Raw genomic sequence first — 115343 nt, 5'->3', positions numbered from 1 at the left:
TCGTCACCGCCCATCGACGCCAGCATGCCCTGGATCATGTCCAGGCCTTCGGTCAGTTCCCGATAGCGATCGACAATCTTCTTCAGGGCATCCCGGCTGTCGGCCTCGGCCAGCGCGGTCTGCAACTCGCTCAGGGTCTGGCGGTAGCCATCCAGCGCCTCCGGCGACGCCAGGAAACGGAAGGTGCGCTCGGTCAGCCGGTCCTCAGCCTCGGCCAGCTCCTCTTCAAGAGTGTCGATACGGGCTTTGTCGGCGTAACGCCGATCATTGAGGGTTCGCACCCGGCCGCGATGATCGCGCAAACGTGCCAGGTAACTGACAAACTGATCCGGTGCTTTCCAGCTATCCGGTTTCAGGTCCCGCATCAACGCGCCCTGGTCCTGAGCGACCTCGGTAATGGCAGCTTCAGTCTGGGCGCGAATGCTCTGGACTTTCTCATACTCATCCAGCACCAGCTCTGCGGTGCTTCGGATGGTGCTGAGCTGTTGATTTAACCCGGCAAACAAGGCTTCTTCCTGGCGCGCTGACAGCCAGAAAAACTGGTCCAGAATACGGTCCACGGTGCGAATCAGGTTGGTGAAATGCCGCTCACTGGCGCCGGCGCCCTCCACCAGGGTAACCACCGTATTCAGCTCGGCAATTCCCCGAACCAGCTCGGGATTGCCAATGCGCGCCAGCTCGGAATCGTTGGCGACGTTCGCCGCAGCGTGGAAACTTTCAGAAGTGAACGGCGTTTCCCACACCTGCAACGGGTGCACCAGCGTAGGTTCCTTGTCGGCATTGAAAATCACCAGATGTCCGTTTTCGAACAGGGCGTAGCCGTGGCCAATCAGGGGCACATCCGCCTGTTTGCGAATCAGGTTGTAGCGGAACAGGATCACCTGACCAGTGCGCTGTTCGAAGAAGACATACAGCATGTCTTCACCGTTGGGGGCCCGCAAGGTACGCTTTAGCCGGAAATCCCCGTCAGGAATCTGGAAGGTTTTCAGCTCGCCGGTACTCAGGTAGTAACCCGACGGAAAAATCAGGCCGTGATTGTCCGGCAGCGACGCGACGGAACCGGCCATGGCGTCAACCCGCTCGATCTTGCGCTCGGTGCGGTTGAACAGGTAGTAGCGCCAGTGTTCTTCGTTAAACGGCAGAATCCGCACCAGCAGAATCTCGCCCAGATCGGCAAAATCGAAGCTGGCGTCGTCCAGTGACTGGGAATCGGACTCCACCCGGTCCGAGTAGATGCCTTCGCCGGTGGAGGTGTTGTTCTCCACCTTGAAAGTAATGTTGCCCCGCAGGTTATCCACAAACAGGGTGTCGGCGATGTTCAGGTGCGGAGAGCGGCCCTGAACCTGGCTGTCGCGGCCCACGGTTTTCCAGGGAAAACTGAAACGTTCCGGGAAAGACAGATCGCGCTCGCCGCGATTATCAATGTAGCGGCTGACCTCACCATCGGGCTTCAGTTCCCAGCGAAACACCCGAAGATCATCAAGCTTGTCACCGATGCGGAACGCCATCAGCAACATGCCTTTGAGAATCACCAGTTGCGACAGCGTGGCGGTGTTGTAGTACTGCTGGAGTTCCCGGAAGTCGGTGGCGAAGCGTTCATCCTTGAGAAACGAACCCTCAATGGCCGCTTCGGTCATCTCGAACCCGCTGTCGCCGTCGTTCAGGTGGTACAGCCTGAACACATCTTCAATCACCAGCGTCTTGCGCAAGCCCAGCTGCAGATTGAAACCGAACAACAGCTTGTCGCCCAGACGCACCACATCCCGGGCGATGGCGTTGTTTTCGGTTCGCACCCGGGCCCGGCCCAGCACGTTCATGCCGGCACTGCCAAAGATCTCTTCGCGGGCCTGGTTCAGCCCGGACACCTGCTCACGCAGTTGGCCGCCCTGCTCTTTCAGCCGGCGCTTGATGGTTTCAAAGGCTGAACCTTCCTGAACAATGCTTTCGAGCTCGGTGCGATCCGTCGACATACCAAATCATCCTGAACCAAAGAGGGGAATGCGGTTAGGGGAAAGCACTCCCGGCACCTTGGGTCCGGTACCGGGAGCCATCGGCCTTATCAGGCCGTCTCGGAACTGCGGTTAGGCTTTTCACCTGCCACCCGGCCGGCAATGTTCGAGAGCGCCGCCTGCAGCGAGGGGGACTTGTCCAGCACGCCCTGAACACTCTTGCCGTAGCCAAGGCCCTGGGCAAACTTCTCGAAAATGCCGCCGTCGCCGCCGATCATTTCGAACTTGGCGTCTTTCAGGGCAGCAGCCATAACCCGGCCATTTTCCAGCATTCCAGCCTTCTGGGCGTCGATCTGGGCCATCACTTCCTTCTCATGAACTTCCAGGTTCATGCGGAACTCTTCAAAGTGACGGGATTCCTCAGACATGCCATCGTAGGCCTTGAGTTTCTCAACCAGACCAGCCGCTTCGGCCTTGGCCATGGCTTCGCGGGCTTCGGCTTTGGCGTGGCCCATGCGCTGCTCACCTTCGGCTTCGGCCAGAACCATAGCCTTACGGGCATCGGCCTTGGCAACACCCAGTTTCTCTTCACCCATGGCTTCGGTTTCCAGACGCTGCTCAAGCACCCGAACCTCGGCCATGCCGGCTTCTTCATCGGCCTTGGCGGTAACCGATTTGACCTCGGCGCGGGCCAGACCATCAGCCCGGATAGCAGACGCCTGAGCTTCCTTGACCTGCGCTTCGGCAAGGCCATCGGCCGCGGCCATAGCCTGGCGACCACGGGCCAGTTTCTCATCAGCCACCGATTTCTTCTCAGCTGCATCCATTTCCGCCTGGGCGGTGACCCGAATCTGCTCGGCTTCCAGCTTGGAGCGCTCAAACGCCGCCTCGGCCGCTTTTACATCTTTCAGCTTCAGTTCTTCGGCATCGGCTTCAGCCGCCACCACTTTCTTCACCTTCAAGCGGTCTGCTTCGGAGCGGTTGCGAACATCCTTGATGTTCTCTTCCTCTTCCGCCACGTTGCGCTCAACGGCAATACGCTGGCTGGTGATATCGGCAATTTCCTTGCGTTCTTCTTCCAGCGCCTTTTCCATGCCAATGCGCTCGATTTCCACCGCCCGCTCACGGTTAACATCCTCGAGCTCCCGGGCCTGGCGAATACGCACTTCCTCAATCTGCACCGCACGCTCGCGGGCTTTCATGGCCATTTCAATCTGGCGCTGCTTGTTTTCGTCCGCAATCGCCAGTTCTTCATCCGTCTTGATACGAGCGGCTTCGGCACGGGCCCGCTCCTGCTCACGCACCTGCTCGGTTTCCGAAGTCTCACGGGCCTGCAGGGTTTCAATTTCCCGGCGCTGGCGCGCTTCGGCTTCGGCCTGGCTGCGTTCCAGTTCCAGCGACGCTTCCCGGGCCGACACATTCTTGCGCTGGATTTCCAGCTCCTGGTCCCGCTCCAGACGGTTGGTTTCCACATTGTGGAGGGCGGTGATTTCGGTAATCCGCTTGATGCCCTCGGAATCCAGGATGTTGTTCGGATCCAGTGAGGTCTTCGGCGTCTGCTCCAGGTAGTCGATGGCCACGTCTTCCAGCACATAACCGTTCAGGTCTTCCCCGATGGTCTCGACGATGGAATCGCGGAAGCGCTGACGCTCCTCAAACAGCTGCATGAACTCGAGCTTCTTACCAACGGTCTTCAGCGCTTCACTGAACTTGGCATTGAAAAGCTCGTTCACGGCATCGCGGTCTGAGGCACGGCCCACACCCACCGATTTGGCCACGCGCAGCACGTCTTCCTGGGTTTCATTCACCCGCAGGTAGAAGGCGACAGTAATGTCGGCCCGCAGGTTGTCCTTACAGATCAGCCCTTCCTTGCCGGTACGGTTCAGCTCCAGTGTAATGACCGAGATTTTCATGGTCTCGGCGCGGTGGATAACCGGCAGCACCATGGCCCCGGTGAAATACACCTTGGGCGTGGGCGACAGGTCGTTCACGATCAGGGCCTGGCCCTGGTCCACCTTGCGGTAAAACGCCTTGAACAGGGCCAGTATGCCCAGTATCAGCAGAACCAGGACCCCGACGGTCATGATTGCTGGCATCATCCAAGATAAGTCCATTTAGTCATTCTCCTGCGCTGATTGAAGGGAGTAGGTGCGGGGATTAACCGGCCGATTCGCCGGCAAGGAATTCAGCTTCCGGAACCACCCACCAGGCGTTCTTGTCCGGAATATGTTCGATCAGCACCGCGCGCTCGCGATGCGCCAAAGGCGTATGGCTGCGGACCTGCAGCACCAGATGGGCACCGTCCAGAATCGCTTCTGCCCGGCCTTTGGTTTCAGTCACCGTTGCTGAGGTAATCACGCAAGCGGTACCGATAATACGTTTCTGAAGCGGGGGTAAATACGCCCGCCGGAACAGTGGCCGAAGTGGGCGGATAACAACGGCTGTCACCAGAACACTCATCACCAGAGCGCCGGCGATGACCGCCAGGCCGAACAGTGCATGCAGGAAACCATCAGGCACCAGTGCACCGAGCAACAGCTCCGCAAAATAGCTCGCCAACCAGGCAATCAGGAACAACAGGGTAAGCACGAGTGGCAGCGGGACACCCTGGAGCCCCAGGGTCACCATCAGACCGGAGAAGTCGCCGGAGGCATCAATATCGCCATCGGCTTCGATATCGCCCAGACCCACAAGGGAAATCAGCCAGTAAACGATGGCCACGCACAACAATACCGAAAAAATGACCGTGGGGAAGGAGAAGGCAATTGCAAAGAATGTATCCATACGCGACCAGACATCCGTTCTGGTAAATCCACTGGGCGACAGTCCGTGTCAGACTGACGAGTTGTTTATAACGTAAACAAACTATTTCTTGCAAATGTTTAATTGCGAGGTATAGACTCGGATGATTGACATAAAATGTCAAGCGACAGGACAGGGTTCGTCCGGATCGGCCGAACCGATTCAACGCCACAGGAAGGAGCTATTCGTGGATACCCAATCTCTCACCCTGGCCCTGGGTGACGCCACCCATGCTGGCCGAACCTTCGATGTCATGCCCATTGCCGGCGAAGAACCGGTGCTGCAGGTAATCGTGTCCGGCGCCGAAGAAACACCGGTGTATATTACCGTAACCGACACCCAGATTCTGTGCCTTGCGTACCTTTTCGACGAACAGGAACTGGCCCCGGAACGTCTGAACGAGCTGCATGAAAACATGTTGCGCATCAGTGTTCCCATGCCCTTAAGCTCTCTTGGCAAAACCGGCCAGCACTATGTGGTCTATGGCGCACTGAGCCCCACGTCCGGCACCAGCGAGATCATGCAGGAACTGGTAACCCTCGCCGAGAATGCCATCGACCTGTTACAGACTTTTGAAGACTACCTGGCTTGAGTGAGGGCTGAGACATGAGAACCGTACTTAAAAAAATCCTGACCGCCATGCGCGGGGGTGTGAACGAACTGGGTGAAGCCGTTGTCGACGGCCAGGGCAACCGGATTCTGGAACAGGAACTGCGCGATTCCGAGCATGAGCTGAAACAGGCCAAGCAGGAGCTGGCGTCACTGATGGCCGAAGCGGCCTCCCTGGCCCGCCAGATCCGCACCGAGCAGGACAGCGCCACCAAGCGTGAAGACGATGCCCGCAAAGCCATCGCGGCTGGCCAGGAAGACCTGGCCCGGGAAGTGGCCGAGCGAATTGTTGGCCATGAGCGCCGCGCCTCAGAGCTGACCCAAACCCGGGAACTGCTGCAACAGCGCATTGTGGGGCTGAAAGAGCGAGTTCAGAAAGCCGAGAAACAGCTGGCCGACTACCGCCGGGAACTGCAAGTGGTGAAGACCAACGAGCGGGTGCTACGCACCACCGCGCAGATTGACACCAACATCAACAGCCAGCAGTCCTCCCTGAGCACCGCGAAAGAGACATTGGAACGGATTCGCGAGCGCCAGGCCCGGGAAGAAGACCGCCAGACCGCCAGCGCCACCCTGGCAAAAGAGCTGACCGGCGCAGATCTGGACGAAAAACTGAAAGCCGCTGGCATTGACGGTGAACAGGATGCCGTCAACGATGTGTTGGCACGCCTCAAGGGCGGCAACGCAAACCCGTAAACCCTGAGCGCCCCGAGTTCGGGGCGCTCACTCAAGCACCTCATAGGCGCTCTCACAGGCAACCCCATGGCGAAGAAACAGGACTGGTCCCGAGAAGAACAGGCCGTTCAGGCGGTACAGATGGCCTTCGACCTGTCCAACGATATCCAGCGCGCCTTTCGCGTGTCGGCGGCCATGCAGGATATGACGACCGCCGACATGGTGCGCAAAGTGCTCCACCTGCCCTACCGGAAAGGCCGTGCCCGCCCGCGGCTGACGGTAACCCTCAAAGACGAGGATTTCGAACTGCTGGCACGCAAGTACGAACTGGATCCGCAGGATCGTGCCGCTATTCGCCAGCGCGTGGCGGAGGAGTTGCAGGGATTTGCCAGGCAGTATCTGACTGCCTCGGATCAGTAATCGCCAGGCGCTTCAGAAACCGCTATACCAGGAAAAGGACGTCATGCCCAGAAACCGCTATCGACAGTGCCCGGCCTGCAATACCGCAAGCCTGGACTCCTCCAGCCATCCCTCCATATTCGACTGCCGCCTGTGCCACGGGCTATGGTTTGAAGATGGCGCATTAAATCAGGCGATTGCCGAGCATCATGACGGCGTAGACCAGTACGATCACGAGCAGCACCTCGGCCCCGCGCTTCGCACCAGCGACCGGCTTTGCCGGCGGTGTCGCGTGCCCATGACCCACTACCAATTGCTGGCTCACTACACCACGGAAATTGACTGCTGCCCCGGCTGTGACGGTGTCTGGCTCGACAAACACGAAGTTGATCATGTAATGCAGTCGCCGCAACTGAAGCAGGCCCTTAAAGACCTGAACCAGAAGGTGAGCTGGAAATCCTGGCTGTTCCAGTTCCTGACCGCCATGCCGGTGGAATACAACGTAAAACCCCACCGCACCCCCTGGGTTACCCGAACCCTGGTGTTCCTCTGTGCCCTGGTGTTTGGTGTTGGAGCGCTGTCCCCTGAGGCAAATGAGTGGATCTTCGTAAACCTGGGATTGAACTCCGACACCCAAAGCCCGTCACATTTTGTGCTTCAGTTGCTGAGCTATCAGTTTGTGCACGGTGGCCTGATGCACCTGGTCGGGAACATGTACTTTCTGTGGATCATCGGCGACAACCTGGAAGATGCGCTGGGGCATGGTGCCTTCCTGGCACTCTACCTGTTTGCCGGCATTATGGCGGCCCTTGCGGAACTGCTGTTGTTCGATGCCAGCCAGGGGCCCCTGCTGCTGGTCGGGGCCAGTGGCTCCATCGCTGCCCTGTTCGGCCTCTACCTGATGTGGTTCCGGCACGCCAGCCTTACCTTCATGATCATTGTTTACCAGAAGAAACTCGCACCTCACTGGTACTTCCTGATCTGGAGCCTGATAAACCTGTTCGGGATGTTCACCGCCCAGGGCGGTGTGGCGTGGGCCGCGCATCTGGGTGGCTTTGGCTTGGGGTTACTGCTGGGCTACCTGTTGCGGGATTATGTGCTGCGGAAGAATCCGCTGATTGCGATGCTGAATCAGCCGGAGGCTGCGATTAACCGGTAGCCTTGCCGGTTAATCGCAATAGGTACCTACTCGCCGCAGGTTTCTTTAACCTTGGCGCGGAAACGGTCCCGAATCTGCTGATTTTCTTCCTCAGACACGTACTCCCGCTCACCCTTCTCATTGATATCGTAGAAGGTCGAAACACTCTCCAGGTGCTTGAGACGGGCCTGGAGATTCCGGCATAGCTCCTCCTGCTTTTCGGCCTGTTGCCGGACTTTCGCCTCTTTGGCCTGACGCTCCTCCCGCTCCTTCTGTTGCTGTTCCAGGAACTCCGTCATTTTCTGCTGCCGGTCACGGGCTGTGGCATCAGCCTGGGCCGGCGCTGCATTGACGCGCACCTCCTTGGAACTGGCCTTCGCCGGGGGGCGATCGCCGAAATGGGTCTGACCGTTGGCATCTGTCCACTGGTAAACGGCAGCGTGAGAAAACGGACCAAGGGATAGCAGAAATAAAGAGATGAGAAGCTTGCGTGTCATAACTGAATTCCTTTTCGAATAATGCTTTGGACAACTTTCGAAGGAGTAGTCTACCCGATGATGTGTTTGGGAACTTTGACCGGTGTAGTGGTCAACTAATCCCGGACAGTATTTTAAGGTTTTCCTCAGCGGCAACGGGTGAAATGCCGTCGTTGAACGCATGAGGTCGTTGCCGGTTGTAGTAGTCCATCAGATAGCCACCCACATCTTTTTTGGCCTCGTGGAGGTTCCGATATCCTAGGGCCGGTATCCATTCAGATTTCAGGCTCCGGAACAGCCTCTCCATCGGTGCGTTGTCCCAGCAGTTACCACGTCGGCTCATGCTTTGTGTCATTCGATAGCGCCAGAGCCTCTGACGGAACTTACGGCTGGCATACTGGCTTCCCTGATCCGAGTGGAACATAACTTTCTCCGGTCGACCACGCTGTTCCCAGGCGTGGTCCAGAGCTTTGACAACCAGATCGGCATCCGGACTGGATGACATCGCCCAACCAACAACGCGCCGGGCATACAGATCCAGCACCACAGCCAAATAGCTCCATCGTTGGCCGCTCCAGACGTAGGTAATGTCACCGCACCAAGCCTGATTGGGCCGGTCTACCGTAAACTCACGAGCCAGATGGTTCGGAATATCTGGTCGCTCAACGGTAGCCTGCTTGTAAGCGTGAGGGCCTGGTTGCTTACAGATCAGCCCCAACTCACTCATCAGTCGTCGGACCTTAAAGCGACCAATCACCACGCCGTCATCGTTGAGCATGCCTTTGATTGTCCGGCTGCCGGCAGAACTGCGGCTCTTGGTAAACAAGCGGTTCACCTGAGCCTTCAGGGCCAGACGCTCAACATCCACGTGTTTCCGTCGTTGGCGATACTCGTAATAGCTGGAACGGCTGATATCGAACGCATTGCAGACCATTTCAACAGGCACTTGCTCACTCAACTGGTCTATCAGCGCGTACGATTCATGTCGTCCGACATCAAGAGAGCGGTAGCCTTTTTTAGTATGTCTTTCTCCTGCTCAAGGCGCTTGCAGCGGGCTTCCAATTCCTGAATTCGGCGCTGCTCCGGGGTTAAAGCTTTACCCTTTGGGGTGACACCCTCACGCTCTTCGGTCAGCTGTTTGACCCAACGGCGAACAGCACTCTCGCCCACGCCCAGGGACGTACTGGCCTGAGGAATGGTGTAACCTTGGTCCAGCACCAGGCTGGCTGCTTCCTGTTTGAACTCAGGAGAAAAAGAACGTCGCTTTCTGGTCATCAGACACCTCGTTTATGGTGGTGATCTTACCACCTACGTTGGTGTCCGGAATCATTGAACCACTACACGGGTAGTCACAAGAGCCGTCCTACCTGGTTGGCAATGGAAGCCCCCAGTTCACAAGTCAGGACGCATAATTCAGCTTTTCCGCCATCAGGTCTGGCCTGCGTGTTGTATCGATGATGGAGACATCGGTAAACATGTCGTCCACTTTCTGCTTGAAGGTTTTATCATCCATATCCCGCCAGTAACGTGACGGACGGCCCGTCGCCTGGTCGTGCTTTGCGGTGGTCGGGTCAAGGTGTCGATACTGCTCCAGCATGGGCAGTTCCGGCAGCGGCCTGGTGATGTCCATATAATTCTGAATGAAGTCCCAGTAGGCGTAACACATGGTGGGGCTGCCATGGGCGCCGAGAAGATCGCCAACGGTAACGTCCAGTTTGCTGTATCGGTGAGAGAGCACCAGATCAAACACACTACCGAAACGGTCCACCCTCGCGCAGCACCAGGCATCGAATTCATAGAAAGGTTTTTCAACCACTACCGGAGGCTTTCTGGGAAGAAAAGGAAACTTTTTCGGGTATTGCCAGACCTTGATCATGCCGGTTCGACGGTTGAATTCCCATTCGGGGCCTCGGCCATTCCGTAAAAGCCATGTCGGGAAGAGGCGTAACGCCAGTTTGGCCATCAAAATGAGAATCCAGCCGCCTCCAAGCATGATAAATTCGAATAAACCAAGACTTTGTATGTACTCGGAATAGTTTCTACTAATGGACGTAAACAACGGCGACATCAAAATCAGTGTTATCAAATATCCGGGAGAAACAATGTAGGCCCACAACGCACCTGTAACACTAATTATACTTACTAATCGAGCCTGGAGAGCCAATGGTGCATGCCGGAAGCATTCATGATTACTCTCAACGTGAAGACCGTACTTCTCTGCCAGATCCTCTTTTTTCTCCAGTCGCCGCAACTTCTTGGGTGGGTTTCTTGACATGAAGGTGGGCGGCATCACTTCACGGGTATTACCCCACGGTAATCGTAAGCTGGCTGAGCGATCTAATCCGGTTCGGTTCAATTCCTGAGTTTGATTGCTTTGCTCGGGAATCGAGTCAGAACGGTAGCTATGCGATCCATAATAATCACTCGAGCTACCATGTGGAGAAACATCAATCGACATTTTCTTGAACTCTTTGACTGTACCAAAATGGCTGGTCTTCACTGCTAAAGTCAGGTTGGGTATGACGCTCGTCCGATTTACTAAACACGAGAGGGTCTTGCGGTGGAGGCGCCGGGAAGACCATCAACATGGATTCAAGCGATTGCCTCGCCTGAATCTGGACTTTGGCCTTCCATCTATACGTTCGCGTTTCCCACGTATCGCTCTGCCAGACTGCAGTCTCTAATTTGCGTCTCGCGCTCTCAGGTGCATTCAGATAAATATGCAAACCCGTACCAGACTCCTCTGTCATTAGCACATAAGGCTCCACATCAGCCCCTTCTATTCGGTTATTCTGAACGTGACCCGATCTACCTTTAGCGACAGCAATCGTTTCGTTGAGCTGAAGCTTCGGTAAAACAGTGACAACCCCGCCCGAATTGAACAATTCAGGAATGGCGCTCTCAATCACAAAACGCTCACCAGCCATCGACAAAGCGGCCACCTGATCATCGCTGTAGCCCTCCAGAACGCCGTCTCGCGCCATTCGTCGCAAGGGGTTGTATTCAAGTCTGACCGTGACGCCCATTAACTGGCTGATCAAGCGATAGTAGGCTTCATCTGGTTTTTTCAAGAAGGGCTTCTCCGCCAAAGGCCCGAAAGGCCCATGCCGCATCCAGATGTCGAGCGGTTCGTCGCTGAATGCGAAAACCGTCGCCAGGCCCGCTACGGCCAGGATAACACCTACCGCCAGCCAACCTTTCGGCCCTAACACCAAAAGAAGTCCTGATTTACCGACAACACTTGCGAATCCGAAAGCGATCCCGCTACCCGCCAGCAATCCATAGCCGAACGCCGCTTTGTGATTTCCCATCCGATACTCGTAATAGGCATCCCACCCGGCATCCAAGGCCATAAGAAAACCGGCTGCAGCGCCAAGCCCACTTCTTACTGTTAGTGGAGCACCAAGAGATTTAACGAAAACTCTTCCAATGTCTTCTGGCAGTTCGAGCGCCAAGATCTTGGATGGCCCCAGCACCCACCGTTCACTAATTGCCGTGCCCGCAACAAACAGATCAAAACCCGCACTGAATACTCGGAGGCCGGCACGATTGTTCCCTTTAATCCTTGCATCTTGAGACCGCCCTGACCAAACGCTCGCTGAGTTAAACACCTCAATCAAACCAACAAATACCGGAAAAGCTGGCTTATTCAACACCCGATATAAACGACTGGATCTGTTACTGTTAATTTCTGCCTGATCAATCTTGTTCGCCGCATCGTTCGCGGCCTCCAGGTCACGGATATACTGTTCTTTCTTCGCAACACGGCTCCTACGGCTATCAATCTCTTGCTCAAATGCTTTGAGTTCCCGTTCCTTTCGGGCAACTTCAGCCTTTGCTGCTTCGATTCTTTGTGCCGCGGCAGCCATTGCCGCGGCTGGGGTGCCAGGACTCGGTCCAATGAATTCTTCGAGTTCAGCTAACGCACGCACCGCTTGCCGGAAGTCAGACTCAGCTTTCCGGATATCCTCAATTAACGTCACAACCGTTTCTGTTTTAGGGACTGCCAGCACGTATACATCCTCAGCAACCTCGGATGCGATACCCGCAGCCTTGCTGCGTCTTTTACTTGTTGACGCGCGAACGTCAGGTTCTTCGCCTGCCTGTATCAAGTCCCCAAAAAGCTCTACAGCCCGCTTTCCAGTTCCAGACTTGAGCTCAGCCTCACTAAACTCGAAGATGAAATAATCTTTCTGACGCGCTTTCGAGAGTCGCATCAACTCTACTTTCCCTAGAAGCTCTGGTAGGGACCGACGTAATTGCTCCAACGAAACAGAATAAAGCTTCATTCTGCCTGCAACCGCCGTTTTCATGATTGATTGTTTCTGCCGGCTCAGTTCTTTGAAGCGTACGTCGAGCTCGATCAGTTTGTTCCGGATCGCCTCAAGTTCAGCTTCTTTCCCTCTGAGGTTGTTAATTCTCCGTTCGATGTTCCAGCGTTGGTTTTCAAGATTGGAGATTTCTATTCGAAGCTCTGCCAACTGCTTCTTTATAGCCGCCAGCTTTGCATTTCTCGCCTCAATAGCTTGGCTGGCATGATGAATCGCAGCCCACATATTGCCGTGGACACTCATCAAAACCTGACTACCGAGCCTCATGTTCGCCGTCAGAAGTGTTTCGTAGGACCCTGCGGCAGCTTCGACTGCTAATTCAAGCCCATCGATCGTTTTTAGCTCATCAATATCGGGAAGATCGGTAATAGACATGGCAGCGAGTTCCGTTTCGCGGAACTGCCCGTTGCCATGATTGACCTGAGGCTCTGCCGGAGGTTGATACGGTTTTTTCTGATCTTCCGGGCTGAAGCGGGGGAACAGCAGAGAATAGAGAACTCGACTGTGCCGGCCCTCACACAGCCCCTGTAACCAGTGTTTTCCTTCACCATCGACCGCACCCTCAACGTCAATGTCGAGGGCATCACATTCCGCCGGTTCGGTGACAAGGTTCATAACTAGAGATGTTACGAAATTGAATGCACCAGCGTAATCATAGCTGTCATGAGTGAACAAATCCGTCAGAACATGATGGGTGCGTTCGTTTGATAGCAATTCCAATAGCTCAGAATGCACCTTCTCGAGATAAGCTCGCCCCATCTGACGCTCAGAAACCGCAAGCGAGCGTTCAAGCTCTGCTCTGCCCTGATTATTTATTTCCGCCATGTGCTTGTGAAGCTGATTAGGCTCCGACGCGATCTGTTCTGGCTCGATCACAGAATGAACCAGCAAGGCAGAGTCAAAGTATGGTCTTGCCTTGGCGCGCCGCACAGCGGCATTCAAATACCAGGCCGCCACCTGTCGACGACGCTGGTTGTATCGAAGCTGGTAGATCGGATCGTCCAGCAGAATAACGCCAATGCCACGTTTTTTTGCATTGATCGTAGCATCCGTCTCAGCAGTTCCAGAGCCAGGCCAAGTGAAGGGCTCTGGGTCCTCTGGCCGACACTGCTGTATCAATGCCTCCTCTGCCTGGTGCAATGATCGATGCAGGCAATTGCTGAGAGCAGTCATCTCCGGTCTTTCGTCTTCGGCGATCGGGTCTTCGGGATCCGGACTTTCCTGCCTCTGGTGAATGGACTTTGCTTTTTGCATAGCCCGATCCGGATAGGTTCCCTCTAAATCCAACAGATAGTCATCGGGGCGGTCAAACTGCCACTCCAATGCGGGCACCCGGGAGCGTTGCGGTGAAAGATACTCCGCAAGAAATGCAACACTGTTACCGCTGGAAGCATTGGAATTCTCTACACTTACCTTCGTTTCTGATCCAAAACGCATATCGATGCTAACGCAACGATTTTCCCGGTCTGTAGCAGAGCGCTCCAAATGCATCACGCGCTCTCCCGGCCACTGCGATTCGCTGAAGGCCATCTCCAATGTCAGCCAATCACTGTTAATCCGGGCCGGTATCCAGATTTCACTCATTGCCGACCCAGTGACTTTCCGGTATCCAGGCTCTAGCTGACCACTGCGCGAACGATGTTTGGTAAGCGCCACGTCGTGATACGAAGTTTGCCCTTCTTCATCTATGCGGATTTCAATTTCACGCCATAGCTTTTCCTTGTAAAAGATATACAGGAACCCTGCACGAGCCAGAACCTGGCGGGCAGGCTTCTGCCCATGTAGCTCTATGCCAGACAACAGGGTCGCCGGCACGACCGGTAGTACGACGTGGCGTTGATGCTCAACTTCCCTTTCGGTGCTGGTCGCATCATCCAGAAAGGGCACCCGAATCGGGCCATCTTCAGACTTGATTTCTATCCAGACATTCCTTGAGGGCTGCCCCTTCCAGGGCCAGACATGCAGAATGGAATTTTCCAGAGGTTCTATTTCAACCTGTTTCTCCAACCACTCTTGCTGCTCGTAGTTGGATTCATCAAAGATTCGAAAAGCATGCCCATCCGGGTGCTCTTTGCCGATAACCTCAATAATCAGCGATTCGTCCTCGCAAGTCGGGCTACAACCAGTTGTAGACTGCTTTGCACTATTCTCAGACATCCCTGTCATTCCTTGCGTTCTAAACGTATCAATTCGGACTCAGGCCTCTGGCTTGTTCAATGCCTGCCACTGAGTTTCTGAAAGCGTTGGTACGGGCAACATAGTGAACAGACTTGGTCTGTCGGTGGTTTGCCAACGTTCCTGACCGCTTTCTCCGTACCAATAAATAACCCGTTCAATCACATCCGCCTGGTCTTGAGTACCCGGAGATAAGCGTTGCCATACCTCAGGGTCGTAAAGTCGCAGCAGGCCCTGTCGTTCCCCGTCAAAGCGCACTGTCAAGCGAGCCCTTAGCCAACTCGTCACGGACTCAAGGCTCTCAGAGGACTCCAGAATCAGCCCGATAAGCCGCCCTTCTTTCAAGCCTTTCAAAGCCCACTGATACTCCGGGCTCTGCTGTTTAGCCTCCAGAACAACGGGGCTTTCGGCCAGGTACTGTTGCCAGTCAGTCTCAGCAAACAGATAAAGCCACTTCGGAGCGTCTGTCTGTTCATACAAAGACCGCACAACTGATGGTTTCTGCTGCGCCTCCAGCACTATATAGCGCACCTTGTCAGTCGAAGGTTTTGCAAATACCACAATGGGCTCCTTCACGTATCACGCTGTCTGATTCTTACCGCAAGGACAGTTCCCAAGCGGACAAGTGCCATCGGGTTTCTGCTGGCACTGCTCAACAATAGCCGTTCGATTCATCCGAGCCTGTTTCAGTCGGTGGGCAACGATGGCTTTTGGCTGAGCACTCGCTCTCTGGCTAACCTCCGCCAACGCCTCCGGCGCCACAGACCCGCCAGCAGCCGTCACCAACCCCGGCATCTCCGGCACCTGCACCTTCTGCCCACTGCCTTTACCTGCAGCCCCACCGGCATTCATCTTTATACTCGCGCCCCCCATGGCCACGCCACTGGGATCGATCTTTACGAAGCTGCCGCCGGCTTTCAGGGTGATTTCGGCGCCGGCCTCAATGACGGCTTTCTGGCCGGCTTTGATATGCAGTTCGGTGCCGGAATTGCTGAGCCAGGCGGTGCCGGCTTTCAGGTGCAGAGTACCGGTGACATTGAAGCTGTGGTCTTTGCCGGTTTGTTCGCGCTTTTCGCCGTCCACGGTGTGGTGGCTGTTGCCTTGGGTGTGGCTGAAGCGGTTGTTTTCCACCGTCAGATGGCTGTCGTTCCTGATGACTTCGGTGCGGTTGTTTTCCGTCAGCAGGTCCAGGTCTTTCTGGGCGTGCAGGTAAATCTGTTCTTCGCCGGCTTCGTCTTCAAACCGCAGTTCGTTGCTGCCCTCGCCCTTGTGGGTTTTGGTCTTCAGGGTGGTCCGGGTTTTGTGTTCCGGCAGCGCGTACGGCGGTGTGTTGGTGGCGTGGTAGGTTCGTCCGGTGATGATGGGCTGGTCCGGGTCGCCGTCGAGGAAGGAGACGATGACTTCGTGGCCAATTCTGGGCAATGCCATGAAGCCGTACTGGCCACCGGCCCAGCCCTGGGCCACGCGCAACCAGGCGCTTGAGTGTTCGTCGTTCTTGGAATAGCGGTCCCAAGGGAATCTTACTTTCACCCGGCCGTACTGGTCGCAGTGGATTTCTTCACCCTCGGGGCCGGTGACCAGAGCCATCTGGGGGCCGTCCATCACGGGTTTGTGATTACACAGGGGGCGCCAGGTTTTGTCGGCCGGGATGGCGCTGAAGGTGTTGTGATAGCTGGTGGGTTCGCTGCCACCCTCTTCTTCCAGGGCCTGGGGCTGTTTGCCGGTGTGGGTAATAGCGGTGAGCAGCCATTCCCGGTTCAGGGTCTGGCTGTCGTGGTCCTGCAGTTCCACTTTGGCGCCGGGGGTGAAGTCCGGGCGGTTGCTTTTGCCGTTGGCCATGGCGGCGTTGTTTCTGAGGGCATCCAGTTTGTTCTGGGTGAACGGCTGGCCGCTGGCGTCGGCTTTGTAGCGGCCGGGGTAGTCGTAGTGCTGGTAGTCTTCCCGGTGGTTCGCGTCGGCAGCGCTGTGTTCATGCATCAGGGCGTAGGCGGGGTTCTTGAAGGTGTAGTCCTTCATGGCCACGGTGGCGGCTTTGACCCGTTCTTCGTAGGCAAACTGGAACACGCAGGCCTGTTGGGTGCTGCCTCCGGCTTTGGTGTTACAGGTAACCGGCTCCAGCTTCGGGGCGTCGCCGTGGTGGTCGGCAAGAATCAGTGCCGGTTGTTCTTCACCATCCACGCTGCCGTGCTGGTAGCGGTAGTGCCAGCCTTCTTCGGCGGTCAGGCGTTCCAGGAACTGCAGGTCGGTTTCCCGGTGCTGGACGCAGTATTCCCGTTCTTCCGGTGGGCGTTTGAAGTCAAAGATGGAATCCACAATGCCCCGCTCTTCGAGCAGGGTGCGCACGATGGCGTCGGTGGTCTGGGTCTGGAAGATGCGGCTGTTGTGCATCAGGCCCAGGCGCCACAGGGGCGGCTGGATGACCACTTCGTAGCGGGTGCGGCGGTGGCCGGTGTCGCCGCGCATAAATTCGTTCACCACGCCGGTGAACCGGCGCAGGGGCTGGCCGTCCTGCCACACCACCAGGTCTACCGGCTGTTCCAGTACATCGGCGGCGGCCACATCCGGGTCGGTGCTGGCCAGCTGCAACCGGCCATGGAACAGATCAGACAGCCGTTCGGTCAGCGCGAAGCCGACAACGACAAAGTGGTCCGAGGGGAATTCGCCTACACGGGCGGTGAACTGCAATCCGCTTGCCTGGGGCATGACTTCGATCCCTGAAGATTGAATGTATCCGTTTTCAGCCTGCGCCATCCGGGTGCCGGCTCCCGCCAACCCGGGCACACATACCCGGGCGACGGAACACAGTTTAATACAAGCTGCGGGGTATGCGGTACCCTGAGAGCAATTGCTCTGTGAACGGGTTGGTATTGCTGGCCGCGTGCAGGCGATAACGCATTTCCCCGTCATCCACCGTGAACTTCACGTCCACCGCATTGCTGCTGACACCGGTGATGTCCGCCTTACCCAACAACCGGAACAGTGCCCAGGGACCGCTCTCGGAAATGCTCCGGGGCGAGCGGTTAACCTGGATCGGCACCAGCGTTACCCGACTCTCCACGGTGTCCCGCAGGGTGTTCGGCCATACCAGCGGAATGCTCTGGCTGGGGCCATGAGAGAACTCCACCAGCTGGCCATCGATGTTCACCACCGAGCGACGTTTGTTGTTGCTGAGGTTCAGGGGTTCCAGCGCGAATTCCACATCCAGCGTACCGCTGCGGGTGAAAAACGCCTGGCGAATCTGCCGGGCACGGTCCAGCGCAGCAACCACGTCCCGGCGCACCAGGCTGGCCCGGCGGGCATCACCCACATGTTCCGGATGGTCTTCCAGGAACAGCTTCAGGTTGTCGTTGTAGAAGGTTTCCAGAATACCGTCCGGCGCGAAGAAGCGCTCGAAGTCCTGAAGCGCGGCATCACGCCCTGCCCCCTGGGTAAACGGATAATGCCGGGCCAGGTTCTGCTGGAATGGCTGATAAACTTCGCGATACCAGTCACGCTCCAACTGGGCTACCGCACTGTCCAGAACCACCCGCCAGCTTTCGGTGGCCAGGCGGCTCAGTATCCGGTTCAGGGGTTCTGGCTGATGACCGGCCATGCGCTGTAGCGTGAAGATGGGGTCGGCGCCCTGCAGGCCCATGCGGGCACGGGCGGCACTGAGGGCAGCTTTGCCGGTATCCGGGGATTCCTGGATGTTTCGCATGTATTCATGCAGCTCACCCACCACCAGCATGACTTCCTCCAGCCCAGACGGCTCCTCACCCTGCTTGCGGGTAAGCTGGTTCAGATCGCTGAACTGGCGCTCTATGTCCTGCAGCATGCGGTAATGGGGAGATTGCTCAAGCAACTTGCGTGCGGCTTCCGCTTCGCCTTCACCTACCGGAATCAGGCGGGTGTTTTCCCGCACCTGCGCCAGCAATCGGGCCAGTGGCTGATGGCCGCTGGTCAGGCTGTCGAGAATACGAACGCCGTGGTTGAGATCCTCAAACCGATGGATATCCAGCCGGCTCAGCGCTGTGCGCCAGGCCTCGGCATAGTGCTCGGCGTACAGCGTTTGCAGGCTGGCCAGCAGTTCGGCTTCATCGGCCTTGCTGAAATCAACATCATCCCGACGGCCCAGCACCCAGGCGTCAATCAAGGCCAGTTCGGTGACCGATCCGGATTCCCGAAGGAACCATTTTTCCAGTCCCTCCCGGGTCAACAACGCTGGTATCGAAAGTGGATCCTCAGCAGACGGCACATCCTCGGCAAGCGGCTCGCCGTAACTGTCCAGGCGGGTGAACACGGTCGAGAACGCCGGGCCGGAGCTGCGGGCCAGTTCCAGTGGGGTCGGGAAATCACGGCTGGCCTCATTCTCCAGCTCGCGGTATACGCGGTCTGAGGTGCTGATACGACCAAGCTCGTGCTGTGCCCATTCAACACTGCTGCGGAAGGGCGCCAGAGCCATAGTGGCGGTTGGGTCGCCGTTGGCTGCCAGGTCCGACAGGTCGGTGTGGGCCATGGCGTATTGCAGGTGCCCATACAGGCGATTCTGCACATCGCGCTGGCCGGGGAAACGGGCCTGCCAGTATTCACGCATGTAACCGGACACGATGTCGGTACGGCGGCCGCTGGCATCGTAAAGCATCCGCAGCACGCGCAGGTGTTCGAGCCGCTCAGTGCTGTTATCCGGGGCCTGGCCCATTTCCTCCATCACCCCAAACATCAGCGCAGGCAGGTATTGATAGGCCAACATGTTCAGGTAGGCCTTATCCACTTCCGGGCCCACCTTGTGCCCCTGGTACAGCCCCATATCGGTCACCAGCGGCCACTCCTTGCGGTAATCGCCGAAGGCCAGAGTGGCATCCCGCAGCTCATCCAGCGGTTGCAGCAGATTACGGCCGGTGGTGTCCGGCTCATAGCCAACCGGCTGCCAGTCGTTCAGATAGCTTTTCACCCGGTTTTCCACCTGGGCGGCCGCTTCGGCATTCTGGAGAAAATAATGCTGCCAGCCCGCCGTCATGCCCGCACCGGCGGCCAGAGCCACCACGGCGGCAACGGCCACCCGACGATGACGCTGGCGCACCACCCGCCGGTTATCCCCGGCCAGGCCCGCCTCCGGATAGATGATTTCGGGGAACAGCCCCTTGGTGAACAGGCTCGCAGACTGGCCACCACGCTGGGCCGGCTGAATCGGGTCGGACATCTGGTAGTTCCGGGCAGCAGCGGAGACAAAGGCGTCCTCGGGCACACCTTCCTGCAACACCGAGGTGAAGTAGGTGCCGCGTACCAGTGCCGGTGTGGAGAAGGCATCCGCCGACAGCAAATCCGTCAGGAACTGCTCCATGGCCGGCTTCAGGCCCGCCAACTGGCGGGTGAACGAATAAGCCGCCGCCCGTTCTTCGTTATCACGGGTGTTGGCCAGCACGTCCGGCAGGCGTTCGGTGAGCTCATCCACCATATCGGCGTAACGCTCGGCAAACTGTTCCAGCCACTGGTCCTGATCCTGCTGGCCGTCCAGCCTGAAGGTGAACCCCAGGGCCTTATCCTTCTCCGCCTTGCTGAGAGTACGGACAAACGGCGCAAATCCGTACATCAGATCCATCTTGGTGAAGGTCACATACACCGGCAGCCGGGACCCAAGCTGTTCCATCAGCTCCCGCAGGCGGGTGCGCAGCAGAATGGCGTGGGCTTCACGCTGCTGTTCGTTGGCGGCGCTCAGGCGCGCAAGATCCACAGCCAGGATAACGCCATTGAGCGGCCGCTGGGGCCGACTGCGTTCCAGCCAGGCGATAAAGTGGTTCCACAGCCGGCTCTGGATTTCACCGGTGGCACCCTCGCCCTGGTTCTGGCTCAGCAGTTCGCCATCCGGGTCGATCAGGACACCGTTGTCGCCAATCCACCAGTCAAAACTGAACGGGTTACGGTCGCCCCGGTTGTTACGGGTGACGTTGGTCAGGGTATAGGTTTGCCCGGCACGCTGAATCAGGCTGGTCTTGCCGGCATCTTCCAGGCCCATCACCAGATACCAGGGCAGACGGTACAGGCCCTTGCGACCCGGCAGATTGCTTTTCAACGCCTGCAGCTGGCGGTCCAGCAGCCGCTGTTGGCGACGCTCCATGGGCAGAATCGGGTCTTCCTGCTCCCGCTGCTCCTCGGCCTTGGCTTTGTTCACTTTACCCAGGCGACGGGCCAGCATGGTACCCCAGACCATCACCACCAGCAGGACCACCCCGAGGGTGACCAGAGCACGCATCTGCCAGGCCATCAACGGGTAGTCGCCGTTGATTTCCAGGCGTGGCCCCAGCCACCAGGTGGCTACCAGCAGGGCAATCACCCCCAGAGCCAGGGTGACGGGAGCGGCGCTGCGGATGTAGGGCAGAAGCCAACGACCAATGAGTAATGCTTTTCTCCACATGGTTTCCATTCCTGCGTTCGTTGCGTCTTGCGGGTGTTACGCCAGTCGTTCCAGTTGTTTTACAAGAGCCGGTTCCCAGTCTTCGAGAACCCGCCCCTGGATCTGGTTTTTCAGATCCTGAATCTGTTCGGCGGCCAGGGCTTTCAGGCCGGTTTCCTTGAGCAGCCGGGCCGTGGCCAGGCGCCAGTAGAAGCGCTCGCGCGGCTCCCGGGCATCGGCCAGACCTTGCTCCAGCAGTTCCATGGCCGGAGCCAGTTTGTTCTGCCGCACCAGCTCAAGCGCACCGTCGAATGCCTGCTCCCAGGGGTTGGCACCTGCGCCCGTTCCTTTGCCAGCCGCGGGGGCTGTGTGCAACCAATCTGCACCATCGTCACTGAGAAACGGTGTGCCATCGTTGAAGGTGAGCTCGGCCAGTTGCGGCAGGCGGTCGACAAACGCTTTCAGGGCTTCCCGGATGGCCTCCGCGCAATCGGTATTGCCAAGGGCCATGGCCGCCCGGGCGCTGAGCCAGTGACCATCGAGCCAGAACGGGCTGACCGACAGGCTTTGTTCAATGCGCTGCCACAGTTCAAGGTCCGGTGTTTTCTCCAGAGCTTCCTTGTACTCGGCCACCCGATCTGCACTGACGGCGGCCAGGTCTGTGCGCTTGCCATCCCGGGTTGGCGGCAGGCTGGTGATACTCTGCCAGATGGCGTACCGACGCATGCGGTAGCCCAGGGCGTTGTCCGGTTCGCTGCTGGTCAGCAGTTCGGCGACCCTGAGCAGACTCTGCCGGGTCGCACGCTCGTTACTCGGGTCCAGTGTCAGATTGCCCAGCGACGCGGCCGTAGTGTTGGAACTGGCCGAGCTGGAGGGCGATGAGCTGGCCGTGCTCTCCTGTTTGTTTGTCGGGGTGTTTTCAGACGCCGTCCGGGGCGCGGTGGCCTGGTCCGGCTTGGGCAGCTTTTCCACGGCCCGCTTCAGGTCGAACAGGGCGTCGTCAGGTAAATCCCGGTCTTTGGCCTGGGTATCCAGTTTCTCAACCAGATCCAGACAGAACTGACGACCATCTCCTACGCTGGCATCAAAGTTCAGGCTCTCAACCGCTTTAAGGGCCCGCTGCAGCATCTGCGTAAACAGCATCTTGCGAGCCCGCTGCCCTTTGGCACCGGGATAGGGCCACGCGTTTTCCCACCAGTCGTCCAGCACCCGATGCAGCAGGTACAGCGACAAGGCAAACCGTTCACCATCGCCGCCACGTTGCAGGCTGAGCATGACAAAACCCAGAACCTTGATGTCCTTGCTGCGATCCGCCAGCAGTTTCAGTGCTTCGCTTTCAACCTTGTGCCAGTCGATGTCGTTGTGGGCCAGCGAGCCCACTTTCATGATCTCGTCTTCGAGAAACTCCAGCGTGCTGTCTTCAGCCAGGCTTTCGCCTACCCCGGTGTCACCCGGGATCGGGTTCAGTACCTGATCCACGTAAGGATGCTGTTCAATCACCTGCATGCCATCACTCCTTACCAGCCACAGGCCTGGCGCAAAGGCTTGATCGCCTCAGCAAAGCCGTTGAGGTCAAACAGCAGGCCATCAAGCTCCCGAACCCCCGCCTGCAGGCGCACATCCGGCTGGTTGACCACATCCAGTACGGTGCGGATAGCGGGCAGGCCGCGACCGGCGCTGACCACCAAACCTTCATCCCGAACCCGCCAGTGTGCCCGATGGGGCCCCAGAGTTACGTCCACTCGCTCGCGATCCAGTGGCTCCGGCAGCATGATGGCCAGCTCGGTGATGTTGTTGTGGCACTGCAGCGACAGCACCGGGCGTGGAGGTTTTACCCCGAGCGCGGTCACCGTCACCAGATGACCCGCCGCGCTGCCGGTGTCGCGATAGACCACCCCGCCGGCATCGTTCCCGCTGGCCTGTGCAAACACTCGGCGCCAGCGCTCCGACTGGTTCACCAATGCCGGATGCTGGCCGGCCTCGTACTGCGCCAACGGCGTACCGAACACCTCATCAAAACAGGCCAGACGTTCCAGCCGGTTCGGTTGTTCAGTGCAGGCCCGGGCTTCCGCCAGGCGGGTATCGGCCCAACTGCTGGTACTCACCAGCAACAGGACCATCAAGGGCAATCGGTGCAGGTCTTTCAGGGTCATACGTCGGTTACCTGATACTTCAGACATTTATGGGCCAGTGTGCGTTTTGGCAGGCCCAGGCTTTCCGCGGCCTGGGCGCGATTGCCGCCATACTGGCGCAGACGTTCGCGGATGATGGCGGCCTCAAAGGCCTGGGCGGCGGCTTTCAGATCGCGGATATCATCGGCCGGAGGCACGCCCGGGATGGTTTTGGCTTCCACGAAGGCCATGGTCGACTCCGGAGAGTCGGCAAACAGATCGTCCAGGCGCAGGACTTCCGGCTGAATGTCGTCACCGGCCGGGGTCTGCAGACAGGCCAGTTCGATGATGTTGCGCAGTTCCCGGACATTGCCCGGGAAGCTGTAGTCGGCCAGCGCGCTCAGGGCGTGGCTGCTGATGCCCAGCGGGCCACTGCCCTCGCGCTCGGTGTAGAGCCGGATGAAGTGACGGCTGAGCGCTTCCAGATCTTCACTGCGTTCCCGCAGTGGCAGAACGCGCAGGGGAAACTGGCTGAGGCGGTAGAACAGGTCCCGCCTGAACCGGCCGTCCTCAATGCCCTCCTGAAGCGGCTGATGGGTGGCCGCCACCAGGCGGAAATCCGAATGTTGCTCTTCCCGGGCGCCCAATGGCCGGAACTGTCGGCTTTCCAGCACCCGCAACAATTTGGATTGCAGTGCCATGGGCATATCGCCAATCTCATCCAGAAACAGGGTGCCGCCGTTGGCCTGGGCCAGCAGGCCTTCTTTGGCCTGGTCGGCACCGGAGAAGGCGCCCCTGGTGTGACCAAACAGTTCACTCTCCAGCAAGGTGTCCGGGATGGCTGCACAGTTGACCACCACCAGAGGCCCACTGGCACGGTCGGACATATCGTGGATGCCCCGGGCCACTACATCTTTGCCACAACCGGTTTCGCCCTGAATCAGCACAGACAGCTGGCTGCCAGCCGCTCGCACCACCTGGGCCCGGAGGTGGGTCATGGCTTCGGAATTGCCAACCAGGGTATAGGCTAACTGGCTGCAGCGCTGGCGCAGGCTTTCGGCATCGTGCAGGTGGTCCAGGGAGCGCTTGAGCAGCCGCCGTTGCCACACCTGGTCACGGGTTTGCAGCTGGCTGATCCATTGATGCACCAGCAGTTGCTTCAGGCCGCTGTACAGTGGCTGCGTAACGATGCCCTGCCAGTCAGGATGGTCGCCGCACAACACGAGCATGCCGAGGGTGCGGCCATCTTCGCCCTTTAATGGCTCCAGCCAGAAGCTTCTTGGACGGCCACTGAGTTCCAGGAGCGTCTGGAAGCCGGCATGATCCAGGCGATAGCTGGCAGCACGGGTGAGTTCCCGCGGCTGGCCTGTCTGCAGCACGTGGGCAAAGGGGTGGCTGAAGTCGTTACAATCAAACTCGCCCGCTTCGTCCAGTTTGCTGCAGTGCAGGGTCCGGCCGCTGAGGTCGAGTTCCAGCGCCCAGCACTTGCTGAGCCCGAAGGCGCTTTCGAGTTGGCGGGTGGCGGTGTTCAACAGCGCTGGCAATGTGTCCTGTTTGATCAGTGCCACCGCCAGATCGATGCCGGTGTGCAGTTCCTTCTGCATCCTTCCCATGCTTTCATTCCCAGAATAATTACTTAGGAGATCGTCGCCCGCGCATCCTGCGGAGTGGCTTTCCAAAACACGCTGTGAATACATCCTTGTACGCTCCCTCATCGCTCGCCGCCCGCACACCGTGGGGTTGAGCTTTCCAAAACACGCCGTGAATACATCCCTGTAGGCTCCGCTCCGCCATCCATGGCTCCGCAGGGTTTTGGAAAGCTCAACCCCACGGTGCACTACGATTCAGGAGGCCTCCAGGCTAAGCGACGGTTCCTGTAAATCTGTTTTCTTCCACACCCAGTTTCACCTTCGTCACCGGCTCCCTGGCCGCCAGTTTTTCCAGCAGCGCCAGCGACACCGGTGGCAGCAGTTCGCCTTCGATGATCGACTCCAGCATCCGCGCGCCGTTTTCACTTCTGGTGGCGCGGCTGCGGATGGCTTCGACCAGGCCGTCTTCCAGTTCCACCTCGGTGTGGTAACGAGCCTGAATCTGATCCGCCAGGCGCTGGAGTTTGTCCTCAACGATGCGGTTGAGAGTGTCTTCACCCAGCGGCAGGTAGGGCACCACTTCCATCCGCGCCAGCAATGCCGGCTTGAAGAAGTTGGCCAGTTCCGGGTACAGGGCTTCTTCGATCTTCTCCGGCTCTTCTGCGTGGTTGACGATGGTTTGGAAGCCGAGGTTGGAGGTCAGGAAGAAGACCACGTTTTTGCAGTCGATCAATCGGCCTTCACCGTCAGCCAGTTCGCCTTTGTCGAAAGCCTGGTAGAACAGGTTAAGCACTTCCGGGTGGGCTTTTTCGACTTCGTCGAGCAGCACCACGGAATAAGGCTTCTGGCGGATGGCTTCGGTGAGGATGCCGCCTTCTCCGAATCCGACGTAGCCTGGGGGCGAGCCGATCAGGCGGGAGACAGTGTGTTTCTCCTGATATTCGGACATGTTGATGGTGGTGAGGAACTGGCGGCCGCCGTAGAGCAGTTCAGCCAGTTGCACCACGGTTTCAGTTTTACCTACGCCACTGGGGCCCACCAGCAGGAAGGCACCCATCGGGCGGCCCGGTCGGCGCAAGTCGGCGCGGGCGGTGAGCAGGTGCTGGTGCAGGCAGTCGATGGCGGTGTCCTGGCCTTTGATATGGGCCTGCAGGTACGCCGGCAGATGGGTGATTTTTTCCAGCTCGTCGGTGGTCATGCGATTAACCGGGATGCCGGTCCAGTCGGCGATCACTTCGGCTACCTGGCGGGCATCCACCCGGGCGTGTACCAGCGGTTCGTCGGCCTGGAGTTCAGCCAGTTCCTGTTCGATGGCGGAGGCTTCGCTTTTCAGGTCCGGGCGTTCTTCGCGATCGCTCTCGGCCAACTCAACAGCAACGTCATCTGCGGTTTCGCGCTCGACATCCCCCACCAACAGCTGTTCACGGATCTCGACCAGCCGGGCAACAAGCTCCCTCTGGTCATTCCAGCTTTGTTCCAGTGCTCCGGATTCGGCGGTCAGGTCGGCAATCTTCTGTTCCAGGGCCTGTTCGCGCTCGGCATCCACGTTCTGGCCAAGCGTGTGTTCCCGGCTCAGAAGCTCCTGTTCCATGGCCAGCTGGTGCAGTTCACTGCGCACATGGCTGAGACGGCGTGGCGGTGTACTCAGGTTCAGGCTGACCCGGGCGCAGGCGGTATCGAGAACATCGATGGCCTTGTCCGGCAGCTGGCGACCGGCCAGATAACGGGCGGACATTTCTGCGGCGGCTTTAAGGGCGCTGTCGGCGATCAGTACCTGATGGGCTTTTTCATAGACCGTGCGCAGGCCACGGAGGATGTGGACAGCTTCGCCCGGCGTTGGCTCGTCCAGGGCCACCGGTTGAAACCGGCGGCTGAGAGCCGGGTCTTTTTCGAAGTATTTCTTGTACTCGCGCCAGGTGGTGGCAGCGATGGTGCGCAGTTCGCCACGGGCCAGGGCTGGCTTCAGCAGGTTGGCTGCGTCGGAGCCACCTTCGCTGTTACCCGCGCCGATCAGGGTGTGAGCTTCGTCGATGAACAGGATGATCGGGGTCGCCGAACCTTTCACGGCTTCGATCACGCCCTTCAGGCGTTTTTCAAACTCGCCCTTCACCGAGGCACCGGCCTGCAGGGCACCCATGTCCAGGGTCCAGAGTTCGACGTTCTTCAGGCGGTCCGGCACGTCGCCGTTGACGATGCGCAGGGCCAGGCCCTCCACCACGGCGCTTTTGCCCACGCCTGCGTCGCCCACCACGATGGGGTTGTTCTTGCGGCGACGGCATAGGATATCGATCATCTGATCGATCTCGGCATCGCGACACACCACGGGGTCCAGTTTGTCTTCCCGGGCCAGCTTGGTGAAGTCGGTGGCGTAACGTTTGAGCGGGTCCATATCGGCTTCAACCGCTCGCTTGGCACCACCGCTTTCCATCAGCTGCGGACGCTCCACAGAACCCTTGGTTACCCGATCAAACTGCTTGCGCAGCTGTTCCCGGTTGATGTCTACCAGCGCCTGCGCCACCCGGGGCATCAAGTAGCGATCGGCGTTCATCAGCAGGGCCAGGAACACCGCGCCGGAACGCAGTTCGGTATGGCCGAGTTCGGTGGAGGCCAGCAGCCAGGCGTCCTGCATCAGTTCTACCAGCAGCGGCGAGAACGACGGATACGGTTCGGCGGTCTGAGGTTCGCCGTTCAGGCTGTCACCCACCACGGGTTGCAGTTGCTGGTGGTTGATGCCGGTGTGTTCGAGGATCTGGCGCACATCCGAGAACGGCGTTTCCAGCAGTTTGAACAGCAGGTGCGCCGGGGTAATCTCGGCGCCCTGACGGCTGATGCACAGGGCCGCGGAGGCTTCCAGAGCCTGGCGTGAAATGTCGTTAAGGCGCCCGATCAGCGCCGGCAGTTCTACCCGAATCACAGTGATGTCCTTATTTCGGTAGTTGTTCCAGAACGCTGAGCACATCCCTGATGCGTTCGTTCAGCGCCATGTTATAGAGCGAATAGATCCCGGCCATGGCCGCCACGAACAGGCCTCCAATACCCCACAAGGGCAGGCCGCTGCGCAGGCGGTTGCGGGCCGGCATCAGGTTTTCCGTGGCATCGGCCAGCGGCCGGCTGTCGCGGTCGCCACGCAGTTCGCGAAGCTGGTCATAGAGGCCACGAACCACCTGTTCGTATTCGTCCCGACCGTTTTCCATGACCTTGTAGCGACCCTCAAAACCCAGACACAGGCACAGATAGATGAACTCAAGCATGTCCCGGTAGCGGGTCGGCTCTTTTTCCATGCGGGCCAGGATGGCAAACACCTTTTCGCCACCCCAGGTTTCGTTATGGAATCGGCTGAGCAGCGAATGCTGAGACCAGACGCTGTGTGCGCCCCAGTCGGTACCCAGCACAGCCTCGTCGATGAAGGCGCAAAGCACGTAGCGGTAGGCCACCACGGTGGGGCGCTCATAGCCCTGCTCCACCAGTTCCCGGTCAACGGCGGCGACTTCGTCCACTACCTGCTGGTACAGGGTTTCCACCTCGCGGAAATCCGCCAGTCGCCGCACCCGAATAACCAGTCCCAGCAGCGGGGTGGCGGCGTCAATCAGCCGGTTATCTTCCAGGCCACGAAGCTGGAAGCTGCTGTCATCGGATTCAACCGGCGACTGGCTGGCGCCGCTATCGGTAAACAAAAGGTCGCTGAATGCACGATCACCCGAATCCCTGGTGTTATCTGGTCTGTCCATTACCGGTGCATCTGCCATGATTTAGCTCCTGATTGCCCAGAATTGCATCTCCAGCCCCGGGAAGCTGCCCGCCACGTGGAAGGCAAATCCACTGGCGTTGTCCAGCATCTGCCAGGCCTGGCTTTGATCGTCCAATCGGAAATACACAAAGCCGGCGTGGTAGGGCAACTGACGCGGGGCCACCGGAAGTGCCGACAGTGGGATACCCGGCAGCTGGAGGCTGATGAGATCCCGAATCTTCTCCACGGAGGCCACCTTGCACTGCTGAACAAACTGTTTGCGCAGGTCGTCCAGTGGCATATCGGCTTTGACCGCCAGAATGAATTCGGCGTCGTTCATCAACTGGCCATCCTGAACCGGTGCAACAGTGAGTCCGTACTGGCGCTGCTGCAGGGCAATCGACAGTGCCCGGGGTTCCAGGACCGTGCTCAACGCCTGCCGCAGAATCTGCATCATTGGGCTGAAACAGCCTTCCGGCAGATCGTGATCGTAAGGGGTGAATTCCCTCGGCAAACGGCTTTCATCGGTAAAGGTGACCAGCTCCCCACACAGCTCCAGAAGCGCTTCGTACAGACGCTCCGGGTGCAGCTGACGCAGCCGTGCCAGGTGCATGAAACGCGGATGCGCCCGGTTCAGCATTTGCAGCAGCATGAAATCCGAGACATCGGCGACACCACCCTGCCCGGGCGCGCCCACCCGTTCGGCAATGTTACGGGCCCGTTCCTGCATCAAACCCGCCATCTCACCGACAAAGCGCTGAAGCCGTGGCGCCGAGCGCACGCTGAGCATGGTCGGCAGGAAGTTCGGGTCCATTACCAGGCTGCCATCGGGGCGCTTTTCCAGAATCCGGCCAATGGCCAGTGCTGCATAGGCACTGCGATCTTCCCGCTCCAGCATCAGGCGCGGAGCCACCCGGCCCACATCGATGGTGTGAGCATCTCCGTCAATGGAATGCAGATCCCGGACTTCCACCGGCTGCGCTTGGAACCGACCAGCTACGGGCGCCTCCGGCCATTCGACTTCGGCCAGGCTATCGCTGCCCAGAGGTAAAGCCAGATAAACCACCTGGTTGGCCACCGAGGCATCGGTGATCTCCAGTGGCTCTGGCATCACATCGTCCTGGGGCAGGTTGAACCGGGTTCCGTCCGGAAACAGTCCGGAGGCCCGCACCAGCCCGACCCGGCCAAAGCTCAGGTATTCGGCATTGAGCTCCAGATCACTGAACCCGAACAGATAATCCGAGACGGCCAGAGCCCGTTCGTTAATCTGGTGTTCCAGATAGCGTTGCTGTTGCTGGAAGTGCTGGGGTTTGATGAACAGCCCATCACTCCAGACCACTCGATTCGTGACTGCCATTAGCTTTCATCCGACCGTCTGAGTTGCACTTCACGTTCGCGCAGGTTCACCAGCAGGTGATACCGTCCGCCAATCGGGTCGACCTTCACCACTTTTTTCCACTGGGACAGGTTCGGGTAGGCGTAGAAAGCGATCACGGCGATGTAGCGGGTGTCTTCGCTGACCTCGAACGGCTCGACAAACTTGAACTGACCAGGCACCAGACTGTAATCGCTATGGTCCACGTAGTTCTGGCCCAGAGAGTCCTCCAGGTCGTTCAACAGCTGGTCGAAATCGCCCGCCATCAGCAGCGAGCTGTCCCGCAGTTCAATCACCTGAAACGCAATGGGGGTGGGCGCCAGGGATTCATTCGGGTTCACGTTCGGTTCCGCCAGCATGGTCAGATCTACCCGGCTGGGCAGATCTTCAGGGTAACCGACGGGAATATCGGGATCCCAGAGCACCTTGGCGGTCTTGGTCACCGCGTTGTAAGGGGTGCTACACCCCGCCAGAATCAAAGCAACAACCAGCAAGCTCCATTTGCAGTACTTCACAACAGTTTCTCCCTCTGTAATTGGCGCAAGTGTTGGTCGTAAGCCTGGTCGAACACCTCCTGGAACAGGCGTTCGAAACCCTGCTGACGACTGGATTTCAGTTCACGGTAATAGTGTTGGTACATATCCCAGGCCCAGCGGCCCTCGTCTTCGTTGTCCTGCAAACCACGGCGATAGCCGTGAAACCGGCGCAGCAAGGCTTCCGGTGAGAAGGCGTGAAGAATGGCTTCCAGCGCCTCGCGAATGGCTTCCCGGGTGGCCTGCTGGTGGTGATTCAGGCTTTCCAGGCTCTCACGGACAGCGGCGGGGGCCGACAGATGCACCGGGCTGCGCTGGGCGGCAAACAGGGTCTGAATGGTGTCCGGATAGTCATTGGCCAGGCGCAGCGGGTTGTCCTCGATGGGCTGCAAGCGGGTGCGCAGCGCCTGGTGACGGCTGTCTTCGCCCTGATGCAGCGCCAGCAACCCTTCCACGGTCGCCTTCAGGGTCTGGCCGGCTTCCTCCAGAAACAGCCGCATTTCGTCGCTGTCGGCAAAATCAATATCCGCATCCAGCCCCCGGAGCAGTGGTGCACCACTGATGTGCTGGCGGCTGACCTCCTGCATGTTTCGTGTCGTTTCGGACATTCCCTGTCGTTCCTTATGCTCGCGTTGTGGGGTGACCGGCAGGCCCATGGCCACATCCCGGTTCTCCCGGTACTCATCGCTAACCTCAGCCGAACGGGCAAACCAGGCTTGGTCGCTGGCCAGCAGCTCGGGAGCCTCTTCATCCGGGCGCGCCGGTTTTTGCTGCCAGGGCGCCAGTGGATCACAGCTGACCGGATCGCCGGCTGCCGGCTGCAAGCCCTCCAGAGGCTCGCGGCCTTCAGGCCGGCTCTGTTCGTTGGCGGCATGCCGTAAACCACTCTCGGGTGTATCCACCAGGCCGTGATGTTCGCGTGTGTCGTGTTCAGTTTCACCGACAGCCGCCGGCACGCCGGAGAGTTCGGCCCGTATCTGGTAGCGGCCTATGGTCACGGTGTCGCCGTGGCTCAGTCGGGCACGACGGCCCCGCCCCACAGGCTGACTGCTGCTGTTGATGTAGGTCCGGCCACTGCGATCAATCAGGCAGAAGCCACCGTCCAGGTAACGCACCTCGGCATGGCCGGCGACAGCGCCGGTACGGTGAGGCGAAAGCTGCCAGCTGTCGCTGGCCGCGGTGCCGATGGAACCGCCACGGGTTCCGAAGCTATGTTCAATGCTGGCGCCACCACCGGTTTCCGTCGGATTGGTGATCACTAATGTCAGTTCTGCTGCTTGTTGTGCCACGTCTCCGGCTCCCTGCCCTAACGTCTGATCTGTATCCGCACCGCCGGACGCTCACGGGCCCGGTCCGGTGTTACGAAGGAATTCCAGCCCAGGCGAACATCCTCGCCCAGTTGCATGGGGCGAATATCCTTGGGCCGCATTTGCAGCTCCAAGTCATAGGCCAGTTGCTCCCGGGTAGCGAACTCCACCAGTTTGACCAGGCGCTGGTGATCCCGGCCATTGGGCAGAAAATCCGCAAACCGCTGCCGGGTCAGATTGCGCAGCCGGAGAATGAACTTGCCGCTGCGATCCCGGATGCGCGAACCCACCAGCGTGTCTTCGCCCAGGGTGGCGTTGGCCCTGCCCAGCGAGGTTTGCTGATCCCGGGCGATGTCCACTTTGCGCAGTACCCACTGTTCGATGCTGACGTCGTCCAGGTCAAAACAGTGGCCGATGATGCCGCTGACCACTTCCGGTGACCGGCTCCGGCCCGCCATCAAGCCGGCATAGGCCAGCATCTTGGACCAGTTCACCGGTGTGGCTTCCCGCAGCCGACTGTCGCCCAAACCGGTCAGGGCAAACACCAGTTCCGAAAAACCGTCGCTGGCCCCGGGCTGGAACCGGATGTAGTAGCGGTATTTGCGCCAGGCCCGATGGAACAGGGTCACCAGCCGGTGATTGAAGAAATCCAGAAAATGCCGACGAACACCGAGATTCTGCCCCGCTTCCCAGGCCAGATCTTCCAGGTAATAACCGGGCAGTGGCGACTGGGAGCCGTGAAGCCCCAGGAAGCTGACTTCCATCTGATAGGGAGCGTGCTCATGCTCCGGCGACAGCGCCGACACCACATCACTGCCGGGAAACCCCAGGCCGGCCGAGGCCGAGAACCGGATGCGTTCCTGGCGGGGCTCATCGTGACCGCCACGCTCCAGGTCGTCTCCATGGTGCCGGTGAATCAGATCCACCAGCTGAAAAAAACTGTATCGCCGCGCGTTGCCGAGAACGGGTTCCAGCCCGGCTACATCAGCGGCTGCTGACCTTGCTGTAACGTCCATGTATACCGTTCCTGATTGTCTGTATTCACCACTTCCAGTTGGTGAAAAGCATTGATACTCGCGTAAAGCGCAAAAAACTGACTCAATACCGTGCCGAACAGGTAAAGGTCACCTTCACTGGCAAACCCCTGCTGGTCCAGCTGCAACTCTGAGCGGATACCGCGCACCGGCAGCCCGCGAATCATGCGGTCAACCGGCTTGGTGGTGATGCCCGTGATACCGGCCAGCCGCTTCTGGGACACCCGCTCAGCCTGTCGGTCGACGAGGGCCCGGAAGTCATACACCCGCAGCACGGTGCGCAGGGCATCCACATCCAGCATCGACAGGTAGTTCAATGACAGGTTGGATATCAGCGTCCACAACAGGCTGCCATCCAGGGTAGGCCGCAGGGTCGCCGTCGGGCGCGTGATATTGCTGAACGCGGCAAAGGCCGGTGTGCTCTCGGTGGCCATGCACACCTCCCCGACCGCCAGTTGTTGTGGCAACTGGCGATTGGTGCAGGTGAGCGTGAGCGAGACCGCTTCCTGACGATTCAGACATTCGGTTTCATCACCGCGAACAAAGGAAATGTAGTGATCAAAACCATCACCACGCACGCTCTCCCGGGTACGAACCCGGTAATACAGGGCGGTGCGGCCCCGATCCCGCTCCACTTCATGCTGGAAACTCTCAAACGCCGTGTAGATGCGCGGCTCGCCTCTACCGGAACGACCTTCCAGCCAGCCCTCAACCTGCTCGATACTGAACACTTCGTAGTGTTCCGGGCAGCGGCTGGAGGGTGAAATACGGTATTCAGTCTGGCGACCGTTCAGGTCTACCGGCTCGCCTTCGTGGCTGAACAGATTAACCGCGGGGGTGCAGTACAACTGCATGGAGTCGCGGGTTACCCGGGTGTCCGGGGGCAGAATCCGGCTGAAGTGGAAACGCAGACTGATCTCATCAGCCTGCACCGCTGGCAACCGGGATTTCAGGCCGGTGATATCAACAAACCGGAAGGCCTCCGGGAAACTCAGGTACTCCTGGATAATCCGGTAGCCGGCATAAGCATTCTTGGGGTAAGGCAGGATCGCCTCATCTGCCGCAAAGCCAACCGGCTGCAACAGGGATGAAGGCAGGCTGACCACACGGTCGCCCACCACCAGTTCCATACGGCTGAGGTAATGGTTCAGCCACAGATACAGAGTCTCTGCCGTGTGGTTGTCGCCGCCCAGGTAAAAGCGCAGATTTTCCAGGCCAATGCCATTCAGTGGCTGGTCCGTATGCAGGGCCAGGTCTACGGTCACGGAGGAAACTTCCCGTGAGTGCTCGGCATTGGCATCGGCCACACTGATCGGAAAAATATCCACCGACCGGCAGGTGCGGAACCGGCATTGGGTCTGGCGGCTGGCGTCGCCCAGGGGGCGGCTCTTGATCTCGGTATGACGATCAACAACCTGACGTTCACTGATGGCATGCAGCTGTGGATCAAAGCGCATGATGGTGCAGCTGGGCACTGGCCGCAGATAATTTGGCCAGAGCATGTTCAGCAGCGAATGAGTCAGCTCCGGAAACTCGTCCTCAACTTTTTCCCGCAGTTTGCCGGTCAGGAAGGCGAAGCCTTCCAGCAGCCGTTCTACGTCCGGGTCGGTGCTCTGTTCGGATAGAAAGCGGGTGAGCTGCGGGTGGGCTTCGGCAAATTCCCTGCCTTGCAACCGCAGAAAGCTCAACTCATCCCTGTAGAACCTGTTTAACTTCATGTTTACTGCACCTTGACTGCTCGGTCTGGCTCCGAGCCAGGATGTGGGTAGTCTTTCCAAAAGACGCTTCTAGCCCGTCCATGGGACGCTTGGGCTCCGCCATCCATGGCTCCGCACACTTTTGGAAAGACTACCCACACCGTGACTCTCATACCTGCCTTCAAAAACTTCGGCCGCATTCCACTCAGGTTTGCCGGAGGGGATGGGGATGCTTTTCTGGCGGGAAAAAAGATGTCTGAGCAAAGCGAGTTATTTTTTCCCAGAAGAAAAGTGTCCCCATCTCCTCCAGCAACCAAGTCTAAACAACCCGGTAGTACCGCTTATCATCCAAAACCAGGTCTATCGTCGTCCGATCATCGCTTCCTGCAACGTTCAGGTAGACCGTCACCTGGAACTTCAACTGCAACGGGTCCGGGCCCGGTGGCATGGCTACCACATCCACCCGCTTAACCCGCGGCTCAAACTTCTCGATGCACTGACGGATGGCCCCGCGGATCTGGATGCTCAGGTCATGAGTGCCCAGAGTGGCGTCGTTGAAATCCAGCAAGCCAAGATCCGGTGCGCTGCTGCTGTTGCCCGGGTGGGCGTTCAGCAGTCGCACCAGGTGGCGCTTGATGGACTCAACCACATGGGTGAACTCCCCCATGCTCTGGCCCGCAGGAGCGGCAGCCTGTTCAAGCCGTTCAAACAGGCTGCCGGTGTTGCGAACGCCGTCAGTGCCGGTGCCGCCGAACACGGATTAATCCTTATCCAGTCGGCCAACCAGCGAGAGTTCGAAGTTGGCGCCCATGTATTTGAAGTGCGGACGCACTGCCAGGGAGACCTGGTACCAGCCCGGATCGCCTTCTACATCGGAGACTTCCACTTTCGCGGCACGCAAGGGGCGGCGGCTGCGGACGTCTGCAGGCGGGTTTTCCTGGTCGGCCACGTACTGGCGAATCCAGGTGTTCAGTTCCCGCTCCAGATCCTGACGCTCTTTCCAGGAGCCGATCTGCTCTCGCTGCAGCACCTTGATGTAGTGGGCCAGGCGGTTCACGATCATCATGTACGGCAACTGGGTACCCAACTTGTAGTTGGTTTCCGCTTCCTTGCCTTCCTTGGTGTTCGGGAACTGCTTGGGCTTCTGCACAGAGTTGGCGGAGAAGAACGCGGCGTTATCACTGCCTTTACGCATGGTCAGGGCGATGAAACCTTCTTCCGCCAGCTCGTATTCGCGACGGTCGGTAATCAGCACCTCAGTCGGAATCTTGGCTTCCAGCTGACCGAAGGACTCGAAGGTGTGCACCGGCAGATCTTCCACCGCACCGCCACTCTGGGGACCAATGATGTTCGGGCACCAACGGTACTTGGCGAAGCTCTCGGTCAGGCGTGTGGCCAGCAGGTAGGAGGTATTGCCCCACAGGTAATGCTCGTGGTCACCGGAGACATCTTCCTTGTAGTTGAAGCTGCGCACCGGGTTTTCAGTCGGATCGTAAGGCACCCGCAGCAGGAAGCGCGGTGCGGTCAGGCCCAGGTAACGGGCATCCTCAGATTCCCGCAGGGAACGCCACTTGGCGTATTTCGGGCCTTCGAAAACGGCGCTCAGCTCTTTGATAGCCGGCAGTTCCTGGTAGCTGTCGACGCCGAAGAACGACGGTGCAACCGAGGACAGGAACGGCGCGTGGGACATGGCGCCAACCGACGACACGTACTGCAGCAGCTTCATGTCCGGCGTTGATGGGCTGAAGGCGTAGTTGCCGACAATCGCGCCCACCGGCTCACCACCGAACTGACCATACTCGGCGGCATAAATGTGCTTGTAGAAGCCGGTCTGGGTCACGTCCGGAGCAAATTCGAAATCTTCCAGCAGTTCGGTCTTGGTGGCATGGAGGATATCCACCTTGATGTTCTCGCGGAAATCGGTGCGATCCACCATCAGTTTCAGGCCACGCCAGGACGATTCCAGTTCCTGCAGCTTGGGTGCGTGCAGAATCTCATCCATCTGGGCGCTGATTTTGCGATCCAGCTCGACCACCATCTGGTCGACCAGCGCCTTGTTGACCGGCTGGCCTTTTTCATCGCTCTTCAGCAGGTTGGCAATAAACGTGGCCACCCCTTTGCGGGCAACATCGTAGCCTTCATCGGCCGGCGCCATACGACTGTTGGCCATGACCTGGTCAAGCAGAGAGCCTTCTGCTACGGATTCGGAGGCAGCAGATTGCTGCACAGCAGTATCAGACATACCACATCCCTTCAGTACGTGATTGATAATCGGTGTAGGTTACCGGGTTCCGGTGTTGCGATTACTCGCCGCCGTCGGTGGCCAGCTCAAGTTCAGCCAACAGCTTTTCCCGGGCGTCGTCGTTGTCCAGCAGCTCCTGCAGCTTGGAACGGAACGAAGGCACGTTGCCCAGCGGGCCCTTGAGGGCAACCAGGGCTTCACGCAGCTCAATCAGCTTCTTGAGCTCAGGGACCTGGCGGGCAATGCTGTCCGGAGAGAAGTCTTCGAGACCCTGGAATTCGAGATTCACGGGGAGGTCGTCGGCACCGTCTTCGAGCTTGTTGGAAACACTGGTGGAAAGCGTCAGACCCGCTTCCTTCATGACAGAACGGAAGTTGTTCTTGTCGACGGAAATGGCCTTACGGTCTTCAATGGGGGTTTCTTCAGCGTGACCCTTGAAATCACCAACCACGAACATCTTCAGTGGTAGTTCGGTTTCGGCCTGCTGATCGCCTGTGGCGGGGACATACTTGATATTGATGCGCTCTTTCGGCGCAACGGAACCGTCTTTGGCAGACATGGCGTGCTCCCTGTGCAAGTCATTTGCAATTGTATCGATCCTTGGTGTCTGCCCTCCTGGCAGACAACGCGTAAAACTGTACACAGGTCACCCAGGGTTCTCAAGCAAAAATTGGCCAGCGATGGCTCAAAATGTGTGCTTGGGCAAACTTTTGCCAGATTGCCAGGGCGACCGGAAAACCGCTATTTCGGTCAATGACGCCAACCAGCCCCGTCGCTATACTGCCGGCATGCTTGAATGGAAAAAAACCACCAACACCACGGAGACACAACATGAGTGACCTGAAAGCAAAATTCGAAGAAGCGGTAAACTACATCCAGACGGCGGAAGGCGATTTCAAACCTTCCAACGAGTTGAAACTGGAATTCTACGCCCTTTACAAGCAGGCCACCGAAGGCGATGTCAGCGGCAAGCGTCCGGGCATGATGGATTTTGTTGGCCGGGCCAAGTACGACGCCTGGGAGAAACTCAAGGGCATGTCCAGCGATGACGCCATGCAGCAGTACATCGACAAACTTGAATCCCTGAAGTAACGCCCCTGCCCCGCCGCCACTCCGGCCGCGGGGCACCGCACCCGCCAAAATTTTGCGCCGTTCAAACGTTTGTCATATGATGCGCGCAACATAACAAAAACAAGCTTTTGAACGAGTAAACACCATGGACATTACTGAGGCCCTGGAGCAATCGCGCCCAGGCATGATTGGCCAGGTACAGGCCGCCATCCGCAAACGCGAACTGAATCAACGCGCCGAGCAAACCTATCTGCACTGGATCAGCCGATTTGTGCTGTTTCATGATCTGAAGGATCCGGACAATCTGGCCGAAGAGGATCAGAAGCTGTTCCTGACCTATCTGAGTGAAAAGATCCGGGTATCCCGGGCCCGACTGAATCAGGCCAGTCAGGCTCTGAGCTTTTTCTACGAAGATGTGCTCGGCAGGCCCGCTGCTGCAGCGGATTCAGCCGCTGCCTGAGGCCGAGTAGCGGGGCCGATGTTTAACGACCGGTGAGATTGGTATTCAGAGTATCGTAGGTACGGTTCTCGGGTGGCCGGATCACGTAATTGTTGCCGTGGCTCTGGCCCGGTATCACTTTGGGGTTACTGAAACGGATCTCGACGGGAATCTCGGAACGGCCCAGATCGGTTCGCGGGTCTCTCGGCTGCAGGGCCAGCGGGTCCAGATAGAAATCGTCATCCGTTGCCTGCTGCACCGGTACCCCGGCCGCCGGCGCTGCCAGCCCGCCCTCAATTACGGTATTGGCCAGCTCCTCTTCCGCCACAGAGCGAAACGGAATGGTGTCGATAGTGGAGCGCTCTTCGTACTCAAACGCGGCGTCATCGTCACTCTGGGCGTAGGCAGGCAAGGCCGTCAGCAGCATCAACGGCAACGCCAGCAACGCTGCCCCGGCTCGTTTTTCCTCTGTCTGTTTCCTGACATTCATGGCGCTCATCCCAACCCTAGCCGATCATCCATTTGCCCTGACGGGTGACAATATTTGATCAGTCTATCGCCAAAAATGACCCTTTGCCCAGGCAAAAGCCAGTTTTGTGACAGCACTCACTTGTCGTTCGAGGCCATTTGGTAGCGGATATCGGTAATCACCACCTGCTTCCAGCCCTCGGGGGTTCTCACCGATACCTCGTCATCCAGATGCTTGCCAATGAGCGCGCGGGCCAGCGGAGAATTGATACTGAGATAGCCTTTTTCGAGATCGAATTCATCGGCACCCACGATTCGATACTCCTGCTCACTGCCGTCCTCATCCTCGATGGTCACCCAGGCACCAAAGAATACCCGGCTCCGGTCTTCTGGCAGGCGATCCACCACCGAGACCTCATCCAGCCGCTTGCTGAGGAAGCGTACGCGACGGTCGATTTCCCGAAGCTGCTTCTTGCCATAGATGTACTCGGCATTCTCGGACCGGTCTCCCAGGGCAGCCGCTTCACGTACTGCCTGGGTAACCTCTGGTCGCTTTACTTTCCATAGGAATTGCAGCTCATCCCGGAGCGCCTGCTCACCTTCGGGGGTGATATAGCGCGGCCGGTTGTTGCCTGAAGGCGTCTGGTTGGCCATGGGTGTCCTGGTTCAAGAAACAATGCATTTCGGAAGGGCATAAAAAAACCCCGTGAATCACGGGGTATAAGGCTAGCGCTGTGCTGGAGGGGGAAGCAAGCAGATCATCTGCCCGCTTCCGCATCTACACCTTCTATTCTGCATATTGACCATTACCTGCCTGTGGCCATGCGATTACCTTTTGGCAAGGCATCCCTTCTGCAATTTAGGTTGAACACTCTAGCGCCAAGGATTAGCGTGGCCGACAATGACACTTGATCTTTTCTGCATGGAGACACGCTAATGGATACCAAGAAACTGATGAATCTGGCACTTGAAGGGGTGGATAGCCTGGGTTTCCGGCTGGACCAGCTGGGCATCACCAGCCGTGTCAATCGCCACAATATAGCGGCGTTTCTGATGGCCGAACAGAAGCATCTGGAAGGAGAGTGGGACAGTATTCAGGCCAAGGTGGATCGCCGTCGCTCGCAATTTGATCATATCAGCCAGCAGGTCGAGTCACGGGCCGACGCGGTACTTGGCCCTGTCCTGAGCCGTATCAACCGCTTTCGCGCCAGCCAGTAATCTCAGGCTGTGCCGGGTTCTGCGGAGGAGCGCCCCTCCTCCGTTGAACCACCGTTCTCAGACTGTGTGGCCTTGATCCGCTTTTTTACGGCGGTATACGCTGGCATACGGACCGTGACGGTCAAGCCCGGCATGTCTTCACCAGGATGGGTATCACTCAGAAGAATCTGGCCCTGATGAATCTCCGCCACCGCCGACACCAGGCTGAGACCCAGACCGTTGCCGGGTAACGAGCGGCTCTTGCCAACCCGGTAGAAGCGCTGGAAAACCTGGTCTTTCTCATCATCCGGAATACCGATACCGGAATCCTGAACCTCAAACACCGCTCCGCCGCCGTCCCGGCGAACGACTACCTTGATGGCACCATGCTCCGGCGTGTATTTGATGGCGTTGTCGATCAGGTTACTGATCATCTGGAACAGGAGATCCCGGTCTCCCTCAATCCGGACATTTTGCTCAAGTTCCTGAGAGAAACTCTGATCCTTGTCCTCGGAAAGGGCCTCGTAGAGTTCACAGGCATCGCTGACCAGTTCATCCAGAGCCACCACCTTCATGTCGGCCGAGTTGCCCCGAGTCTCCAGCCGGGCGATGCGCAGCAAGGCATTGAAGGTGGCCAGCAGCTGGTCAGCCTCCGCCACAGCCTGCCCGACATGCTCGCGCGCCTCGTCATTGTCGACCGTAATCAGCGTGTTTTCGAGCTGGTTACGCAGTCGCGTCAGTGGAGTGCGAAGATCATGGGCGATGCTGTCCGAAACATGGCGTATGCCTTCCATCAGATACACGATCCGGTCCAGCATCTGGTTCAGGTTTTCGGCCAGTTGATCAAAATCGTCGTCGGTCCCACGGGTCGGAATTCGGAGGGACAGGTGCCCATTCATGATCCGGCGGGAGGTGTTGTTGATCACTTCAATGCGGCGAGTGGTGCTTCGGCTCATCAGGAAGCCACCCAGGAGCGCCAGGGCAAGGGTGATGCCCATACCCCAGTTGATGGCAGTTTCAATCACCCGCTTGAGGTTGGTGAGGTCATCCACATCGCGCCCCACCAGCAAGCGCAAACCACCCTGGACCTCAAAGATCCGGGCCCGGGCCAGGCGCTCGGGGCCCTGCCAGCCAACGGCGGGATTCAGGGTGAAATTAATCCAGCCACTGTCAGACGAGCGGCTGCCCTCTGGCCAGGTTTCAATATTCCCGGCCAGTTTCAGAAAGTCGTCTGTGGTCAACAGGTAAATGGACTTGGCATTCGGATCCCTGGCCACCCGTTCCCGGATGATGGTGATCAGACCATTTACACCACGACTGCGATACTGCTCCGCCAGGCCGGCGATTTCCGCTTCAATGGTCTCGTCGGTCTGGGCAGTCATGAACCCGGCTGTACGCCAGTAGATAAATGCCAACAGCAGAAACACCGAGGTGGCAAACACCACCATATACAGCAGGGCAAGCTGGAAAGACGATGTTCTGAGCTGACTAAGCAGTTTCACGTAACATGTATCCCGCCCCCCGCACTGTCTGCAGCAGGGGTGTATCGAATTCCTTGTCGATCTTGGCGCGCAGACGGCTGATATGCACGTCGATCACGTTGGTCTGGGGGTCAAAGTGATAATCCCACACTTTCTCCAGCAGCATGGTACGGGTAACCACCTGCCCGGCATTACGCATCAGGTATTCCAGCAGCCTGAACTCCCGGGGCTGGACATCAATATTCTGGCCGGCTCGTTTTACGGTGCGGGCCAGCAGGTCCATCTCCAGATCCGCCACTTTCAGTACGGTCTCGGTCTCGGCCGCCTGACGGTTACGCCGGATCAGTGACTCGATGCGCGCCAACAGCTCGGTGAAAGAAAACGGCTTGGTCAGGTAGTCATCGCCACCGCCACGCAGCCCTTCGACACGGTCATCGACATCGCCCAGAGCACTGAGAATCAGCACCGGCGTCTGGTTGCCCGTGGCCCGTACCGTCTTGATAATGGAAAGGCCATCCATACCCGGCAACATCCGGTCGACAATCATGATGTCGTATTCTTCACTGGCCGCCATCATCATGCCTTCCTTGCCGTCGGCCGCATGATCCACCACGAAGTCGGATTCCCTCAGTCCCTTTAGCAGATAATTTGCTACATCCCGATCGTCTTCGATTACCAGCGCTTTCACCGGTGCTCCTCCTGATAGCGGAAAACATTAACAACAAGGGTACGAAGAACTCCGGGAACCGGCCAGTTACGATCTTGTAAGAGGGTGTCGCCTATGGCGACGGTCAGTTTGCCTCAGAAAACCAGCCCAGAGACGGCTCTGTCGCCCCGGTAGGCCTGTACTCTGCGCTCACCCAGCCGCCATAACCCAGTCTGTCTATCGCCGAGAAAACATTCGAAAAGTTAATCTCCCCGGTTCCCGGCTGATGCCGGCCCGGGTTGTCGGCGAACTGAATGTGGCCAATCCAGGGCAACAGGCATTCGATGCCACGAATCAGATCCCCTTCCATGATCTGCATGTGATAGAGATCGTACTGCAGGCGCACGTTGTCTGCCTCCAGCGCCTCAATCAGCGCCATCACCTTGCCACTGGTATCAAGCATGAAGCCCGGCATATCCACCCGCGAATTGATGGCTTCCAGGCACAGGGTCAAACCTGCTTCGGCGAAGCGGTCGGCTGCGTACTGCACGTTCGCCACCAGGGTCTGCCAGGCCTCTTCCTCGGCAACGGATTCGGGCTTCAAACCTGCCAGGCAGTTCAGTTGCTTGCAGCCCAGCATCCGGGCGTAGTGAATGGCCTGCTCGACACCGGCGCGAAACTCCTCAATGCGATCCGGCAGACAGGCAATGCCACGCTCCCCCGCTGCCCAATCGCCGGGTGGCAGATTGAACAGCACTTGTTCCAGCCCGTTGCTCTGAAGCCGCTCCGCCAGCTGTTCCGCCGGCCACTCGTAGGGAAACAGATACTCCACACCACGGAACCCGGCACTTCGGGCCCGGGCGAAACGTTCCAGAAACGGCACTTCGGTAAACAGCATGCTCAGGTTGGCAGCAAAACGGGGCATGGCAGATTTCTCCGGTTAATTCAGTGCTTGGGGCCTCGGCCCAGGGAACCCATCAAGGAGCCGTTCAGATGCTCCAACTCCAGCAACAGGCCGCTGTGATCGACATCGCTGTGGCCATTGGCGACCAGGGCAAGGTATTCATTATGCACCTGCTGGGCCAGCGGCAGGGTCAGATTTTCCGAGCGGGCCTCATCCAGAATCATACGCATATCCTTGAGCTGGATGCGGGCCGGAGCGCCCGGCGCGAAGTCCCGGTCAATCATCCGCTGGCCATGCAGTTCCAGAATCCGGCTGCCGGCAAACCCGCCCATCAGCGCTTCCCGCACGGCGGCCGGATCCGCGCCACCTTTGGCTGCCAGCAACAGCGCCTCCGACACAGCCCCGATGGTGATCCCCACAATCGCCTGATTGGCCAGCTTTGCCAGCTGACCGGCCCCCACCGGCCCGATGCGGGTGCATTTGCCCAGCGCATTGAACACCGGCAAAGCCCGCTCGATATCGGCTTCCGAGCCGCCCGCCATGATACTCAAACGAGCATCGGCCGCACCCACCGTGCCGCCAGATACCGGTGCATCGACATAACCGGCCCCCTGCTCTGCGGCCAGCTCGGCATGTTCCCGCGCCAGCGAAGGCTGCACCGAACTCATATCGATCACCAGCGCACCCGGCTTCACCGCAGCCATAGCACCCTGCGTCACCAGCACATCATCCACCACCTGGCCATTTTCCAGCATGGCGATCACGATATCGGCCTCCGCCACCGCCTCGGCGGGCGTCCCGGCGATCGTCGCTTCGCTGGCAAAGGGCTCGCATTTGCTGGTGGTGCGATTCCAGAGCGTCATGGAAAAACCGGCGTCCAGCAGGTTACGGGTCATCGGCGTGCCCATCAGGCCGATGCCGAGAAAAGCGATACGAGGAGAATGTGCAAACATTTTGGGGAATCCCACTCAGAAGCCCGGCGAAGGGATTGGGGTAGCCTTTCCAAAAATTTGCGGAGCCATGGATGGCGGAGCAGAAGCGCCACATGGATGTGCCGCAGGAGCGTTTTTTGGAAAGGCTACCCCAATCCCTTCTTCCCAGCCACGTGAATTAAATGGTTTAGGCGGATTATACAAACAAAAACGCCACCAACCGCGAACGGTGGTGGCGTTTTCAGCTTCCGGGCTGCCAATAAACCTCAGGCGACCTCGGCCATCTGCACCCGGATCTTCTTCATGGCGTTTTTCTCAAGCTGGCGGATCCGCTCAGCGGACACCCCGTACTTGTCGGCCAGCTCATGCAGCGTCGACTTGCTCTCCGACAACCAGCGTTCACGCAGAATATCCTGACTGCGCTCGTCCAACTGCTCCAGCGCCTGCATCAGCCGGCCATTGGAGTCCTCAGACCAGTCAGCGTTTTCCAGCTGAACCGCCGGATCGCTACGGCGATCTTCCAAGTAGTAAGCCGGTGCCTGGTAGGCGTTGTCTTCGTCATCATCCATCGGGCCGTCAAAAGCGGTGTCCTGGGAAGCCAGGCGACCTTCCATTTCCCGCACCACGTGGGGCTCGACACCCAGATCATTGGCGACCGCTTTCAGCTCATCGTGATTCAGCCATGCCAGCTTCTTCTTCTGGCTGCGCAGATTGAAGAACAGCTTGCGCTGGGCCTTGGTGGTAGCCACTTTCACAATGCGCCAGTTACGCAGAATGAATTCGTGAATCTCCGCCTTGATCCAGTGCACGGCAAACGACACCAGACGCACGCCATACTCAGGATTAAACCGCTTGACGGCCTTCATCAGGCCAACGTTGCCTTCCTGGATCAGGTCGGCCTGGGCCAGGCCGTAGCCGGAATAGCTGCGAGCAATGTGAATCACAAAGCGCAGGTGCGACAGCACCAACTGACGCGCGGCCTCAACATCGCCATGGTAGTGCAGCCGTTCTGCCAGTTCCCGCTCTTCATCAACGGAGAGAACAGGAATGCGACTCGCCGCCTGGATATACGACTCGAGATTCGCACCCGGAACCAGTCTGTCAACCAGCTGTAAACTCGTACCCATGCATTAACCTCCGAACCTGACAGCCTTTAAATATAGCAACTCAATATGAGACCGCCAAGAACTCAATTAGTTCCCGAACTTCCCAGTAAAACGTTAAAAATCATACATCTGGAAAGATCGCCTTTGCTTCTCTATAAACCAAACTACGTCAGAATGGACTCTTTTTTCAATACGGTTTTCCCGCGATCCGGATCAGCCTCCAGCAATATCGCCCGGCTCTATGTCATCCAGATGACGCCTCACCGCAACCCAGGCGCCCAGCCAGCCTAACAGCATCGCTACGATTATCAATGCCAGCGCGCCATCGAACCCCGGTCCCTGCAAGGTAAACTCACTGCGATACAGCCCGGCAAGACGCTCGATCGGGCCGCTTAACCACCAGAGTGACACCTGAATCAGTAACCACGCCACCAGGCCACCCCCGAGCCCGAACCAGGCGCCGGTGTAAAGAAACGGGCGACGAACGAAAGCATCGGTTCCGCCGACCAGTTTTGCCACGAGGATTTCATCCCGCCGGTTCTCGATGGCCAGACGCACCGTGTTACCAATCACCAGGATAACCGCGGCCCCCAGCAACAAAGCCAGCGCCCAGACGGCGCGGGCAAGGATCTCGGTCATTGCGTTCAGGCGTTGCAGCCAGCCCAGGTCGACCTGGACCTGATCGATACCGTTCATATTCTCGACAAACGTCACCAGTGCCTGAACGCCTTCTGCCGAGCGAGCGCTGTCTTCGGGTGTAATCAGCAGCGTATGCGGCAAAGGATTCTCTTCCAGGAAATCCAGCGCCTCGTCCAGCCCCGAACTGGCACGAAAGTCGGCCAAGGCCTGGTCACGTTCGACCAGCTGAACCGATACCACTCGCCCATCGCTTTCAATGTCCGCGGCCATACCCCGGGCTTCCTCCGCCGGCAGTTCCATCGCCAGATAGGCGGTAATCCTGGCCGTGCTCTCCCAGCCTGCACTCACACCCTGCAGGCTGGTCAACAGCAACAGCAGGGCAACCGGCAAGGCCAGAGCTACCCCCATCACTGTCCAGGTCATGGCGCTGGCTACCGGGGTTTTCCACATTCTCTGGATAGAATCCCGGGCTACTTTCCGGTGGTGGCCCAGATAACTCCGGGCCTGATCACTCAACAGTGATCGCGAACGGTCAGCGCCCCGGCGATTATCCGGCTTCTGGCGAGAGTCAGTGGCCACTCACACCTCCGCCAGCAACCAGCTGGCCCTGATTCAGAGTCAACGTACGTCGATTCATTTCATTAATCAGAGCAATATCGTGGGTTGCCACAAGTACCGTTACCCCAACCTGACTGAACTGGGTAAACAACCGCATGATGTCTGCAGACAATTCGGGATCCAGGTTACCGGTCGGCTCATCCGCCAGCAGTACGGGTGGTTTGTTTACCACCGCACGGGCAATACCGACCCGCTGCTGCTCACCCCCGGACAACTGCATGGGGTTCATCTTTTCCTTTTTCAGCAAACCAACCTTGTCCAATGCCGCCCGCACGCGCCGGCCGGTATCTTCCGGCGAGGCCCCCATCACCTCCAATGGCATGGCCACGTTGTCGAACACCGTGCGGTCAAACAACAACTGGTGATTCTGGAACACCACCCCGATATGACGCCGGATGTAAGGAATCTGTCGGCGGGGCAGGCTATTCAGTTTCTGGCCGCCCACGATCACCTCACCCGCTGTCGGGCGCTCCATCACCATGATCAGTTTCAGAAGGGTACTCTTGCCCGCGCCGGAATGACCGGTCAGAAACGCCAGCTCACCACGGTCCAGGTGAAAGTTCACAGCCCTGAGTGCGGTGTGATCACTGTCGTAGCGTTTGGTTACCTGGCGGAACTCGATCATCGGGGCAGCTACTCCGTATTTACGGCGTCAGTCTTCGAACAACGCATCCACAAAAGTTTCGGCATCGAAGCTGCGCAGGTCTTCGGCCTGTTCTCCCACCCCGATATAGCGGATTGGCAACTGCAGCTGACGGGCGATCGCAAACACAATACCGCCTTTGGCCGTGCCGTCCAGTTTCGTGAGCGTAATGCCGGAGACACCTACTGCCTGCTGGAATACCTGGGCCTGGCTCAGGGCATTCTGACCGGTACCGGCATCCAGCACCAACATCACCTCATGAGGCGCAGATTCATCCAGCTTCTTCATCACCCGAACGACCTTGGACAACTCGTTCATCAGGTTGTCCTTGTTCTGCAGGCGACCGGCGGTGTCTGCAATCACCACATCCACACCCCGGGATTGAGCAGACTGGATGGCGTCGAAAATTACCGATGCACTGTCTGCGCCGGTATGCTGGGCCACCACCGGAACGTTGTTGCGCTCGCCCCAGACCTGCAATTGCTCAACCGCCGCCGCCCGGAAGGTGTCACCAGCGGCCAGCATGACCGACTTACCCTCGCTCTGGAATTTCTTGGTGAGCTTGCCGATGGTAGTGGTTTTGCCGACACCGTTCACGCCAACCATCAGGATAACGTAGGGCTGTTTGCCGGCATCGATCTCCAGCGGCCGGGTCACCTCCTTGAGGAGGCCATGCAACTCATCCCGTAGCGCCTTGCGCAGGGCCTCGCCATCTTTCAGCTGATTGCGTTCGAGTTTCTCGGTCAGGGCGTCAATGATCTCAGAGGTGGCGGTCACACCCACATCGGCCATCAGCAACGTGGTTTCGATTTCTTCCAGCAGATCTTCGTCAATCTTCTTGCCCACCGAGAACAGGTCGGCCAGACCACCGGTCAGGCTGGCCCGGGTTTTCCCCAGACCCTGCTTGATGCGCTCGAAGACACTGACTCGGGGTTCCGGTTCGCGCTCAACCTCAGGTTCCGGCGCGGGAGCCGGCTCAACAGCCGGTTGAGCCGCTTCCGGCTCAGCGGCTTCTGCCGCTGGTTCAGGCGGCACTTCAGGTTCGGCCTCAGGTTCCGCTGGCACAGGAGCCGGCCCCCTGGCCACCTCCGGCTTACGCTGAGGTACCGGCTTGGGCCGGGGCGCACGCTTGCGGTTGCCGGCGATATCCAGCACAAAAAACAGAACAAGAAGGGCCAACAGGCCGACTGAAATCCACTCTGCCGTCATAATCTATCCATCTGTCTGAAAAAAGGGCGGGCACAGGCCGCAGGTTCGCGAAGAGGGCACAAGAACCTCAGCTCGCCAAAATAAGTGGAGCATTCTAACAGACTGGCCGGCACAAGTGATGGGGCAGGATTAACCGGTCTCGTGGATTCCGGTACCATAGCCGCAAACATCAGCCATCCATGACTTCCCCGGAGCCTCGCCCCTATGGCACGACGTCCCCCAGCCCGCAAAAAACCCGTCGTCTCACCAGGCAAAGACTCCGGAACCGGCGAACTGAGAATTATCGGTGGCGACTGGCGCAGCCGGAAACTGCGCTTTCCGGACGCCGGCGGCGTGCGGCCCAGCCCGGCCCGCACCCGGGAAACCCTGTTCAACTGGCTGAACTTCCACCTGGCCGGTAGCCGGTGCCTGGATCTGTTCGCCGGTTCCGGGGCTCTGGGACTGGAAGCACTGTCCCGTGGAGCAGCGCAGGCAACGCTGGTGGACCACACCCCCGCCCTGGCCAAAGCGCTCCGGGACAACCTCCGACTGCTGGGAACCAACAAAGGGGATGTCGCCTGCCAGGATGTGGAACAGTTTCTGGCAAAGGGTGACGGCCAAGGCTACGACATCGTGTTTATGGACCCGCCATTCCGTCAAGGCTGGCTTGAACGGTTGATACCGCTACTGGACACCCAGCAATGGGTGAAGCCGGGCGGCTGGATCTATGTCGAACACGAGAGTGAAAGAGCCTTGCCGACGGTACCGGCCAGCTGGCATCTGCACCGACAGAAATCAGCAGGCCAGGTCAGCTACTGTCTTTTCCGGGTTGAACGGGGTGACGAACCGGAAGCCCAGTAACGGGGGCTTCCGGCGCATCCTACAGGCAGGCCTGTCTCAGGAAGCGGGGCGCAAGGAATACGCTCGCAGGTGGGCGGCAAACTCTTCCAGGTAACGAACACCACTGGCTTCGGCGTCACGACACCACTCCATCAACGCCTGCAGCTTGTCCTGGGGCTTGAGCCCGCGCTGGCGCCAGAGTGCCTGGAGTTCATGACTCTTCTCGTAGATCAGCCTGAGCACTTCGTTGCGTTCCAGCACCGTGTCGAGATGCTCTTTTTCCCGAGGCTTGATCAGGCTGATTTCGCGAGACAGCAATTGCTTGAGCTTGCGATAACGGGGACGAATTTCGTCGTCCATCAACGCTTTCTGCTGTCGCAGCACCGGCTCCATTACTCGCTTGCGATACTGGCGCATGATCACAAAGCGGTTATTGGCGATGGCCTGAACGGTTTCCACGTCCACCGCCTGCTTGCCCGGAACATAATGAGCAATAGGCCGGTAGCCTTTCGGCGTCGCCAGACCAAACAGCTGGAACAGACGAATGTAACCCCAACCGATGTCCACTTCGTACCAGCGACGAGACAGCTTGGCCGAATTCGGATAGGTGTGGTGATTGTTGTGCAGCTCCTCACCACCAATCAGGATACCCAGCGGCGAGATGTTGCGGGCGTTATCGGCGCATTCGAAATTCCGATAGCCCAGGTAATGGCCGATGCCATTGACCACGCCGGCAGCCCATACCGGAATCCACATCATCTGGACGGCCCAGATCCAGATACCGTGCACCCCGAACAGCGCCAGGTTGATCACCGCCATCAAGGCAATACCCAGGGTCTTGTACCGGCTGTAGAGGTTGCGCTCGACCCAGTCTTCCGGCGTGCGCTGGCCATAGCGCTCAAGGGTTTCAGGGGTGGCAGAAGCTGCGTATAACTCGGCGCCCTCAAACAGCACCTTGCGAATACCCAGCACCACCGGGCTGTGAGGATCTTCCTCGGTTTCGCACTTGGCATGGTGTTTACGGTGGATGGCCGTCCACTCTTTGGTGTTCTGGGCCGTGGTCAGCCAGAGCCAGAAGCGGAAAAAGTGCTTGAGGACGGGATGCAGATCCAGCGCGTTATGGGCCGAATGACGATGCAGATAAAGGGTAACGCTGACGATGGTGATGTGTGTCATCACCAGAGTGACCGCGATCAGCTGCCACACAGAAAGGTCCAGAAGACCGTTAAACCACATAGATAATCCTCGAAACTCGATTAACTTCGAAAGGCGATACTGCTGAGGGATGTCGCTGGCACTCGAAGGGGGTGATCGTTAAGCCCACTCTAGCGTACAGGTGTAAGCTTGGACAACCAGGTTTGGCGGCTTTTTTGTTACCAATTACACTGTTTCGTCTCAAAATCTGTCTGTTGGTGGAGGCTCTGTGCCGGAATTACCTGAAGTTGAAACCACCCGTCAGGGCATCGCGCCTCACTGCGAAGGCCAGACCATCCGGCGGGTAATTGTCCGCAACCCCAGCCTGCGCTGGCCGGTACCGGCGGATCTGGCCGAGCACCTGGAGGGCAAGACCATCCGTGCCGTGGAGCGCCGGGCGAAATACCTGTTCCTGCACCTGGAGACTGGTTCCGTGATTGTCCATCTGGGCATGTCGGGCAGTCTCAGAGTGATCACCGACGACAGCCCCGCCATGACTCACGATCACGTCGAGCTTGTCCTCGGCAATCATCGCCGCCTGCGCTTCAATGACCCGCGACGCTTCGGCTGTTGGCTGTGGACTACCGACTGGAACCGGCATCCACTGATCAGCGCGCTCGGGCCGGAACCCTTATCCGAAGGTTTCAACGGCGCCTGGCTTTTTCGCCTGTCCCGGCAGAAACAGACGCCGGTCAAATCCTTCATTATGGACAATCATGTGGTGGTGGGCGTGGGCAATATCTACGCCAACGAAGCCCTGTTCAAGGCCGGCATCCACCCGAAACGGAAAGCCGGCCGCATCAGCCTGGACCGCTATCACAAGCTGGCCGAGGCCATCCGGGAAACCCTCAGCGCCGCCATACTGATGGGCGGCACCACTCTGCGGGACTTCGTCAACAGCGACGGCAAACCGGGGTATTTCGCCCAGTCGCTACTGGTTTATGGCAAGGCGGGAGCGCCCTGCACCGAATGCAACACCCCGCTGAAAGAGATCCGCATGAACAACCGATCGACGGTTTACTGTCCCCGGTGCCAGCGCTGAGATTCCGCAACGGCTCACACTTTTCAACGAAAAACCGTTTGAAATTGAGGCAATATGATTCATAGTTAATGGAGTGCTAGTACCCGGTCGCCGCACGCAGCGCGAACATGCTGGCTCGCAATACAGAGACAGGCGAGCCCTGACCAACCGGGCTGATACGTTCAGGAGAGAATGACATGACCCGCAAGATTTCCCGCACCCTGGTAGCCACCGTCGCAGCCTGCCTGCTGGCATTCTCATCGCTCGGCCATGCCCGCGCCGTGGATGAAAGCCCGTCTGCACTGGCCATGACCGCCGATGCGGTGTTGCTGCGCCCGGCCCTGCTGGCCACAACCATTGTCGGTAGTGCTGTTTACCTGGTATCCCTGCCATTCTCGGCGCTTGGCGGCAATGCCGGCGAAGCCGGTGAAGTGCTGGTGGTTGGCCCGGCCAAGGCCACTTTCGTTCGCTGCCTGGGCTGCACCCGCACCGGTCGCAAGTCAGAAACGGTGGAGCAGTCCGACAACTGATTTGGCGCACCGATCCGTAAAATCCCGGCTTGCCACTGGTCGGGATCTGAGGCAGCCTGAAGAAAATTCTTCAGGCTGTTTTGTTTATGGTGGACTGGTCAACCCTCGATACGGTGTTCCTCGATATGGACGGGACACTGCTGGATCTGCATTTCGACAACCACTTCTGGCTGGAGCACCTGCCCAGGCGCTATGCCGAACACTTTGACCTGCACCCAACCGAGGCCCGGGACTACCTGATTCCGATGATCATGGCCGAGCGGGGCTCGCTGAACTGGTACTGTACCGATTACTGGAGCGAACGCCTTGCTCTGGACATCACCGGCCTTAAGGCGGAAGTTGGTGACCGCATTGGCTACCGCCCTCATGTAACCGGCTTTCTGGCCGCACTGCGCCAGGCGGGGCTGCGTTCGGTCATTGTCACCAACTGCCATCCGGATCCTCTGGCCCTGAAGCTTCAGCGGACCGGACTGGATCAGCATGTTGACGGCATCGTCTCCAGCCACGAACTGGGCAAGCCCAAAGAGGACCCGGCGTTCTGGCAGGACCTTGCCGGCCGCTCCCCCTATCGTCGCCAATCTACCCTGATGGTCGACGACAGTTTCCCGGTGCTGGAGAGTGCCCGGGCCGCCGGTATTGGCCAGTGCCTGGCGATTCTGGCCCCCGACAGCCAGCAGCCAGCCAAAGACCACCACCCGGACATTCCCGGCATTCATCACTTCGATGAAGTACTGCCTGCCTTGCGCTCACATACAGCAGTGCCATCCACCCCATGAGGGGGTTATAATGGATTATTGCGGCATGTGCCCGACAGGTGAGGAGATATGACGGCGGCGAACGCAGACGATCAGAAAGTCCGGCTCGATAAATGGCTGTGGGCAGCGCGATTCTATAAAACCCGCTCGCTCGCCAAAGAGGCCATTGAAGGCGGTAAGGTGCACTACAACAGCCAGCGCACCAAGCCCGGCAAGATCGTTGAGACCGGCGCCAAAGTGACCCTGCGCCTGGGCTGGCAGGAAAAGATCGTGATCGTCGACGACATCAGCGACCGACGCCGGGGCGCCCCGGAAGCCCAGAAGCTCTATCACGAAACCGACGACAGCGTGAAACGGCGGGAAGACCTGGCCTGGCAACGCAAGACCATGCAGGCTGCACAGCTGCCCCCGGCTCGAAGGCCGAGCAAGAAAGATCGCCGGGATATCCAGCGCTTCCGGGAACAGAATGGTCTGTAACCATTGAATCCCACGTATCTGACAACCCGTATACAACCCCGTTTCAGTAACTCCCAGTAAATCGATACATCAGCTCCAGGAGACACCATGGCATCCCGCGACCAGTTCCAACGTTTTCTCTTTGAACACAGCCAGGTGCGGGGTGCCTGGGTACAGCTGGGCGAGAGTTTCAAGGAAATCACCGGCCAGGCCCCCTACCCGGATTCAGTCCGCGAGCTGCTGGGAGAATCCCTGGTAGCCAGCGTACTGATGAGCAGCACCCTGAAATTCAAAGGCACTCTCTCGCTGCAGGCAGCGGGTGAAGGTGCCCTCAGCACACTCATGGCCGAATGCAGCCATGACCGCCATATCCGTGGCCTGGCCCGCTTTGATGCCGATGCGGTCAGCGGCGAAACCCTGCACGAGCTGCTCGGAAAAAGCCGTATGGCCATCACCATTACCCCGGAACAGGGCCAGCGCTATCAGGGCGTGGTACCAAGGGAATCAGAAACCCTGGCCGGCTGCCTAGAAGAGTACTTCGAGCGCTCCGAGCAGATCGCCACCAGCCTGTTCCTGTTTGCCAACGAGGATACCGCTGCCGGCCTGTTACTCCAGCGCCTTCCCGGCCATACCGATGACGACGATGACCTGTGGAACCGGGTGAACCACCTGGCCCGCACAGTGGAAGCGGAGGAACTGCTGAGCCTGGACAGTGAAACCCTGCTGCACCGGCTGTTCCACGAGGAAACGGTGCGCCTGTTCGAGCCGGATCCGGTTGCCTTCCGCTGCAGCTGTTCCCGTGAGCGCACCCTGGCCGCGCTGGAAGCCATCGGCAAGGACGAGTGCTACAGCATCCTCGACGAACAGGGCAGCATCAACATGGACTGCCAGTTCTGTCACGCAAACTATCGCTTCAATAGAAATGATATTGATCACCTTTTCACCGGCCATACGTTACACTAAGCCGTCACTGAACTTGCCCGGAAGCCGCCTCTGGCGCGGCTTTCAGGGCAGTCGTTTTTTGTGGGCGTCTCTGGCATAATAGCGCGCCTGAATTGACCCGATTGTTCAGTTTTCCGTCAATTTTCGGGGGGACGGCCTGGGCAATCACGAAGACATCCCGAGGGCGAGGTCGAAGTGAGCAACACTTATAATGATCTGAGTACAGCACGACTGGTCGAGCTGGCATTAGCAAGGAACGAAGGCCAGCTGGCATCCAACGGTTCTCTGGTGGTCACCACCGGTGAGCGTACCGGCCGGTCTCCTATGGACCGCTTTATCGTCGAGGAGCCCAGCACCGCCGACGACATTCACTGGGGTCCGATCAACCGCCCGTTCGATGCTGAAAAGTTCGATGCCCTGTGGGATCGCGTTGAAGCCTACATCGCTGAAAAAGACCGCTTCGTCTCTCACGTTCACGTTGGTTCCGACCCGGAACACTACCTACCGGTAAAAATGACCACGGAAACCGCGTGGCAGAACCTGTTCGGCCGCAACCTGTTCATTCGCCCGGATAGCTTCAATCCGGCCGACAAGCAGGAATGGCAGATTCTCAACGCCGCTAATTTCGAGTGTGTACCGGAGCGTGATGGCACCAACTCCAACGGCTGCGTCATCATCAACTTCGCCAAGCGCAAGGTGTTGCTGGCCGGCATGCACTACGCAGGCGAAATGAAAAAAGCCATGTTCTCGGTTCAGAACTTCCTTCTGCCCGAGAAAGACGTGTTGCCCATGCACTGCTCAGCCAACGTCAGTGAAACCGGCGAGACATGCCTGTTCTTCGGCCTGTCCGGCACCGGCAAAACCACCCTGTCTGCAGACCCGCACCGGTTCCTGATCGGTGACGATGAGCACGGCTGGGGCCCGGGCACCGTATTCAATATTGAAGGCGGTTGCTACGCCAAGTGCATCGACCTGAGCCAGAAGAACGAACCGATCATCTGGGACGCCATCCGTTTCGGCGCCATCGTTGAGAACGTGATGATTGATCCGGAGACCCGCGAGCCGGACTACAACGACGTTTCACTGACCGAAAACTCCCGCTGCGCCTATCCGCTCGAGCACGTCGAAAAGCGCGTGATCGAGAACCGTGCCGGTGAGCCCTCGCACATCATCTTCCTGACCTGCGACATGACCGGCGTTCTGCCTCCGGTATCCATCCTGAGTCGTGAAGCTGCCGCTTACCACTTCCTGAGTGGCTACACCGCGCTGGTGGGCTCCACCGAAATGGGCTCATCCTCCAAGCTGAAGTCCACCTTCTCCACCTGCTTTGGTGCGCCGTTCTTCCCGCGCCCGGCCGGCGTCTATGCCGAGCTGCTGATGAAGCGTATCGACGAATTCGGCAGCAAGGTATTTCTGGTCAACACCGGCTGGACCGGTGGCCCCTACGGTGAAGGCAAGCGTTTCAGCATTCCGACCACCCGCGCCATCATTGCCGCCATCCAGAACGGTGATCTGGACGACGTCGAAACCGAGCACCTGGATGCCCTGAATCTGGACGTGCCCAAGCATGTTCCGGGCGTAGACACCGAGCTGCTGAACCCGCGCACCACCTGGGTCAGCCCGGACTACTACGATGGCAAGGCCCAGGAGCTGATTGCCCAGTTCGTGGAGAACTTCAAGAAGTTCGACGTGGCCGACGCCATTGTTGAAGCGGGCCCGAAAGCCGGCTAAAGCCGCTTTCCCACTGCCATAAAAAAAGCGCCTTGCGAAAGCTCGGCGCTTTTTTTGTGTCTTTGGCTTGAGAACACAGACCAGACAGGCCGCCGGGGCGGCCTCGGGCAGAGAAATCAGTTGGCGTAGAACAGCAACGGCACAAAGGCCACCAGTACCAGGGAAATACCCATGGCAATCAGTGGCATGATGATGCGTTCGTGGCGCTGGTAGAAGGTTCCACCTTCCTGCTGGGCCGCCAGCACCTCAGCCTCGCCCACCACCTGGCGGGTGAGCAGATGGTTCAGGGCCACAGGCGGGCTCAGGTAGCCGAGCTCGAAGGCCACCAGCGTTACCATCCAGAAATGCACCGGGTGAATACCGCTGGAGTAGGCTATGGTTGCCACCGTTGCGGTTACCAGAATCACCGCCCCGAAGGCGTCCATGATCATCCCCAGGATCACCAGGATCACCACCATCAGCAGCATGGCAGACCAGGGACTGTCGAACGCCTGAGGGAAAGTTTCCATGATGTGGGAGCGCTCAATCACACCACCAATACTCACCGACAACCCCAGCAGCAGCAAAAGCGCGCCAATCTCGGCGGTGGTGTCGTTGGTGGCGCCACGAACGCTTCGCTCCAGCCCCTGGTGATTGATCTCGCCGGACGCCCGGCCCCGGCCATTTTTCAGGCTGATATGCTCATATACCAGAATGGCCAGCATGATCACCGGCAGCAACCGGGGCGCCGAAAATTCGTCCATCTTCACATCCAGGGCAAGCCGGTAGAACAGCACTACGGCAGCGATCATGATCACATAGGGGATCAATGGCCGCAAAGCCTGAATGGACGCCGGAAAGGCATCGGCCGCCGGGGCCAGATCAAACTGGCTCTGCCGGTTCACCGTGAGGGCCACCATCGCAAACATGGTGGCGGTCAGTACGAATACCCAGATGCCCCAGCCAAACAACTCATCGGTCGTCACCTCTCGGTTCAGGTAGGCAATCACCACCACCAGCAGACACGGCCGCAATACCACACCCAGGGAGCCCGACATGGCCGTGGCCGCCAGGGCCAGATGTCTGCGCGCGCCCGCCGCTCGGAGCTCACTGTAGATAACGGCACCGGCAGCAATCACAAAAATACCGGAAGCACCGGTATAGGCGGTAGGCACCGCCGCCACCAGAACCGCCACCACCGCCAGCATCTCCGGCGGCATACGCCAGGGCCGGAAAATATTGAAAACCAGTGTCGCCAGGCGGGTCTGCTTCAGCATCATGCCCACCCACACGTACAGCCCGACATTCAGGAACATGTCGGCCAGCTCCATCATCTTGCCCAGATAGATCCCAATACCGGAGGAATGGCCGATCAGCGCGAAGTAAGTACCTGAAATCAGGCACATCACGGTATAGAGCGGAACCGACAGAAACGCCTGGTTCAGATTGCCCCCCGGCGCCAGATTGTCGGGCGCGCGGAACAGGCGATAGAGGCTCGCCAGCGTCAGGCAGGCAAAGCCGACAATCCAGAAATTGTGCAGCAGCAGCTCCTCACCGGATACTGTGGTGCTGCTGGCCAGGCTGGATTGCCGGAAGATCACCGACGAGCCCAGCAACATGGCGTTGGCAATGGTTTGCAGGGTATGGGAGACGGTGTAGTCCAACCGGGTCTCCATGGCTCGCATGGCAATGTGATGGCGGGTGAGTGTGGCGGTCGCCGCACACAGCATCACCAGAATCACCAGGACGTAGCGTTGAGCTGTGAGCCCGAACGCGATCAGGTCGGCTACAAAAAGCTCTACCGCCCGATAGGCTTTCACACCGGGAGTCAGCTTGTCCTGCAGGTCTTCGTAACTGGCGTGAGCGGCCCGGCAATCCGCCACCGAGCGCTCTATGGCAAGACGGACTTCCCGGGGGTCTTTTTCATGGGCGCCAAGCAGTGCTGCCATCGGGTCGTCTGCCGGCGCTTGCTCAGCCAGTTCCCGGGCGACTTCTGCCTCAACATCCCGGTTGAGGTCGCACTCCGGTTGTACCGGGTCCATGCGCAGCTTGTAATAGCCACTCCAGAGCTGCTCACCAGCGCGCAACATCTGGTTATGAATATCACTGCTGGTGGAAAACAGAACCACGGCCAGCAACAACAGACAGGCCGGCAGCGATGAAAACCACTCCAGACCACTACGACGAAAACCACCCTGGGGCATAACGGCTTACTCGGCTTGATGATGGTTACAACAGGTCGTCCAGATCCATGGTCTCGACCGGTTCACGCTGGTCATCCCAGAAGGCACCGAACTGCCCGATGGGGGTGCGGTGGCCGGTGTTTTCCACCCACAACCGATCCGAAATCGCCACCAGCATATTGGTCGCCATGGCGTCCACAAACCGCCATTCCTCGTTGGCCGGATTGGCCTCAAGGGATTCAGCATGATCCCGGATAACCGACTTCACCAGGGCTTCATCATTCTTATTCATAGCCGCAATGGCCTGGAACACATGGCCCAGTCGGACGCCAGCGTCCTCGCCCTGCTCCGCGGCAATGGCCAGGCGCTCGAAGGCATCTTCACCCTGCGGCTGGGTTCCCGGGATCATGGCCCAGACGGTGGCACGCAGGCCCATGGGGGCGCCCCACCATTTCTTGTTATCCAGACACTGGGTAGCACGGCCCACCACGGAGCCGGTATTGAACGGAACGCCCACCGAGGAGGTGGCCTGGATCTGGGCGTTAAGCGCCTGCAGCCCGGACAGCAAACCGGCCATGTACATGAACTCGTCCATGTCATCGTCGAAATCCGGGCACTCGGTTTCATCCGGGTTACCATAGTGGCTATTGTGATGCTGCCAGCTTTTCAGATAGCGGCGAGCGGCCAGGGTATGAGCACGCTTCTGGCGAATAAAGGCGTCTTCCGCCGCGGTCGCATCCATGGCATACATGGCGGCCAACCCTGCCAGCTCATGCTCCCTGGCCTGCTCTTCCGCACAGCTGCCCGAAGACAGGTAGAGCATGACTGCCAGTTGATCCGGCTCGCTGGTTACCCGACCAAACGACATCAACAGCGGCGCGGTAGCCTCGCTCATGGAACAGCCCATGGCCAGATCGTCCGACTCCATGAGGTAGGGGACGGTATGGTTGCGGGAGAAGCCCTTCATGACATCCCCCGTGGTCTTGTAGATCATGTTATTGAACGCCCCGCAGCCGCTCAGCAGGAGACCGGCAGTCAACGCCGCCGCCATGCCGCGAAGCCCAGATGATGTTGTCGGGGATCTCCGGAAACCCTTCATACCTTTCAACCCTTTGTTCTTGTGTTTTGTCCAGACGACGGGGGCGGACTGCACCGTTTGTTACAGTCTGTAACCGGCGTTCATTATGACGAACTCCGCCCCGGGTTTATGAGACCGATCCCGCAAATGACGCCTCCGGGAACATATCGTTACCGAAGAAGGTTTGCAGATTCAGCCCAAAGCCACTATAGATTGCTTCAGCCTCCGGCCTGGCCGGGGCAATAACCAACAACAATCAGAACGAATAATCAGGAGTATCCGATGCGCAAACCTGAACTTGCTGCTGCCATTGCCGACAAAACCGGGCTTACCCGGGAAAAGGCCGGAGAGGTAATCAACGCGTTTACCGACCAGGTGTCGGCGGCTGCCGCGCGGGGAGAGGACGTGACACTGATCGGTTTCGGTACCTTCAACATCCGCAGCCGGGAAGCCCGCAGCGGGCGCAACCCGCAAACCGGCGCAAGCATCCAGATCCCTGCCAGCAAGACCGTGGGTTTCAAGGCCGGCAAGGCCCTGAAAGACGCCATCCGCTGATCACCTGCGGCCCGCTCTGTATGCGGGCCGCTCAGTGCCTCAGGATGCGCACTCCGAACGGGAGCCATCCACCCGACAGCGAATCGCCTTCATCAACTTGATGGCGCGCTCGTCATAGACCCCGTCCTCCAACAGTGAAAGACGAACCTGGCGCAGCATCTTGTCGTACTCGGCCACATCTTCCCGGGGCGGGTGCATCCAGACGTCGGCAGGAATCCCGGACTCCGCTTCTGCAATGATCTCGTAGGCCTGATCAATCCGCTTGATGGACTCATCCCGAACCATCTGGCCGGCGTCTTCCGGGAAACGGTCGCGATGAATAATGACCTGGAAGTTCATGTACGCCAGGGCATACTTGAACACCCCACCCTTGGAATTAACGCCCTTATAGAGTTCCAGAGGCTGATAGGCCACGGCTGGTGCATAGGCCAGGTCGACACTGCCATTATTGAACTTGCCGGCAAAGTTGGCGGAGTTGGAGCCAACCACCGATGCTCCGACATGACGGACCATGCGCACCGAGGCCGAGTCGTAATCCAGCGTTGCGATGCGTTTGCCCTGGAGTTTCTCGACCGAATCAATGGCCCGGTCGCGGGTATACAGGTAAATGGCCCCGGCAGGAAAGACACCGGCTACCTCATAAGGCCCGTCAACCAGGAACGGCCGGGCCTTGGGCTGGCTCAGGGTGTTGTACAACAGGCGCATTTCTTCTTCACCCGGCACTGCCCCCATGGCTTCGAGGCTACCGGTAAACTTGTTGAATTCCCGGGCACGGGTGCCGGTCAGCAACACGGCATCGCACTGACCGGCCTTGAAGTCTTCGGCCGCTACTTTTTCATCGGTGTAGGCACGCAGTTCCAGCTTGATGCCTCGCTTAAGGGCCACCGGCTGGAACTCCTTGGTAATGGCAAACAGCGGGCCATTGGCACCAACCGGGTCAAACACACAGAAACTGCGCTCAAGGATTTCATCCTGGGCCTGAACCAGGGAGGGTGCCACCACGCTGGCACACAGGGCGGCCGCCATGGCGAGCCGGCGGGAAAAGCGGATTGATTTCACGGGATGACTCCTGAGTTTTTATTGTCGGGCCGGTCACATCCGGGTGACTGGCTCTCGTATTCTATGACCTGACCGTAGAGGGTCAGGTCATAGAATACGTTGGCTCAGGTGCCTGCCATCAAGGGTTTTTCAGCAAAACCGGCGAGTTCTGTGATGATGTCGACAGAGGCGGAGCCACCCCTGCCTCATTTTTCAAAGTGGGGTTCCGGGAGCCTGCCAGGCGGTACGACCTGCCACCAGGGTGAGTTTCACCTCCCCTGGCAGGGCACGCTCCAGAACCGGAGCGTGCCGGCCAGCCGACAGCAGCGTTGCTGCGGAAGGCTGCCAGTGGCCATCCGGGTCAAACAAACAAAGATCAGCAGCAGCCCCGGCCGTCAGAGCCACTTCCCGGCCCAGGACAGCCGCCGGGCCAGCGGTTAGTGCCCGCAGCAAATCCGGCAATTCCAACTCATGATTCTGTACCAGCTCCAGACCCAGGGACAGCACGCTTTCGATGCTCGACAGCCCGGGCTCGGTCGCGGGCAGAGGGGCCTGCTTGGCCGCGGAATCATGGGGCTGATGCTGACTCACAATTGCATCGATAACGCCGTCCCGCATACCGGTCACCAGCGCCTGACGGTCGGCTTCTCCGCGCAGGGGAGGCCGGACATGAAAACGACTGTCGAAGCCGGCCAGGGCCGACTCGGTGAAGACCAACTGGTGCATGGCAACATCGGCGGTAACCTTCACGCCGCGATCCCGGGCCTGAGCCAGCATCTCGACGCTGCGGGCGCAGGACAGCTGGCTCAGGTGCAGGCGCACCCCGGTCTCTTCCGCCAGCAGTAGCATTTCCATAACCGCGGCCGTTTCGGCCACCTCGGGAATACCCAGCAGCCCCAGACGCGTGGTGACCTGGCCATCATGGGCGTAGCCATCGGCCGCCAGTGCCGTATTTTCCGGACTGAACATCACGGTCAGTCCGAAGGTCTGGGCATAGGCCATACACCGGCGCAGAATGCGGGCATTGCGCACGCCCCGGGAACCATTGCCGACCGCCACGCAACCGGCTGCTTTCAGGCCGGCCATATCACTGAGCATATCGCCATCAAGGCCACGGGTGATGGCACCGATCGGCAGCACCCGAACCACACCTCGGGAGGCCACGCTGTCGAGAATCAGATTGGTCACGGCACCGGAATCATTGACCGGCGAGGTTTCCGGCGAGGCACAGACCGTGGTGAAACCACCATGGGCGGCGGCTCGTGTTTCCGAGGCAATATTGCCCTTCTGGCCATTGCCCGGCTCCCGGAGATTACAGCACAGGTCGATGAAACCGGGCGCGATCACCTGCCCGGCGGCGTCCAGTGTTGCCGCGCTCGCGGCTGCCTGAGCCTGCTCTCCAACCGCCTCTATGCGACCATTGCGCACCAACAGCCCCGGGTTACTGATCAACCCCTTGCCCGGCTCAAACAACTGCCCGCCGGTCAGTTTCAGGCCGCCCTCATTCCAGTTCGCTGATGCTGTCATGCCCGACCCTCCTGCTGTTCCTGCTGTCTTTGCTGACGCTCCGCCATCTGACCGCCCATGGCCATGGACATCACCGCCATCCGGATAGCAATACCGTTGGTGACCTGGTTAAGAATGACCGACTGGGGCCCATCGGCCACTGCCGACTCAATCTCGACCCCGCGGTTGATCGGGCCCGGATGCATGACGATGCAATCGGGCTTTGCCAGCCCCAGCTTTTCCTGATTCAGCCCGTACAGACGGTAAAACTCACGTTCACTGGGTAGCAGGGCACCTTCCATGCGCTCCTTCTGAAGCCTCAGCATGATCACCACATCCAGGTCTTTCATGCCGCGGGCCATGTCGTATTCCACGGTACAACCAAGATCCTCGACATCTCTGGGCAGCAGCGTGCCGGGAGCAATCACCCGTACCTCTTCCGCGCCCAGCACATTCAATGCGCGAATCTGCGAGCGCGCCACCCGGGAGTGCAGCACATCCCCGACAATGGCAACTTTCAGGCCTTCAAAGCGGCCCTTGTGCTGACGGATGGTCAGCATGTCCAGCATCGCCTGGGTGGGATGGGCGTGGCGGCCGTCACCGGCATTGATGATGGCGACGCCCGGGGTCACACTCTCGGCTATGAAATGCGGCGCGCCACTCTGGGAATGACGCACTACGAACATATCCGAGGCCATGGCCTCCAGATTAAGCAGGGTATCGGACAGGGATTCACCCTTGGAGGTAGCTGAGGTAGAGATATCCAGGTTCAGGACGTCGGCAGACAGGCGCTTGGCCGCGAGTTCGAACGTACTCCTGGTCCGGGTACTGGATTCAAAGAACAGGTTGACTACGGTGCGGCCTCTGAGAAGGGGCACTTTCTTGATACTTCTCTCTCCCACCTCAATAAAGGAGTCGGCGGTGTCGAGAATATCCGTGAGCAGTGGCTGGCCCAGGCCATCCAGCGTCAGGAAATGCCGCAACTGACCATCCCGGGTCAGCTGCAAGTGGTTCGGGGAAGGGTCGTTCGCGGTCATGGCTCGCCTGTTATCAGTTGGGAAGGTTTACTGCCCGGATTCCTGTACTTCAATGCGCAGTGGCTCGGGGCCACGCAGTTTCACTCGTTGATGGGCTTCCAGCGTCAGGGCCCGTCCCACCACATCCGGCTGGATTGGTAGTTCCCTGGCGCCCATATCGATCAGCGTGGCCAGTATGATACTGGCCGGACGGCCGTAGTCGAATATTTCGTTCATGGCAGCCCGGATCGTCCGGCCACTCATGATCACGTCGTCGATCAGGATGATGTCCCGGCCTTCGGTATCAAACGGCAGACTGGACGGCAACACCCGGGGGTTCAGACCAATGCGACTGAAGTCATCCCGGTAGAACGAGATGTCCAGCTCTCCAAAAGGCTGGGCAATACCCAGGCGCTTCCCCAACACATCCGCCAGCCAGACACCGCCGGTCCGGATTCCGATCAGCACCGGGTCATCTACGCCACGCGCCTGGAGAATCTGACGCAGGCCGGATTCCAAAGTGTCGAGCAGCTGGTCTATATCAAGCAATGCGGTCATTACAGCCTCGTTTATCAGATCAGCCGGCCTGCTCCCGGCACCAGGTTTCCAGTATCAGCACGGCGGCACGGTCATCGACGCCGTGGCGGCCGAAATCGCGGCTGCCACCACCGGCCATCACCTCGCCCTTGGCTTCGTAGCTGGTGAGTCGTTCGTCCACCATTTCGACCGTGACATGGTAGCGGCCGTGCAAACGCTTGCCGAACTTGCGCGCCCGCGCGCACATCTCATTTTCGGTGTCATCCATATTCAGAGGCAGGCCGACCAGGACAATATCCGGCTGCCAGTCCGCCAGCAGCGCCTCGATCTGCTGCCAGTCGGGGATCCCGTCCCTGGCCGGAAGCATGGCCAGGGGCTGGCCGGTTCCGAGCATTTCCTGCCCTGACGCCACCCCGATACGCCGGGTGCCGAAATCAAAGGCCAGTAGTCGACGGTTACCGGGATCAGGCATGACCCACCGAATCACTGAGCTGGTTCAGATCAATGCCCATCAGGCGGAGTACCGCCTGGTAACGTTGGTCTGCCGGCGTGCGGAACAGAATGTCGGTGCTGGCCGGGCAGGTCAACCAGGCATTGCTGCCCAGCTCTTCCTCCAGCTGACCCTCGCCCCAGCCAGAGTAACCCAGTGCCACCAGAAACGATTCCGGCCCCTCATCCCGGCCAATGCTTTCCAGAATATCCCGGGAGGTGGTCAACAGCACTTCGTCGGTGACTCGCGCGGTATTCTGCCACTGCCGGCCCGGCGAGTGCAGAACAAAGCCGCGCTCTGGCTGAACCGGCCCGCCGGTGTATACCGGCAAGTCCAGCTCCCCGCCGTGCATGTCGAGCTGCTCGAGGATCTCACCCAGGTGGATATCCAGCGGCTGATTGATCATCAGCCCCAGCGCGCCCTCCTCCGAGTGTTCGCAAAGGTAGATCACCCCACCGTGAAAGCGGGGATCAGCCAACCAGGGCGAAGCCACCAGGAAGTGGTGCCTGAGACTGCCTGTGGTGTCGTGTTCGGCCGTCATCCTGATGTAAGCCCCCGTCTCTGAAATGACCAGGTGCGTATGATTTCCAGTTCGTCCACGTCCTGACGCATTTCCTCCGGGAAAGGCGCAAACGGAGCGGCCATACGCACAATTCGGATTGCGGCATCATCCAGCACCGTGCTGCCGGAGGACTGGAGGATTGCCACTTCCTTGATTGTGCCATCTTTCTTCAGCGAAACCAGCATGCGCAGGGTGCCGTAGATGCCTGCCTGCCTGGCTTCGGTGGGATAGTTGATGTTGCCCACCCGGGTCACCTTGCTCACCCAGTTCTGCACATACCAGGCGTTGCTGGACTTCAGGGTCGAGGCTGCCGTTACCCGCATTACCCGGGGTTTGCGGGCATAGGCCCGCTGCTGTGCGTCAAACCGCGCCTCCAGGCTGGCAATCTCCAGGCTGCGCTCCATCAGGCTCTTTTTCTCGCTCTGGGGCAAGGGCTCTTCCTGGGGCTCGGTTCGCTCCTCCGGCCTTGACGCCTGGCGCTCGGTGCGAGTCTCGGTCTGGACGACCGCCCGCTCCTGTTGAGGCTGAGGCCGGGTGGTGGTCTGTGGCTCGGGTTGCACCTGGGCCAGCTCCGGCTGACTGATCTCGGAGGGATTGGGCGAGGTCATTTCCATGGCCTGCTCTTCCGAGCCACTGCCCTGTTGACTGGTCTGGGCCAGAAAATCGGCTTTCTCCGGCGCCTGCTCATCGTCGAACTGGGACAGGGTAATTTCCATGGTCTGAGCCGAAGACCGGGGCGATTCCGGGGCAAAGGTAATCCCCAACACCAACATGGCATGAACGGCCAATGCCATAAACAGGGTGAAGGAAAACCGATCGAAATCGCTAACCTGGGTTGCCATGACGGTTCCTGAGTCTCCTTGTGCGCTCAAAAGCTGTGATCGGTCTTCAGTCTCTGGCCAGACGTCGCTCGATGGCGTCCATCAGCATGCCGGCAATGTCAATGCCAAACGCCGCATCCAGCTCACGAATGCAGGTGGGGCTGGTGACGTTGATTTCCGTGAGATAGTCACCAATGACATCAAGCCCCACGAACATCAGGCCCTTTTCCTTGATCACCGGCGCTACCCGGGCACAGATCTGACGGTCACGCTCGGTCAGCTCCCGGCCCTCACCACGACCTCCGGCGGCCAGGTTGCCGCGATTCTCACCGTGTGACGGAATGCGTGCAAGGGCATAGGGTACCGGCTCGCCCTCAATCAGCAGAATACGCTTGTCACCTTCGGTGATTTCGGGGATGAATTTCTGGGCCATGGCCTGATGGCTGCCGTAATTGGTGAGGGTTTCGATGATGACCCCGAGATTGGCATCGTTTTCCTTGACCCGGAATATCGAGCGGCCACCCATGCCGTCCACTGGTTTCATGATGATGTCACCATGTTCGGCATAGAATTCCCGGAAACGCTGGGCAGAGCGGGTCACGATCAGCGGCGGTGTCAGGTCTTCAAACTGGGTGGCAAACAGTTTTTCGTTGCAGTCCCGCAGAGTGGCCGCCGGATTGACCACCAGAGCGCCCTGCTGCTCCGCCGATTCCAGTATATAGGTGGCCATCAGGAACTCCCGGTCCACCGGTGGGTCCTGCCGCATCAGAATGACGTCGAGGTCACCCAGCGCACGATCCTGACTGGCGCCGAAGCTGTACCAGTTGTCCGGATCCATGTGCACAGTCAGCCCACGGGTGTGAGCCCGGGCCTGGCCGCCCGCAAGATAGAGATCCGGCAGTTCCATGTACTCGATTTCCCAGCCACGTTTCTGGGCGGCATGCAGCATGGCCAGAGAACTGTCTTTCTTGAAGTGAATATCCTGAATGGGATCCATCACGATCCCCAGCCGGATTGTCATAGCGTCTCCTGGAACTGTCGGTAAGAAAACACGAACCGGTCAGCAGAGCGAACCGGTTATTAAGTGCTATGCTGAGAGGTCAGATGGTATTGTACCCGAGCCGCGAATGCATCCGGAGAAATCCGCAGATAAATCCGTGATGGCAGCGGCAGAAGTACATTTGGTCACAAACTAATACTTTTTATCCAGCCATGGATACTCTATAAATGAGCGGGGTTTATAGAACAACCTTAACGTTTGTGTTAAAACCCCCGTTCGAAAATAACGACAGTCGCTAGAGCGCAAGGCAGTTGGACAATGGATGACAACTTCGAGAACCTGAAGATCATGGTGATTGACGACAGCAAGACCATTCGTCGCACCGCGGAAACCCTTCTTAAAAAGGTTGGCTGTGAGGTTATCACTGCCACAGACGGCTTTGACGCTCTGGCCAAGATTGCCGACTCCCAGCCGGACATCATTTTTGTCGATATCATGATGCCCCGCCTGGACGGCTACCAGACCTGCGCACTGATCAAGAACAATTCCTCTTTTAAAAAGACGCCGGTTATCATGCTTTCGAGCAAGGACGGCCTGTTCGACAAGGCAAAAGGCCGAATCGTAGGCTCGGACCAGTATCTGACCAAACCGTTCAGCAAGGATGAGCTGCTTAACACCATCCGCCAATACATGCCTCAGGCGGAACAGTAACCCCTGCTGACACACAGAACCATCGAGGAAACCATGGCCCGCATTCTGATTGTTGACGACTCGCCAACTGAAGTTAAGAAGATTTCCACCATTCTGGAAAAACACAAGCACGAAGTGCTGACCGCAGATAATGGCGCCGATGGTGTGGCCAAGGCCCGCGCGGAAACTCCGGATCTGGTGCTGATGGATGTTGTCATGCCCGGCCTGAACGGCTTTCAGGCGACCCGCCAGCTGACCCGTGCGCCGGAAACCGCTTCCATCCCGGTTGTGATCGTAACCACCAAGGATCAGGAAACTGACCGGGTGTGGGGAACCCGCCAGGGTGCCAAGGGTTATCTGGTCAAGCCAGTTAACGAAGACGACCTGATCAAAACAATCAACAGCCTGATTGCCTGATCCCCAACCTTGGAGTACGCATGTCCGCCCAGGCCGCCCCTTTTGCCGTTCTGACGGATATCGCCCAGCGCAGCCGGTCCATGGCCGCCGGTCTGCCGGAACAACAGGAAGCCGTTGAACTCTGGAACGGCATCGGTTTTATTCTCTCGGGCGAACGCTACGTTGCCCCCATGGGCGAAGTTACCGAAATCCTGCATGTACCCCGGTTCACCCATGTTCCGGGGGTTCGGTCGTTCCTGATGGGAGCGGCTAATGTTCGCGGCCGCCTGTTACCCCTGGTCGATCTCGCCACCTTTTTCGATGTGCCCCGCTCTTCCCGCAGCCTGCGTGAACGGCGGGTTCTGGTGGTTGAGCAGGGCGACGTATTCAGTGGCCTGGTCGTCGACAGCGTACTGGGCATGCAGTACTTCGCCAAAGACAGTTTCAGGGCCACCCCCGACGGGGTGCCCGACAGCGTTCGTCCGTTTGTGAGCGGCGGTTACGAGCGTAATGAGGAGGTCTGGAAAGTGTTCTCAGCCACCGATCTGGTGGAAGACGAACGCTTTCTTGATGTTGCACAGTGGTAAGGGTGATGGTACTGGCAGGAACATCACCCTGACCGTCTGAAACCCGCTACACATACTTGCCATTTCCAGAAGAAAGAGGCCGGGAGCCAGAAAATGAAAAACAGAGCCGGAAGACTCAGTATGGGACAGGGAGGCAACAAACTGGTTGCCGGCCTGATCGCAGCGCTGATTGCACTTACCGTCCTGCTCGTTGTGGTACTGTTCATCATTAACCAGGACAGTCAGCACGACCAGCAGTACATCGCCAACACCGCGGAAATGCGGGTACTCTCCCAGGAGATCGCGAAGAACGCGACCGAGGCCGCCGGTGGTACCGCCGAAGCCTTCGACCAACTCCGTCGTTCGCGGGATGAGTTCCAGCAGCTCTGGACCAACGTGACCGAGGGCAACCCGGAAACCGGCCTCCCGCCCAGTGAACTGGCCCAGCAAAGTGGCGTACAGGAACACTGGAACACCGTTCGTGAAAACGCCGACAGCATCCTCTCCACCCGTGATGCAGTACTCGGCCTGCACGAAGTAGCCCGGACCCTGAACGAAACCATTCCCCAGCTGCAGGTGGAATACGACGACATCGTTCAGATTCTGCTGGATAACGGTGCCCCTGCCGAACAGATCTCTCTGGCCCAGCGTCAGTCGCTGCTGGCAGAGCGTATTGTCCGCTCCGTTAACAACGTACTGTCCGGTGACGAAGACGCCGTTATCGCGGCCGACCGTTTCGGCCGGGACGCCAGCCTGTTCGGCCGGGTTCTTGACGGCCAGCTCAACGGCAATCCCGCCATGGGCATCTCCCGCGTAGCGGACGAAGACGCCATCTATGGCCTGGAAGCGGTTGACGAGCTGTTCCAGTTCGTTTCCCAGAACGTAGACGCGATCCTTGAAGCCTCTCCCGACCTCTTCAAGGTTCGTACCGCCGCAAGTGACATCTTCCAGAACTCCGAGAACCTGCTGGCCGAACTGTCGACTCTGGCCGACAACTTCGCTACCCAGTCCAGTTCCCGTCTGATCAGCCCGACCCTGGCCTTCGCCATCCTGGCCGCCATGGTTGCGATTGTTGTCTTTATCGGTCTTGCCCTGTACCGCGACGCCCAGGAGCGTCTGGCCACCACCCAGGAGCAGAACGAACAGAACCAGAACGCGATCCTGCGACTGCTGGACGAACTGGCCGACCTGGCCGATGGTGACCTGACCACAGAGGCCACGGTAACCGAGGACTTCACCGGTGCCATCGCCGACTCCATCAACTACGCGATCGACCAGATGCGCGGCCTGGTACAGGCCATTCGTGGTACTGCGGTACGAGTAGCTTCCGCCGCCCAGGAAACTCAGGCCACGGCCATGCACCTCGCCGATGCATCCGAGCACCAGGCCCAGGAAATTGCCGGCGCCTCTGCCGCGGTTAACGAGATGGCCGTGTCCATCGACCAGGTATCCTCGAACGCCGCCGAATCCTCCGCGGTTGCGGAGCGGTCGGTTGCGATCGCGAAGAAAGGCGCAGAAGTGGTACAGAACACCATTCGCGGCATGGATAACATCCGGGAGCAGATCCAGGAAACTTCCAAGCGGATCAAGCGTCTGGGTGAATCCTCCCAGGAAATCGGTGACATCGTATCCCTGATCAACGACATTGCCGACCAGACCAACATCCTGTCCCTGAACGCGGCAATCCAGGCCTCCATGGCCGGTGACGCGGGCCGGGGCTTCGCGGTGGTTGCGGACGAAGTTCAGCGCCTGGCGGAACGTTCCTCTGCAGCAACCAAGCAGATCGAAGCCCTGGTTAAGACGATCCAGTCGGATACCAACGAAGCGGTTATCTCCATGGAACACACCACCGCCGAGGTGGTCCGTGGTGCCCGACTGGCCCAGGACGCGGGTATCGCCCTCGAGGAAATCGAGAACGTATCCATGTCCCTCGCGGAGTTGATCCAGAACATCTCCAACGCCGCCCGTCAGCAGTCGTCCTCTGCGGCGCACATTTCCAACACCATGAACGTTATCCAGGAAATCACCTCCCAGACTTCCTCCGGTACCAACGCTACCGCGAAGTCTATCGGTAACCTGGCAGAAATGGCCTCCGAGCTGCGGTCCTCCGTTGCCGGCTTCACCCTGCCGGATGAGGAAATGGCCAATCAGGAAGAAGAGGAAAACAGCGACGTACCGGTGGTCAGCTGATCACCGGCCCGGGGCAGATGACGGTCTATGGCGCATACGCATAACCAACTGTCACCCGCCGAAGGCATCTGGTCACTGCGCCGTCTTCCGGATATGGACGACGCGCAGTTCAGCCAGTGGCAGACCTTGCTGGAGCACCGCACCGGCATAACCCTGACCACCGAACGGCGCTCATTTCTGGAAACCAATCTTGGCATCCGGATGCGCGAAATCGGTTGCAGCAGCTACCAGGCCTATTACGAGAAAATCGTCTCCGGCCCGGATGCTGTCAGGGAGTGGGCCACACTGGTAGACCGGCTCACTGTTCAGGAAACCCGGTTTTTCCGGGACCCGGACGCCTTCCGGCTGGTGGCGGATTATGTGCTTACACGTCCCCGGGAACAGTTCAGGAAGCGGGCCCTGGAGGCCTGGAGTGTTGGCTGCTCCACCGGCGAGGAGCCTTACACGCTCGCGATGATCCTGAACGAGGGCATGGCTCAGTTGGGCGTGCAACCGCTCTTCGGCGTAACCGGCTCGGACATCAGTCAGCCGGCCATCGAAAAAGCGCGCCAGGGCCGGTTTAATGCCCGCAAGTTGCTGGGAATGGAAAAAGACCTGAAAGCCAGGTATTTCCGCCCCTCGGAGCGGAATACCGTAGAAATTGTGAACAGCATCCGTGACCGGGTGTGCTTTACCAGGCTCAATGTTCTGGATCTGGATAAAGCACCCATGCACGGGATGAACATTATCTTCTGCCAGAACCTGCTGATCTACTTCCGTCGCTGGCGCCGACGGGAGATCGTCAAACGGCTCGCAGAGCGTCTGGCACCGGGGGGGTTACTGGTGCTTGGCCAGGGTGAACTGACCGACTGGCAGCCACCGGGCCTGCAGAGGGTTCCCTCGGAACATGTACTGGCGTGGATCAAGCGCCAGTCCGACGAAGAATAACCGGAGTGGTTATGGGCAATCACCATGACAGCATCGCCCTCGACTGGGTTCGGGGAGAGATACAGGACACGCTGACCCAGGGCCAGCATGCACTTGAAGCGTATGTCGAGAATCGCGACGACACTGCGCGCCTGCGCTTCTGCCTGAATTACCTTCACCAGGTACACGGTACCCTGCAAATGGTGGAACTCTACGGTGCAGCATTGCTCACCGAAGAGATGGAAAAACTGACCCAGGCCATTCTCAACGAAACCGTGACCAGCGTTGACGATGCCGTCAACGTGCTGATGCAGGCCATTCTGCAGCTGCCACAGTATCTGGAGCACATTGGCAGTAGCAGCGATGACTTTCCCATGGTTCTGCTGCCGCTGCTCAACGATCTCCGGGCCGCCCGGGGCGAATCCCTGTTGTCCGACACCTCCCTGTTCAAGCCGGATCTCTCTGCGTCACAGATGAGGGTCAGCGGCAAGGTGTCTGAACGCCTGCACGATCCAAAAGTCCTGGGCCACCTGCGCAAGCTGCGCCAGATGTACCAGTTTGCCCTTGCTGGCGTGGTTCGCGAGGCGGACCTCGACGCCCATTTCGATTACATGCAGAAGGTAATCCAGCGGTTGGTGCGCCTGTGCCAGAAAACGCCCCGGGGCGAACTCTGGAAAGCGGCCAGTGCCTTTGTCGACACGCTGCAAGCCCGGGTCAACCCGGTGAACACCGCCGTCAAATCCCTGCTCAGGGAGCTGGATTCCGAGATCCGCCGGCTCACCGACGAACATGCGGATATCCTTCAGCAGCCGGTTCCGGAAGCGCTGTTCAAACACCTGTTGTATTACGTCGCCCGCGCCCGGGATCTCGATCGCCCTCAGGTTCAGGCGCTGCGTCAGGCCTATCAGCTGGATAGCGCCCTGCCCTCGGAAGACGACGTGGATGCGGCCCGCAACCGGGTATCCGGTCCAGGCCGGGACGCCATCCACTCCGTGGTCAGTGCCCTCAACGAAGAACTGGCCCGACTGAAAGATCAGCTCGACCTGTTTGTGCGGGCCGAATTTCGTCAGAACAGCGAACTGGACGAGTTACTGCCCGGCCTGCGTCAGGTTGCCAATACCCTGGCCGTTCTCGGTCTTGGCATTCCCCGGAAGGTCGTCACCGAACAGATTGAACTGGTAGAAAAACTCTGCCAGCAGGCCGAAGTGGTCGACGATGGCACCCTGATGGACATTGCCGGTGCCCTGCTTTACGTAGAGGCCAGTCTGGCTGGTCTCGACAGCGAGCGACGCCCGGAGCAGTCGTCCGGCTCGGCCGAGGAAGCCTCCGCCATCAACATGGGCTCCCGTGAACTCGGAGAGGCCAGCGAAGCGCTGATCCGCGAATCCCGTAATACCCTGGAGCAGGTTAAATCCGCCATCGTCAATTTCATTGCCTCCCAGTGGGATGCCCGTGAAATCGAACACGTACCCGGACTCCTGCACAGTATCCGTGGCGGTCTGAGCCTGGTGCCACTGGATCGCGTTGCCGATATGCTCGCCTCAGCCGAGCGTTATGTCACCGACGTATTGCTCAGCAACAAACAGGTGCCGGACTGGAAACAGCTCGACACCCTGGCCGATGCCGTCACCAGTATCGAGTATTACCTGGAGAGACTGGCAGATGGCATCAGTGATAACGACGCTATCCTGCGCGTGGCCGAAGACAGCCTCGCCAGTCTCGGCTTCCCGGTCGGACAGGAGCCCACCTGGAGCCTGACGGAAGAAGCTGAAGAGGCCCCGGCTGAAGTACCCGTTGCTGAAGAACCTGAGGCAAGCGCCGAAGAGACCACCGCACCAGAGGCCAAAACCTCTGATGCCGAGCTGCTGGATGATGAGATCCTCGGCATTTTTGTTGAGGAAGCGGAAGAAGTTCTGCAGACCATCCACGAGTTCTATCCGAGGTTGCGCCAGGATCACGACGATCGCGAAGCTCTGACGGAAGTTCGCCGGGCTTTCCATACCCTCAAAGGCAGTGGCCGCCTGGTCGGCGCCACCAGCATTGGGGAACTGGCGTGGTCGGTGGAAAATCTGCTCAATCGGGTCATCGACCAGACCATCAAAGCGACCGATGACATGTTCACCCTGGTGGACCAGGTCAACGCCCGTATTCCTTCCCTGATTGAGGACTTCCGGAACGGCGAGACCAGTGGCGACGTCAACGAGCTGATTGAACAGGCTGAAGCGCTGGCAACGACCCGACGCGCAGAAACCGGACAGGCGGCCGAAGAGACCACAGGCGAAGCAGAAACTGCAGACGAGGCCGCCGCCGAGCACGAAATCGAAATTCCCGAAACGCCCGCTACCGCGCCAACGAGCGAAGTTGAAGAAGCGGACGACAGTGACGATCTCATTGATGACGAAATCCTCGAGATCTTTATTGAGGAAGCTGGCGAGGTACTCGACACCATTCGCGAATACCTGCCCATGCTGCTACGTCAGCACGATGACCGCAGTGCCCTGGCAGAAGTTCGGCGGGCCTTTCATACCCTGAAAGGCAGTGGCCGGATGGTTGGCGCTACCGTGATCGGGGAGCTGGCGTGGTCGGTCGAGAACATGCTGAACCGGGTGATCGACGGCAGCGTGTTCATGAATGATGATATTGCCCAGCTGCTTCAGGATGTCACCGATTCGGTGCCGGCGCTGGTCACCGATTTTGAGAAACGCCAGGCGCCGAGCCTGAACACATCTGCCATGGAGGCGCGGGCCAATGCCCTGGCCAATGGCGAAATTCCCGATGCCACCGCCATGCCGCTGGTGGACACCGACACAGAGTCTGCAGAGGAAACAACGGCCGGTACCGTCACTCCGGAAGACAGCATTGAGTATGATGCCCTGCCCGGAGAAGACGAAGTGGATCCGGTGCTGCTGGATATCTTCGAGAACGAAACCGAGACCCATCTGCAGACCATCAAGGAATACCTGGAGGCTGCGGGCGACAAAGCCACCGCCGCCTACACGGACGATCTCTCTCGGGCGTTGCATACCCTGAAAGGCAGTGCCAACACCGCCGGTATCGCGCCGATTGCGGAAGTCATTACGCCGCTTGAGCGCTTTATCAAAGAATCCCGGGCCCAGAACAAACGGGCAGACCGCGACGTACTGGCGCTGATCAGTGATGCGGCGGGCTTCCTGACCCAAGGGCTTGCCCAGATTCGGGAGAATCCCCAGGCACCGCTGGCAGGCACCGACGAGTACCTTGAGCGCCTGCACCAGGTGTGTGAGCAGACACTCACCAGCCATGCCCAGGCAGACGACGAACAACCCGCCAGGAAGTCATCGTCACAGCTGGTACAGCTGTTCCTGAGTGAAGGCCTGGATATCGTTCTGGATGCCGAAAGCATTCTCGATCGCTGGTCTGAAAACCCGCAGCAGGACGAGGCACTGGCAACCCTCCGTGCCGAACTGGAGCAACTGACCCAGGGTGCGACGGACGCCAATCTGCCCGATGTTGCCGAACTGGCCGCCGCTTTGACACGCACCTACACCGCGATTTCAGAGCAGGGCCTGCCGCCGGGCGATGATGTATTCCAGACCCTGCGCGCCGGCCATGAGCAGTTGATTAACATGATGGATCAGGTGGCCGCCGGGCTGGCTACTGAACCCAGCCAGGAACTGATTCAGGAACTCGAGGCGCTGGCACAGGCAACCGCAGCCGAGCCCGCAGAACCGGATGAGTTCGAGCAGCAGTTCACCGAGGATCTGGAAGAGATCGACCTCAGCCTGGAAATGGATGAACTGGAGCAGGCAACAGAAGAACCTGAGCTGACAGAAACGCCGCCACTGCCGGAAACGTCTGAAGACGATCAGGCCATGGACGACGAGCTGGCAGCAATCTTCCTGGAGGAAGCCCGCGACCTGATTGACAGCACCGCGGAAGCCCTGCACAGCTGGAGCGAGGACACTTCAAACCTGGACCTCTTGCGGTTGCTCCAGCGTGACCTGCACACCCTCAAGGGTGGCGCCCGACTGGCCGACATTACGGCCGTGGGTGACCTGTCCCACGAACTGGAAAACCTGTTTGAAGGGCTGACCGAGCAGAAATTCTCTATCAATGACACTCTGTCTGACCTGTTGTTCCGCTGCCATGACCGGCTTGCCGGCATGGTCGAGGCACTTGAAGCCAGTGAGGCGCCGAGGCCCGCGCCGGATCTGATCACCGAGATTCATGCCTACATCGATGGCGCCCGCGGCACTCGCCCGGTAACCGAAGTACACAACGATGACTCTGCGGAGCCGGAAGACGAAGAGCTGACCCTGCCGGAGCCCGAGCTCGAGGAAAGCACCGAAGAAACTGAAGGTGCAGAGGAGGAAGAGCTCCAGGCCACCGATCTGTCCCATCTGGACCCGGAACTGGTGGGCATTTTCCTGGAAGAAGCCTACGACCTGATCAACTCCACCGGCAGTGCCCTGCATACCTGGAGCGAAGACCCCTCGAACCGGGAGGTTGCCGCCGAACTGCAGCGTGACGTGCATACCCTCAAGGGTGGCGCCCGCATGGCCGGAGTCGAGGCCATCGGCGATCTCACTCACGTGCTTGAGGATCTGTTCGAAAAAGTGGCCGAAGGCCAGCTTGAAGCCAGCGGTCAGATGACCGACTTGCTGTTTGCCTGCCACGACCGCCTGGCTCAGATGGTAGAGCAGGTGGCGACCCAGAAGCCGTGCCCGCCAGCCGAAGAACTGGTGCATCAGGTTCAGGCCATTCTGCGCGGCGAATCCCTGCCTTCGGAGGCACCGCCGCAGTCAGAGCAGGGTGAGCGCGACGTTAGCGAACTGGAAGAACTGGAAATCAGTGAACAGCCGGCGGCAGAATCCGAAGAATCCGCGTCCAGCCTCAGCGAGAGCCTGGAAGACGCCACCGACGACGATCTGGTTGGCATCTTCCTGGACGAAGGCCTGGAAATCCACGAGGCCATTACCGAATGCCTCGACCAGTGGCGCGAGGAGCCGGAGGAGCTGGCTGGCATTACCCGCCTGCAACAGGAACTGCACACCCTGAAGGGCGGCGCGCGACTGTCGGATGTCGACCCGATTGCGGATCTGGCCGAAGCCTGGGCCGACGCCCTGGACCAGCTGATTGCCGGCGACCGGGACCAGTCGGCCATGCTTGGCCTGAGTGACCGCGCCGCGGCCAGCCTGAAATCCATGCTTGATGCGCTGGAAGACAGTCGCAAGCCCGACGCCGACGCGGCCCTGATCAACGCGTTACGTACTGCCGCGCCAGCAGAAGTTACGTCCGGAACCGAATCACAGCAGGCTGAAACGGCGGAAGCGGACTCCGTAGACCCTGAAGTGCTCGAGATCTTCCTGGAAGAAGCTGGCGAAATCATGGACCAGCTGGAGCAGCTACTGGATGACTGGCGTCGTGAGCCGGCCAATGAGCACTTCAACCGGGAAGCACAACGGGCATTGCATACCCTCAAAGGCGGCGCCCGTCTGTCCCAGCTCTCCGAGCTTGGCGACAAGGCTCATGCTTTCGAGACCCGCCTGATCGATCTGGGCGGTAACGCGCCAACCGAGGAGCAATGGCAGGCCATCACCGGCGATCACGATGCCATCATCGCGCTGGTCGCGGATATCCGCAAACGCTTTGAATCCGGCGCACAGGCACCTGCCCCGCAGCCGGAGAAAGCACCCGAACCGGTTCGCGAAGAGCCCGCGCCGGTGCCAAAGGCCACCACTGCGGAGCCAGCCCCAACCAAACCGGTTCCGGCACCTGCTAAACCGGAGAAGTCCGCGGCCCAGGCACGCAAGAAAGCGGCCGATGCGCAAAGAGCCGCCCAGGAAACCATTCGGGTATCGGCACCGCTGCTGGATGAGCTGGTTAACCTGGCCGGTGAAACCAGTATTACCCGGGGTCGCCTGGAGCAACAGAGCAGTGATTTCAGTTACACCCTGGACGAAATGGCCGCCACCATCGAACGTCTGCGGGAACAGCTGCGGCGCATGGATATCGAAACCGAAGCGCAGATCCTGTTCCGGGCCGAGCAGGAGCATGGGCCGGATTACGGCGACGATTTCGATCCGCTGGAAATGGACCGCTACTCCTCTATCCAGCAGCTGTCACGGGCCCTGAGCGAATCCACTTCGGACCTTGCTGATTTGCGTGAAACCCTGTCCGAGCGGGTTCGGGACACCGAAACCCTGCTGGTTCAGCAATCACGGATCAATACGGAACTCCAGGAAGGTCTGATGAAGACCCGGATGATTCCGTTCTCCTCCATGGTGCCCCGTCTGCGCCGCATCGTGCGCCAGATCAGTGGCGAACTCGGCAAGAAAGTCGATTTCGACGTACGCAATGCTGAAGGGGAAATGGACCGGAACATTCTGGAGCGGATGGTCGCGCCGCTGGAGCACATGCTCCGCAACGCGCTGGACCACGGCATCGAAACGCCGGAAGACCGCACCAAGGCAGGCAAACCGGCCACAGGTGAAGTGGTTCTGTCCCTGACCCGGGAAGGCGGTGATGTGGTGTTGCGGATGATGGACGACGGTAAAGGCATTCCGTCCGACGTTATCCGCGACAAGGCCGTTCGCCAGGGCCTGATGCGCGCCGACGAAGACCTCTCGGAAAGGGAAATCCTGCAGTTCATTCTGCAGCCGGGCTTCTCCACCGCCCAGCAGGTTACCCAGATTTCCGGTCGTGGCGTGGGCATGGACGTGGTTGCCAGCGAAATCAAACAGCTCGGCGGCAGCCTCGACATCGATTCCGCCCTGGGCCGTGGCACCACCTTCACCGTACGCCTGCCGTTCACCGTGTCGGTCAACCGGGCCTTGATGGTGTCCACCGGGGAAGATTTCTACGCCATCCCGCTCAACACCATCGAAGGTATTGTCCGGGTCAGCACCTACGAGCTGGAAGAGTACTACAAGCCAGATGCCCCCATGTACGAGTATGCCGGCCAGCAGTATCGCCTGCAGTACCTGGGCAGCCTGCTCAACAGTGACCACCAGCCCAAGCTTCAGGGCCAGGCCCTGCCGCTGCCGGTCATTCTGGTGCGCGGCGCGGAGCAGCCCATGGCTCTGCAGGTGGACCAGTTGATGGGCAGCCGTGAAATCGTGGTTAAATCCCTCGGGCCGCAGTTCAGTTCCGTCCGGGGCGTTTCCGGTGCCACCATTCTGGGTGACGGCAACGTGGTTGTGATCCTCGACTTGCCGGCGATGATCCGCTCCGACATCCTGTCCGAACGTCAGCGCCTGGCGAACCTGGAAAAGGCACGGGACAGCGCCCGCTACGAGGAAAAAGCCACGACGGTTATGGTGGTGGACGACTCCGTTACGGTGCGCAAGGTGACCTCCCGTCTGCTGGAGCGCAATGGCATGGAAGTGGTGACCGCCAAAGATGGTCTCGACGCCGTTGCCCAGCTTCAGGACCACCGGCCGGACATCATCCTGCTCGATATCGAAATGCCCCGTATGGATGGTTTCGAAGTGGCCAGCTTTGTGCGCCACGACGACAACCTGAAAGATACGCCGATCTGCATGATCACCTCGCGGACGGGCGAGAAGCACCGGGAACGTGCTCTGGCCATCGGGGTCAACGAGTACCTTGGCAAGCCGTTCCAGGAAACCGAGCTGCTTGACACCATCAAGCGGCTGACCGGGAACCGGTGATGGCCGGCCCTAACGGCCGGCCTGGCGTCGGGATTGTGTCCGATGTGGTGCTTCAACGGCATCGGCTGCAGGCGGCGACCGGAAAATTTGGCCTGGACGTCAGCTTCTCGGGAGATCCCGAGCGGCTGATGGACTACCCGGCATTTCCGGACGCGGCGCTCTGGCTGGTGACCCTGGAAGACGAAGCGGACCACCCGGCACTGTTCGAGCATCTGCTGGAAAATACAGAAGCACCGGTCTTATTCGGCCTGGACCAGGCTCCCAAGCCCGGCACCACGGAATACTTCCGCTGGGAACGCCGGCTGCTCGACAAGCTGGAAAAACAGCTCGGGCATCTGGAGCAGCTGGATACCGCCAACGACATTGAAGAGCTGGCCGAGACCACGCCAGATGCGGTGGACGCGCCTACGCTGCCACACTGGATAACTCCGGCGCCGCCGGGTTCGGTGGCTGAGGAAGTCTGGATTCTAGGAGCCTCGCTGGGCGGTCCTGCAGCGGTGAAGACCTTTCTCGATCACCTGCCGCCAAGGCTACCGGTCGGGTTTATCTACGCCCAACATATTGATGGCAATTTTACCGAAGTCCTCACCCGGGTTCTGGGCCGGCACGCCCACTATTCGCTGAAGCGGGCCGAGGAGGGCTATCGGGTACGCAATGGCGATGTGGTGCTGATGCCCGTAGAAAGAGAGTGGTCCTTTGATCGCCAGGGCCAGCTGACGGAACTGAATCATCCCTGGCCGGGCCCTTATGGCCCATCGATAGATCAGGTGTTGCTGAACGTGGCGGATCACTATGGCAAACACTGTCATGCCATCCTGTTTTCCGGCATGGGCAACGACGGCGCTATCGCTGCACCCATGCTGAAGGCCTATGGCAGCCGCATCTGGGTTCAGGAAAGCACCAGTTGTGGCAACAGCTCCATGCCCGATTCGGTGGCCGCCACCGGCTGCGCCAGTTTCTGTGGCACTCCGGAGCAACTGGCCAGGGAACTGGTAAAAGTCATTGAGAACAACTGCCTGCTCAAGGGCCGGCAAAAACGGGATTCCGCCTGAGGTAACAAGCAATGAGTGAAAACAGCCAATCCCTGTCCTGCGTCATGATACCGGTCTCGGACCGCCAGCTCCTGCTGCCCAACGTCTCCATTGCCGAGGTGGTGGATTTCAACAGCAACGATGCCGGCGCCAATACACCGGACTGGCTGGCCGGGTTCCTGGACTGGCGCGGGCTCACACTGCCGGTCATTTCCTACGACGCCGCCAACGGCAACAAGCTCACCATCCCTGGTGACAACCGTGGCCGCATCATTATCCTCAATACCATCGGCCCGAATCACCAGAGCACCCCGTTCATGGCCCTGGTCACCCAGGGCATTCCCAGCCAGGCGCGCCTGATGGAAGACCAGATCCGACAACTGGACGGCGACCCCGGCCCTGCGGATCTGATGCAGGTGGAAGTGGACGGCGAGCCAGCCTGGATCCCGAATCTGGAATACCTGGAATCCCTGGCCGTCGACGCACATCACTGAGCCTCCGGTCGGCATGGCGTGGCCGCCTGCAAATGTTATAATGTTGCAAATTTTGCAGGATCCACGCCATGCCGGAACGCGCACTTCCCTACCGTCCCCATAACCATCAGGCCTGTGTCGCCCAGGCATTATCCGATGCCCATGCCATCTGCCGCGATGAAAACGCCCGCCTGACTCCGATCCGTGAACGGGTACTGGAGTTGATCTGGCAATCCCACAAGCCGCTGGGCGCCTACGATATTCTGGCCAAACTGTCCTCGGATGGACATAACGCCGCCCCCCCCACGGTCTACCGGGCCCTGGACTTTCTGCTTCAACATGGACTGGTTCACCGGATTGCCTCGCTCAACGCTTTCGTCGGCTGTGCCCATGCCGGTGAACATCATCGCGGTACTTTTCTGATCTGCCGACAGTGCGGCACGGTGCTGGAACTGGCCATGCCGGAACTCAATCAGGCCATCGAATCCGCGGCGCGCGCGGAAGCCTTCCTTCCTGACGACGTTACCCTCGAAGTGGCTGGCCTCTGCCCCCGCTGTCAGGGGGAGCAAACGAATGACTGACCCTCTGGTCCGGCTAGAACAGCTTACGGTGGCATTTGACGACCGGCCGGTGGTTGATCGGGTCAACCTGACCGTGAGCCGGGGCGATATCGTCACCATCATCGGCCCGAACGGTGCCGGCAAAACCACGCTGATCAAAACCGTACTGGGGATTCAGCGGGCGACCAGCGGTCAATTATCGGTGGCGCCCGGCCTGGTGATCGGTTACGTACCCCAACACCTGACTCTGGAGCCCACTCTGCCACTGAGTGTCCGGCGCTTCATGCTGCTCAGCGGACGTGCACAGTCAGACTGCAAGGCAGCGCTGGAAAGGACCGGGGTCGCGCATCTACTGGATGCGTCCGTCCACCACCTGTCCGGCGGCGAAAAACAACGACTGCTGCTCGCCCGGGCACTGGCCCGGAAACCCGATCTGCTGGTACTGGACGAACCCGCCCAGGGGGTCGATATCAATGGCCAGGCCACACTCTACGATCTGATTCGCCAGCTTCGGGATGAGCTGCACTGCGGTATCATCATGATCTCCCATGATCTGCATCTGGTGATGGCGGCCACAGACCGGGTTATCTGCCTTAATCAGCACGTATGTTGCAGCGGATATCCGGAGGATATTTCCCAGGACCCGGCCTTTGTGGAAACCTTCGGTCATCAGGTTGCCGAGTCTCTGGCGGTCTATCACCACCATCACAACCATCGCCATAACCTCCATGGCGATGTGGTCTCTTCCGCGGACGCCCACGAAGGTTGCAGCCATGACCATCATTGATGCGGTGCTGGGCGACTTCTTCTGGCGGGCGCTGCTCGGCGGCCTGGGCGTGGCTTTGGTGGCCGGTCCCCTTGGCTGTTTCGTAGTCTGGCGTCGCATGGCCTATTTTGGAGATACGCTGGCCCATTCGGCCCTGCTGGGCATCGCGCTTAGTTTTCTGATCAGCGTGCCTTTGAATCTGGGTGTGGTGATTACCTGTGTGCTCATTGCGCTGGCCCTGGTGCTGCTGTCCCGGACCCGCACCCTGGCTACCGATACCCTGCTCGGCATCCTGGCGCACAGCGCGCTGGCCATTGGCCTGGTCACCCTGAGCTTCATGCCGGATGTCAGGGTGGACCTGACCGGCCTGCTGTTTGGCGATCTGCTGGCCATGACCCGACAGGATCTGGTCTGGATCTACGGTGGCGCCGCCTTTGTCCTGTCTCTGCTGGCGCTGCTCTGGCGCGGCCTGCTGATGAGCACCATTCATGAGGAACTGGCACGGGTAGAAGGGATTCCGGTGGAACGCCTGCGGCTGGCGTTGATGCTGATGTTTTCGCTGGTGATTGCGGTGGCCATGAAGATTGTCGGCGTCCTGCTGATTACCGCCCTGCTGATTATTCCGGCCGCAACCGCACGCCGACTGGCCCACAATCCCGAACACATGACCGCCCTGGCAGTGGTCTTCGGGGTGGTGGCGGTGTCCGGCGGACTGACCCTGTCCTGGTACCTGGACACGCCGGCCGGACCATCGGTGGTGGTCACTGCATTTCTGGTGTTCCTGATGGTGTATGCAGGTGCCCGCCAGAGCCGGCACTGACCATCCGCGCCACCAGTCAGCACAGGGCGGCGCCCGAATTGCCGGGCCGGTATTGCTGGTCTAAAGTTAGGCGGTATCCGAGCAGCAAAGGCCTCGCGGGAGCACACCAGCATGGACAGCGACCTTCGTAACACACCCGGCACCCGATTCCGGCTCTGGCCGGGTCTCTGGATGCCCGGGGTTATCCTGGGTATCGGCATACTGGTGTCAGTGGCACTGGCCAACACCCTGGCGCGAACTATCGCTGACCTTGGTCTTGAGGCCTACCATGCCAGGCATCAGGCTCTGGTTGCGACGATCGCAGCCCGTCTACAACACACGCCGGGGCAGCAATTGCCTGCATCGCTGACCTCAGCTTTGGCGACAGATCTGCCCAAGGGCCTGCAGCTTCGAATCGATACGCTCGCCAGACACACCAAACAGGCTGTGCTGGAGCTCGGCAACGTAGATGAGCCCCGGGATTCCGAGGCCCTTCGGACCGAGCTGACACTGCCCGGCAGGCACTGGATGGTCACCACCACGCCCAGCGCAGGGTGGATAGACCGGGCCTCGAACCAGGCGCGCTGGCAGATTCTTACTGCAGGTGCCGGTATCTCGGTACTCGCAGCCTTACTGATGCTGGTCGCCTGCCGTCGACTAGCCATCCGCAATGCCAGAATCCGGCAGCAACAGGCACAACTCGATCGCGATCAACAACAGATTACCAATCTGCAGGTGGAGAAGTCTGTGCTCCGGCATGCGCTGAACGACAGCGAAGCAAGAAGCCGGGATCTGGTCCGGCTGGGCGGAGCGGTAATCGCCGAACTGGATCACCAGGGACGCATCGGATTTGTGTCCGCCCAGATTGCCGACGTGCTCGGTCGCGCGCCCTCCGACCTGACCGATCAGCCGTTTGAACAACTGGTATCCGAACAAGACCGCAGCCGGTTTCGGGAAAGCCTGGACAGCGCCCGCAGCGAGGAAGACCTGACCCGAACCGACCTGGTACTGATCGGGGCCGAGGATACCCGGCCAGTGCGGGTCTGTCTGCGCCTGAAACCCATCAAGGATCCCGTCCACGGCATTACCGGCTTTCGGCTCAGTGCTACCCCGGACTAGGGCCCGCATAGACGGCCAGCGCGATCTACCAGCGACTCACAAGGGCTGAATCCGGTCCAGCAGCCGCCCACTCTCAACCAGCTCAAGAAACTCATCACCCAACCTGTCACTCTCCAAGATCGCTCGACGCCAGGCTCGTTCGCGACCGGCATCATCGCCGACGTACTTCTCGAAGTCCTTTCGATCCGGGAGTTTGCGATCCGGCAGGGTTGCCAGGTAATCCGGTGACGGCGATACCAGCACGACATCCTGCAGTCGACTGGCATCGCCCCGACGCCAGGGCAAGGTTTTATCGAACCAGCCGGGAACCACACGATCCGTAAAATGCGGATAGAGGATAATGCCAGGCTGCTGGTAAGGCAGGTCGAGGTGATAATCGAGCAGTCCGCCATCCCGGTATACACCCTCTGGCGCGCCCGGAATATTGCGGACTCCGGACATCACCAGAGGAATGGAAGCGGACGCCAGCAGGGCCGGCAACAGGTTATCCCGGCTCAGGGGCACTTCATGACTGGGGAAATCCACCAGGCTTGAGACCGGCGCGCGGCCCCGGGCATCGTGCACAATGCCACGTTCCATAAAACGACCCAGGTGCCGGCGGCTGACCATGTTGGCGCTGATAGCCCGCATCAACCCGAGGCTCAGCCTGCCACGGGTATCGTGTTGCAACAGGCCAAGACTGCGCACTACTACAATGCTCAACCGGTACCAGGGATGGCTGAGCAGAAAGTCTTCCCGGCCCCCCAGCAGCTCCTCCAGAAACAGTATGCTTTTGCGGGAGATTTCCGCAGCGCTGACGCCTTTGGCAAATCGCTGACTGGTGTACAGCTCGGCCAGGCGCGCCAACTGGGCCTTGGGATCATCTGAAGAGGCAATGGCGGCAAACCGCCAGCTGCCGATGGAAGATCCGATCAGGGCCCTTTCCTGGGGAGCCTGCGGCAACCAGTCACCAAAAATGGCCTTGTCCAGGCCACTGATTCCCAGCGCCTTCGGGCCACCGGCTGCCCCCGGAATCACGTGAACATCTTCGGGCCCCAGCGGTTTTTGCTGCAGGCGCTGCAAAGCCCGGCGTCCCGCTCGGATGGTCAGTGCCGGCATCCGGCTGTGAATGGCAGTCATTCCTTTCTCCCCTGAAGTGTGCGGCGAGTGTATCCGACCGGCTGGAGACGGCCAACTGAACAGAATTCATGACGGCTATGTATATTCTGAATAACAGGTGCCTCCGGCATAGTTTTTACGAATTACGTCGATCCGTGGTTTTTGCTTTCGCCCATCACACTCCGTGCTAGACTGGAGCCATCGATTACAAACGGAAACATGCCGGTTATGAACAGCGGGAGTAGGCTGTGAATCTTTTTGCCTCGCCAAATACCCTGGCAACCAACCCGACCCTGGCTGTTCTGGGGTTCAAGCGGCAGCTGGTCTACCATCTGCACATCTGGGCCTTTATTGCGGTCGCCCCCCTGGTCATGGTGCAGTGGCAGCATGGCAACGTGCTGCTGTCATCCCTGTTGATTCTGTTCTGCGCCAACGCGGCCCTGGTGATCGCATTCCTGCGTTTTCGAAGCACCTATTTCTTCAAAGGCCGCCTGTTCCCCATACTGGCCGTGGTGTGCGCCGCCTATTCCACTCTCATCAATGGCCATGCCGGGCTCTACTGGGCTTATCCTGCGGCCATTGCCCTGTTTTTTCTGCTTCCCCTGCGTGAAGCCATTTTCTGCAATGTCGTGTTTGTCTCGGTCATGGCGGTGGTGTCTTTCCTCAAGTTTCCAGAGGCAGACTTCTGGCGCATTACCTTTTCACTCGGTCTCAGCTGCCTGTTTGCCATGATCTTTGCCTGGCTGGTGGGGCGCCTGCAGGCCGAGCTTACCCGCCTGGCGACAACCGATCCACTGACCGGCTGCCTGAATCGCTCCCAACTGGCGGATATCCTGAACAGCCAGATTCAGATGCGGGAACGCTATGAACGGGTGTCCAGCCTGGTACTGATTGATCTGGATTATTTCAAGACCATCAATGACCGCTGGGGCCACCTGGCCGGTGACAAGGTGCTCAAGGAAATGGCGCTGCGGGTACGCAAGCGGTTGCGGGAAAGCGATCAGCTGTTCCGTATCGGCGGCGAAGAATTCATGGTCGTACTCCCGGAAACCAGGCAGAAAGACGCCGACACCCTGGCGCACCAGTTGCTGACCAGCATCAGCGCCCGGCCGTTTCTGGATGACATCCGGGTTACCGCGAGTGCCAGCGTGGCGGAAGTCACCCAGGGGGAGACCTGGTCAGTATGGCTCAACCGGGCAGACCAGGCTCTGTACGAAGCGAAATCCCGTGGCCGGAATCAGGTGGTGAACGCTCCCAGGCTCGCGAGCCAGGAGGACATCCTGGATCGGGCGCCAATGGCAAACCCGGCCACCGGCGGCACCACACCGGCCTGAGCTGGCTAGCGCGCCTTGCGAAACTCCCTGTAGGCGCTGTAGACATCCCAGGGTTGCTCAAAGTGGGGGTAATGCCCGACATTGCGCAACATCACAACATCGGCCTGAGGGATCAGCTCCCGATAGCGCCGGGCCATGGCGGCGCCGGACACCGGGTCGGCACCGCCGGAAATCAGTCGCATGGGCTGCTCCGCCTTTTGCAACGCTCCGACCCAGCGGTTGCGGTGACAACGACGCTCCTCCATGAACTGGATCAGGCGGTGCAACACGCCCCGGCCGTTGTTGTAGTTCAGCAAATGCCAGAAGTCGTCCATGTCCTGCCTGCCCGGCGGATTACGTGACCCGAACAGACGTCGGAAGTTTCGTTCGAAGAGCGATCGGCTGAGCCCCCGGCCAATGAGGCCACCCAGGGGGCTGCGCAGAATCTTCTGGATAAACAGGGGATGGTGAACTTCCGGAAACAGACCACCGTTTAGCAGGCAGACACTGCTGATGGAAAACGACAGCTCGCCCTCCTGCTCCCGGGCCAGCAGTTCCTGGACGACCGTGGTGCCGTAATCATGTCCGAACAGATGCACCCGCTCCAGACCCAGCCCTTCTATCCAGCCCTGAATCAAATCCGCCTGATCTTCGATGCTGTAGGAATAATGCAGCGGTTTGTCGGAAAAGCCGAAACCGAGCATGTCCAGAGTCAGCAGGTTATGCTCGCGCACCAGCATGGGCCAGATCCGGCTCCAGTCCCAGCTCGCGGTCGGGAAGCCGTGCAACAGAACGAGCGGTTCACCCTGCCCTCCCATGCGGCTGAAGATGGCATGCCCCTCGTAACTGAACCATTTGCCAGCCTGTTGCCAGCCTTCCAGCGTAAATGTCTCCTGGCGACCAGATGCCGCCACTTCTGAACCCGGTATCACCTGTTCCATGTGCAATCCATGACCGTACCCGAAACTCCCCACACTTTAGTGCAAAGCTGCGGCCGGGGCCATATCGCCTTTGGCGGCCTGTGCGGTGGTCCTTTTCTATGCCACAGACGTAAACCATGGAGATACCCGGCGAATTGCCTTAAGCTTTGGCCTTTTTCAGACACCCCAAACCGGAATCGATTATGTCTCTACCCCTTGATGATCTGGCCGATCACTACCGCACTATTATCCAGGGCCTGGGCGAAGACCCGGATCGAGAAGGCCTCCAGAACACGCCCATGCGTGCAGCCAAGGCCATGCAGTTCCTCACACGCGGCTACCAGCAGGACCTCGAAGAGCTGGTTAATAACGCCGTGTTTGAATCCGCCATGGACGAAATGGTGGTGATTCAGGACATCGAACTGTACAGCATGTGTGAGCATCATATGCTGCCCTTCATCGGCAAGTGCCACATCGCCTATTTGCCCCAGGGCAAGGTGCTGGGCTTGTCCAAGTTTGCCCGCATCGTCGACATGTATGCCCGCCGGTTACAGATTCAGGAAAACCTTACCCGGCAGATTGCCGAGGCCATCGAGAGCGTTACCCAGGCCAAGGGCGTTGCGGTGGTCATTGAAGCCCAGCACATGTGCATGATGATGCGCGGCGTCGAGAAGCAGAACTCGCGCATGAAAACCTCCATGATGCTCGGGCAGTTCCGCAAATCCCAGGCAACCCGGACCGAGTTCCTGAATCTGATTTCAAGCAACCGCTAACATCCGACTGACCCCAGGGAGTTGTTATGGCAAACGCCCAGAAACCGCTGGCCCGTGTCCAGATCAAGAACCTTCTTCTGCGCGCCTATATCGGCATCAAGGAAGAGGAGATCAACAACCAGCAGGACGTGGTGATTAACGTTTGCCTGACCTACGATGCCTCGGAGGCTATCGAGCGCAATGAAATCTCTGCTGCGCTCAACTACCGAACCATTACCAAGCAGATCATCGCCCATGTGGACGGCCAGCGCTTTGCCTTGCTGGAGCGCCTGACCCACGAAGTATTGACCATCGTCATGAAACATGGCGCCGTGCGTTGGGCCGAGGTAGAAATCGACAAGCCCCATGCGCTACGTTATGCAGAATCGGTTTCCGTGACCCTGGAAGCCAGTCGCGACTAGGAGAATCTGCATCATGCCCAGCAACAGCCCTGACCAGATCCGGGACATTCTGGAATCGGTAAATACCATCGCCCTCGTGGGTGCCAGCGAGAAGACCAACCGGCCGTCCCATGAGGTGATGGAATACCTACAGCACCAGGGTTACCGGGTGATTCCGGTGAACCCGCGCCTGGCCGGGCAACAGGTTCTGGGCGAAACCGTCTATGCAGATCTCGCCTCGCTGCCGGAGCCAGTGGATATGGTGGAACTGTTCCTGGCCCCGGAGCGCACCGATGCGGTAATCGACCAGGCCATTGAGCAGAAGGTTCCGGTGCTCTGGCTGCAGATCGGCGTGATCAATGAAACCGGCGCCCAACGTGCCGAAGCTGCCGGCCTGACGGTGGTGATGGATCGCTGTCCCAAGCAGGAGATTCCACGGCACGGCCTGCGCACCCCGGCCAATCGCTGAACGCCCTTTCCCGCCCCTGCCGATTGCCTGCATTGCGGTAGCTGGCCTGAGAACCGGCTACCGGAGCTGAGCTGGATCAAGAGCCAGATCACAGTTTCAGATCGTAACTGTTACCAATTGCGACAGTCTGACATACTCTCTGGACAATAATTCGAAGACTGGCAGGGCCATGTGGTTCCGAAGTAAACCAGGCAAATCCAGAGCCGCCGCTAAAGGCCGCGATGTTCAGAGCACCCCCAAAGCGTCTGCAGACGTTGTACTGGAACGGGTGCGGCTGCCTGTGGACCTGCTTCAGTCCGGCATGAAAGTGGTCAAGCTTGACCGCCCCTGGACCGAAGTGCCGGTCCTGTTCCAGGGCTTCACCCTGCAGACCGAGGCCGAAGCCCGGGTACTGCGCCAGTATTGCGCCTGGGTGGTGGTCGAAGATGAGGCTGAAAAGCTGGCCCCGGTTCTGGATCAGATTCCCCACCTGAAGCAACGCACCACCGAACCCCTGCAGGAAACCTGCACGCTCGAACAGGAACTGCCCAGGGCTGCCGACACCTGGAGCCGAACCCAGCAATTCGTGGAAAAGGTGATCCGGGACATCGAGCAGCATAACGATCTGGAGCTGGCGTCTGCCCGCCCCCTGATTCGCTCCTGCGTGGACAGTGTCAAAGCCAACGCCAGCGCCATGTTCTGGATGGCACGGATCAAGCACCGGGACGCCTACACCGCCGAACACTGTTTACGCGTCGCCATTTTTACCGTGGCCTTTGCCCGTTTCCTGGGCCTGCCCGAGGATGACCTGGAAGTGGCCGGCATGTGCGGGCTCTTACACGATATCGGCAAGTTACGGGTACCGGACGAGATCCTCAACAAACCCGGGCCGTTATCCCCCCAGGAATATGAGGTGATGCGGAAACACACCACCCTGGGCCATGAGCTCCTGAAGCAGGATCCAAGCCTGGACCCGATCATCAGCGATGTGACCCTGCATCACCATGAACGCATCGACGGCCGGGGCTATCCACAACAGTTGCCGGAGTGGCAGATCAGCCGGTTTGCCCGCCTGATTGCCATCGTCGACGCCTACGATGCCATGACCAGCGACCGGTGTTACCGCGATGGCATGTCACCGGCCGACGCCGTAAGGATTCTGTTCAAGAACCGGGGGCAGCAATTCGACGCCGATATGGTCGAGGCCTTTATCAAAATGATGGGTATCTATCCCCCGGGCAGCCTGGTCGAACTGAGCACAGGAGAAGTCGCGTTGGTAGTAAGTACGCACCCCGGGCGCAAACTCAAACCGAGGGTTGAGATACTGCTGGATCCCTCGAAAAAGCCGGTCACGCCGCGAGTCGTGGACCTCGGTGAGCAGATGGGGCTTGAGCACACCACTCGGGAAATCACCAGGGCTTTACCTGACGGCGCTTTCGGGATATCCCTTAGGGGGCGGATCGAACAGCTAATGGCAAAGAGCGTTGCAAATCATTCATAATCAGCGCGAGCCTGCCGTTAACCCAGGTATCCCGAACCCACTCACTCCGGAGCATGATGTGGAGAAACCCGAGACATCCATCAGACTGGTCGTTCGTGCGCTGATGAGCCCGGTTTTCCCGGTTCTGATCTTCCTGGTGTTTCTGGGTATTGCCTCCGGGCTCCGGGTTGGCCTGATCCAGCAGAATACCCACCAGATCCAGACCAATCTCAGCAATGAAGCCAGAACGCTCGCCAACAACCTTGAGCGCGAATTCATGGTGCACCTCGATGCCATCGGTCGTATGGCCATGCGCATGCAGGCCAATCCATCCCAGACCGAGGCGCTCTGGCGTGAGGATGCGCGCAATTATCTGAGAGACTTCGGGGTTTACCAGGCCATTGAATGGGTTGACCGCAACTACATCATCCGCTGGCTGGAACCCCTGAGCGGCAACAACGATGTCATCGGTTTCAATGTCGCCTTCAATGAACAGCGGCGAGCGGCGCTATCGCAGGCTGCAGCCTCCGGACAGTACGATATTTCCGGCATCATTGACCTCCGACAGGGCGGAGAGGGTCTGGTGATCTATCATCCTGTCGGGCGGGGTGATGCCAATAACGGTTTCATGGCTGGCGTTTTCAGAATGAATACGCTGGCAGAGCAAATGTTGACCCGGCGGGTCCTTGAACAGTTCCAGGTCACCATCACCCAGAGTGACCAGACCAGTTATCTGCTGAACACCTCGTCGGACCTTGATAACTCGCTGAACCACACCGTACCGATCAACCTGCCGTCCCTGGACTGGTCACTGACACTCACGCCTTCGAGACAGTGGGTCGAAGGCCAGCGCAGCAGCTGGCCTACCATGACCTTTACCAGCCTGCTTCTGATGGGCCTGCTCACCAGCCTTACTACCCTGCTGGTGCAACTCATCCTGAAACGCAACCAGGCTCTGCTCAAAACCCGTAAAGAACTGGAACAGGAAATCGATCAGCGAGTAGCCATGCAGGTGGACCTGGAACGGCTGGAGTCGACCGACACCCTCACGGGTCTGGCCAATCGCCGCTTCTTCATGGAAGACCTCGCGCATACCATCAACATTGCCGATCGACAGCTGCGCCAGATCGCCCTGGTGATGCTGGATCTTGACCGCTTTCAGATGCTTAACGATTCCCTCGGGCATCAGTTCGGGGATGAGCTTCTGATCAAGGTGTCTGAACGGCTGAACGGGTTGAGCAATGAGCGGGTACTGGTCGCCTACTCCGGTGGTGACGAGTTCATGGTGTGTCAGCAACAGGTCGATGACATTGACGATGTGATTCACCTGCTGGGCCAGATCAAGCAGTGTTTCGCCGCGCCGTTCGAGGTGCAGGGCGAGGCTCACAGTATTACCGCGACCATGGGTGTGGCGGTTTATCCCCAGAGTGGTCTGGACGCGGATACGCTGTTGCGCAATGCCGATATTGCCCTGTACCGGGCCAAGGAGCAGGGCCGTAATACCTACCAGTTCTATACCGAGGGCATGCAGGACCGCGAAGTGCTGCGTCTTGAGCTGGACCGGGACCTGAGCCAGGCGCTGGCCAATGATGAATTCGTGCTTTACTTCCAGCCCCAGCTCAATCTCGACACCGGCGAGATCAACAGTGTCGAGGCGCTGATTCGCTGGCAACACCCGGTTCGCGGGCTCCTGCCTCCGGTGGAGTTTATTCCGCTGGCTGAGGAAAGCGGCCGGATTACCGAGATCGGCCGCTGGGTGGTACTGGCCGCCTGCCGTCAACTGGCGCGCTGGAAAGGCACGCCCTGTGAGCACCTGAGAGTCGCGGTGAATCTGTCTGGCCGCGAACTGGATGACGATTCCCTGATTGACCATATCCGTTCAACCCTGGCATCGGAGGCGGTGGATCCGTCGAGGCTGGAGGTGGAACTGACTGAGGAAATCTTTATCCAGAACATCGAGCACAACCTCAATCAGTTATCCCAGCTGCACCAGTTAGGTGTGCATCTGGCGATTGATGACTTCGGGGTTGGTTACTCGTCGCTGGGCTATCTGAGAGATTTCCCGGTCGACCTGCTGAAGATTGACCGGTCGTTCATTACCGACGTCACTGAGCGCCACGATGATGCGGTGATTACCCGGGCGGTGATCAATCTGGCCCACAACCTGGGCATTCAGGTAGTGGCTGAAGGCGTCGAGACGGAGGAGCAACTGAACTTCCTGAAAGCGCACCGATGCAATCTGGCCCAGGGCTATCTGATCAGCCGGCCGATTCCGGCGGCCGATCTTGAGCGGGCGCTTGCGGAAGGCATTCTGATTCCGGGCCTGCCCGTCGGTTCCGGTTTGTAATTACTGGGCCAGAACTCCACACTTCACTTTCAACGGTTTGTCACGAGAGCATTATGTCGGCCAGATATCTGACTTCGGAGCAGGATGCACAGCTTCGCCGCTGGGAGCGGTGGAACCGGAATTATTTTGTGTTTGCGTTTGTGGCGTTGATTGTGGTGCTGGTGTTCAGCAGTCAGTTGGGGCTGTCGTCCGGCGATGACTGGGGGTCGCTGGGGGTGTTGCTGGCGTTGCTGGTGGCGCCGATTGTGGTTCTGCAGTTGCGGCTGAGGTGCCCTGCCTGTGGCGTGAAAATTGGCTGGCAGGCGAAGCTGATGGCGCCGGATCAGTGCAAGTCCTGTGGTGTGTTTCTGCGTTCGAAAAACGCCTCTTCTTGAATTTCTCTCCGAAAACCTTTGACCTGTGAGTTGGTCACAGGTTTTAGTCTAATCTTCAACGTAGTGAGTTTGCCGTGCCGGCACGGGGGTAGCCCTTCCGAAAACCGCTGCGAGTACATCCTTGTACGCTTGTCTCCGCCATCCATGGCTCCGAACATTTTCGGAAGGGCTACCCCCGCACCAGCACTCCGCTGACTTGATCCGTGGTTTCCCGGTATCTGGTCTTCGTTTTTTGCTGGACATTGCTTATGAAAGTCAAAGAAATCGCCACCGCCGCCGGGGTTAACCCGGATACCGTCCGGTTCTACACCCGGGAGGGCTTGTTGCGCCCGACACGGAACCCGGACAACAACTATCAGCAATACGATGCCGAGGATCTGCGCCGGTTACGGTTTGCCCGCAAGGCACGGCAGCTGGGGTTTTCTCTGCCGGAGATACGGCAGATTCTGGAGCAGGCGGACGATCATCATTCGCCCTGCCCGATGGTTCGGGATGTGTTCCAGCAGCGGCTGGCGGAGGTTGAGCGGGAGATTTCGGAGTTGCAGAAGTTGCGGGCGCGGATGGTGTCGGCATTGTCCACCTGGCAGGACATGCCCGATGGTACGCCGGATGGACATACGATTTGTCGGTTAATCGAACATTGGGATGATCCTTCGTCATCATCCTGCTGTGAGGAGTCTTGAGTAATGAGTGAAGCATCGGTTCTGAAAACAGCGCTGAGTATTTCCGGCGCCTCTTGTCAGGGTTGTGCGAAGAAGATTCGTCATGCTCTGGAACCGCTGACCGGGAGCACCGAGCGGGTGGAGGTGAATCTCGAAGACCAGACCGTGGCCCTCCCTGAGAATGTGGATAGCGCCGAGGCGGCACGGATAGTAACGGAGGCTGGCTACCCGGCGGAGCCGTTGGTTCATAACGAACCCATCGGCAGTTGTTGCGCATCCAAAAAGGATAATTCTGCCGCTGATAAGGCGCCGGACTTGGATACACCAGCTCCCTCGGCCGACGTCGAGCCATCGGATGCCGGCGACGGGCAGATCGCGCTGGCGGTCAGTGGGGCCACCTGTGCATCCTGTGTGAATACCATTGAGAAGGCGTTGATGTCGGTTGCCGGTGTCACTCACGCCCATATGAATCTGGCGGACAGCACCGCGACCGCCAGCGGCGATGCCGATCCGCAGGCGCTGGTGCAGGCGGTGGAGAGTGCGGGTTATGGTGCCCGGGTGATTGAAGACGCGGATGCCGACGACGACCGCAAGCAGGAAGAAGACAAGAAGCAGTACAAGGTGCTGCTGGTGAAGATGGCCATCAGTCTGGGGCTGGGCCTTGGGTTGATGATCTGGGGCATGGGCTTCGGGTCGATGATGGTGACCGAGGCCAATCAGCTTACCTGGATCAATCTGGGCATTCTCACTCTTGGGGTGATGATTGCCTCCGGCGGGCATTTCTACACCGGGGCCTGGAAGGCGTTCAAACATCATAACGCCAATATGGACACGCTGATTGCTCTGGGTACCGGCACCGCCTGGCTGTATTCGATCGTGGTAGCCAGTGCGCCGGAGGCGCTGCCAGAGATGGCGCGCCATGTGTATTTCGAGGCTTCGGCGATGATCATTGGCCTTATCAATCTGGGCCAGGCCCTGGAGTTGCGGGCCAAGGGCAAGACCTCGGAAGCGGTGCGCCGGCTGCTGGATTTACGGGCGAAAACGGCCCGGGTGATCCGCGACGGCCAGGAACAGGATATTCCCGTTGACGAGGTTCAGATAGGCGACCGCATCCGGGTGCGCCCGGGCGAGAAGCTGCCAGTGGACGGGGTGATTGCCGAAGGCTCCACCCGCATTGATGAAAGCATGCTGACCGGTGAGCCCATGCCGGTGGGCAAGGGCGAAGGCGATGAGGTCTCGGCCGGTACTCTGAACACCCACGGCTCGATTATTTATGAAGCTACCCGGGTGGGCAGCGAGACCGCGCTGGCCCAGATCATCAAGCTGGTGAAAAAGGCCCAGGGCTCGAAACCCGCCATTGGCCGGCTCGCAGACAAGATCTCTTCGGTGTTCGTGCCCACGGTGATGCTGATTGCCGTGGTGTCGGCGCTGGTCTGGTACAACGTCGGGCCGGAGCCGGCGGTGGTGCACATGATGGTGGCCGCCACCACGGTACTGATCATTGCCTGCCCCTGCGCGTTGGGGCTGGCCACGCCCATGTCGGTGATGGTGGGTGTCGGCAAGGCAGCAGAGTACGGTGCGCTGATTCGCCAGGGCGATGCCTTGCAGACTGCCGGAAAAATCGATCTGGTGATTCTGGATAAAACCGGCACCATTACCGAGGGCCATCCCGCGGTAACCCGGGTGCACGCGACAAACGGCGATGAGACACGCCTGCTGGCATTAGCCGCCGGGCTGGAGCAGCATTCCGAGCATCCGCTGGCAGAAGCCATTCTGGACCGGGCCCGCGAGAACGATATTGAGCCAGAACCGGTCTCCGGCTTTGAAGCGCTCAATGGCAAAGGTGTACAAGGCAAGCTTGATAGCGAACCGGTACGCCTGGGCAATCGGCGCTGGCTGGAAACCGAAGGGCTGTCTGTCGAGGCTCTGGATGATGCAGCCAAAACCATTACCCAGGAAGCCGGCACGCCGCTGTTCCTGGCGGTGGGCCAGCAAGTATTGGGTGTCATCGGCGTGGCCGATGCCATTAAACCGGATTCCGAGGCTGCCATCCGGCGCCTTCACGACGCTGGCATCAAGGTGATGATGGTCACCGGCGATGTCGATGCCACCGCCAAGGCCATTGCGGCCAAGGCCGGCATCGATGACTACCGGGCCGAGGTGTTGCCGGAGGACAAAGCCGAAGTGGTCAGCGAAATGCGGGGTAAAGGCTACACGGTGGCCATGGTGGGGGATGGCATCAACGATGCCCCGGCGCTGGCAGCTGCGGACGTCGGCTTTGCCATCGGAACCGGCACCGACGTGGCCATTGAAAGTGCGTCCATCACCCTGATGCGCGGTTCCCTGCACGGGGTGCCAGACGCCATCGAGATCTCCCGGGCAACGGTGAAGAACATTCACCAGAACCTGTTCGGGGCCTTTATCTATAACTCCCTGGGTATTCCGGTGGCCGCCGGCCTGCTCTACCCTGTGTGGGGCATCCTGATGAGTCCGATCCTGGCCGGCGCCGCCATGTCGCTGTCTTCAGTGACGGTGGTTTCCAACGCCAACCGGCTGCGGCTGTTCAAGACCAGCCAACCCCAGGTATCAGCAGAGGAGCGGAACTGATGACAACATTTCTGGTCAATGCCGGTGGTCTCGCCCTGATGGCTGCCATTGTCTGGTGGTTCTGGCTCTCCGGCTCTAACTCGGACAACTCCGATCAACATCACTGAGGTAATCACCATGAGAAGACACACCCTTGCCCTCGGCCTGATGGCTGCCCTGGGATTCAGCACCACCGCCCTTGCCGGCGGTGCGGCCCAAAGCATTCATGTGTACAAATCCCCCACGTGCGGCTGCTGCGGCGACTGGATCGACCATCTGGAAGAAAATGGTTTTGATGTCACCGCCACCAACAGCGACGACATGGGCAGGATCAAAGCCGAAGCCGGGCTGATTCCGGGTCTGGGCAGTTGCCATACCGCCTTTGTCGACGGTTATGTGATTGAAGGCCATGTGCCGGCAGACGACATCAAGCGCCTGCTGGCGGAAGCCCCCAAGGCCACCGGCCTGAGCGTACCGGGTATGCCGGCGGGCTCTCCGGGTATGGAGATGGGCGACCGGAAAGATCACTACAAGGTTATTCTGTTCAACGACCAGGGCCAGACGCGGGTGTTCAACCAACATAACTGATGGTTGTGCCTGCGAGGCTGGGCTGGGGCGCAGATTGCAAGTCTGCGCCCAAAGTCTGCCTATTTTTTCTACACGATAGCCCCGCTCTGTTCTATGATGGAGTATAGATTCAGAACACGATTGGCAAGGACACATTTTGAGCCTCAAAACCCGCATTCTCGGGCTGGCCGCGCTGTTGATCATAGCGGCAGGAACCGCTTCCTGGCTGGCCTATCGGGCATTATCGGAAGATATTATTGAACGCTGGGGCCAGCAGGTCGCCGAGATCCAGGTACGCTATGACAGCGCCCGACTGTTGCAGTCCCTGGAGCGGGAAATCGGGCTGGCCCGGCAAATGGCCCGCTCCTCCACACTGATTCAGTGGGCCCAGTCACCGGAAGACCCCGCGCTGGAAAACCAGGCCATCCGCCAGATGGAGAGTTTCCGCAGCAACTTCCGGGATAACAGCTATTTTGTGGCCCTCCGCTCCAATGGTCATTACTACTACAACAACGCCTCCAACGATTACGCCGGCGACCAGTTCCGCTATGTGCTGAGCCCGGACAAACCCGACGATGCCTGGTTCTTCCAGCTCATTGACGAAGGCCGCGACTTTCACCTGAACGTCAATCCCGATACCGAACTGGGCGTTACCAAGCTGTGGATAGACGTGCTCATGCGCGATGCCGACAACAACATCGTCGGCATGGTGGGTACCGGCCTGAATCTGGACGACTTTCTGCAGGACATTGTCGACATCGGCCAGGACGGCATTACCACTCTGTTCGTGGACTATAACGGCGCCATCCAGCTGTATCGCGATCGCAACTACATCGATTTTGCCACCATCATCAAACCCGAAGGCCAGAAAAACACCGTGGATCTACTGTTCGACGATCCCCAGGACAAACAGCAGATTCTGGGCATGCTGCAGATGCTCAAACAGCGTAATGGCGAAGATGGCGCGGTGGAAAGCGGGTTTGTGTCGGTGGATGGCCGCAAGCATCTGGCCGGCGTGGCCTTTCTGCCCGCCATTGGCTGGTTTGAGATTACCCTGCTGGACCTGAACACACTGATCCCCCGGAGCTATCTCTGGCCTCTGGTAGCGGTGTTTCTGGTCAGCCTGCTGGTCACCCTGGTGCTGTTCCACCAGATCATACAGTCCCGCATTCTGCGCCCGGTCATCAGCCTCGAGGAAGCCGTGCACCGGTTACGGGACGGTCGCTTTGATCTTCCCTACCTGCCAAAACCGGACAACGAGATCGGCCGCCTGGTGGATCATTTCGAAAAAATGTCCCACTCCCTGCAAGATACCACCCGCGAGCTGGAACAGAAGGTGGCCCACCGCACCGAAGAACTGCAGCGTCTGGCCCGGGTGGATGCCCTGACCGGCCTGAAGAACCGGCGGGGCCTGGACGAGGTGATGAATGAGGAAATTCAGCGCGCGGAAAGGGAGCAGAAGGGCTTCGGGCTTCTGTGGCTGGACATAGACCACTTCAAAGCCATCAACGACAGCCAGGGCCATCAGGCCGGAGACGAGATTCTGTGCCGGGTTGCGCTCTGGCTGAAAGCGGCGGTTCGGCCCTACGACCACCCCGGTCGCTGGGGTGGCGACGAGTTTGTAGTCCTGCTCTCACCCTGCGATGCCGCCACGCTGGAGCAGATTGCCTGTCGTATTCGCGCCAGTGTCGAGCAGGAAAGCCAGCGCACCGGAACACCGGTAACCATCAGTGTTGGCGGCTATTTTTGCCAGCCCGGCGAAGATCTCGATGTCCTGCTGCGCAACGCCGACCAGGCTCTGTACGAGGCCAAGCGAAACGGCCGGAATCGGGTCTGCATCCGCACGGGTGCCGGCGAGGCCATTCATCCGGCCTGACAGATCTGACTCGCACTGGCAGAACCGTTATACTCCGCTGCAACACACTTTTTTATTCAGGTTATCTCTTCATGCTCAACGCCGACGCTCTCAATCAGTTGCGCCAGCTGAAAACCGACATCAAACAGAACAAGGTGGTCTTCCCCGGTACCGTCAAGTCCACCAACGGTCGTTTCGGCTTTGTGGCCCTGGATGAAGGGCGGGATGTGTTTCTGCCTCCCGAGGAAATGCAGAAAGTCCTGCCCGGTGATCGGGTCAATGTCACCGAACACGAAGTGGAAAAAGGCAAAACCCAGGGCGTTGTCGACGAGCTGCTGGAATCGCACCTGACCACCTTCGTGGGCCGCTATCTGATCAAGGGCAAAGGCCACTTTGTGGCACCGGAAACCCCGGGCATCAACCGCTGGATTTTTATTCCGCCGAAAGAACGCAAGGGCGCCCAGCCCGATGATTTCATCTACTGCCAGATTCACCGCCATCCGATCAAGGACGGCAAGGGCCAGGCGAAGGTGCTGCGGGTGATCGGCAAGGCCGGTGAGCCGGGCATCGAACGGGCCTTCACCCTCGCCAACTTTGATTTGGCCGATGCCTGGCCGGAAGAAGTGCAGAAGCAGGCCGAAACCCTTACTGAGGAATCCGTTACCTCACACCGCGAGGGCCGGGAAGACCGTACCGAACAGCCCTACGTGACCATCGACAGTCCGGGCACCCAGGATATGGACGATGCCCTGATGGCAACCCCGAATGCCACTGGCTGGACCCTGTCCATCGCCATCGCCGACCCGACCGCGATGATCGAGCCGGGCAGCCCGGCCGAAGAAGAAGCCTTTAACCGCGCCACCGCCATCTATTTCCCGGGTGAGCCACTGCCGATGTTACCGGACGCCATCAGCACCCGCCTGTGCTCGCTGATGCCAGAGGTACCCCGGTTGGCCCTGGTGTGCGACCTGCAGGTGAACAACGATGGCAGCCTGGGCGACTACAGCTTTCGCCAGGCCGTCATCCGCTCCCAGGGCAAGCTGAGCTATGAGCTGGTGTCACACCTGATTGAAGGTCGGGAAGACGATGACATCAAGGCCTTGCCCGAAGCAGTCGCCAACAGCCTGGACCAGCTGCATCAGGCCGCCACTGCCCTGCGCAAATGGCGCTCGGAGCACGCGTTACTGAGCAATGATCGCCCCGAATTCCGGTTGCGTCTGGACGAGAACAAGCGAATCCGGGTGATAGAACCGGCGGTGCAAAACGAAGCCCACCGTCTGGTGGAAGAATGCATGGTCGCGGCCAATCGTTGTGCGGCCGATTTCCTGGAAAAGCAGGGGCAAGGCCTGTTCATTCAGCATCCGGGGCTGCGGGACGACCGCGCCGACAATATCCGTAAACTGCTGGAGGGCTACGCCCCGCATCTGGCCGAACTGGATGCCACCAGTGCCGAAGGCTTCAAGGCGTTGATGAAGCACACCGATGGCCTGCAGGCCGATGTGCCGGTCAAGTCCATTCTCTCGCGCCAACTGGCCCGGGCCGAACTGGGGTTCGAGCCTGCTCCGCATCAGGGTATGGGACTGGCGGCCTACACCACCTTTACCTCACCGCTGCGCAAGTTCTCGGACTTCTACGTGCACCGTCTGATCAAGGCCGCACTCTGGGATCAACCCATCAAGGCACTGAACCCGCAGCAGCTGGAGAGTCTCCAGACCACCCAGTTCCGCGCCCGCATGGCTGCCAACACCCTGGAGGCCTGGCTCAAGAGCGATTACGCCAAAGGCCTGCCAGCAGATCCGATGGAAGGCACCATTACCCGCACCATGCCATCGGGTTTTTTCGTGCGCCTGGATTGCAATGGCCTGGAAGGCTTTGTCAGTTGCAAGGACCTGGAGGGCAAGTTCAGCTTTGATCCGGTTACGCTGCGCCTGGTGCACAACAAGAACGGCCGGATCTTCCAGCTGGACCAGCGGGTAACCGTGAGCTTTTCCGGTGTGGACGAAGAGCGTCGGCAGATCAACTTCAAACTGCTCGAGGCCGAGGACATTAATCCCGGAACCAACGACAAGGGTTGAAAACCAGCCGGGCAGACACACCGTATCTGTTCAGAGGTCTTCTGTTTTCAGGAGGTGTGTTATGCCCATCAGTCCTCAAGAATTTCTGCGAAAGTACGGCTTCGACAAAGAAGAGGAAGAGCCCGACCATAGCCTGCGCCACAATGCCATGGAGCATGCCAGGCATTTGAAACGGCCCCATGCCGGTACTCCCCATGACTGGGAAGAATGGGAAAGGTTCAAGAAGGAACACCCGGATCAGGTCGAAGACGACGACTGACCCGGTACAGCATCAGCTGAGGTTCTGGTCCTGCCGGGCCAGCATTCGTCCCAGCCGCTCGTCTTTGGCACGCCACAGATCGCCCAACCAGTCCTTGACGTTGCGGCGGTGCTCGGCGTCCTCAGAGTAATCCCTGCCCTTGAGGTGTTCCGGAATGGCCTGGGTATCAATGGTCATCCGGATCTCCGGCACCCGCCCGCAAATGAAGTCCCAGAACGTTGGAGCGCCATCGGGATAGGCAATCGTGACATCCACCAGGGTATCAATGGAATCCCCCATGGCATCCAGCACAAAGGCCACTCCACCGGCCTTCGGCACCAGCAAATGCTGGTATGGTGACTTCTGCCGGTCGTGCTTGGCCGGGGTAAAACGGGTGCCTTCCACAAAGTTCATCACGCTCACCGGCGTGTAGCGGAATTTCTCACAGGCCTTGCGGGTCGCCTTCAGGTCATCGCCCCGTTTTTCCGGGTGCTTGATCAGATACTCCCGGGTGTAGCGTTTCATAAACGGGAAATCCAGCCCCCACCAGGCCAGGCCGATCACCGGCACCCAGATCAGCTGTTGTTTCAGGAAGAACTTCAGAAACGGCGCCTGGCGATTGAACACCCGCTGCATGGCGAGGATATCCACCCAGCTCTGATGATTGCTGAGCACCAGATACCAGCTCTCGCGCTTGAGCTTGTCGGCGCCTTCCACGTGCCAGCGGGTATTGTGGGTGAGCTTCATCCAGCCTGTATTACAGGCCACCCACGACTCCGAAATCCAGATGATCACGCGGGTGCACAACACCCGGAAACCCTTATGCGGAATCACCAGCTTGAACACCGCGGGGATATAGAGCAGCAGGCACCAGAACACGGTGTTCAGGCCTAGTAGCAGCGAATTAAGCACGCCAATAACGGGGGCAGGCAGGAAACTGAGCATGGGCATCCTGTTGTGGTTGTTGTTTCCGAAGCCCGCAATCATAGCAACCTGGCAGCCGCTTGGGCAGTGGCCCGAAGTGACCAAAACGCCGACCGGATGTGACAGTCTTGCCATGGCTGGGGGAATGAATCCACTCTATTATCTGACTCCACACGCACCGCAGCTACACCGGATACCCTATGCGCAACCCCCTGAAATCCGCCATCAAGACCTCCTCCGGCCTCGGCCGCCAGTGCGCACTCTACGCTGGCAATGCCTTCGACCGGATTTTCCGGGCGGCCAGCCTGGTACAGGCAGGCCAGACCCCGTTCGAAACCCTGCACAGCAATGGGCTGGTGAGCCTGCGATACTATCCGCCGCTGGAGGAGGATTTCATCGAACTGGATGGCATGGTGATCCCGGTAGAACGCAAGACCCACCGCACGCCGATCGTCATCATTCCTCCTCTGGCCGTGAATATGCTGATCTATGATCTGTTTCCCCAGCGAAGTCTGGTGCGTTTCCTTCGAGCCAGAGGATTTGAGGTCTATCTGATCGACTGGGGTATGCCGGGCCGGGAACACACCCACTACAACATGCATACCTATGTTGCCGAATTCCTGCCTGAGTATCTGAATCGAGTCCGGGAACACAGTGGGGAACAGGAACTGTCACTGCATGGCTGGAGCATGGGCGGCATGTTCACGCTGTTCTACTCTGCCCTCAGCAAGGACCAGCACATCCGCAACGCCATCGTCCTGGGCCTGCCCATCGACAGCCATGCTTCCGGCCTGATTGGCTGGATGTATCAACGGATTGCCGATGTCGCCGAACTGGTGCGCAAGCGAACCGGCTTCCGGCTCCACGACATGAAACCGCACTGGTTCCACACGCCGGGCTGGGCCAACACCATCGGCTTCAAGTTAACCAACCCGGTTGGCAGTGTGATGGGCTACTGGGAGTTGATCGTGCGCCTGGGCGACCGCGAATTCGTAACCAACCATGCCACCACCTCGGCCTTTCTGGACCGGATGGTGGCCTACCCCGGTGGCGTCATTCAGGACACCGTGGTCCGGGTCTGGATTGATAACCAGTTGGCCAAAGGCCAGATCCAGATTGGCGACGACTTCGCTCGACTGGAGAACGTAAACGCCAACTTACTGGCCATCGCCGGCCAGGAGGACACCCTCGCTACACCCGGTGCCGCCAAGCGAGTGATGGACCACGTCAGCTCCACGGATAAGACCTTCCGGGTGGCCCCCGGCGGGCACATGGGGATACTGGCCGGAAGCAAAGCGCCCCGGGCGTCCTGGCTTGAGCTGGCCGACTGGTTGGCCGCAAGGTCTGACTGATACTACTTTCACAGGCGGCAGGTGGCAGGGAGGGCTTTCCACCGCTGACTTTCCGTCTTCCCTGCTTTAAACTGCCACCCATGAAACCTGTTGATATGTTGAGCCTGGATCTGCGATCCCTGGCAACGTTTGTGGCGGTTCTGGATGAGGGCAGCGTGTCCCGGGCGGCGGTTCGTCTGGGCGTTACCCAATCGGCCGTGAGCCACACCCTCGAGCGCCTGAGACAGGCCTTCGGCGACCCCCTGTTTGTGAAATCAGGGCGCGGCATTGTACCCACCGACTACGCCCTGCGCACCGGCCCCCACATCCGCCAGCTGCTGGACGATCTGCGCACCCTGCCCTCCGGGCCGCCCTTCGAGCCGGCGTCGGCGGAATTCACCTTCACCATTGCCGCCAACGACTACCAGCGGGATCTGCTTCTGCCCGGGCTGCTCCGAATCCTGCGGCAGCAGGCCCCGGGCATCCAGCTGCAGGTGATTCCCTCCGGCATCCCCAACGCCGACATGCTGCGCAAAGAAGCCTGCGACCTGATCATCAGCCCGCACGCACCGGAAACCACGGACATCATGCAACGGGGCCTGATGGCGGACCGCATGGTGGTGTTCTACGACCCAAACCAACGCAACGCGCCGACAGATCTGGCCGAATACCTGAAAGCCGATCACATCGCCCTGATGTTCGCCACCGGCGAACGGCCCGGCTTTGAAAACACCCTTCACGCCAAGGGCCTGGACCGCCGCAACGTGGTCACCGTCTCCAACTTCTCCGGCCTGCCCGAATTCCTCCGCGGCACCGACATGCTGGCCACCGCCCCGGAACGCATGAGCGCACAACTCATGCGGGACTTCGCCTGGGTTCCACTTCCCTTCGACTACAAGCCCTTTACCCTGCTGATGCTATGGCACCGACGGCACCAGAATGACCCGGCCCACCGCTGGGTACGCAACCAGGTGAATTCGGTTGCAGCGACCATGAACGGGCTGAACGATTAATCAATCAATTTTGTTCATGTATTGCATGAGACCAGCAGGCATTATCCCCAACGTTGCTTCCGCCTAGACTTCCCCTCCATACGACGGGTGGTGTGAGTGAGCTATCGCCTCCCAAAAACTTGCGGAGCCAGGGATGGCGGAGCAGAGCGTACATGGAAGTATTTACAGCGTTTTTTGGGAGGCGATAGCTCACTCGCACCTAACCTCAATAAAAGGACAAATAGTGTTAGCACTCACAAGTATCTGGACAACCATACTGCTGGCCGCCGCCGTCGCCCTCGGGCCACTGGCCGTGGACATGTACCTGCCAGCATTGCCCCAGATCGGCGCCGACTTCCATGCCGGCACCGATCAGGTCCAGCTGACCCTGAGCGTCTATCTGGCCGGCTTCGCCATCGCACAACTCATCTGTGGGCCGCTGGCCGACCGCTTCGGCCGCAAACCCATCATGATCGGTGGCTTCCTGCTCTTTACTGTTGCGAGCATCGGCTGCGCCCTGGCCAACAACATCGAAACCCTGCAGCTGTTCCGGTTCCTGCAAGCCCTGGGCGGCTCCGCTGGCCCTGTTCTGGGTCGCGCCATCATCCGCGACATCTATACCCCTCGGGAAGCCGCCAAAATCCTCGCCCTGCTGGCCAGCATCATGGCCCTGGCACCGGCCGTGGCCCCTACCCTGGGCGGCCTGATGGTCGGCGGTCTCAGCTGGCACTGGATCTTCATCGCCATGGGCGGCTACGCCCTGGTCATGGCGGCGGTCACCGCTTTTGGCATCCCCGAGCCACTGAAACCGGAGTATCGCCAGCCCCTGCGCCTGTGCCACCTGTTCGCCAACTACCGGCGCATCAGCACCGACGCCAGCTTCATTGGCTACACCCTGACCAACGCCGCCATCTACGGCGGGCTGTTTGCCTTCCTGTCTGGCGCGTCCTTCGTGCTGATTGACGTACTGGGGGTTCAGCCGGAGCACTTCGGCTTCTACTTCGCCGCCATCGTCGTGGGCTACATCGCTGGTAATCTGGGCTCCATCCGACTGGCGCGCTTCCTGGGGCCGGATCAGATCCTGTTCTACGGTCTGATCACCGCTCTGGCCGGCGGTGCCATCATGGCCCTTCTGGCCTACCAACAGGTTTACAGCCCGTGGGCGGTGATGATCCCCCAGGCCATCTTCATGGCCGGTACCGGCCTGGTACTGCCCCAGTGCATGGCCGGCGCCCTGGCCAACTTCCCCACCATGGCCGGCTCCGCCTCCGCGCTTTTTGGCTTTATCCAGATGAGCGCCGCCGCCATCGCCGGCGCCATCGTCGGAGCCCTGCACAATGGCACCCCTCTGGTGATGGCCACCGTCATCGCCACCTGCGCCGGCCTGGCCATGATCGGCTACCTGCTGCTGGTACAGCGCTACCCGGCGAAAGCCTTCGAAACCGGAAAAGCCAGCGCCTGAAAGGCTCGCACGAGCATGATCTAGCTAAAGTCGGGGATGAAAAGTCATCCAAAGTAAGCTACACAGAGTAAGTTGCAGAACGTAAAACCAAGGAACTCTCAACAAACTCAGGAGCAGCATATGAGTAATGTCACCCTCGACGGCAACCCCATTGAACTAAGCGGGAAATTTCCCCAGCCGGGCGACAACGTACCGCCCCTCACCCTGACCAGCAGCGGACTGGAAGAAGTCAAGCTCGACAACTGGGCCGGTAAACGCAAAATCCTCAACATCATCCCCAGCATCGACACCGGTGTATGCGCCGCCAGCACCCGCAAGTTCAACGAAAAGGCCGGCAGCCTCGACAACACCGTAGTACTGGTTATCTCCGCGGACCTGCCCTTCGCCGCTTCCCGTTTCTGTGGCGCCGAAGGCCTGAAAAACGTGGAAACCCTGTCCACCTTCCGTAACTACAGCTTTCAGCAGGACTACGGCGTGGCCATCCAGAACGGCCCCCTCGCCGGCCTCTGCGCCCGCGCGGTGGTGGTGCTGGACGAGAACAACAAGGTAATCCACAGCGAACTGGTCAACGAGATCAAGAACGAGCCGGATTACGATGCGGCTTTGAGTGTGCTCTGATATTCATTGAACCTCCAAACCCCTGTTGATCGATAGAGTACAGGGTATTGCACCGCCGTCCGGGTGACCGGGTGGGGTGGGCTTTCCAAAAATTTGCGGAGCCAGGGATGGCGGAGCAGAAGCGCCACATGGATGTGCCGAAGGAGCGTTTTTTGGAAAGCCCACCCCGCTCGGTCGCTCGCATCTGAGCCGAGTGCATGCACCCGACACAAGAACTGCTAGAATCCCCGCCACACTCAATACCAAGGCCCTCAAGCTAACGTGCAAAACCACCTGCAAAACGCCTCCCTGGGCCGCCAGCTCTACCACATGACCTGGCCCATGCTCTTCGGCGTGCTCTCGCTGATGACCTTCCAGCTCACCGACAGCGCCTTCGTCGGCCAACTAGGCCGCGACCCGCTGGCAGCGCTGGGCTTTACCGTGCCCATGCAACAACTGGTCAGCGGCATGTACGTAGGGCTGGGCATCGCCACCACCGCCATCATCTCCCGCACACTGGGCCAGGGCGACGACATGCGCGCACAACGCCTGGGCGGCCTGGTGGTCGCCATTGGGGCCGGCCTGGCCTTCCTCCTGTGCCTGTCGGTCTGGCTCCTGCAAAGCCTGATCCTGGACCTGCTCGGCGCCGAACAGGCCCTGCGGCCAGTCATCAGGGAATACTGGGCACCCTGGCTGCTATCCGCCTGGACCGGCGCCATGGTCTACTTCAGCTACGCTGTGTGCCGCGCCAATGGCGACACCCGCCTGCCGGGCTACATGATGATCATCACCAGCCTGCTCAACATCGCCCTGGACCCGCTGTACATCTTCGTGTTCGGCTGGGGTCTGCCCGGCGCCGCCTGGGCCACCATCACGGCCTTCGGCATTGGCGCGCTGATCGTCTACCCGACCCTGCTCAAACGCCAGTGGCTAAGATTCGACCTGCTCCAGCTGCAACTGGCTCAGGCTGTACGCCAGCTCGGCGGCATCATGGCGCCGGCCATGGTCAGCCAGCTGATGCCACCTATCTCAGCCATGCTGGCCACGGCACTGGTGGCAGGGTTCGGCTCTGCTGCGGTGGCCGCCTGGGGCCTGGGCACCCGCCTGGAGTTCTTCTCCATTGTGGTAGTGCTGGCCCTGACCATGTCCATGCCGCCGATGATCGGCCGCATGCTGGGGGCCGGGGAAATCGAGAAGATCCGCAAGCTGGTTCGCATTGCGGTGCGCTTTATCGTGATCTGGCAGCTGGCCATCGGGCTGATCTGGCTGGCCGCCTCCGGCTTCGTCTCTGGCCTGTTCAGCCGCGATGCCGGAGTACAGGACATTCTGGTGAGCTATCTGCTGCGAGTGCCACTGAGCTACAGCGGGCTTGGCGTGTGTATTCTGATGGTGTCAGTCAACAACGCGCTGGGCATGCCCATGCGCGCACTGTTGATTTCCACCCTGCGGCTATTCGCCTGCTATCTGCCCCTGCTCTGGATTGGCGGGCAACTGGCCGGGCTGACCGGGCTGATGTCCGGCGCTCTGGTGGGCAACCTGCTGGCCGGCACCATGGCCTATAGCCTGTATCGCCAGGGTATGAGCCGGTTGCGCCAGCAGGGGTAATACTCAGGCAAACCGGGCGCGGAAGCTCTCGGGCATGGGGGTTACTTCCCGGCTCTGGTAGTTAAAGAACACGAAACCGTACTTGGCCAGCGCCACTGGTTGCCCGCTGTCGACCTTGGTGACCCGGAACACGAAATCACCGCCGTATTTGTTGAAATCCATCAGCCCCACTTCAAAGCGCAGCAGGTCCGGGTAGAAGGACTCTCCCTGGTACATGGTCGCGAGATCCGTGACGATGATGCCCACACCATCGTGGCCCGCCTCTTCAATGCCGTGCTCCACCAGGAACTGGGCGCGCGCTTCAGACAGCATGGAGATCAGCGCGTCGTTACCCAGGTGGTTGGCGCCGTTGATGTCGGTGATGCGTACCGGCAGGCGGGTTTCGAAGGTGAAGGCGGTGTCGGGAAAGTCGAGTTTGATTCTGGCCACTTGGGGTCCCCTGAGGTGCGCTTGGTGCGATTGAGTAATGGGGGTGCATCATACTCCGACCTTTGTCGCTTCTCATCCTGTGGGTTGTTCGGGTATCTTGCTAACAACTATGCGCATTTAAGCTGGCGTTTGTGGCGCTTGGGGATGAGCTTTCCAAAAACCGCTCCTTCGGCACATCCATGTGGCGCTTCTGCTCCGCCATCCCTGGCTCCGCAAATTTTTGGAAAGCTCATCCCCAATCCCCACGCTGACGTTCTGCGCGCACCAAAAACACTAACAAGACGCTGAGAAGCCTATGAACATCCGTCCCGCCGCCACCCTGATTCTGACCCGTGATACCGATAACGGTATTGAAGTCCTGCTTCTGCAACGCACTTGGGATGCGGTGTTTCTGCCGGGTTATTACGTGTTCCCGGGGGGTGCGGTGAATGCGCAGGAGCCTGAGGGGCGGGCTCATGTGGTGGGTGTGGAGGATGCCGACATCAGTCAGACCATGAGTCTGGATGAAGGTGGGGCGGATTACATGCTGGCGGCGGTTCGGGAGTGTTTTGAAGAGGCGGGGATCCTGCTGGCTCAGGATGCGTCCGGTCAGTTGATTGGCGCCGATCACGGGGTTCACAGTGAGCGAATGGCGTTGTTTCAGGAGGAGATTTCGCTGGCGCAGTTGTGTGCGAAGCATGGTTTGACGGTGCCGCTGGACCGGTTGGCGTATCTGAGCCACTGGGTGACGCCACCGGGGCCGCCGCGCCGTTTTGATACCCGGTTTTTTGTAGCGGTGGCGCCGGAAGGCCAGGTGGCGAGCCATGATGGTACCGAAACCATTGATCACGTCTGGATTGCGCCGGCTCAGGCGCTTGAAGAACATCGGGCCGGTGCCCGGTTGCTGGGGTTACCGACGATCCGGACCTTGCGGGTATTGAGTGAGTTCGGCACGACCGGCGAGCTGATGCGTTATGCCCACGCCAATCCCCCGGAGGCGTTTCCGGATCAGCCCTGGCCGGCAGTGCGCAAGGGCAAGCCGGTGATGCTGGAACCCAACGCTCCGGCCTATGACGAGGCAGTCAAGCTGGATCCGGAAGGTGAAGGGTCAACCCGTGCGGAGATTGTTCCCGGGGAACCGGTGGAGGTGGCCGCCGGGGTTATCCGGCTGACCGCGCCGAACCCCGGGATGATGACCGGCCCGGGCACCAACACCTATATCCTTGGCCATGAACGTTTTACGGTGCTGGACCCCGGCCCGGCGAACGACGCGCATATCGAACGGATTCTGGAGCTCACCGGTGGTGTGGTGGATCAGGTGGTGGTTACCCACACCCATATGGACCACTCCCCGGCGGTGGCCCAACTCAAGGCCCGCACCGGTTGCCGGGTATTTGGCTGGCCAGCGCCGGAGGGCGCGGGGCAGGATTCGAGCTTCACATCGGATGATCAACCCGGGCACGGCGATCTGATTGTGACCGAAGCGGGCGTCCTGAAGGTTTTGCATACCCCGGGCCACGCTTCGAACCACCTGTGTTATCTGTTGCTGGATCAGGAATTACTGTTTTCCGGGGATCACATCATGCAGGGATCAACGGTGGTGATTAACCCGCCGGACGGTGATATGAAGGCCTACATTGATTCCATGTACGATCTGCTGGCCGAGCCTGTGCGCTTCATTGCACCGGCCCATGGTTTTCTGATGGGCCAGCCTGCGGCAGTTATGGATTACCTGATCACCCACCGGCTGTCCCGGGAACACAAAGTGTGGCGGGCTCTGGAGGCGCTGGCACCGGTCAGTCTGAAAGACCTGACCGCCAGCGCCTATGACGATGTCCCGGCCGCCATTCACGGCCTGGCCGCCCGCTCAGCGCTCGCGCACCTGCTGAAGCTGGAAGCCGAACACAGGGCGTTCGCCGACGACGGGCTCTGGCACGTGGTCGCGCCAGACTGAGCCTACTTCTTGGCGATCACCCATACCGCGTGCACGATGCCCGGAATGTAACCCAGGATGGTCAGCAGGATGTTGATCCAGAAATGCTTGCCGATACCAACCTGTAAAAAGACGCCTAACGGCGGTAACAGAATTGCTACCAGAATTCGCAAAAGATCCATTCAGTTCTCTCCTTGACGGGCGTAAAACAGTCATATCACTGCAAGATAGCAGTGGTATGACATTTCACCATATTGAACCGGGTAAATTCGGCCCGGTTTCATGAAAGTGGCATTAAACCTCTGTCACAGCCGTATTCATGATTGAGGCTCATCCCTATCCTTGGGGCCACATCGTCAGGTAATTGAGGACTTATGCTGAGAGCAAGGCTCAGATATTCCATCACTAACGCACTCACATCATCACTCCTGGTTTTGGCGACGCCCGCCGTGCTGGCCGAGGCAGTCAGTTCCAAGGCAGACGCCACTGCCCTGTTGGTGGCCGATCTGGCGGAAGATGAAAACGTTGAGGATGTTGAGCACTCGGAACCCCGCCGGGGCTCTGCGCAGGCACGCGCCCAGGCTGAGACAACCAGCGAACAGAGCAGCCCGCAGGACCCCCCGGTGGAGGCACCGGAGGCAGCCAACAAGCCCCGTGAAATTGCACCCAATATCGACCTGAAAGAAGTGGCCCCGCTGCCGGAGCCGGAGCCCGAGGCAAGCGATTCCGGGGATTCTGCCGCGCAGCCGGAACCTCAGGCCGAAACACAATCCGGCACAGCCGACGCGGCCGGGAGCAACACCCCGGTGTCCCCGGACGATGTTGCCGAGAAGGAACCGGAGCCCGCAGCACCCGTGCCCGCAGAGAGTTTCACACTGCTGGGCAAGGAAATTCTACCCGGTACTGCGACACGACTGGCCTGGTCACCAGGCATTCAGATTGCCGGGTTGTCCCAGATTACCCCGGTACTGGTGGTCAATGGCGTTAACCAGGGCCCGACCCTGTGCCTGACCGGCGCGGTTCATGGTGACGAGCTCAACGGCATCGAGATTGTCCGTCGCAGCATGTACGACCTGAACCCGGAAAAACTCAGTGGCCGGGTTATCGGCGTGCCCATCGTGAACCTCACCGGCTTTCAGCAGGGCAGCCGCTATCTGCCGGATCGTCGCGACCTGAACCGGCATTTCCCCGGCACCCCGGACGGCACACTGGCCGACCGCGTTGCCCATTCCCTGTTTAACAACGTTATCCGGCACTGCGACATGCTGGTGGATATTCACACCGGGTCACTCAAGCGCACCAACCTGCCGCAACTCCGGGCCGACATGAACAATCCGGATGTCGCCGAATTCACCCGGGGCTTTGACCGGATGGCCGTGGTTCACAGTTCCGGTTCACCCGGCATGTTGCGTACCGCGGCTACCGAAGCAGGAATCCGAACCGTGACACTGGAGGCCGGGGAATCCCTGCGCATCCAGGAACACCAGATCGAAGCGGGGGTAAACAGCCTCAATAGTCTGATGGAAAAGCACGGCATGATTTCCCGCATGTTTGTCTGGGGCGATCCGGAGCCGGTGTATTACGACTCTACCTGGATCCGGGCCCAGCATGGCGGCATCCTGTTCAGCGAAATCAAGCTGGGAGCGACGGTATCCGAGGGCGAGGTACTGGGTTATGTCGCCGATCCAATCACCAACGAACAGCATCCGATTCGCGCCTCCTCGGACGGCCGGATCATCGGCATGGCGGTGGATCAGGTGGTGATGGCAGGGTTTGCCGCTTACCACATAGGTACGGAGGCACAAGTACCCGGAGAGTAGTATGCTAGGCGTTTTCCATAGGCACGGAACCAGCAGGAGACGGAGTGTCTGACCTGAACGCCACAACGCAAAACTCCGGGCAAACCCTGGCCTACATCGGTCTGGTGCTGACACCGCTGTTCTGGGCCGGCAACGCCGTGGTGGCCCGGGGCACGGTCGAGCACATTCCGCCATTGTCCATGTCGTTCTGGCGCTGGTTACTGGCCCTGGCCATTATCCTGCCGTTCGGCTTACCCGGTATCTGGCGCCACCGGCAGGTGATTCGTCAGCGCCTCGGGTCCATGATTGCACTGGCCGCCTTCAGCGTTGCCGCCTTCAATTCCCTGCTCTATGTCGCGGCCATGACCACGACAGCCACCAACATCGCGCTGATCAACGCCACTATCCCGATTTTTGTCGCACTGCTGGCCTGGTTGTTATTGGGTGACCGGACGCGCCCGATTCAGATACTGGGCATTGCCATGGCCCTGGCCGGCATTCTGTGCGTGATTGCCCGCGGCGATGTGTCCGTGCTGACCGGCCTGCAGGCCCAGCCCGGCGACCTGGTGATGGTGGCTGCGGTGTTCAGCTGGGGCCTGTTCTCGGTGCTGTTGCGCCGGCAGGCGGTGCCACTGCCGGCACTGACCTTCCTCACCACGCAGATCCTGCTGGGCACCCTGATTCTCGCGCCGGTTTACCTGCTGGACTTTCTGTTTTTCAGCGGCGGCTTTGCCCTGTCACAAAGTACCGCCCTTCCTCTGATCTATTTTGCGATTTTTCCGGGCATTCTCGCCTACGCCTTCTGGAATCATGGCGTACACAGTATTGGCCCTGCCCGGGCTGCCATTTTCATGTACCTTACGCCGGTTTATGCCTCTGTGCTTGCGGTGGTTTTCCTCGGGGAAAGCCTCAGCCTGTTTCATCTGGCGGGTGGACTGCTGATACTCGGAGGCCTGATACTGGCGACCCGAACCGGCCGGCGTCTGTCCCGCCCGCCTGTCACTGCACTGGATAAAGGAGAGCTGAATGACTAGGCAAACCGCCTCTGCATATTCCTGGCCGGCCATCATTACCCTGATGCTGGCCGCTCTTTCCCTGAACGTCGCGGCAGCCCCCTGCGACCCGGATGAGTCCAAATGGGCGCCATCCCGCTACTACCCGGCCGGAGCGGTAGTGCACCATGACGGCGAGTGGTACCAGTCCCGGGAGCTACACCAGGGCCTGGAGCCGGGTATTACCTTCGACTGGAAACAGCTCGATTCTGCACCCGAATGCTCCGGCGAGGCAGCGCCCCCGGCCCCGATCGACAAGTCCGATGTAGAAACCGGGCTTACTGCGCAGACAGGCACGGTCACCGGAAGCCCGGATTCACCAGCCTCGGAATCGTCCAGTGACAACGAACTGTGCGAGCAGCCCGACCAGTGGCTGTTCTCAGAGAGCTACACCGTGGGCAGCGAAGCCAGCCATGGTGGCAAGATCTGGAAGGCGATCCGCCCGACCAGCGGCGATATGCCCGGGATGAATACGCCGCCGCGCTGGCAATTGGTTGAAGATCACTGCTCTCTGGAAAATCAGCTGCCCTGAAGGGCGACCTCAATACGGTCGAGAATCTGCGCCAGTACCGCTCTCGGGCAGCCGATGTTCAGCCGCATGAAACCGCTGCCTTGGCTGCCGAAACTGAGCCCCGGATTGAGGCCAATCCCCGCCTGTTGCACGAAAAAGCGCTTCAGGGCGGTGTCGTCCAGCTTCAGGCCCCGGCAATCGAGCCAGATCAGGTAGGTGCCTTCCGGCGCCGAGGTGCGGATACCCGTGAGTCGGCGGTCAACCTCCTGCACCACGAAATCGCGATTGCCCTTCAGATAGGCCATCAGATCATCCCGCCAGGAACCACCATGGCGATAGCCTGCCTCGAACCCGGCGATGCTGAACGGGTTACACTGCGGCAGGTGCAGCCGTTCGAACACCGTTTTCATGGCCTTGCGGCGCTCCGGATCCGGAATCACCAAGGCCGACAGGCCCAGCCCCGGCATATTGAAGGTCTTGCTCGGCGCAACCGCGGTTATCAGCGCATCATCCCCTTCGGCCAGGGTCGCCAACACCCTATGAGCGGGCTTGTCTGGATAGGTAAGATCGCAGTGAATCTCGTCCGACAGCACCACCAGGCCATGACGGCGCGCGATATCCAGCACCTGAACCAGTTCCGCCTCGCGCCAGACCCGTCCCACCGGATTATGGGGTGAACACAGCAGCAATACCTTGGCATCCGGCCGGGCGGCGCATTGCTCCAAATGCTCCAGATCCATGCGGTAGTCACCGGTTTCGTCTGCCATCAAAGGGTTTTCGATCACGGTCCGGCCGGTATCCCTGACCGAGCTGAAAAACGGCGGGTACACCGGCGGCTGGATAATCACGCCCTCTCCGGGTTGGGCAAAGGCCAGGCAGGCCGCGTTGAGGGACGGCACCACCCCGGGCGCCATGACAATCCAGTCTCGCTGGATGCTCCAGCCATGACGGCTTTCAAACCACTGGATCATGGCCTCATAAAGGCTGTCCGGGAACAGGGTATAGCCATATACCGGATGCTGCGCCCGCTCGGTCAGCGCACGGGTGACCGCTTCCGGGGCCGGGAAGTCCATATCGGCGACCCACGCCGGTATCACATCGTCACGGCCGAATACCGCCTTGCGGGCATCAAACTTTACCGAACAGGTGTGCTCTCTGGCGATGGGCTGATCGAAAACGCTGCCATTCATGGGGGCTCCGCTTGCTGTCTCCGTGAAAACGCTATTGTGGTGGCCCGGTGCCGCCGTCGCAACCGACGCTTTGGCTCCGGCTTTGGTCGAAGAGCCATGAATTTCGCTTGCCCAATCCACCCGATGCTTGCGAACCTAACGGATTAGTCACCTGCGTTGACCAAAAACAATAATCGGAGCCCTTCCATGATTGGCCAGATTCTTTCCACCATGCTGCCGGTATTCCTGATTGCCGGCTGCGGCGCCTTGTACGGGCGTTACCGGACACCGGATATTCAGGGCCTGAATGTGCTCAACATGGAACTGTTCGTGCCCATGCTGGTGTTTGCGGTACTGGCAGACCAGCAGGCGCCCTTGCAGGAATACGGTTGGCTGGCGCTGGCCGCCACGGTGGTGGTTCTGGGGTCCGGTGTGATTCTGTATCCGGTGGCCAGGCTGCTGAAGCTGAACCTGAAAACCTTCCTGCCACCGATGATGTTCAACAACTCCGGCAACATGGGGATTCCGATTCTGGTGCTGGCATTCGGGGATGCGGCGCTGCCTGCGGCCATTGTGCTGTTCATCGTGGAAATGCTGCTGCACTTCTCGGTAGGCCTGTACATGCTGGACCCCCACACCTCCATTATCCGCCGGCTACGGTTGCCCATCGTATTCGCCAGCATCGCCGGCCTGGCGGTGAATCTCAGTGGTATCCCGCTGCCGGGTTGGCTGCTGGAAACCCTGAACATGCTTGGCGGCGTGTGCATTCCACTGATGCTGTTTGCCCTGGGCGTCCGCATGCTGGATGTCGATTTCAGTGACTGGAAACTGGGGCTGATCGGCGCCATCGCCTGCCCGCTCTCCGGACTCATTCTGGCCTGGCCAATGATTGCACTGCTGGATCTGCCGGGGCTGCAGGTCGCCAGCCTTTGGGTCTTTGCCGCCCTGCCACCGGCCGTACTGAATTACATGGTGGCCGAACAGTATCAGCAGGAACCCCACGCTGTGGCCTCCCTGGTGCTGCTGAGCAACCTGGGCAGTCTGGTGGTGATGCCCATTGTGCTGGGCTTGGTATTTGCGGCGGGCTACGTGTAAGCTTCTCCGCAATCCGGAGAGTTGATCAATGTCAGAAACCCTTGCGGTGGTCCGCGCGTCCCGCCCGAACTTTTTACTGCTCGCCCCATTGTGTGC

101 protein-coding genes (2 of these 101 running past the window's edge) are annotated in these 115343 nt (G+C 59.4%); 51 read left to right on the top strand and 50 right to left on the bottom strand.

What is annotated here, in order from left to right:
• The 3 genes from ACAM27_RS03565 to ACAM27_RS03555 all read right to left on the bottom strand — a co-directional run.
• Window positions 1-1970, bottom strand: partial view of a DNA repair ATPase gene (locus tag ACAM27_RS03565; RefSeq protein WP_369612569.1) — the start only. It extends 3280 nt beyond the left edge of the window; only the first 1970 of its 5250 coding nucleotides appear in the window; its start codon is at window positions 1968-1970; its stop codon lies beyond the left edge, outside the window.
• An 89-nt stretch (window positions 1971-2059) separates the two neighbouring features.
• On the bottom strand, window positions 2060-4063 hold the full coding sequence (locus tag ACAM27_RS03560) for a hypothetical protein (RefSeq protein ID WP_011787107.1): 2004 nt from the start codon (window positions 4061-4063) through the stop codon (window positions 2060-2062).
• Between the two features lie 43 nt (window positions 4064-4106).
• The gene (locus ACAM27_RS03555) at window positions 4107-4733 is read right to left on the bottom strand and encodes a hypothetical protein (RefSeq protein WP_022993268.1); all 627 of its coding nucleotides are present in this window, start codon (window positions 4731-4733) and stop codon (window positions 4107-4109) included.
• Window positions 4734-4938: 205 nt separating this feature from the next.
• On the opposite strand from ACAM27_RS03555, the gene ACAM27_RS03550 reads away from it, so the two are divergent.
• From ACAM27_RS03550 to ACAM27_RS03535, 4 genes are all read left to right on the top strand, one after another.
• Window positions 4939-5343, top strand: coding sequence for a YjfI family protein (locus tag ACAM27_RS03550; RefSeq protein WP_011787109.1), 405 nt, complete (start codon window positions 4939-4941; stop codon window positions 5341-5343).
• Window positions 5344-5357: 14 nt separating this feature from the next.
• The gene (locus ACAM27_RS03545) at window positions 5358-6056 is read left to right on the top strand and encodes a PspA/IM30 family protein (protein ID WP_222534924.1); all 699 of its coding nucleotides are present in this window, start codon (window positions 5358-5360) and stop codon (window positions 6054-6056) included.
• Between the two features lie 66 nt (window positions 6057-6122).
• Complete coding sequence (locus tag ACAM27_RS03540; RefSeq protein WP_011787111.1) at window positions 6123-6455, top strand: hypothetical protein; 333 nt, start codon at window positions 6123-6125, stop codon at window positions 6453-6455.
• A gap of 43 nt (window positions 6456-6498) precedes the next feature.
• Window positions 6499-7593, top strand: coding sequence for a rhomboid family intramembrane serine protease (locus tag ACAM27_RS03535; protein ID WP_222534925.1), 1095 nt, complete (start codon window positions 6499-6501; stop codon window positions 7591-7593).
• Window positions 7594-7619: 26 nt separating this feature from the next.
• On the opposite strand, the gene ACAM27_RS03530 is transcribed toward ACAM27_RS03535, so the two are convergent.
• From ACAM27_RS03530 to tssB, 20 genes are all read right to left on the bottom strand, one after another.
• A complete protein-coding gene (locus tag ACAM27_RS03530) occupies window positions 7620-8069 on the bottom strand; it encodes a DUF4124 domain-containing protein (RefSeq protein WP_022993270.1) in 450 nt (149 codons plus the stop codon).
• 91 nt (window positions 8070-8160) lie between these two features.
• A protein-coding gene (locus ACAM27_RS03525) for an IS3 family transposase (protein ID WP_226598067.1) occupies window positions 8161-9323 on the bottom strand; the annotation gives its coding sequence in 2 pieces (ribosomal slippage) (window positions 8161-9068 and window positions 9068-9323; 1164 coding nt in all).
• Window positions 9324-9447: 124 nt separating this feature from the next.
• Window positions 9448-10011 carry a hypothetical protein gene (locus ACAM27_RS03520; protein ID WP_369612568.1) on the bottom strand — a complete coding sequence of 188 codons (564 nt, stop codon included), beginning with the start codon at window positions 10009-10011 and terminating at the stop codon, window positions 9448-9450.
• A 484-nt stretch (window positions 10012-10495) separates the two neighbouring features.
• Window positions 10496-14536, bottom strand: coding sequence for a hypothetical protein (locus ACAM27_RS03515; protein ID WP_369612567.1), 4041 nt, complete (start codon window positions 14534-14536; stop codon window positions 10496-10498).
• A 39-nt stretch (window positions 14537-14575) separates the two neighbouring features.
• Entirely contained in the window at window positions 14576-15115 is a 540-nt protein-coding gene (locus ACAM27_RS03510) for a DUF4123 domain-containing protein (protein ID WP_369612566.1), read from the bottom strand.
• Window positions 15116-15133: 18 nt separating this feature from the next.
• Window positions 15134-17257 carry a type VI secretion system Vgr family protein gene (locus tag ACAM27_RS03505; RefSeq protein ID WP_369612565.1) on the bottom strand — a complete coding sequence of 708 codons (2124 nt, stop codon included), beginning with the start codon at window positions 17255-17257 and terminating at the stop codon, window positions 15134-15136.
• Between the two features lie 103 nt (window positions 17258-17360).
• Window positions 17361-20954 carry a type VI secretion system membrane subunit TssM gene (gene tssM / locus ACAM27_RS03500; protein ID WP_369612564.1) on the bottom strand — a complete coding sequence of 1198 codons (3594 nt, stop codon included), beginning with the start codon at window positions 20952-20954 and terminating at the stop codon, window positions 17361-17363.
• A gap of 27 nt (window positions 20955-20981) precedes the next feature.
• Window positions 20982-22430 (bottom strand): type VI secretion system protein TssA, encoded by a 1449-nt coding sequence (gene tssA / locus ACAM27_RS03495; protein WP_369612563.1) that lies wholly within the window; start codon window positions 22428-22430, stop codon window positions 20982-20984.
• 11 nt (window positions 22431-22441) lie between these two features.
• Window positions 22442-23077, bottom strand: a complete 636-nt coding sequence (gene vasI / locus ACAM27_RS03490) for a type VI secretion system-associated protein VasI (protein WP_022991308.1) — start codon at window positions 23075-23077, stop codon at window positions 22442-22444.
• The gene (locus ACAM27_RS03485; RefSeq protein WP_369612860.1) at window positions 23074-24639 is read right to left on the bottom strand and encodes a sigma-54 interaction domain-containing protein; all 1566 of its coding nucleotides are present in this window, start codon (window positions 24637-24639) and stop codon (window positions 23074-23076) included. Before ACAM27_RS03485 ends, vasI begins: the two co-directional genes overlap by 4 nt.
• Window positions 24640-24895: 256 nt before the next feature.
• A complete protein-coding gene (gene tssH / locus ACAM27_RS03480) occupies window positions 24896-27583 on the bottom strand; it encodes a type VI secretion system ATPase TssH (RefSeq protein WP_374730297.1) in 2688 nt (895 codons plus the stop codon).
• The gene (gene icmH / locus ACAM27_RS03475; protein ID WP_369612561.1) at window positions 27549-28370 is read right to left on the bottom strand and encodes a type IVB secretion system protein IcmH/DotU; all 822 of its coding nucleotides are present in this window, start codon (window positions 28368-28370) and stop codon (window positions 27549-27551) included. The genes tssH and icmH overlap by 35 nt, the downstream gene beginning before the upstream one ends.
• Window positions 28371-28373: 3 nt before the next feature.
• Complete coding sequence (gene tssK, locus ACAM27_RS03470; protein WP_369612560.1) at window positions 28374-29708, bottom strand: type VI secretion system baseplate subunit TssK; 1335 nt, start codon at window positions 29706-29708, stop codon at window positions 28374-28376.
• Window positions 29708-30241: a type VI secretion system lipoprotein TssJ gene (tssJ, locus tag ACAM27_RS03465; RefSeq protein ID WP_222447331.1), complete on the bottom strand. Its 534-nt coding sequence runs from the start codon at window positions 30239-30241 to the stop codon at window positions 29708-29710. The genes tssK and tssJ overlap by 1 nt, the downstream gene beginning before the upstream one ends.
• Window positions 30238-31548, bottom strand: a complete 1311-nt coding sequence (gene tagH / locus ACAM27_RS03460; RefSeq protein ID WP_226596126.1) for a type VI secretion system-associated FHA domain protein TagH — start codon at window positions 31546-31548, stop codon at window positions 30238-30240. Before tagH ends, tssJ begins: the two co-directional genes overlap by 4 nt.
• A 17-nt stretch (window positions 31549-31565) precedes the next feature.
• On the bottom strand, window positions 31566-32582 hold the full coding sequence (tssG, locus tag ACAM27_RS03455; protein WP_011787133.1) for a type VI secretion system baseplate subunit TssG: 1017 nt from the start codon (window positions 32580-32582) through the stop codon (window positions 31566-31568).
• Window positions 32546-34318 (bottom strand): type VI secretion system baseplate subunit TssF, encoded by a 1773-nt coding sequence (gene tssF, locus ACAM27_RS03450; RefSeq protein ID WP_369612559.1) that lies wholly within the window; start codon window positions 34316-34318, stop codon window positions 32546-32548. Before tssF ends, tssG begins: the two co-directional genes overlap by 37 nt.
• 298 nt (window positions 34319-34616) lie before the next feature.
• Window positions 34617-35054 (bottom strand): type VI secretion system baseplate subunit TssE, encoded by a 438-nt coding sequence (gene tssE / locus ACAM27_RS03445; protein WP_011787135.1) that lies wholly within the window; start codon window positions 35052-35054, stop codon window positions 34617-34619.
• Between the two features lie 3 nt (window positions 35055-35057).
• Complete coding sequence (tssC, locus tag ACAM27_RS03440) at window positions 35058-36539, bottom strand: type VI secretion system contractile sheath large subunit (RefSeq protein WP_011787136.1); 1482 nt, start codon at window positions 36537-36539, stop codon at window positions 35058-35060.
• 61 nt (window positions 36540-36600) lie between these two features.
• Window positions 36601-37098: a type VI secretion system contractile sheath small subunit gene (gene tssB, locus ACAM27_RS03435; RefSeq protein WP_011787137.1), complete on the bottom strand. Its 498-nt coding sequence runs from the start codon at window positions 37096-37098 to the stop codon at window positions 36601-36603.
• Between the two features lie 272 nt (window positions 37099-37370).
• Between tssB and ACAM27_RS03430 the strand changes: the two genes are divergently transcribed.
• Both ACAM27_RS03430 and ACAM27_RS03425 read left to right on the top strand, forming a co-directional pair.
• On the top strand, window positions 37371-37631 hold the full coding sequence (locus tag ACAM27_RS03430; RefSeq protein WP_011787138.1) for an acyl-CoA-binding protein: 261 nt from the start codon (window positions 37371-37373) through the stop codon (window positions 37629-37631).
• 124 nt (window positions 37632-37755) lie between these two features.
• Window positions 37756-38070 (top strand): site-specific integrase, encoded by a 315-nt coding sequence (locus tag ACAM27_RS03425; RefSeq protein WP_011787139.1) that lies wholly within the window; start codon window positions 37756-37758, stop codon window positions 38068-38070.
• A 22-nt stretch (window positions 38071-38092) separates the two neighbouring features.
• Here ACAM27_RS03425 and ACAM27_RS03420 read toward each other — a convergent pair whose 3' ends face one another.
• Entirely contained in the window at window positions 38093-38539 is a 447-nt protein-coding gene (locus ACAM27_RS03420; protein WP_031211189.1) for a hypothetical protein, read from the bottom strand.
• Window positions 38540-38655: 116 nt separating this feature from the next.
• On the bottom strand, window positions 38656-39171 hold the full coding sequence (greB, locus tag ACAM27_RS03415) for a transcription elongation factor GreB (protein WP_014422972.1): 516 nt from the start codon (window positions 39169-39171) through the stop codon (window positions 38656-38658).
• 282 nt (window positions 39172-39453) lie between these two features.
• Between greB and ACAM27_RS03410 the strand changes: the two genes are divergently transcribed.
• Entirely contained in the window at window positions 39454-39735 is a 282-nt protein-coding gene (locus tag ACAM27_RS03410) for a hypothetical protein (RefSeq protein WP_011787142.1), read from the top strand.
• A 2-nt stretch (window positions 39736-39737) separates the two neighbouring features.
• On the opposite strand, the gene ACAM27_RS03405 is transcribed toward ACAM27_RS03410, so the two are convergent.
• The 8 genes from ACAM27_RS03405 to ftsY form a co-directional block, all read right to left on the bottom strand.
• Window positions 39738-41216: a HAMP domain-containing sensor histidine kinase gene (locus ACAM27_RS03405; protein ID WP_022991316.1), complete on the bottom strand. Its 1479-nt coding sequence runs from the start codon at window positions 41214-41216 to the stop codon at window positions 39738-39740.
• Window positions 41203-41883 (bottom strand): response regulator transcription factor, encoded by a 681-nt coding sequence (locus ACAM27_RS03400; RefSeq protein ID WP_011787144.1) that lies wholly within the window; start codon window positions 41881-41883, stop codon window positions 41203-41205. The genes ACAM27_RS03405 and ACAM27_RS03400 overlap by 14 nt, the downstream gene beginning before the upstream one ends.
• A 103-nt stretch (window positions 41884-41986) precedes the next feature.
• Window positions 41987-42766: a hydroxypyruvate isomerase gene (gene hyi, locus ACAM27_RS03395; protein ID WP_369612558.1), complete on the bottom strand. Its 780-nt coding sequence runs from the start codon at window positions 42764-42766 to the stop codon at window positions 41987-41989.
• A gap of 20 nt (window positions 42767-42786) precedes the next feature.
• Window positions 42787-43698 carry an NAD(P)-dependent oxidoreductase gene (locus ACAM27_RS03390; RefSeq protein ID WP_369612557.1) on the bottom strand — a complete coding sequence of 304 codons (912 nt, stop codon included), beginning with the start codon at window positions 43696-43698 and terminating at the stop codon, window positions 42787-42789.
• 245 nt (window positions 43699-43943) lie between these two features.
• The gene (rpoH, locus tag ACAM27_RS03385) at window positions 43944-44804 is read right to left on the bottom strand and encodes an RNA polymerase sigma factor RpoH (protein ID WP_014422978.1); all 861 of its coding nucleotides are present in this window, start codon (window positions 44802-44804) and stop codon (window positions 43944-43946) included.
• Window positions 44805-44996: 192 nt separating this feature from the next.
• Window positions 44997-46001, bottom strand: coding sequence for a permease-like cell division protein FtsX (ftsX, locus tag ACAM27_RS03380; RefSeq protein ID WP_183580901.1), 1005 nt, complete (start codon window positions 45999-46001; stop codon window positions 44997-44999).
• Window positions 45991-46665, bottom strand: a complete 675-nt coding sequence (gene ftsE / locus ACAM27_RS03375) for a cell division ATP-binding protein FtsE (protein ID WP_014422980.1) — start codon at window positions 46663-46665, stop codon at window positions 45991-45993. The genes ftsX and ftsE overlap by 11 nt, the downstream gene beginning before the upstream one ends.
• Window positions 46666-46692: 27 nt before the next feature.
• Window positions 46693-47892: a signal recognition particle-docking protein FtsY gene (gene ftsY, locus ACAM27_RS03370; protein WP_369612556.1), complete on the bottom strand. Its 1200-nt coding sequence runs from the start codon at window positions 47890-47892 to the stop codon at window positions 46693-46695.
• A gap of 204 nt (window positions 47893-48096) precedes the next feature.
• On the opposite strand from ftsY, the gene rsmD reads away from it, so the two are divergent.
• Window positions 48097-48732, top strand: coding sequence for a 16S rRNA (guanine(966)-N(2))-methyltransferase RsmD (gene rsmD / locus ACAM27_RS03365; protein ID WP_369612555.1), 636 nt, complete (start codon window positions 48097-48099; stop codon window positions 48730-48732).
• 36 nt (window positions 48733-48768) lie between these two features.
• Here the strand turns inward: rsmD and ACAM27_RS03360 are convergent, their stop codons facing one another.
• Complete coding sequence (locus tag ACAM27_RS03360; protein WP_011787152.1) at window positions 48769-49947, bottom strand: acyl-CoA desaturase; 1179 nt, start codon at window positions 49945-49947, stop codon at window positions 48769-48771.
• 187 nt (window positions 49948-50134) lie between these two features.
• Here ACAM27_RS03360 and mutM point away from each other — a divergent pair, with 187 nt between their 5' ends.
• The 6 genes from mutM to ACAM27_RS03330 all read left to right on the top strand — a co-directional run bounded on the left by mutM (window position 50135) and on the right by ACAM27_RS03330 (window position 55340).
• Window positions 50135-50947, top strand: coding sequence for a bifunctional DNA-formamidopyrimidine glycosylase/DNA-(apurinic or apyrimidinic site) lyase (gene mutM, locus ACAM27_RS03355; RefSeq protein ID WP_278799954.1), 813 nt, complete (start codon window positions 50135-50137; stop codon window positions 50945-50947).
• Between the two features lie 176 nt (window positions 50948-51123).
• Entirely contained in the window at window positions 51124-51456 is a 333-nt protein-coding gene (locus tag ACAM27_RS03350) for a hypothetical protein (protein ID WP_206854574.1), read from the top strand.
• Between the two features lie 86 nt (window positions 51457-51542).
• Window positions 51543-52232 carry a GMP/IMP nucleotidase gene (gene yrfG / locus ACAM27_RS03345; protein WP_369612554.1) on the top strand — a complete coding sequence of 230 codons (690 nt, stop codon included), beginning with the start codon at window positions 51543-51545 and terminating at the stop codon, window positions 52230-52232.
• Between the two features lie 48 nt (window positions 52233-52280).
• Window positions 52281-52688 carry a ribosome-associated heat shock protein Hsp15 gene (hslR, locus tag ACAM27_RS03340; protein ID WP_011787156.1) on the top strand — a complete coding sequence of 136 codons (408 nt, stop codon included), beginning with the start codon at window positions 52281-52283 and terminating at the stop codon, window positions 52686-52688.
• 87 nt (window positions 52689-52775) lie between these two features.
• The gene (gene hslO / locus ACAM27_RS03335; RefSeq protein WP_369612553.1) at window positions 52776-53630 is read left to right on the top strand and encodes an Hsp33 family molecular chaperone HslO; all 855 of its coding nucleotides are present in this window, start codon (window positions 52776-52778) and stop codon (window positions 53628-53630) included.
• Window positions 53631-53804: 174 nt separating this feature from the next.
• Window positions 53805-55340, top strand: a complete 1536-nt coding sequence (locus ACAM27_RS03330; protein ID WP_011787158.1) for a phosphoenolpyruvate carboxykinase — start codon at window positions 53805-53807, stop codon at window positions 55338-55340.
• 116 nt (window positions 55341-55456) lie between these two features.
• On the opposite strand, the gene ACAM27_RS03325 is transcribed toward ACAM27_RS03330, so the two are convergent.
• Together ACAM27_RS03325 and ACAM27_RS03320 are read right to left on the bottom strand one after the other, a co-directional pair.
• Complete coding sequence (locus ACAM27_RS03325) at window positions 55457-57523, bottom strand: TRAP transporter large permease subunit (protein ID WP_369612552.1); 2067 nt, start codon at window positions 57521-57523, stop codon at window positions 55457-55459.
• A 25-nt stretch (window positions 57524-57548) separates the two neighbouring features.
• Complete coding sequence (locus ACAM27_RS03320; RefSeq protein ID WP_235853613.1) at window positions 57549-58496, bottom strand: hypothetical protein; 948 nt, start codon at window positions 58494-58496, stop codon at window positions 57549-57551.
• A gap of 366 nt (window positions 58497-58862) precedes the next feature.
• On the opposite strand from ACAM27_RS03320, the gene ACAM27_RS03315 reads away from it, so the two are divergent.
• Window positions 58863-59135: an HU family DNA-binding protein gene (locus ACAM27_RS03315; protein ID WP_014422988.1), complete on the top strand. Its 273-nt coding sequence runs from the start codon at window positions 58863-58865 to the stop codon at window positions 59133-59135.
• Between the two features lie 39 nt (window positions 59136-59174).
• On the opposite strand, the gene ACAM27_RS03310 is transcribed toward ACAM27_RS03315, so the two are convergent.
• From ACAM27_RS03310 to gshB, 8 genes are all read right to left on the bottom strand, one after another.
• Window positions 59175-60194, bottom strand: a complete 1020-nt coding sequence (locus ACAM27_RS03310; protein WP_183580916.1) for a putative solute-binding protein — start codon at window positions 60192-60194, stop codon at window positions 59175-59177.
• A 192-nt stretch (window positions 60195-60386) separates the two neighbouring features.
• The gene (locus tag ACAM27_RS03305; RefSeq protein ID WP_369612551.1) at window positions 60387-61700 is read right to left on the bottom strand and encodes a dihydroorotase family protein; all 1314 of its coding nucleotides are present in this window, start codon (window positions 61698-61700) and stop codon (window positions 60387-60389) included.
• Window positions 61697-62716, bottom strand: a complete 1020-nt coding sequence (locus ACAM27_RS03300; RefSeq protein ID WP_022991331.1) for an aspartate carbamoyltransferase catalytic subunit — start codon at window positions 62714-62716, stop codon at window positions 61697-61699. Before ACAM27_RS03300 ends, ACAM27_RS03305 begins: the two co-directional genes overlap by 4 nt.
• Before the next feature lie 27 nt (window positions 62717-62743).
• Window positions 62744-63253, bottom strand: coding sequence for a bifunctional pyr operon transcriptional regulator/uracil phosphoribosyltransferase PyrR (gene pyrR, locus ACAM27_RS03295; protein ID WP_369612550.1), 510 nt, complete (start codon window positions 63251-63253; stop codon window positions 62744-62746).
• 19 nt (window positions 63254-63272) lie between these two features.
• The gene (gene ruvX / locus ACAM27_RS03290; RefSeq protein WP_011787166.1) at window positions 63273-63704 is read right to left on the bottom strand and encodes a Holliday junction resolvase RuvX; all 432 of its coding nucleotides are present in this window, start codon (window positions 63702-63704) and stop codon (window positions 63273-63275) included.
• Window positions 63697-64263 carry a YqgE/AlgH family protein gene (locus tag ACAM27_RS03285; protein WP_011787167.1) on the bottom strand — a complete coding sequence of 189 codons (567 nt, stop codon included), beginning with the start codon at window positions 64261-64263 and terminating at the stop codon, window positions 63697-63699. Before ACAM27_RS03285 ends, ruvX begins: the two co-directional genes overlap by 8 nt.
• Window positions 64260-65126, bottom strand: coding sequence for an energy transducer TonB (locus ACAM27_RS03280; RefSeq protein WP_222198114.1), 867 nt, complete (start codon window positions 65124-65126; stop codon window positions 64260-64262). The genes ACAM27_RS03285 and ACAM27_RS03280 overlap by 4 nt, the downstream gene beginning before the upstream one ends.
• 46 nt (window positions 65127-65172) lie before the next feature.
• The gene (gene gshB, locus ACAM27_RS03275) at window positions 65173-66126 is read right to left on the bottom strand and encodes a glutathione synthase (RefSeq protein WP_011787169.1); all 954 of its coding nucleotides are present in this window, start codon (window positions 66124-66126) and stop codon (window positions 65173-65175) included.
• Window positions 66127-66423: 297 nt separating this feature from the next.
• Between gshB and pilG the strand changes: the two genes are divergently transcribed.
• From pilG to ACAM27_RS03215, 12 genes are all read left to right on the top strand, one after another.
• Window positions 66424-66816 (top strand): twitching motility response regulator PilG, encoded by a 393-nt coding sequence (gene pilG, locus ACAM27_RS03270; RefSeq protein ID WP_011787170.1) that lies wholly within the window; start codon window positions 66424-66426, stop codon window positions 66814-66816.
• Window positions 66817-66849: 33 nt separating this feature from the next.
• Complete coding sequence (gene pilH, locus ACAM27_RS03265) at window positions 66850-67212, top strand: twitching motility response regulator PilH (protein ID WP_011787171.1); 363 nt, start codon at window positions 66850-66852, stop codon at window positions 67210-67212.
• A gap of 20 nt (window positions 67213-67232) precedes the next feature.
• Entirely contained in the window at window positions 67233-67778 is a 546-nt protein-coding gene (locus ACAM27_RS03260; RefSeq protein ID WP_011787172.1) for a chemotaxis protein CheW, read from the top strand.
• Between the two features lie 93 nt (window positions 67779-67871).
• The gene (locus ACAM27_RS03255) at window positions 67872-69947 is read left to right on the top strand and encodes a methyl-accepting chemotaxis protein (RefSeq protein WP_011787173.1); all 2076 of its coding nucleotides are present in this window, start codon (window positions 67872-67874) and stop codon (window positions 69945-69947) included.
• Between the two features lie 27 nt (window positions 69948-69974).
• The gene (locus ACAM27_RS03250) at window positions 69975-70874 is read left to right on the top strand and encodes a protein-glutamate O-methyltransferase CheR (protein ID WP_369612549.1); all 900 of its coding nucleotides are present in this window, start codon (window positions 69975-69977) and stop codon (window positions 70872-70874) included.
• An 11-nt stretch (window positions 70875-70885) separates the two neighbouring features.
• On the top strand, window positions 70886-78505 hold the full coding sequence (locus ACAM27_RS03245; RefSeq protein WP_369612548.1) for an Hpt domain-containing protein: 7620 nt from the start codon (window positions 70886-70888) through the stop codon (window positions 78503-78505).
• Entirely contained in the window at window positions 78505-79557 is a 1053-nt protein-coding gene (locus tag ACAM27_RS03240; RefSeq protein WP_222198116.1) for a chemotaxis protein CheB, read from the top strand. Before ACAM27_RS03245 ends, ACAM27_RS03240 begins: the two co-directional genes overlap by 1 nt.
• A gap of 11 nt (window positions 79558-79568) precedes the next feature.
• The gene (locus ACAM27_RS03235; protein WP_113879316.1) at window positions 79569-80030 is read left to right on the top strand and encodes a chemotaxis protein CheW; all 462 of its coding nucleotides are present in this window, start codon (window positions 79569-79571) and stop codon (window positions 80028-80030) included.
• Between the two features lie 68 nt (window positions 80031-80098).
• Window positions 80099-80590 carry a Fur family transcriptional regulator gene (locus ACAM27_RS03230; RefSeq protein WP_011787178.1) on the top strand — a complete coding sequence of 164 codons (492 nt, stop codon included), beginning with the start codon at window positions 80099-80101 and terminating at the stop codon, window positions 80588-80590.
• Window positions 80583-81356 (top strand): zinc ABC transporter ATP-binding protein ZnuC, encoded by a 774-nt coding sequence (gene znuC, locus ACAM27_RS03225; RefSeq protein WP_369612547.1) that lies wholly within the window; start codon window positions 80583-80585, stop codon window positions 81354-81356. Before ACAM27_RS03230 ends, znuC begins: the two co-directional genes overlap by 8 nt.
• Window positions 81343-82155: a zinc ABC transporter permease subunit ZnuB gene (gene znuB, locus ACAM27_RS03220; protein WP_041655189.1), complete on the top strand. Its 813-nt coding sequence runs from the start codon at window positions 81343-81345 to the stop codon at window positions 82153-82155. Before znuC ends, znuB begins: the two co-directional genes overlap by 14 nt.
• Before the next feature lie 111 nt (window positions 82156-82266).
• Complete coding sequence (locus ACAM27_RS03215; protein ID WP_369612546.1) at window positions 82267-83253, top strand: PAS domain-containing protein; 987 nt, start codon at window positions 82267-82269, stop codon at window positions 83251-83253.
• A gap of 36 nt (window positions 83254-83289) precedes the next feature.
• Here the strand turns inward: ACAM27_RS03215 and ACAM27_RS03210 are convergent, their stop codons facing one another.
• Window positions 83290-84372 (bottom strand): patatin-like phospholipase family protein, encoded by a 1083-nt coding sequence (locus ACAM27_RS03210; RefSeq protein WP_022991338.1) that lies wholly within the window; start codon window positions 84370-84372, stop codon window positions 83290-83292.
• Between the two features lie 227 nt (window positions 84373-84599).
• Here ACAM27_RS03210 and ACAM27_RS03205 point away from each other — a divergent pair, with 227 nt between their 5' ends.
• A complete protein-coding gene (locus ACAM27_RS03205) occupies window positions 84600-85685 on the top strand; it encodes a diguanylate cyclase (protein ID WP_369612545.1) in 1086 nt (361 codons plus the stop codon).
• A 5-nt stretch (window positions 85686-85690) separates the two neighbouring features.
• Here the strand turns inward: ACAM27_RS03205 and ACAM27_RS03200 are convergent, their stop codons facing one another.
• The gene (locus tag ACAM27_RS03200; protein ID WP_222198119.1) at window positions 85691-86605 is read right to left on the bottom strand and encodes an alpha/beta fold hydrolase; all 915 of its coding nucleotides are present in this window, start codon (window positions 86603-86605) and stop codon (window positions 85691-85693) included.
• Window positions 86606-86787: 182 nt separating this feature from the next.
• Here ACAM27_RS03200 and folE point away from each other — a divergent pair, with 182 nt between their 5' ends.
• The 12 genes from folE to ACAM27_RS03140 all read left to right on the top strand — a co-directional run bounded on the left by folE (window position 86788) and on the right by ACAM27_RS03140 (window position 100390).
• Entirely contained in the window at window positions 86788-87357 is a 570-nt protein-coding gene (folE, locus tag ACAM27_RS03195) for a GTP cyclohydrolase I FolE (RefSeq protein ID WP_011787185.1), read from the top strand.
• A 26-nt stretch (window positions 87358-87383) separates the two neighbouring features.
• Window positions 87384-87758, top strand: coding sequence for a dihydroneopterin triphosphate 2'-epimerase (gene folX / locus ACAM27_RS03190; protein ID WP_369612544.1), 375 nt, complete (start codon window positions 87384-87386; stop codon window positions 87756-87758).
• A gap of 13 nt (window positions 87759-87771) precedes the next feature.
• On the top strand, window positions 87772-88206 hold the full coding sequence (locus ACAM27_RS03185) for a CoA-binding protein (RefSeq protein ID WP_369612543.1): 435 nt from the start codon (window positions 87772-87774) through the stop codon (window positions 88204-88206).
• Between the two features lie 169 nt (window positions 88207-88375).
• Entirely contained in the window at window positions 88376-89686 is a 1311-nt protein-coding gene (locus ACAM27_RS03180) for an HD-GYP domain-containing protein (RefSeq protein WP_369612542.1), read from the top strand.
• A gap of 58 nt (window positions 89687-89744) precedes the next feature.
• Complete coding sequence (locus tag ACAM27_RS03175; RefSeq protein WP_369612541.1) at window positions 89745-92012, top strand: putative bifunctional diguanylate cyclase/phosphodiesterase; 2268 nt, start codon at window positions 89745-89747, stop codon at window positions 92010-92012.
• Window positions 92013-92065: 53 nt separating this feature from the next.
• Window positions 92066-92386, top strand: coding sequence for a hypothetical protein (locus ACAM27_RS03170; RefSeq protein ID WP_011787190.1), 321 nt, complete (start codon window positions 92066-92068; stop codon window positions 92384-92386).
• A gap of 248 nt (window positions 92387-92634) precedes the next feature.
• On the top strand, window positions 92635-93069 hold the full coding sequence (locus ACAM27_RS03165; protein WP_014423036.1) for a MerR family transcriptional regulator: 435 nt from the start codon (window positions 92635-92637) through the stop codon (window positions 93067-93069).
• 3 nt (window positions 93070-93072) lie between these two features.
• Window positions 93073-95655 (top strand): heavy metal translocating P-type ATPase, encoded by a 2583-nt coding sequence (locus ACAM27_RS03160; RefSeq protein ID WP_369612540.1) that lies wholly within the window; start codon window positions 93073-93075, stop codon window positions 95653-95655.
• Between the two features lie 117 nt (window positions 95656-95772).
• A complete protein-coding gene (locus ACAM27_RS03155; RefSeq protein ID WP_023008709.1) occupies window positions 95773-96222 on the top strand; it encodes a DUF411 domain-containing protein in 450 nt (149 codons plus the stop codon).
• Window positions 96223-96358: 136 nt separating this feature from the next.
• A complete protein-coding gene (locus ACAM27_RS03150; RefSeq protein ID WP_023008710.1) occupies window positions 96359-98077 on the top strand; it encodes a GGDEF domain-containing protein in 1719 nt (572 codons plus the stop codon).
• A gap of 71 nt (window positions 98078-98148) precedes the next feature.
• Window positions 98149-100131 carry a ribonuclease R family protein gene (locus ACAM27_RS03145; RefSeq protein WP_114434958.1) on the top strand — a complete coding sequence of 661 codons (1983 nt, stop codon included), beginning with the start codon at window positions 98149-98151 and terminating at the stop codon, window positions 100129-100131.
• Window positions 100132-100192: 61 nt separating this feature from the next.
• On the top strand, window positions 100193-100390 hold the full coding sequence (locus ACAM27_RS03140) for a hypothetical protein (RefSeq protein ID WP_011787196.1): 198 nt from the start codon (window positions 100193-100195) through the stop codon (window positions 100388-100390).
• A gap of 12 nt (window positions 100391-100402) precedes the next feature.
• On the opposite strand, the gene ACAM27_RS03135 is transcribed toward ACAM27_RS03140, so the two are convergent.
• Window positions 100403-101314 (bottom strand): acyltransferase, encoded by a 912-nt coding sequence (locus ACAM27_RS03135; protein WP_170155434.1) that lies wholly within the window; start codon window positions 101312-101314, stop codon window positions 100403-100405.
• Window positions 101315-101493: 179 nt separating this feature from the next.
• On the opposite strand from ACAM27_RS03135, the gene ACAM27_RS03130 reads away from it, so the two are divergent.
• From ACAM27_RS03130 to ACAM27_RS03110, 5 genes are all read left to right on the top strand, one after another.
• A complete protein-coding gene (locus tag ACAM27_RS03130; protein ID WP_369612539.1) occupies window positions 101494-102645 on the top strand; it encodes an alpha/beta fold hydrolase in 1152 nt (383 codons plus the stop codon).
• A gap of 80 nt (window positions 102646-102725) precedes the next feature.
• The gene (locus ACAM27_RS03125) at window positions 102726-103637 is read left to right on the top strand and encodes a LysR family transcriptional regulator (protein ID WP_369612538.1); all 912 of its coding nucleotides are present in this window, start codon (window positions 102726-102728) and stop codon (window positions 103635-103637) included.
• A 223-nt stretch (window positions 103638-103860) separates the two neighbouring features.
• Window positions 103861-105078 carry a Bcr/CflA family multidrug efflux MFS transporter gene (locus ACAM27_RS03120; protein ID WP_222447362.1) on the top strand — a complete coding sequence of 406 codons (1218 nt, stop codon included), beginning with the start codon at window positions 103861-103863 and terminating at the stop codon, window positions 105076-105078.
• Window positions 105079-105198: 120 nt separating this feature from the next.
• Complete coding sequence (gene tpx, locus ACAM27_RS03115; RefSeq protein WP_113879326.1) at window positions 105199-105696, top strand: thiol peroxidase; 498 nt, start codon at window positions 105199-105201, stop codon at window positions 105694-105696.
• 261 nt (window positions 105697-105957) lie between these two features.
• Window positions 105958-107280: an MATE family efflux transporter gene (locus ACAM27_RS03110; protein WP_226538073.1), complete on the top strand. Its 1323-nt coding sequence runs from the start codon at window positions 105958-105960 to the stop codon at window positions 107278-107280.
• A gap of 3 nt (window positions 107281-107283) precedes the next feature.
• On the opposite strand, the gene ACAM27_RS03105 is transcribed toward ACAM27_RS03110, so the two are convergent.
• Complete coding sequence (locus ACAM27_RS03105; RefSeq protein ID WP_222534104.1) at window positions 107284-107709, bottom strand: thioesterase family protein; 426 nt, start codon at window positions 107707-107709, stop codon at window positions 107284-107286.
• 295 nt (window positions 107710-108004) lie between these two features.
• On the opposite strand from ACAM27_RS03105, the gene ACAM27_RS03100 reads away from it, so the two are divergent.
• Entirely contained in the window at window positions 108005-109642 is a 1638-nt protein-coding gene (locus tag ACAM27_RS03100; protein WP_369612537.1) for an MBL fold metallo-hydrolase, read from the top strand.
• A gap of 2 nt (window positions 109643-109644) precedes the next feature.
• Here the strand turns inward: ACAM27_RS03100 and ACAM27_RS03095 are convergent, their stop codons facing one another.
• Window positions 109645-109803, bottom strand: coding sequence for a YqaE/Pmp3 family membrane protein (locus ACAM27_RS03095; RefSeq protein ID WP_014423048.1), 159 nt, complete (start codon window positions 109801-109803; stop codon window positions 109645-109647).
• A 192-nt stretch (window positions 109804-109995) separates the two neighbouring features.
• Here ACAM27_RS03095 and ACAM27_RS03090 point away from each other — a divergent pair, with 192 nt between their 5' ends.
• The 3 genes from ACAM27_RS03090 to ACAM27_RS03080 are packed head-to-tail and all read left to right on the top strand — an operon-like array spanning window position 109996 to window position 113004.
• Window positions 109996-111441 (top strand): succinylglutamate desuccinylase/aspartoacylase family protein, encoded by a 1446-nt coding sequence (locus ACAM27_RS03090; RefSeq protein ID WP_369612536.1) that lies wholly within the window; start codon window positions 109996-109998, stop codon window positions 111439-111441.
• A 44-nt stretch (window positions 111442-111485) separates the two neighbouring features.
• Window positions 111486-112454 carry a DMT family transporter gene (locus ACAM27_RS03085; protein ID WP_369612535.1) on the top strand — a complete coding sequence of 323 codons (969 nt, stop codon included), beginning with the start codon at window positions 111486-111488 and terminating at the stop codon, window positions 112452-112454.
• Entirely contained in the window at window positions 112447-113004 is a 558-nt protein-coding gene (locus tag ACAM27_RS03080; protein ID WP_369612534.1) for a carbohydrate-binding protein, read from the top strand. The genes ACAM27_RS03085 and ACAM27_RS03080 overlap by 8 nt, the downstream gene beginning before the upstream one ends.
• Here the strand turns inward: ACAM27_RS03080 and ACAM27_RS03075 are convergent.
• Entirely contained in the window at window positions 112992-114173 is a 1182-nt protein-coding gene (locus ACAM27_RS03075) for a MalY/PatB family protein (protein ID WP_369612533.1), read from the bottom strand. The genes ACAM27_RS03080 and ACAM27_RS03075 overlap by 13 nt on opposite strands.
• Window positions 114174-114359: 186 nt before the next feature.
• Between ACAM27_RS03075 and ACAM27_RS03070 the strand changes: the two genes are divergently transcribed.
• Both ACAM27_RS03070 and ACAM27_RS03065 read left to right on the top strand, forming a co-directional pair.
• Window positions 114360-115247 (top strand): AEC family transporter, encoded by an 888-nt coding sequence (locus tag ACAM27_RS03070; protein ID WP_011787210.1) that lies wholly within the window; start codon window positions 114360-114362, stop codon window positions 115245-115247.
• 28 nt (window positions 115248-115275) lie between these two features.
• Window positions 115276-115343: the start of a prenyltransferase gene (locus ACAM27_RS03065; protein WP_369612532.1), read on the top strand. The gene runs 823 nt beyond the window's last position; only the first 68 of its 891 coding nucleotides appear in the window; its start codon is at window positions 115276-115278; the stop codon falls past the right edge of the window.

This window comes from Marinobacter sp. RI1 (assembly GCF_041155085.1).
GTDB classification, from domain to species: domain Bacteria; phylum Pseudomonadota; class Gammaproteobacteria; order Pseudomonadales; family Oleiphilaceae; genus Marinobacter; species Marinobacter nauticus.
The sequence above is the reverse complement of the archived record's forward strand: the minus strand, read 5'-3'. Positions and strand labels throughout refer to the sequence as shown.

Excerpts from the sequence above, each read along its gene's own strand:
- ACAM27_RS03560 (WP_011787107.1), bottom strand. The coding sequence starts at position 4,063 with ATGGACTTATCTTGGATGATGCCAGCAATCATGACCGTCGGGGTCCTG.
- ACAM27_RS03135 (WP_170155434.1), bottom strand. The coding sequence starts at position 101,314 with ATGCTCAGTTTCCTGCCTGCCCCCGTTATTGGCGTGCTTAATTCGCTG.
- ACAM27_RS03255 (WP_011787173.1), top strand. The coding sequence starts at position 67,872 with ATGAAAAACAGAGCCGGAAGACTCAGTATGGGACAGGGAGGCAACAAA.
- tssM (WP_369612564.1), bottom strand. The coding sequence starts at position 20,954 with ATGGAAACCATGTGGAGAAAAGCATTACTCATTGGTCGTTGGCTTCTG.
- ACAM27_RS03300 (WP_022991331.1), bottom strand. The coding sequence starts at position 62,716 with ATGACCGCGAACGACCCTTCCCCGAACCACTTGCAGCTGACCCGGGAT.
- ACAM27_RS03260 (WP_011787172.1), top strand. The coding sequence starts at position 67,233 with ATGTCCGCCCAGGCCGCCCCTTTTGCCGTTCTGACGGATATCGCCCAG.
- ACAM27_RS03125 (WP_369612538.1), top strand. The coding sequence starts at position 102,726 with ATGAAACCTGTTGATATGTTGAGCCTGGATCTGCGATCCCTGGCAACG.
- ACAM27_RS03080 (WP_369612534.1), top strand. The coding sequence starts at position 112,447 with ATGACTAGGCAAACCGCCTCTGCATATTCCTGGCCGGCCATCATTACC.
- gshB (WP_011787169.1), bottom strand. The coding sequence starts at position 66,126 with ATGACAATCCGGCTGGGGATCGTGATGGATCCCATTCAGGATATTCAC.
- ACAM27_RS03145 (WP_114434958.1), top strand. The coding sequence starts at position 98,149 with ATGCTCAACGCCGACGCTCTCAATCAGTTGCGCCAGCTGAAAACCGAC.
- folX (WP_369612544.1), top strand. The coding sequence starts at position 87,384 with ATGGCAAACGCCCAGAAACCGCTGGCCCGTGTCCAGATCAAGAACCTT.
- ACAM27_RS03090 (WP_369612536.1), top strand. The coding sequence starts at position 109,996 with ATGCTGAGAGCAAGGCTCAGATATTCCATCACTAACGCACTCACATCA.
- ACAM27_RS03170 (WP_011787190.1), top strand. The coding sequence starts at position 92,066 with ATGTCGGCCAGATATCTGACTTCGGAGCAGGATGCACAGCTTCGCCGC.
- ACAM27_RS03185 (WP_369612543.1), top strand. The coding sequence starts at position 87,772 with ATGCCCAGCAACAGCCCTGACCAGATCCGGGACATTCTGGAATCGGTA.
- ACAM27_RS03280 (WP_222198114.1), bottom strand. The coding sequence starts at position 65,126 with ATGGCAACCCAGGTTAGCGATTTCGATCGGTTTTCCTTCACCCTGTTT.
- ACAM27_RS03320 (WP_235853613.1), bottom strand. The coding sequence starts at position 58,496 with ATGATCTACAAGACCACGGGGGATGTCATGAAGGGCTTCTCCCGCAAC.
- ruvX (WP_011787166.1), bottom strand. The coding sequence starts at position 63,704 with ATGCCTGATCCCGGTAACCGTCGACTACTGGCCTTTGATTTCGGCACC.
- tpx (WP_113879326.1), top strand. The coding sequence starts at position 105,199 with ATGAGTAATGTCACCCTCGACGGCAACCCCATTGAACTAAGCGGGAAA.
- ACAM27_RS03245 (WP_369612548.1), top strand. The coding sequence starts at position 70,886 with ATGGGCAATCACCATGACAGCATCGCCCTCGACTGGGTTCGGGGAGAG.
- tssC (WP_011787136.1), bottom strand. The coding sequence starts at position 36,539 with ATGTCTGATACTGCTGTGCAGCAATCTGCTGCCTCCGAATCCGTAGCA.
- tssK (WP_369612560.1), bottom strand. The coding sequence starts at position 29,708 with ATGGCAGTCACGAATCGAGTGGTCTGGAGTGATGGGCTGTTCATCAAA.
- ACAM27_RS03540 (WP_011787111.1), top strand. The coding sequence starts at position 6,123 with ATGGCGAAGAAACAGGACTGGTCCCGAGAAGAACAGGCCGTTCAGGCG.
- ACAM27_RS03545 (WP_222534924.1), top strand. The coding sequence starts at position 5,358 with ATGAGAACCGTACTTAAAAAAATCCTGACCGCCATGCGCGGGGGTGTG.
- ACAM27_RS03520 (WP_369612568.1), bottom strand. The coding sequence starts at position 10,011 with ATGGCCAAACTGGCGTTACGCCTCTTCCCGACATGGCTTTTACGGAAT.
- ACAM27_RS03140 (WP_011787196.1), top strand. The coding sequence starts at position 100,193 with ATGCCCATCAGTCCTCAAGAATTTCTGCGAAAGTACGGCTTCGACAAA.
- pilG (WP_011787170.1), top strand. The coding sequence starts at position 66,424 with ATGGATGACAACTTCGAGAACCTGAAGATCATGGTGATTGACGACAGC.
- hyi (WP_369612558.1), bottom strand. The coding sequence starts at position 42,766 with ATGCCCCGTTTTGCTGCCAACCTGAGCATGCTGTTTACCGAAGTGCCG.
- greB (WP_014422972.1), bottom strand. The coding sequence starts at position 39,171 with ATGGCCAACCAGACGCCTTCAGGCAACAACCGGCCGCGCTATATCACC.
- vasI (WP_022991308.1), bottom strand. The coding sequence starts at position 23,077 with ATGACCCTGAAAGACCTGCACCGATTGCCCTTGATGGTCCTGTTGCTG.
- yrfG (WP_369612554.1), top strand. The coding sequence starts at position 51,543 with ATGGTGGACTGGTCAACCCTCGATACGGTGTTCCTCGATATGGACGGG.
- ACAM27_RS03325 (WP_369612552.1), bottom strand. The coding sequence starts at position 57,523 with ATGCCCCAGGGTGGTTTTCGTCGTAGTGGTCTGGAGTGGTTTTCATCG.
- pilH (WP_011787171.1), top strand. The coding sequence starts at position 66,850 with ATGGCCCGCATTCTGATTGTTGACGACTCGCCAACTGAAGTTAAGAAG.
- ACAM27_RS03535 (WP_222534925.1), top strand. The coding sequence starts at position 6,499 with ATGCCCAGAAACCGCTATCGACAGTGCCCGGCCTGCAATACCGCAAGC.
- ACAM27_RS03230 (WP_011787178.1), top strand. The coding sequence starts at position 80,099 with ATGCCGGAACGCGCACTTCCCTACCGTCCCCATAACCATCAGGCCTGT.
- tssH (WP_374730297.1), bottom strand. The coding sequence starts at position 27,583 with ATGTGCTCAGCGTTCTGGAACAACTACCGAAATAAGGACATCACTGTG.
- ACAM27_RS03430 (WP_011787138.1), top strand. The coding sequence starts at position 37,371 with ATGAGTGACCTGAAAGCAAAATTCGAAGAAGCGGTAAACTACATCCAG.
- ACAM27_RS03250 (WP_369612549.1), top strand. The coding sequence starts at position 69,975 with ATGGCGCATACGCATAACCAACTGTCACCCGCCGAAGGCATCTGGTCA.
- ACAM27_RS03420 (WP_031211189.1), bottom strand. The coding sequence starts at position 38,539 with ATGAATGTCAGGAAACAGACAGAGGAAAAACGAGCCGGGGCAGCGTTG.
- hslO (WP_369612553.1), top strand. The coding sequence starts at position 52,776 with ATGGCATCCCGCGACCAGTTCCAACGTTTTCTCTTTGAACACAGCCAG.
- pyrR (WP_369612550.1), bottom strand. The coding sequence starts at position 63,253 with ATGACCGCATTGCTTGATATAGACCAGCTGCTCGACACTTTGGAATCC.
- ACAM27_RS03180 (WP_369612542.1), top strand. The coding sequence starts at position 88,376 with ATGTGGTTCCGAAGTAAACCAGGCAAATCCAGAGCCGCCGCTAAAGGC.
- ACAM27_RS03155 (WP_023008709.1), top strand. The coding sequence starts at position 95,773 with ATGAGAAGACACACCCTTGCCCTCGGCCTGATGGCTGCCCTGGGATTC.
- ACAM27_RS03070 (WP_011787210.1), top strand. The coding sequence starts at position 114,360 with ATGATTGGCCAGATTCTTTCCACCATGCTGCCGGTATTCCTGATTGCC.
- icmH (WP_369612561.1), bottom strand. The coding sequence starts at position 28,370 with ATGGCAGATGCACCGGTAATGGACAGACCAGATAACACCAGGGATTCG.
- ACAM27_RS03530 (WP_022993270.1), bottom strand. The coding sequence starts at position 8,069 with ATGACACGCAAGCTTCTCATCTCTTTATTTCTGCTATCCCTTGGTCCG.
- ftsE (WP_014422980.1), bottom strand. The coding sequence starts at position 46,665 with ATGATCGAGTTCCGCCAGGTAACCAAACGCTACGACAGTGATCACACC.
- znuB (WP_041655189.1), top strand. The coding sequence starts at position 81,343 with ATGACCATCATTGATGCGGTGCTGGGCGACTTCTTCTGGCGGGCGCTG.
- ACAM27_RS03555 (WP_022993268.1), bottom strand. The coding sequence starts at position 4,733 with ATGGATACATTCTTTGCAATTGCCTTCTCCTTCCCCACGGTCATTTTT.
- folE (WP_011787185.1), top strand. The coding sequence starts at position 86,788 with ATGTCTCTACCCCTTGATGATCTGGCCGATCACTACCGCACTATTATC.
- ACAM27_RS03165 (WP_014423036.1), top strand. The coding sequence starts at position 92,635 with ATGAAAGTCAAAGAAATCGCCACCGCCGCCGGGGTTAACCCGGATACC.
- hslR (WP_011787156.1), top strand. The coding sequence starts at position 52,281 with ATGACGGCGGCGAACGCAGACGATCAGAAAGTCCGGCTCGATAAATGG.
- ACAM27_RS03485 (WP_369612860.1), bottom strand. The coding sequence starts at position 24,639 with ATGCAGAAGGAACTGCACACCGGCATCGATCTGGCGGTGGCACTGATC.
- ACAM27_RS03425 (WP_011787139.1), top strand. The coding sequence starts at position 37,756 with ATGGACATTACTGAGGCCCTGGAGCAATCGCGCCCAGGCATGATTGGC.
- ACAM27_RS03315 (WP_014422988.1), top strand. The coding sequence starts at position 58,863 with ATGCGCAAACCTGAACTTGCTGCTGCCATTGCCGACAAAACCGGGCTT.
- ACAM27_RS03200 (WP_222198119.1), bottom strand. The coding sequence starts at position 86,605 with ATGGAACAGGTGATACCGGGTTCAGAAGTGGCGGCATCTGGTCGCCAG.
- rpoH (WP_014422978.1), bottom strand. The coding sequence starts at position 44,804 with ATGGGTACGAGTTTACAGCTGGTTGACAGACTGGTTCCGGGTGCGAAT.
- tssB (WP_011787137.1), bottom strand. The coding sequence starts at position 37,098 with ATGTCTGCCAAAGACGGTTCCGTTGCGCCGAAAGAGCGCATCAATATC.
- tssG (WP_011787133.1), bottom strand. The coding sequence starts at position 32,582 with ATGGACGTTACAGCAAGGTCAGCAGCCGCTGATGTAGCCGGGCTGGAA.
- ACAM27_RS03075 (WP_369612533.1), bottom strand. The coding sequence starts at position 114,173 with ATGAATGGCAGCGTTTTCGATCAGCCCATCGCCAGAGAGCACACCTGT.
- tssF (WP_369612559.1), bottom strand. The coding sequence starts at position 34,318 with ATGAAGTTAAACAGGTTCTACAGGGATGAGTTGAGCTTTCTGCGGTTG.
- ACAM27_RS03210 (WP_022991338.1), bottom strand. The coding sequence starts at position 84,372 with ATGACTGCCATTCACAGCCGGATGCCGGCACTGACCATCCGAGCGGGA.
- ACAM27_RS03515 (WP_369612567.1), bottom strand. The coding sequence starts at position 14,536 with ATGTCTGAGAATAGTGCAAAGCAGTCTACAACTGGTTGTAGCCCGACT.
- znuC (WP_369612547.1), top strand. The coding sequence starts at position 80,583 with ATGACTGACCCTCTGGTCCGGCTAGAACAGCTTACGGTGGCATTTGAC.
- ACAM27_RS03360 (WP_011787152.1), bottom strand. The coding sequence starts at position 49,947 with ATGTGGTTTAACGGTCTTCTGGACCTTTCTGTGTGGCAGCTGATCGCG.
- ACAM27_RS03100 (WP_369612537.1), top strand. The coding sequence starts at position 108,005 with ATGAACATCCGTCCCGCCGCCACCCTGATTCTGACCCGTGATACCGAT.
- ACAM27_RS03095 (WP_014423048.1), bottom strand. The coding sequence starts at position 109,803 with ATGGATCTTTTGCGAATTCTGGTAGCAATTCTGTTACCGCCGTTAGGC.
- ACAM27_RS03215 (WP_369612546.1), top strand. The coding sequence starts at position 82,267 with ATGGACAGCGACCTTCGTAACACACCCGGCACCCGATTCCGGCTCTGG.
- rsmD (WP_369612555.1), top strand. The coding sequence starts at position 48,097 with ATGGCACGACGTCCCCCAGCCCGCAAAAAACCCGTCGTCTCACCAGGC.
- ACAM27_RS03160 (WP_369612540.1), top strand. The coding sequence starts at position 93,073 with ATGAGTGAAGCATCGGTTCTGAAAACAGCGCTGAGTATTTCCGGCGCC.
- ACAM27_RS03235 (WP_113879316.1), top strand. The coding sequence starts at position 79,569 with ATGAGTGAAAACAGCCAATCCCTGTCCTGCGTCATGATACCGGTCTCG.
- ACAM27_RS03410 (WP_011787142.1), top strand. The coding sequence starts at position 39,454 with ATGGATACCAAGAAACTGATGAATCTGGCACTTGAAGGGGTGGATAGC.
- ftsY (WP_369612556.1), bottom strand. The coding sequence starts at position 47,892 with ATGACGGCAGAGTGGATTTCAGTCGGCCTGTTGGCCCTTCTTGTTCTG.
- ACAM27_RS03390 (WP_369612557.1), bottom strand. The coding sequence starts at position 43,698 with ATGTTTGCACATTCTCCTCGTATCGCTTTTCTCGGCATCGGCCTGATG.
- ACAM27_RS03305 (WP_369612551.1), bottom strand. The coding sequence starts at position 61,700 with ATGACAGCATCAGCGAACTGGAATGAGGGCGGCCTGAAACTGACCGGC.
- ACAM27_RS03350 (WP_206854574.1), top strand. The coding sequence starts at position 51,124 with ATGACCCGCAAGATTTCCCGCACCCTGGTAGCCACCGTCGCAGCCTGC.
- ACAM27_RS03505 (WP_369612565.1), bottom strand. The coding sequence starts at position 17,257 with ATGCCCCAGGCAAGCGGATTGCAGTTCACCGCCCGTGTAGGCGAATTC.
- ACAM27_RS03130 (WP_369612539.1), top strand. The coding sequence starts at position 101,494 with ATGCGCAACCCCCTGAAATCCGCCATCAAGACCTCCTCCGGCCTCGGC.
- tssA (WP_369612563.1), bottom strand. The coding sequence starts at position 22,430 with ATGCAGGTGATTGAACAGCATCCTTACGTGGATCAGGTACTGAACCCG.
- ACAM27_RS03240 (WP_222198116.1), top strand. The coding sequence starts at position 78,505 with ATGGCCGGCCCTAACGGCCGGCCTGGCGTCGGGATTGTGTCCGATGTG.
- ACAM27_RS03285 (WP_011787167.1), bottom strand. The coding sequence starts at position 64,263 with ATGACGGCCGAACACGACACCACAGGCAGTCTCAGGCACCACTTCCTG.